The sequence below is a fragment of the Flavobacterium sp. LAR06 genome, from assembly GCF_041946075.1.
Lineage (GTDB): Bacteria > Bacteroidota > Bacteroidia > Flavobacteriales > Flavobacteriaceae > Flavobacterium.
The window spans coordinates 1-115,343 of the sequence record NZ_JAUTYT010000001.1 but is presented as its reverse complement, the minus strand read 5'-3'; the positions used below and the strand labels follow the sequence as shown (position 1 = coordinate 115,343).

The 115,343-nt window shown below is 34.3% G+C and carries 96 protein-coding genes and 3 tRNA genes; 40 read left to right on the top strand and 59 right to left on the bottom strand.

The annotated features are described in order from the left end of the window. Window positions 1-509 precede the first annotated feature (509 nt). Complete coding sequence (locus Q7C23_RS00495) at window positions 510-1,880, bottom strand: PKD domain-containing protein (RefSeq protein ID WP_375030691.1); 1,371 nt, start codon at window positions 1,878-1,880, stop codon at window positions 510-512. Window positions 1,881-2,111: 231 nt separating this feature from the next. On the opposite strand from Q7C23_RS00495, the gene dnaE reads away from it, so the two are divergent. The 3 genes from dnaE (at window position 2,112) to Q7C23_RS00480 (ending at window position 8,515) form a co-directional block, all read left to right on the top strand. Continuing rightward, on the top strand, window positions 2,112-6,650 hold the full coding sequence (gene dnaE, locus Q7C23_RS00490; RefSeq protein ID WP_375030690.1) for a DNA polymerase III subunit alpha: 4,539 nt from the start codon (window positions 2,112-2,114) through the stop codon (window positions 6,648-6,650). 177 nt (window positions 6,651-6,827) lie between these two features. Then, window positions 6,828-7,769: an outer membrane beta-barrel protein gene (locus tag Q7C23_RS00485; protein WP_375030689.1), complete on the top strand. Its 942-nt coding sequence runs from the start codon at window positions 6,828-6,830 to the stop codon at window positions 7,767-7,769. 131 nt (window positions 7,770-7,900) lie between these two features. Then, window positions 7,901-8,515: a hypothetical protein gene (locus Q7C23_RS00480; RefSeq protein ID WP_375030688.1), complete on the top strand. Its 615-nt coding sequence runs from the start codon at window positions 7,901-7,903 to the stop codon at window positions 8,513-8,515. 82 nt (window positions 8,516-8,597) lie between these two features. Here Q7C23_RS00480 and Q7C23_RS00475 read toward each other — a convergent pair whose 3' ends face one another. The 4 genes from Q7C23_RS00475 to Q7C23_RS00460 form a co-directional block, all read right to left on the bottom strand. Continuing rightward, complete coding sequence (locus tag Q7C23_RS00475) at window positions 8,598-9,587, bottom strand: Gfo/Idh/MocA family protein (RefSeq protein ID WP_375030687.1); 990 nt, start codon at window positions 9,585-9,587, stop codon at window positions 8,598-8,600. A 144-nt stretch (window positions 9,588-9,731) separates the two neighbouring features. Next, complete coding sequence (locus Q7C23_RS00470) at window positions 9,732-11,840, bottom strand: prolyl oligopeptidase family protein (protein ID WP_375030686.1); 2,109 nt, start codon at window positions 11,838-11,840, stop codon at window positions 9,732-9,734. A gap of 213 nt (window positions 11,841-12,053) precedes the next feature. Then, window positions 12,054-14,261: a TonB-dependent receptor domain-containing protein gene (locus Q7C23_RS00465; RefSeq protein WP_375030685.1), complete on the bottom strand. Its 2,208-nt coding sequence runs from the start codon at window positions 14,259-14,261 to the stop codon at window positions 12,054-12,056. Between the two features lie 157 nt (window positions 14,262-14,418). Further along, on the bottom strand, window positions 14,419-14,772 hold the full coding sequence (locus tag Q7C23_RS00460) for a hypothetical protein (RefSeq protein ID WP_375030684.1): 354 nt from the start codon (window positions 14,770-14,772) through the stop codon (window positions 14,419-14,421). A 189-nt stretch (window positions 14,773-14,961) separates the two neighbouring features. Here Q7C23_RS00460 and Q7C23_RS00455 point away from each other — a divergent pair, with 189 nt between their 5' ends. Beyond that, window positions 14,962-15,699: a porin family protein gene (locus Q7C23_RS00455; protein ID WP_375030683.1), complete on the top strand. Its 738-nt coding sequence runs from the start codon at window positions 14,962-14,964 to the stop codon at window positions 15,697-15,699. Here the strand turns inward: Q7C23_RS00455 and Q7C23_RS00450 are convergent. Continuing rightward, window positions 15,694-16,299, bottom strand: coding sequence for a hypothetical protein (locus Q7C23_RS00450; RefSeq protein WP_375030682.1), 606 nt, complete (start codon window positions 16,297-16,299; stop codon window positions 15,694-15,696). The two genes, Q7C23_RS00455 and Q7C23_RS00450, sit on opposite strands and share 6 nt — an antisense overlap. 236 nt (window positions 16,300-16,535) lie before the next feature. Between Q7C23_RS00450 and Q7C23_RS00445 the strand changes: the two genes are divergently transcribed. From Q7C23_RS00445 to Q7C23_RS00435, 3 genes are all read left to right on the top strand, one after another. Continuing rightward, on the top strand, window positions 16,536-19,007 hold the full coding sequence (locus tag Q7C23_RS00445; protein WP_375030680.1) for a bifunctional UDP-N-acetylmuramoyl-tripeptide:D-alanyl-D-alanine ligase/alanine racemase: 2,472 nt from the start codon (window positions 16,536-16,538) through the stop codon (window positions 19,005-19,007). Window positions 19,008-19,074: 67 nt separating this feature from the next. After that, window positions 19,075-19,455, top strand: coding sequence for a large conductance mechanosensitive channel protein MscL (mscL, locus tag Q7C23_RS00440; RefSeq protein ID WP_074662737.1), 381 nt, complete (start codon window positions 19,075-19,077; stop codon window positions 19,453-19,455). A gap of 172 nt (window positions 19,456-19,627) precedes the next feature. Next, complete coding sequence (locus Q7C23_RS00435) at window positions 19,628-20,617, top strand: aspartate-semialdehyde dehydrogenase (protein ID WP_375030679.1); 990 nt, start codon at window positions 19,628-19,630, stop codon at window positions 20,615-20,617. Between the two features lie 251 nt (window positions 20,618-20,868). On the opposite strand, the gene Q7C23_RS00430 is transcribed toward Q7C23_RS00435, so the two are convergent. The 7 genes from Q7C23_RS00430 to Q7C23_RS00400 form a co-directional block, all read right to left on the bottom strand. Next, window positions 20,869-21,186: a 2Fe-2S iron-sulfur cluster-binding protein gene (locus tag Q7C23_RS00430; RefSeq protein WP_007805184.1), complete on the bottom strand. Its 318-nt coding sequence runs from the start codon at window positions 21,184-21,186 to the stop codon at window positions 20,869-20,871. Window positions 21,187-21,249: 63 nt separating this feature from the next. Beyond that, window positions 21,250-21,735, bottom strand: coding sequence for a hypothetical protein (locus Q7C23_RS00425; protein WP_375030678.1), 486 nt, complete (start codon window positions 21,733-21,735; stop codon window positions 21,250-21,252). Between the two features lie 215 nt (window positions 21,736-21,950). After that, window positions 21,951-22,190: a NifU family protein gene (locus Q7C23_RS00420; protein WP_072970266.1), complete on the bottom strand. Its 240-nt coding sequence runs from the start codon at window positions 22,188-22,190 to the stop codon at window positions 21,951-21,953. 100 nt (window positions 22,191-22,290) lie between these two features. Beyond that, on the bottom strand, window positions 22,291-23,424 hold the full coding sequence (locus Q7C23_RS00415) for a P-loop NTPase (protein WP_375030677.1): 1,134 nt from the start codon (window positions 23,422-23,424) through the stop codon (window positions 22,291-22,293). Window positions 23,425-23,693: 269 nt separating this feature from the next. After that, complete coding sequence (locus tag Q7C23_RS00410; protein WP_375030676.1) at window positions 23,694-26,120, bottom strand: ABC transporter permease; 2,427 nt, start codon at window positions 26,118-26,120, stop codon at window positions 23,694-23,696. Between the two features lie 136 nt (window positions 26,121-26,256). After that, window positions 26,257-26,964 (bottom strand): ABC transporter ATP-binding protein, encoded by a 708-nt coding sequence (locus Q7C23_RS00405; protein ID WP_072970269.1) that lies wholly within the window; start codon window positions 26,962-26,964, stop codon window positions 26,257-26,259. 119 nt (window positions 26,965-27,083) lie between these two features. Further along, on the bottom strand, window positions 27,084-28,334 hold the full coding sequence (locus tag Q7C23_RS00400) for an efflux RND transporter periplasmic adaptor subunit (protein WP_375030675.1): 1,251 nt from the start codon (window positions 28,332-28,334) through the stop codon (window positions 27,084-27,086). Window positions 28,335-28,492: 158 nt separating this feature from the next. Between Q7C23_RS00400 and Q7C23_RS00395 the strand changes: the two genes are divergently transcribed. Together Q7C23_RS00395 and Q7C23_RS00390 are read left to right on the top strand one after the other, a co-directional pair. Next, complete coding sequence (locus Q7C23_RS00395; protein ID WP_375030674.1) at window positions 28,493-29,839, top strand: sigma-54-dependent transcriptional regulator; 1,347 nt, start codon at window positions 28,493-28,495, stop codon at window positions 29,837-29,839. Between the two features lie 330 nt (window positions 29,840-30,169). Beyond that, window positions 30,170-31,495: a PAS domain-containing sensor histidine kinase gene (locus Q7C23_RS00390; RefSeq protein WP_375030673.1), complete on the top strand. Its 1,326-nt coding sequence runs from the start codon at window positions 30,170-30,172 to the stop codon at window positions 31,493-31,495. A gap of 130 nt (window positions 31,496-31,625) precedes the next feature. On the opposite strand, the gene Q7C23_RS00385 is transcribed toward Q7C23_RS00390, so the two are convergent. The 5 genes from Q7C23_RS00385 to Q7C23_RS00365 all read right to left on the bottom strand — a co-directional run bounded on the left by Q7C23_RS00385 (window position 31,626) and on the right by Q7C23_RS00365 (window position 35,761). Beyond that, complete coding sequence (locus Q7C23_RS00385; protein WP_375030672.1) at window positions 31,626-31,955, bottom strand: MGMT family protein; 330 nt, start codon at window positions 31,953-31,955, stop codon at window positions 31,626-31,628. A 139-nt stretch (window positions 31,956-32,094) separates the two neighbouring features. Then, window positions 32,095-32,733, bottom strand: coding sequence for a LysE family transporter (locus tag Q7C23_RS00380; RefSeq protein WP_375030671.1), 639 nt, complete (start codon window positions 32,731-32,733; stop codon window positions 32,095-32,097). A gap of 43 nt (window positions 32,734-32,776) precedes the next feature. Then, window positions 32,777-33,454, bottom strand: a complete 678-nt coding sequence (trmB, locus tag Q7C23_RS00375) for a tRNA (guanosine(46)-N7)-methyltransferase TrmB (RefSeq protein WP_375031154.1) — start codon at window positions 33,452-33,454, stop codon at window positions 32,777-32,779. 170 nt (window positions 33,455-33,624) lie between these two features. Next, window positions 33,625-35,007: an ammonium transporter gene (locus Q7C23_RS00370; protein WP_375030670.1), complete on the bottom strand. Its 1,383-nt coding sequence runs from the start codon at window positions 35,005-35,007 to the stop codon at window positions 33,625-33,627. A 262-nt stretch (window positions 35,008-35,269) separates the two neighbouring features. Beyond that, window positions 35,270-35,761, bottom strand: a complete 492-nt coding sequence (locus Q7C23_RS00365) for a nuclear transport factor 2 family protein (RefSeq protein WP_375030669.1) — start codon at window positions 35,759-35,761, stop codon at window positions 35,270-35,272. A gap of 404 nt (window positions 35,762-36,165) precedes the next feature. Between Q7C23_RS00365 and Q7C23_RS00360 the strand changes: the two genes are divergently transcribed. Continuing rightward, a complete protein-coding gene (locus tag Q7C23_RS00360) occupies window positions 36,166-36,849 on the top strand; it encodes a hypothetical protein (RefSeq protein ID WP_375030668.1) in 684 nt (227 codons plus the stop codon). A 144-nt stretch (window positions 36,850-36,993) separates the two neighbouring features. Here Q7C23_RS00360 and Q7C23_RS00355 read toward each other — a convergent pair whose 3' ends face one another. Beyond that, complete coding sequence (locus Q7C23_RS00355) at window positions 36,994-37,278, bottom strand: HPF/RaiA family ribosome-associated protein (RefSeq protein ID WP_375031153.1); 285 nt, start codon at window positions 37,276-37,278, stop codon at window positions 36,994-36,996. 437 nt (window positions 37,279-37,715) lie between these two features. On the opposite strand from Q7C23_RS00355, the gene Q7C23_RS00350 reads away from it, so the two are divergent. After that, window positions 37,716-38,075: a DNA/RNA helicase domain-containing protein gene (locus Q7C23_RS00350; protein ID WP_375031152.1), complete on the top strand. Its 360-nt coding sequence runs from the start codon at window positions 37,716-37,718 to the stop codon at window positions 38,073-38,075. Window positions 38,076-38,160: 85 nt separating this feature from the next. Here the strand turns inward: Q7C23_RS00350 and Q7C23_RS00345 are convergent, their stop codons facing one another. Then, a complete protein-coding gene (locus Q7C23_RS00345; RefSeq protein ID WP_375030667.1) occupies window positions 38,161-40,617 on the bottom strand; it encodes an AsmA family protein in 2,457 nt (818 codons plus the stop codon). Between the two features lie 240 nt (window positions 40,618-40,857). On the opposite strand from Q7C23_RS00345, the gene trxA reads away from it, so the two are divergent. Continuing rightward, window positions 40,858-41,175 (top strand): thioredoxin, encoded by a 318-nt coding sequence (gene trxA / locus Q7C23_RS00340; protein WP_012023423.1) that lies wholly within the window; start codon window positions 40,858-40,860, stop codon window positions 41,173-41,175. Window positions 41,176-41,565: 390 nt separating this feature from the next. Here the strand turns inward: trxA and Q7C23_RS00335 are convergent, their stop codons facing one another. Then, complete coding sequence (locus tag Q7C23_RS00335) at window positions 41,566-43,146, bottom strand: M61 family metallopeptidase (protein ID WP_375030666.1); 1,581 nt, start codon at window positions 43,144-43,146, stop codon at window positions 41,566-41,568. Between the two features lie 443 nt (window positions 43,147-43,589). Here Q7C23_RS00335 and Q7C23_RS00330 point away from each other — a divergent pair, with 443 nt between their 5' ends. The 8 genes from Q7C23_RS00330 (at window position 43,590) to Q7C23_RS00295 (ending at window position 51,554) form a co-directional block, all read left to right on the top strand. Next, complete coding sequence (locus tag Q7C23_RS00330; RefSeq protein ID WP_072970290.1) at window positions 43,590-44,516, top strand: DUF58 domain-containing protein; 927 nt, start codon at window positions 43,590-43,592, stop codon at window positions 44,514-44,516. Between the two features lie 86 nt (window positions 44,517-44,602). Beyond that, window positions 44,603-44,676 (top strand) — tRNA-Asp (locus tag Q7C23_RS00325). Window positions 44,677-45,166: 490 nt separating this feature from the next. Beyond that, window positions 45,167-45,240, top strand: a tRNA-Asp gene (locus Q7C23_RS00320). Window positions 45,241-45,408: 168 nt separating this feature from the next. Beyond that, window positions 45,409-46,230, top strand: a complete 822-nt coding sequence (locus tag Q7C23_RS00315; protein WP_375030665.1) for an AraC family transcriptional regulator — start codon at window positions 45,409-45,411, stop codon at window positions 46,228-46,230. Window positions 46,231-46,570: 340 nt separating this feature from the next. Next, a complete protein-coding gene (locus tag Q7C23_RS00310) occupies window positions 46,571-47,929 on the top strand; it encodes a TolC family protein (protein WP_375030664.1) in 1,359 nt (452 codons plus the stop codon). Window positions 47,930-48,046: 117 nt separating this feature from the next. Further along, complete coding sequence (locus Q7C23_RS00305; protein WP_375030663.1) at window positions 48,047-49,099, top strand: HlyD family secretion protein; 1,053 nt, start codon at window positions 48,047-48,049, stop codon at window positions 49,097-49,099. Window position 49,100: 1 nt separating this feature from the next. After that, window positions 49,101-50,684, top strand: a complete 1,584-nt coding sequence (locus tag Q7C23_RS00300) for an MFS transporter (RefSeq protein ID WP_375030662.1) — start codon at window positions 49,101-49,103, stop codon at window positions 50,682-50,684. Between the two features lie 201 nt (window positions 50,685-50,885). Then, entirely contained in the window at window positions 50,886-51,554 is a 669-nt protein-coding gene (locus tag Q7C23_RS00295) for an HAD family hydrolase (protein WP_375030661.1), read from the top strand. 91 nt (window positions 51,555-51,645) lie between these two features. On the opposite strand, the gene Q7C23_RS00290 is transcribed toward Q7C23_RS00295, so the two are convergent. From Q7C23_RS00290 to Q7C23_RS00275, 4 genes are all read right to left on the bottom strand, one after another. Continuing rightward, the gene (locus Q7C23_RS00290) at window positions 51,646-52,224 is read right to left on the bottom strand and encodes a DUF1080 domain-containing protein (RefSeq protein WP_375030660.1); all 579 of its coding nucleotides are present in this window, start codon (window positions 52,222-52,224) and stop codon (window positions 51,646-51,648) included. Between the two features lie 134 nt (window positions 52,225-52,358). Beyond that, window positions 52,359-52,832, bottom strand: coding sequence for a YcxB family protein (locus tag Q7C23_RS00285; RefSeq protein ID WP_375030659.1), 474 nt, complete (start codon window positions 52,830-52,832; stop codon window positions 52,359-52,361). 529 nt (window positions 52,833-53,361) lie between these two features. Then, window positions 53,362-54,168: a hypothetical protein gene (locus Q7C23_RS00280; RefSeq protein ID WP_375030658.1), complete on the bottom strand. Its 807-nt coding sequence runs from the start codon at window positions 54,166-54,168 to the stop codon at window positions 53,362-53,364. Between the two features lie 164 nt (window positions 54,169-54,332). Continuing rightward, window positions 54,333-54,414: transfer RNA gene (locus tag Q7C23_RS00275), tRNA-Leu, on the bottom strand. A gap of 108 nt (window positions 54,415-54,522) precedes the next feature. Between Q7C23_RS00275 and Q7C23_RS00270 the strand changes: the two genes are divergently transcribed. The 5 genes from Q7C23_RS00270 to Q7C23_RS00250 all read left to right on the top strand — a co-directional run bounded on the left by Q7C23_RS00270 (window position 54,523) and on the right by Q7C23_RS00250 (window position 59,337). Next, window positions 54,523-55,911: a dipeptidase gene (locus tag Q7C23_RS00270; protein WP_375030657.1), complete on the top strand. Its 1,389-nt coding sequence runs from the start codon at window positions 54,523-54,525 to the stop codon at window positions 55,909-55,911. A gap of 365 nt (window positions 55,912-56,276) precedes the next feature. Next, window positions 56,277-56,699, top strand: coding sequence for a hypothetical protein (locus Q7C23_RS00265; RefSeq protein WP_375030656.1), 423 nt, complete (start codon window positions 56,277-56,279; stop codon window positions 56,697-56,699). A 21-nt stretch (window positions 56,700-56,720) separates the two neighbouring features. Continuing rightward, window positions 56,721-57,689: a DUF6624 domain-containing protein gene (locus tag Q7C23_RS00260; RefSeq protein WP_375030655.1), complete on the top strand. Its 969-nt coding sequence runs from the start codon at window positions 56,721-56,723 to the stop codon at window positions 57,687-57,689. A gap of 56 nt (window positions 57,690-57,745) precedes the next feature. Continuing rightward, window positions 57,746-58,117 carry a BlaI/MecI/CopY family transcriptional regulator gene (locus tag Q7C23_RS00255; protein ID WP_194658234.1) on the top strand — a complete coding sequence of 124 codons (372 nt, stop codon included), beginning with the start codon at window positions 57,746-57,748 and terminating at the stop codon, window positions 58,115-58,117. Next, the gene (locus Q7C23_RS00250) at window positions 58,114-59,337 is read left to right on the top strand and encodes a M56 family metallopeptidase (RefSeq protein WP_375030654.1); all 1,224 of its coding nucleotides are present in this window, start codon (window positions 58,114-58,116) and stop codon (window positions 59,335-59,337) included. The genes Q7C23_RS00255 and Q7C23_RS00250 overlap by 4 nt, the downstream gene beginning before the upstream one ends. Window positions 59,338-59,505: 168 nt before the next feature. Here Q7C23_RS00250 and Q7C23_RS00245 read toward each other — a convergent pair whose 3' ends face one another. After that, entirely contained in the window at window positions 59,506-60,870 is a 1,365-nt protein-coding gene (locus Q7C23_RS00245) for a saccharopine dehydrogenase family protein (RefSeq protein ID WP_375030653.1), read from the bottom strand. A gap of 195 nt (window positions 60,871-61,065) precedes the next feature. Between Q7C23_RS00245 and Q7C23_RS00240 the strand changes: the two genes are divergently transcribed. Together Q7C23_RS00240 and pckA are read left to right on the top strand one after the other, a co-directional pair. Further along, window positions 61,066-61,452, top strand: coding sequence for a DUF423 domain-containing protein (locus Q7C23_RS00240; protein WP_375030652.1), 387 nt, complete (start codon window positions 61,066-61,068; stop codon window positions 61,450-61,452). A gap of 204 nt (window positions 61,453-61,656) precedes the next feature. Continuing rightward, window positions 61,657-63,261, top strand: coding sequence for a phosphoenolpyruvate carboxykinase (ATP) (gene pckA / locus Q7C23_RS00235; RefSeq protein WP_375030651.1), 1,605 nt, complete (start codon window positions 61,657-61,659; stop codon window positions 63,259-63,261). Window positions 63,262-63,384: 123 nt separating this feature from the next. On the opposite strand, the gene Q7C23_RS00230 is transcribed toward pckA, so the two are convergent. Beyond that, the gene (locus tag Q7C23_RS00230) at window positions 63,385-64,443 is read right to left on the bottom strand and encodes a phytase (RefSeq protein WP_375030650.1); all 1,059 of its coding nucleotides are present in this window, start codon (window positions 64,441-64,443) and stop codon (window positions 63,385-63,387) included. Between the two features lie 72 nt (window positions 64,444-64,515). Further along, window positions 64,516-67,326 carry a TonB-dependent receptor gene (locus tag Q7C23_RS00225; protein ID WP_375030649.1) on the bottom strand — a complete coding sequence of 937 codons (2,811 nt, stop codon included), beginning with the start codon at window positions 67,324-67,326 and terminating at the stop codon, window positions 64,516-64,518. A gap of 236 nt (window positions 67,327-67,562) precedes the next feature. Between Q7C23_RS00225 and Q7C23_RS00220 the strand changes: the two genes are divergently transcribed. Then, window positions 67,563-68,663 (top strand): DUF4407 domain-containing protein, encoded by a 1,101-nt coding sequence (locus Q7C23_RS00220; protein WP_375030648.1) that lies wholly within the window; start codon window positions 67,563-67,565, stop codon window positions 68,661-68,663. Window positions 68,664-68,775: 112 nt separating this feature from the next. Here the strand turns inward: Q7C23_RS00220 and Q7C23_RS00215 are convergent, their stop codons facing one another. The 8 genes from Q7C23_RS00215 to ruvC form a co-directional block, all read right to left on the bottom strand. Further along, window positions 68,776-69,513: a PH domain-containing protein gene (locus Q7C23_RS00215; RefSeq protein ID WP_375030647.1), complete on the bottom strand. Its 738-nt coding sequence runs from the start codon at window positions 69,511-69,513 to the stop codon at window positions 68,776-68,778. Window positions 69,514-69,575: 62 nt separating this feature from the next. Beyond that, complete coding sequence (locus tag Q7C23_RS00210; RefSeq protein ID WP_375030646.1) at window positions 69,576-69,947, bottom strand: MmcQ/YjbR family DNA-binding protein; 372 nt, start codon at window positions 69,945-69,947, stop codon at window positions 69,576-69,578. Between the two features lie 8 nt (window positions 69,948-69,955). Next, window positions 69,956-70,306, bottom strand: a complete 351-nt coding sequence (locus Q7C23_RS00205) for a DUF4260 domain-containing protein (protein WP_375030645.1) — start codon at window positions 70,304-70,306, stop codon at window positions 69,956-69,958. Then, entirely contained in the window at window positions 70,303-70,707 is a 405-nt protein-coding gene (locus tag Q7C23_RS00200; RefSeq protein ID WP_375030644.1) for a GNAT family N-acetyltransferase, read from the bottom strand. The genes Q7C23_RS00205 and Q7C23_RS00200 overlap by 4 nt, the downstream gene beginning before the upstream one ends. 52 nt (window positions 70,708-70,759) lie before the next feature. After that, entirely contained in the window at window positions 70,760-71,821 is a 1,062-nt protein-coding gene (locus Q7C23_RS00195) for a DUF4421 family protein (RefSeq protein WP_375030643.1), read from the bottom strand. A gap of 35 nt (window positions 71,822-71,856) precedes the next feature. Continuing rightward, window positions 71,857-72,630 (bottom strand): cyclase family protein, encoded by a 774-nt coding sequence (locus tag Q7C23_RS00190; protein ID WP_375030642.1) that lies wholly within the window; start codon window positions 72,628-72,630, stop codon window positions 71,857-71,859. Window positions 72,631-72,723: 93 nt separating this feature from the next. After that, window positions 72,724-73,881: a radical SAM family heme chaperone HemW gene (gene hemW, locus Q7C23_RS00185; RefSeq protein ID WP_375030641.1), complete on the bottom strand. Its 1,158-nt coding sequence runs from the start codon at window positions 73,879-73,881 to the stop codon at window positions 72,724-72,726. 135 nt (window positions 73,882-74,016) lie between these two features. After that, window positions 74,017-74,571 (bottom strand): crossover junction endodeoxyribonuclease RuvC, encoded by a 555-nt coding sequence (ruvC, locus tag Q7C23_RS00180; RefSeq protein WP_026982724.1) that lies wholly within the window; start codon window positions 74,569-74,571, stop codon window positions 74,017-74,019. 123 nt (window positions 74,572-74,694) lie between these two features. Here ruvC and Q7C23_RS00175 point away from each other — a divergent pair, with 123 nt between their 5' ends. Together Q7C23_RS00175 and Q7C23_RS00170 are read left to right on the top strand one after the other, a co-directional pair. Continuing rightward, a complete protein-coding gene (locus Q7C23_RS00175) occupies window positions 74,695-75,621 on the top strand; it encodes a hypothetical protein (RefSeq protein WP_375030640.1) in 927 nt (308 codons plus the stop codon). Next, window positions 75,618-76,721 carry a glycosyltransferase gene (locus Q7C23_RS00170; RefSeq protein WP_375030639.1) on the top strand — a complete coding sequence of 368 codons (1,104 nt, stop codon included), beginning with the start codon at window positions 75,618-75,620 and terminating at the stop codon, window positions 76,719-76,721. Before Q7C23_RS00175 ends, Q7C23_RS00170 begins: the two co-directional genes overlap by 4 nt. A gap of 200 nt (window positions 76,722-76,921) precedes the next feature. Here the strand turns inward: Q7C23_RS00170 and Q7C23_RS00165 are convergent, their stop codons facing one another. Continuing rightward, window positions 76,922-77,407, bottom strand: coding sequence for a hypothetical protein (locus Q7C23_RS00165; protein WP_194658219.1), 486 nt, complete (start codon window positions 77,405-77,407; stop codon window positions 76,922-76,924). 44 nt (window positions 77,408-77,451) lie between these two features. Further along, entirely contained in the window at window positions 77,452-77,637 is a 186-nt protein-coding gene (locus Q7C23_RS00160; protein ID WP_375030638.1) for a hypothetical protein, read from the bottom strand. 245 nt (window positions 77,638-77,882) lie between these two features. Between Q7C23_RS00160 and Q7C23_RS00155 the strand changes: the two genes are divergently transcribed. Together Q7C23_RS00155 and Q7C23_RS00150 are read left to right on the top strand one after the other, a co-directional pair. Then, entirely contained in the window at window positions 77,883-78,383 is a 501-nt protein-coding gene (locus tag Q7C23_RS00155; protein WP_375030637.1) for a DUF456 domain-containing protein, read from the top strand. Between the two features lie 283 nt (window positions 78,384-78,666). Then, entirely contained in the window at window positions 78,667-79,269 is a 603-nt protein-coding gene (locus Q7C23_RS00150) for a DUF937 domain-containing protein (RefSeq protein WP_375030636.1), read from the top strand. A 63-nt stretch (window positions 79,270-79,332) separates the two neighbouring features. On the opposite strand, the gene Q7C23_RS00145 is transcribed toward Q7C23_RS00150, so the two are convergent. From Q7C23_RS00145 to Q7C23_RS00130, 4 genes are all read right to left on the bottom strand, one after another. Next, a complete protein-coding gene (locus tag Q7C23_RS00145; RefSeq protein WP_072970321.1) occupies window positions 79,333-80,241 on the bottom strand; it encodes a pseudouridine synthase in 909 nt (302 codons plus the stop codon). Window positions 80,242-80,573: 332 nt separating this feature from the next. After that, on the bottom strand, window positions 80,574-81,530 hold the full coding sequence (locus tag Q7C23_RS00140) for a geranylgeranylglycerol-phosphate geranylgeranyltransferase (RefSeq protein WP_375030635.1): 957 nt from the start codon (window positions 81,528-81,530) through the stop codon (window positions 80,574-80,576). A 149-nt stretch (window positions 81,531-81,679) separates the two neighbouring features. Then, the gene (locus tag Q7C23_RS00135; RefSeq protein ID WP_375030634.1) at window positions 81,680-82,618 is read right to left on the bottom strand and encodes a mevalonate kinase; all 939 of its coding nucleotides are present in this window, start codon (window positions 82,616-82,618) and stop codon (window positions 81,680-81,682) included. 49 nt (window positions 82,619-82,667) lie between these two features. Then, on the bottom strand, window positions 82,668-83,750 hold the full coding sequence (locus Q7C23_RS00130; protein WP_375030633.1) for a diphosphomevalonate/mevalonate 3,5-bisphosphate decarboxylase family protein: 1,083 nt from the start codon (window positions 83,748-83,750) through the stop codon (window positions 82,668-82,670). Window positions 83,751-83,901: 151 nt separating this feature from the next. On the opposite strand from Q7C23_RS00130, the gene Q7C23_RS00125 reads away from it, so the two are divergent. Continuing rightward, window positions 83,902-84,378, top strand: a complete 477-nt coding sequence (locus tag Q7C23_RS00125; protein ID WP_375030632.1) for a TspO/MBR family protein — start codon at window positions 83,902-83,904, stop codon at window positions 84,376-84,378. Between the two features lie 86 nt (window positions 84,379-84,464). Then, window positions 84,465-85,460, top strand: a complete 996-nt coding sequence (locus tag Q7C23_RS00120; RefSeq protein WP_375030631.1) for a tetratricopeptide repeat protein — start codon at window positions 84,465-84,467, stop codon at window positions 85,458-85,460. Here Q7C23_RS00120 and Q7C23_RS00115 read toward each other — a convergent pair. The 15 genes from Q7C23_RS00115 to Q7C23_RS00045 all read right to left on the bottom strand — a co-directional run bounded on the left by Q7C23_RS00115 (window position 85,444) and on the right by Q7C23_RS00045 (window position 103,448). Next, window positions 85,444-86,175, bottom strand: coding sequence for a hypothetical protein (locus Q7C23_RS00115; protein WP_375030630.1), 732 nt, complete (start codon window positions 86,173-86,175; stop codon window positions 85,444-85,446). The two genes, Q7C23_RS00120 and Q7C23_RS00115, sit on opposite strands and share 17 nt — an antisense overlap. Then, window positions 86,176-86,895, bottom strand: coding sequence for a hypothetical protein (locus Q7C23_RS00110; protein ID WP_375030629.1), 720 nt, complete (start codon window positions 86,893-86,895; stop codon window positions 86,176-86,178). Beyond that, entirely contained in the window at window positions 86,896-87,618 is a 723-nt protein-coding gene (locus Q7C23_RS00105; RefSeq protein WP_375030628.1) for a hypothetical protein, read from the bottom strand. A gap of 73 nt (window positions 87,619-87,691) precedes the next feature. Next, on the bottom strand, window positions 87,692-88,360 hold the full coding sequence (locus Q7C23_RS00100) for an MBL fold metallo-hydrolase (RefSeq protein WP_375030627.1): 669 nt from the start codon (window positions 88,358-88,360) through the stop codon (window positions 87,692-87,694). A 62-nt stretch (window positions 88,361-88,422) separates the two neighbouring features. After that, complete coding sequence (locus Q7C23_RS00095) at window positions 88,423-88,995, bottom strand: Crp/Fnr family transcriptional regulator (protein WP_375030626.1); 573 nt, start codon at window positions 88,993-88,995, stop codon at window positions 88,423-88,425. Window positions 88,996-89,004: 9 nt separating this feature from the next. Further along, on the bottom strand, window positions 89,005-89,652 hold the full coding sequence (locus tag Q7C23_RS00090) for an HAD family hydrolase (protein WP_375030625.1): 648 nt from the start codon (window positions 89,650-89,652) through the stop codon (window positions 89,005-89,007). A 4-nt stretch (window positions 89,653-89,656) separates the two neighbouring features. Continuing rightward, window positions 89,657-90,865: an NAD(P)/FAD-dependent oxidoreductase gene (locus tag Q7C23_RS00085; RefSeq protein WP_375030624.1), complete on the bottom strand. Its 1,209-nt coding sequence runs from the start codon at window positions 90,863-90,865 to the stop codon at window positions 89,657-89,659. 113 nt (window positions 90,866-90,978) lie between these two features. Continuing rightward, entirely contained in the window at window positions 90,979-91,665 is a 687-nt protein-coding gene (locus Q7C23_RS00080; protein WP_375030623.1) for a glycerophosphodiester phosphodiesterase, read from the bottom strand. 179 nt (window positions 91,666-91,844) lie between these two features. Beyond that, a complete protein-coding gene (locus Q7C23_RS00075; protein WP_375030622.1) occupies window positions 91,845-93,512 on the bottom strand; it encodes an alpha-amylase family glycosyl hydrolase in 1,668 nt (555 codons plus the stop codon). A 140-nt stretch (window positions 93,513-93,652) separates the two neighbouring features. After that, the gene (locus Q7C23_RS00070) at window positions 93,653-95,527 is read right to left on the bottom strand and encodes a glycoside hydrolase family 13 protein (RefSeq protein ID WP_375030621.1); all 1,875 of its coding nucleotides are present in this window, start codon (window positions 95,525-95,527) and stop codon (window positions 93,653-93,655) included. A 107-nt stretch (window positions 95,528-95,634) separates the two neighbouring features. Then, a complete protein-coding gene (locus Q7C23_RS00065) occupies window positions 95,635-97,749 on the bottom strand; it encodes a glycoside hydrolase family 97 protein (RefSeq protein WP_375030620.1) in 2,115 nt (704 codons plus the stop codon). A gap of 20 nt (window positions 97,750-97,769) precedes the next feature. Then, a complete protein-coding gene (locus tag Q7C23_RS00060; protein WP_375030619.1) occupies window positions 97,770-100,073 on the bottom strand; it encodes a glycoside hydrolase family 65 protein in 2,304 nt (767 codons plus the stop codon). Window positions 100,074-100,212: 139 nt separating this feature from the next. Then, on the bottom strand, window positions 100,213-100,863 hold the full coding sequence (gene pgmB, locus Q7C23_RS00055; protein ID WP_375030618.1) for a beta-phosphoglucomutase: 651 nt from the start codon (window positions 100,861-100,863) through the stop codon (window positions 100,213-100,215). A gap of 19 nt (window positions 100,864-100,882) precedes the next feature. Beyond that, window positions 100,883-102,238 (bottom strand): MFS transporter, encoded by a 1,356-nt coding sequence (locus Q7C23_RS00050; protein WP_375030617.1) that lies wholly within the window; start codon window positions 102,236-102,238, stop codon window positions 100,883-100,885. A gap of 178 nt (window positions 102,239-102,416) precedes the next feature. Continuing rightward, complete coding sequence (locus Q7C23_RS00045) at window positions 102,417-103,448, bottom strand: LacI family DNA-binding transcriptional regulator (protein ID WP_072970340.1); 1,032 nt, start codon at window positions 103,446-103,448, stop codon at window positions 102,417-102,419. A gap of 235 nt (window positions 103,449-103,683) precedes the next feature. Here Q7C23_RS00045 and Q7C23_RS00040 point away from each other — a divergent pair, with 235 nt between their 5' ends. From Q7C23_RS00040 to Q7C23_RS00025, 4 genes are all read left to right on the top strand, one after another. After that, window positions 103,684-106,659, top strand: a complete 2,976-nt coding sequence (locus Q7C23_RS00040; RefSeq protein ID WP_375030616.1) for a SusC/RagA family TonB-linked outer membrane protein — start codon at window positions 103,684-103,686, stop codon at window positions 106,657-106,659. Window positions 106,660-106,694: 35 nt separating this feature from the next. Continuing rightward, on the top strand, window positions 106,695-108,302 hold the full coding sequence (locus Q7C23_RS00035) for a RagB/SusD family nutrient uptake outer membrane protein (protein ID WP_375030615.1): 1,608 nt from the start codon (window positions 106,695-106,697) through the stop codon (window positions 108,300-108,302). A 20-nt stretch (window positions 108,303-108,322) separates the two neighbouring features. Continuing rightward, a complete protein-coding gene (locus Q7C23_RS00030; protein WP_375030614.1) occupies window positions 108,323-109,420 on the top strand; it encodes a SusE domain-containing protein in 1,098 nt (365 codons plus the stop codon). Window positions 109,421-109,495: 75 nt separating this feature from the next. After that, window positions 109,496-112,369: an alpha-amylase family glycosyl hydrolase gene (locus tag Q7C23_RS00025; RefSeq protein WP_375030612.1), complete on the top strand. Its 2,874-nt coding sequence runs from the start codon at window positions 109,496-109,498 to the stop codon at window positions 112,367-112,369. Window positions 112,370-112,478: 109 nt separating this feature from the next. Here Q7C23_RS00025 and Q7C23_RS00020 read toward each other — a convergent pair whose 3' ends face one another. Together Q7C23_RS00020 and Q7C23_RS00015 are read right to left on the bottom strand one after the other, a co-directional pair. Then, entirely contained in the window at window positions 112,479-112,703 is a 225-nt protein-coding gene (locus Q7C23_RS00020) for a DUF6814 family protein (RefSeq protein ID WP_375030611.1), read from the bottom strand. Between the two features lie 14 nt (window positions 112,704-112,717). Continuing rightward, window positions 112,718-114,214, bottom strand: coding sequence for an MFS transporter (locus Q7C23_RS00015; RefSeq protein WP_375030610.1), 1,497 nt, complete (start codon window positions 114,212-114,214; stop codon window positions 112,718-112,720). A 229-nt stretch (window positions 114,215-114,443) separates the two neighbouring features. On the opposite strand from Q7C23_RS00015, the gene Q7C23_RS00010 reads away from it, so the two are divergent. Both Q7C23_RS00010 and Q7C23_RS00005 read left to right on the top strand, forming a co-directional pair. Then, window positions 114,444-114,791 (top strand): transposase, encoded by a 348-nt coding sequence (locus Q7C23_RS00010; protein WP_375030609.1) that lies wholly within the window; start codon window positions 114,444-114,446, stop codon window positions 114,789-114,791. 157 nt (window positions 114,792-114,948) lie between these two features. Then, on the top strand, window positions 114,949-115,343 hold a 395-nt coding region (locus Q7C23_RS00005; RefSeq protein ID WP_375030608.1), incomplete at its 3' end, for a transposase.

The window sequence follows — 115,343 nt, the reverse complement described above, 5'->3', positions numbered from 1 at the left end:
TATTTCATTATATACGATACCCAAACTAAAATACAAATTGCTATTCGTATTTATACGTTTAATTTTGGTCTGAAAATGAAGGATAAATTGCTTTCGTTTTTCTTTTTCTCGTTAATTTTGATTGGATTGCTTTTAATTTTAATAGTTTGCAAATTTATCTTAAAATAACTATAAAATATAGGTTTTAATTCAAAAAAATGTAACAAAATGAGTAAAAATAGTAATAATTGTTAGTTTTTGACTTTTAAGGAAATTTAAGAACTTACAAATTAATATGATTTTAAAGCCTAAAAAATTAATTTAGAATAGATATTGGTAAGCTCCATTTTAATTCAAATACTACGACATCCAAGAAGTGTATTTTTATGAAAATTTTATAGGATAAGATAAAAAAACAGATTCTTAAAGTGAATATTTTTTATGTTTGTTAGAAATCTGAGAGAATAAAAAAAGGATAAAATAATCATGAGAGATTACTTTATCCTTTTAAATTAAAACTTACTTTTAATTTAGATTTTTTTGAAATTCAAATTAGAATCAACAGCCCCAAGTTTGATTTCAAGAATTGAAATGTTTTGATAACTTGATCCACATCCCGCTGCAAAATAATACAAATCACCTTTTTTTACAAAACCTGCATTGTAAATGCCTGGATATGAGATAGACTTCAGTACATTTCCGTTATTGTCGTATTTCTCTAATTTTTGAAAACTAGATGCAATAAAGCCGTTTTCAATTTCTATCAGACCTTGTATATTGCTGTTGTTTGGCAATTTAATTAATTTCAGTTCTTCGCCTTGCGCTGTTGTAATTCTCAATTCGTTATGGCTGTATAATGCTAAATTTCCATTTGTCAATTTTATCACTTTAAAAGAACCATTAAAAGAATTCCAATCTAGAACAATATCTTTTAAAGTACTTGTATCAAATGTTTTTTGACTTGTGATTTCAAGATTTTCATTAAGAAATAAAACGAATGGTTTATAATTCATAAATTCATTTGTTGTCGATGTTTCGTATTTACCTCCAAAAGCAACATAAGTAGTTCCTGTTTTAATTAGGTTTCCGATAAAGGCATTTTTGACAGTGCTTTCATATGTTTTTCTGCTTACAAGTTTACCTTCGTTATTTCTTATTTCAATTGCAGGGTTCTTATCATAAGATCCATAAAAATAGTACTGATCGTTATTTTTAACTGAACCATAAATAGCGCCAGATGAGCTAGATTTAACAGGACTCCAGTCGGCGTTTAATTCTGTTTCTACTGTCCCTGCATAATAAGACATAGATTGAATTATGTTTACAATTTTGTTTCCGTTGTTTAAATAAGTAGTTTGCGCATGACCAGAATTACCATTTTTTTCAGTTATAATTTTAGTAGTGAAAGTCTTGGCATCATTATTATATTCTACATGTCTGTAATAACTAGTTGTAGATGTTGTTACTGATCTGTAAGATTCTGTGTAAAATATCTTATTGTCCTGCATTCCAATTTCAATAGGATAAACATCTGAGCCGCCGACTAGTTGATTAGTAAGTAAAAGAGAGTTTTCTTCGGTTACAGTTACTTTAATAGTGCTCGTTGCAACAGTACCATTTGTATCTTTAATAACTAATTTAACATTGTATTCACCAGCACGAGAATAATAAAATGTAGGTTCTTTTTCAGTAGAGCTTGTTTCGTTGCCAAAATTAAAAGTATAGCTAACAATTTCTTTACTAGATTTAGAGGTATTTGTTACTTTAATGTCATCGCCTACGTTAACTGTAGTTGCTGATAAAGTAAATGCTGCAGTTAAATTATTTTCTTCTGGAGTGTCGCTGCTGCAAGAACTTAAAAGGTTTAATAAAATAAATGCAAAAAAATAGATTTTTTTCATAAAATTAATTGTTTTTGGTTTTGATTTGAAGGTCCAAAGATATCTTTTTTATAAGAAAAACCAGCATTTTTTTAAACACTAATATTGGTAATTCTTTATTTCTCCAAGCCGAAAAAAAGCGTAAATTTGAACTTCCTCCATAATTTGTAAAGTGATTTTTTATCCTCCATATAATCAAGTGTTTATATTGGAAAATTGGAATTTGGAATTTAATTTTTGCTATTTAAACCTATGTATTTAATATTCGATACCGAAACAACCGGATTACCAAAACGCTGGGACGCCCCAATTACCGATTCTGACAACTGGCCTCGTTGTATTCAGATTGCATGGCAGCTGCATGACGAAATGGGACAGCTTATTGAGCATCAGGATTATTTGGTAAAACCGGACGGATTTAATATTCCGTATGATGCCGAACGTATTCACGGAATTTCGACTGAATTGGCTGAAGCCGATGGAATCACGCTGGCCGAAGTTTTGGAGAAATTCAATATCGCTTTAAGCAAAACCAAATTTATTGTGGGTCAGAATTTAGGTTTTGACGTCAATATTATGGGCGCGGAGTTTCATAGAATGGGTGTGGATTCTCCAATGAGCACAATGCCGGTTTTGGATACCTGTACCGAAGTTACGGCTTCTTTACTACAGCTTCCGGGAGGTCGTGGAGGAAGATTCAAATTGCCAACCCTAACCGAATTACACAGCTATCTTTTCAATAAACCTTTTGCAGAAGCGCACAACGCAACTGCCGATGTTGAGGCAACTACGCGTTGTTTTTTAGAGTTAATTAGAAGAGAGGTCTTTACCAAAGAAGAATTAGATGTTCCGAAGGATTATTTCAAGGAATTTCAGGATAGAAACCCTCAGGAATTTCCGTTAATCGGTTTAAAACACATCAATTTAAAAGCGGCTTCTGATAAAATCAGAGAGCAAATAAAAGCTTTACAATCTGATGATGTACAAACTACGGTTTCAGCATCAGACAGAGAAGATTTTAAAGCCGCAAAATATGCGCATTTACACAATCATACGCAGTTTTCGGTTCTTCAATCGACTATAGGTATTGCAAATATTGTTGCGGCTACAGCCAAAAACGGAATGCCGGCCGTGGCCATGACCGATACCGGGAACATGATGGGGGCTTTCCATTTTGTGAGCGCCGTTATGAACCACAACAAAGCGGCTTCCGGAAAGAATAAAGCTTTAGTTGAAGCCGGAGAAGAACCAACTGAAACGGAGATCAAACCAATTGTAGGTTGTGAATTTAATGTCTGCGATAATCACTTAGATAAAAGCAAAAAAGACAACGGAAATCAGGTTGTATTATTAGCCAAAAATAAAAAGGGTTACCATAATTTGGCGAAAATGTCGTCGATCGCCTTTACAGACGGTTTTTATTATGTTCCGAGAATTGATCGCGCTATTGTAGAAAAATACAAGGAAGATATCATGGTTTTGTCTGGGAATTTATACGGAGAAATCCAAAGTAAAATTCTGAACATCGGTGAAAACCAGGCCGAAGAAGCTTTGATTTGGTGGAAAGAACAATTTGGAGATGATTTCTATCTGGAAGTCATGCGCCACAATCAGGAAGATGAAAATCGCGTGAACAAAACCCTGATTGAATTTTCTAAGAAGCATAATGTCAAATTAATTGCAACCAATAATACTTATTATTTAAATAAAGAAGATGCCAATGCACACGATATTTTATTGTGTGTAAAAGACGGTGAAAAACAGGCAACACCAATTGGTCGTGGCCGTGGTTACCGTTACGGATTGCCCAATCAGGAATACTATTATAAGTCGGAAGAAGAGATGAAAAAACTCTTTTCTGATTTACCGGAGGCAATTATCAACATTCAGGAGATTGTCGACAAGGTTGAAGGGTATTCACTTTATCGTGATGTATTACTTCCAAAATTTGATATTCCGGAAGAATTTGTTGTTGCTGAAGATGAAGCAGACGGTGGTGTTCGAGGTGAAAATAAATATTTGCGACACCTTACTATGGAAGGTGCCAAAAGAAGATATGGTGAAATTACAGAATCGATTCAGGAACGTTTGGATTTTGAGCTGCTAACGATTTCAAATTCGGGATATCCGGGTTACTTTTTGATCGTTCAGGATTTCATCGCCGAAGCCAGAAAAATGGATGTTTCGGTAGGACCAGGACGTGGATCTGCTGCAGGTTCTGCGGTAGCCTATTGTTTAGGAATTACAAACATTGACCCAATTAAGTACGATTTGCTTTTTGAGCGTTTCCTTAATCCGGATCGTGTATCCATGCCCGATATTGATATCGATTTTGATGACGAGGGACGTGGTCGTGTTATGGATTATGTAATCAATAAATACGGTAAAAATCAGGTGGCGCAGATTATCACTTATGGTAAAATGGCAACCAAATCAGCGATTCGTGATACGGCGCGTGTTTTGGATTTACCATTATTTGAAGCCGATAGAATTGCAAAACTGATTCCGGCAATGATGCCTTCAAAATGGAATTTGGCACGTTTTATTTCTGAAAACGAAGATGAGGTTAAAAAAGCCCTTCGTTCAGATGAGTTTGATAACGTAAAAGAATTAATCGCCATTGCCAATGAAGATGATTTGGCCGGAGAAACGATTCAACAGGCAAAAATCCTTGAAGGATCGATGCGAAATACCGGAATTCACGCCTGTGGGGTAATCATTACTCCATCGGATATTACGAATTTCGTTCCGGTTACAACCGCAAAAGATTCTGACTTATATGTAACACAGTTTGATAACTCGGTTGCTGAAAGTGCCGGATTGCTGAAGATGGACTTTTTGGGTCTGAAGACCCTTACGCTGATAAAAGATACCGTTAAACTGGTAAAATACAGAACAAATATTGATCTGGATCCCGATACATTTCCTATTGATGATCCGGAAACGTACGCACTTTTCCAAAGAGGAGAAACGGTTGGAATCTTCCAATACGAGTCACCCGGAATGCAGAAATACATGAAAGATCTGAAGCCAACGGTTTTTGGAGATTTAATTGCGATGAACGCCTTGTATCGTCCGGGACCTTTAGAATATATTCCGTCTTTCGTTCGAAGAAAAAATGGTGATGAAGAAATTAAATACGATTTAGATGCCTGTGAAGAATATTTAGGAGAAACCTACGGAATTACAGTTTATCAGGAGCAGGTAATGCTTTTGTCGCAATCGCTGGCTGACTTTACAAAAGGTGAGGCCGACGTTTTGCGTAAAGCGATGGGTAAGAAACAAAAGGACGTTTTGGATAAAATGAAGCCTAAGTTTGTGGAGCAGGCATCGGCAAAAGGCCATGATGCAAAGGTTTTAGAGAAAATCTGGAAAGACTGGGAAGCTTTTGCGAGTTACGCCTTCAACAAATCGCACTCGACTTGTTATGCCTGGATTGCATATCAAACAGCTTATTTAAAAGCGCATTATCCAGCTGAATATATGGCCGCGGTACTTTCAAATAACATGAACGACATCAAACAGGTTTCGTTTTTCATGGAAGAATGTAAGCGAATGGGCTTACAGGTTTTAGGCCCGGATGTAAATGAATCGTATTATAAATTTACAGTAAACGATAGTTATGCTGTTCGTTTTGGAATGGGAGCTATTAAAGGTGTGGGTTCCGGAGCCGTAGCAACAATTGTAGAAAATAGAAAAGACGGAAGATATAAATCAATTTTTGATTTAGCGAAACGTATTGATTTACGTGCTGCCAATAAAAAAGCAATTGAAAACTTAGCTTTAGCAGGTGGTTTCGATTCTTTTGAAGGAACAACCAGAGCGCAATATTTTCATGATGATGGTGACGGAATTACTTTTTATGAAAAGGCGATGCGTTATGGATCGAAGTTTCAGGAAAATGAAAATTCATCTCAGGTAAGTTTGTTTGGAGAAGCCAGCGAAGTTCAGATTGCCGAGCCAGTTGTACCTCCATGTGAAGACTGGAGTACCATGGAAAAATTGGCGAAGGAAAAGGAAGTTGTTGGAATTTATATTTCGGGACATCCTTTGGACGATTTTAGATTTGAGATGAAATACTTCTGCAACGCCCGATTAGAAGCGCTGAAAAGTATGAATGAATACGTGGGAAAAAATTTAAATTTTGCCGGAATCATCAATAACGTTCAGCATCGTGTGGCCAAAAACGGAAAAGGCTGGGCGGTATTTAATTTAGAAGGATATGATGAAAGTTATGAGTTTAAGATTTTTGGTGAAGAATATTTAAAATTCAGGCATTTCCTGATTCAGAATAACTTTGCTTATTTGAAAATTTTAATAAAAGACGGCTGGGTAAACCACGATACAGGTAAAAAGTCTGATCCAAGACTAACGTTTGTTGAGGTTCGACAATTACAGGATGTATTGGAGGCCTTTGCTAAAAAATTGATACTGCTGTTGAATATTAAAGATTTGCAAATAGATTTTATTCATACGCTGAGTCATTTGTTTAATGCCTATAAAGGGGATAATTCGGTGACTTTTGAGATCATGGAATTAGAAAAAATAAAACGTTTGGTTGAGGTGGAAACCAATACTGATTTTGAAGAAACCGAAGAAGCTGTTTTTGTTGATGAAAGTGAAGATGCAGATTCACCATTGGAAGAAACCAAAATTCAGGAAGTAAAAGAGGTTGAGGAAATTAAGGTAGTGACCAAGCTAACAATGCCGAGCCGAAGATTAAAAGTGAGAATTTCGACGGAGTTATTGCAGGAATTGGAAAAACTTCAGATAAATTTTAAGCTGAATTAAATTTTAACAGTTAAATTTTAGGGTTATGTAAAATTTTTATGTTAAAAATATGCATGCATAATACTTTTTTAGTAATATTGCCCGAAATTACAACGTTTTCGTTCCAAGTCTAACTTTGCAAACCAAAAAAATATGTTAAAATATTTTATGTTTGCATAAATTAATTAAATCAGAATTATGAAAAAGAACCTATTTTTATTAGGATTATTAGTTTGCTCTATGGCCACAATGGCGCAAACAGAAAAAGCAGATAAACCAGAAAGCTGGTACTTTAAATTAGGAGGATCTTATTTTATTCAAACTGCTGCTACTGAGTTTCCAATTGTAAATGGTCAATTGCCTAATACAGATGTATATGGTCCTAATGGAACTACTTTAATTTCAAGAGAAACTAATCACGGCTCATTTGGAGAAGGGTTTCGTTCTGGATTAACTGCAGGTTACCGTTTTTCTACTCGTTTAGGAGTTGAAATGGGAATTAACTATTATTCTAGTGCAGATAAATTGATGGTTGAAACTACAAATCGTTTAGTTGCTACAACACCAGCAAATATTTTTGTATCTGGAGATGCTGTAGGAAAAATTAGAGCTTGGGATTTATCACCTGCCTTGGTGTTGTTTTTGGGAGAAACTAAAGGTTTTGAACCATATACAAAAGTAGGAGTAATTGTTCCTATTCATGGAGATTTAACTATTGAGACTAATCGTGAGTATTCTACTGCAGCAGGAGTAATGGCAAAAACTTACTCTGAAGATGTTGTGAAACCTAATCCAACTATTGGTTTTATGGCTGCAATTGGAAGTTCTTATAAGATAGGTAAAAAAATAGCTTTGTATGCTGAAATTGAATATAGAAACTTTACTGTTCACGGAGATACAAAAGAAACTACTGTATTTACCGAAAACGGAGTAGATAAATTGCATACACCATCTACTTTTAGACAAGATGCTTCGTATTCTGCTATTCATACTAATTATGTAGACAAGATTGATACTTCATCAAATAGCAAAGTAACAAATGCTGCAGGTTTTGACAGTAGTAAAGCTACTGATGATATCAGTTCTTTCGTTGGAATCTCTGGTTTAGGTTTGACTTTTGGTCTTAAATACAGCCTATAATTTTAAAGAAATTTATAGTTTATAAAAAAGAGGATATTCAATTTTGAATATCCTCTTTTTTTACGTCTTTCCGTAATGAAATCTCTTTTATAAAGTATAGTTTCGCCAGCAATTAACCAATATATAAAATAATGAAGAAAATTACTTTTGTTATCCTTTTTTTAGGAGTATTAAATTTTGCAAATGCACAAGAAAAAGGTAAATTTAGAGTTGGCTTGGATGCCGGTCTTGTATTAGGCACAGGAAAAGGCGGCGGCGGAATGCTGGCTATAGAACCTAAATTCAATTTAAAAGACAATCTTAATGTTGGACTTCGCTTTCAGGGCGCTGGAATGTTCAAGGATTTATATTATATAGATGACAGAAAAGAAGATTATAATGCTACAGTTGTGGCAAATTTATCTGTTGTAGCAACGTCTGATTATTATTATCTCAACGAAGAAAACCGTGGATCATTTTCACCTTTTGTTGGAGGCGGACTTGGACTTTACAGTGTTTCAAATGTATTTTTCACAGATGAACAGTTTGATGATGGAAATTCTTATAATACAAAGGCGAATTCAGTTTTTGGGGGTATGATTCGTACTGGTTTTGAATGGGGAAAGTTCAGATTGACAGCAGAGTATAATTTTGTTCCGAAAACAGATTTGCAAGATGTTTACGGTAATGTCATTGGTAGGGAAAAAAATAACAATTTCGGACTAACTCTTGGTTTTTACTTAGGTGGAGGAAAATGGCGTAGGTAAGTAATAGCTATTAAAAATCAAAAGCGCATTACAATATCATTTATATTGCAATGCGCTTTATTATAATTGGAAATAAGTTAAATTATGAATTCCTAAATTCCTTCAAAACTTCATCAATAACCCAACTTGTTCTGGCTGCAGAAGTTCCTTTTGACGGATTTATACCTTCATAGCCTAAAAGTTCAGCAACTACAGTTTCAACAAGTGGTTGTTGAATATGGAGTGGATTTTCAATCGTAATACTTTCTTTTTCTCCATTCGGGTATTGAATATGAATTGGATCATTCCCGAAAGTTGAAAACGAAATTTTCCCTTTATCGCCAACGATTTCGGTATTATCATATCGCTCGAAACTGGCAAAGTTCCATAAACCTGTTCCATGAATTCCGTTTTCGAATAAAAAGGACATCGAAACTGAATCTTCGGCGGGATAAGCTTTAAGCTGAGAACTTGCATGCCCGCGAACAGCTTTGATCGGACCCAAAACAAAATCGAGAAAATCTAAAGTATGACAAGCTAAATCGACAAATATTCCGCCACCTGAAATATGTGGTAAAACCGTCCAAGGTAAATTAATTTCGTCGTCATAACGCTGTTCAAACGGATGATATAAAACACAATTTACATGTCGTATAGTTCCAATTTTGTTCTGATCAATTAGCTCTTTTATTTTTAAGAATCTTGGTAAACTTCTTCTGTAATAAGCCACAAACAACGGAACATTATGATCTTTGCAAACACTAATCATTTCGTTGCACTCTTCAAATGTCAAAGCCATTGGTTTCTCTACATAAACAGGTTTTCCTGCTTTGGCGCATAAAATCGTATATTCTTTATGAGAGGATGGAGGGGTGGCGATATAAACAGCATCTACTTCAGGATCGTTGATTAAATCTATAGCGTTTGAATACCATTTTGGTACATTATGACGTTTGGCGTAGTCTTCGGCTAGTTTGGCATCTCTTCGCATTACAGCAACCAATGCTGAATTTGGAGTTTTTTGAAAGGCGGGACCACTTTTAACTTCAGTTACATTTCCACAGCCTATAATTCCCCATTTTATGATTTTCATTTTTTCACTTTTTAGTTAATTCAAATTTAAAAAAAGGTTTGCCATGAATTGCACGAATTTTCATGAATTCTTTGTGTTTAAAAACAGCCACAAACTCACAAAATAAATTCGTGAATTCGTGGCTATAAAAAATTAGACAAAAGTTTACTTTTTCGGTAAAGCAGTAAATCCCATATTATACAGCGTGAACGCCTGTACATCTACATTTTCCTGAATAGAGGCTGCAACAGATTTTCCTGCCCCGTGACCTGCTTTTACATCAATACGAATTAAAACAGGATTATCGCCAGCTTGCTTATCCTGCAATTCCGCAGCAAATTTAAAACTGTGTGCCGGAACAACACGGTCATCATGATCACCAGTTGTTACCATTGTTGCCGGATATTTAACGCCTGCTTTTACATTTTGAACAGGAGAATATCCTTTTAAATATTCGAACATTTCTTTATTGTCCTGAGCAGTTCCATAATCATATGCCCATCCTGCACCTGCTGTAAAAGTATGGTAACGCAACATGTCCATAACACCTACTGCAGGCAATGCTACTTTTATTAAATCCGGGCGTTGTGTCATTACAGCTCCAACTAATAAACCTCCGTTAGAGCCTCCTCGAATCGCTAAGAAATCGGATGAGGTATATTTTTGAGCGATTAAGTATTCACCAGCCGCAATAAAATCATCAAACACGTTTTGTTTTTGAAGTTTGGTTCCCGCATCATGCCATTTCTTTCCGTATTCACCACCACCTCTTAAATTTGCAACGGCATATACACCTCCATTTTCCATCCAAACGGCGTTTGCAATGCTAAAAGCCGGTGTCAGACTAATATTGAATCCACCATAACCGTAAAGGATCGTTGGGTTCTTACCGTTTAATTTTAATCCTTTTTTATAGGTAATAATCATCGGGATTTTTGTTCCGTCTTTTGAAGTATAAAAAACTTGTTTTGACTCGTAATCTTCACTTTTGAAATCAACTACCGGTTTTTGATAAATTTCAGATTTGCCAGATTTTGGTTCCAATGAATAAATGCTTCCCGGAGTAGTGTAGTTTGTAAAACTGTAATACAAAGTTTTCTCGTGTTTTTTTCCTCCAAAACCACCTGCAGTTCCTACTGCAGGAAGTTTAATTTCGCGAACTAATTTTCCGGTATAATCATATTGTAGTACAAACGAAACGGCATCTTTAGTATAATTGGCAAAAAAGTATCCGCCACCTGTTGAAGGTGATAAAATGTCTTTCGTTTCTTTGATAAAATCTTTCCAGTTTTCTGGTTTTGGATTGCTCATATCAACAGTAACAACGCGTTTGTTTGGAGCGTTTAAATCCGTTTGGATAAACAATTTACTTCCTTCATTTTCAATAATTGAATTTTCACCGTTAAAGTTGTCTACAATAGTTACAATTGGACTGTTTGCAACAGTTAAATCTTTAATGTACAACTCATTTCCATAGGTCGAATTTGCTGCAGAGATCACTAAGTAACGATCGTCTTCCGTAACATAACCACCCACATATCTTCGTTTTTGATCTGCTCCAAAAATAAGCTTATCGTCTTTTTGTGAAGTTCCCAATTTATGGAAATACAATTTATGCTGATCTGTTTTAGCAGACAGTTCGCTTCCTTTTGGTTTATCATAACTTGAGTAATAAAACCCTTCATTGCCATGCCATGAAATTCCGCTGAATTTTATATCAACTAAAGTATCTTCTAAAACTTTCTTAGAAAGAGCATCTATAATAATTACTTTTCTCCAGTCGCTTCCACCTTCAGAAATGGCATAAGCCGCTTTTGATCCATCTTTAGAAAAATCCATTCCACCAAGTGAAGTTGTTCCGTCTTTAGAAAAAGTATTCGGATCTAAGAAAACTTCTTCTCTTCCATCGGAACCTTTTCTGTAAATAACCGATTGATTTTGAAGGCCGTTATTTTTAGAATAGTATGTATATTTTCCTTCTGTACTAGGGGCACCTATTTTTTCATAATTCCAAAGTGTTTCCATTCGTTTTTTTAATGCATCACGAAACGGAATTTTATCCAAATAGCCGTAAGTAACTTTGTTTTCTGCTTGTACCCAGGCTCCGGTTTCGGCAGATTTGTCATCTTCAAGCCAGCGATAAGGATCACTTACTTTAGTGTCGAAATACACATCGACAGTTTCCCCTTTTTTTGTTTCCGGATATTGAATTTTATTTTGTCCAAATGAAATTCCTGCAGTTGTAATAGCCATTATAAGAAATGTTTTTTTCATAGGTTAAGTTTGTCGCTGGTAGCAAAAATAGTGGTTTTTGTAAAGATTGTTTAATATTTAACCACAAAGTGCACTAAGATATGTATGCATGCTTGGTTTTATAAATGCACAAAGTTCACAAAGCTTTGTGTTGATAGCTAACTTTGTGAACTTTGTATTTTCTGAAGATAGTTTTAAATAAAACCTTTGTGCACTTTGTGGTTAAATTAAAAGTTATAGATTAAAATTTACTCCCAGAACAATGTTTCTTCCAATATTCGGGATACCGTCTGTTTTTAATCTTGAAAGGTGTGCAATATATTCTTTATCGAATAAATTGTTTCCGTTAAGGTTAACATCAAAAGCAGTTTTACCCAATTTTACTGTTCCTCCAAAACCTAAGTTTACTAAAGTATAACCTTTTGAAGCCGTTTCAAAACCACTTACATTGTCTTGATTGAAGGTTGAAGAAATATTTAAAGTTGCAAAACCTTCCTGAAACCAGTCTTTAATTTTGAATTCAGTTCTAAGTGTGTTGTTCCAATTGTTCGCCGGAATTAAGGGTAAATAATCTTTGTTGTCTTTTTTACCTGTTACAGTTTCAAAACTTGTTTCAAAATGCAACCAGTCTAACGGATGCGGGTGAAAGTGTAATCCTGCTTCACCACCGTACAATTGTGCGTTATCCTGTACGTAGGCAAAAACATCATTATCGTCCATAATATCTCCCGTTGGTGAAGTATAGATGTAGTTGTTTACGTGATTGTAAAATCCGTTTACGAAGAATTCAAAGTGCGAATTTTTATATTCTAAGTTTAAATCGGTTTGAACGTTTTGCTCTGTTTTTAAATCTGGATTTCCAATTTCATAACGATTCGTTCCTTCATGAACTCCGTTTGAAGTTAATTCGGCTAAATTGGGTGCTCTAAATCCTGTCGCAACATTCAATCGAAGTGTCAAAGGTTCTGCTAATTTGGTTTTATATCCCAATGAAGCATTAAAGCTGTCAAAAGATCGGTCTAAAGCCTGAAAGTAACCTTCTTCACCAGCGATTCCATGTTCTTCAGAAGTTATATTTCGATTGTCAAAACGCAATCCTGCTTGTAAAACACTATTGTTCCATTCGTAGTTGGCTGTTCCAAAAACACCAAAATCGTTTGTAGTGGCATCCGGAATCAAATATTCTTCACCAAAATTGGTATTGGTTTGATGCATTCCCTGAACGCCTAAAATGGTTTCAATTTTGCCCATTTTTGGAAAATGATACTTCGCGTTGTAATTGAAAGTATTCAATTTCATTCTTAAAGAAGCATCATTGCTGTCTTCAAATTCGCTTCTGTCATTGGCAATATACCCTAAATCAACATCTAATTTTGAGTTTTCAAAAAAGATCACATTGTTTAAACTCAATAAATGATTGAAGATTCCCTGTCTTGGAAACATAGTATTTTTACTTGAAGACTGTTCTCCAATTCCGTCTTCTGGAATTCCAAGATCCAGTTTATTGTAGTTGTATCGCAAAACACTGGAGAAACTTGAATTGCTATATCCAATTCCGGTTTTAAAATCGGTTTCATTATAACGTGAATTCGTTACACGGTCACCATCCGCAATTTTATAATCAGAATGGGTGTTGAAACTTCCGCGAGCCAGAAATTTCCAGTTATCGGTAGATGTTTTTAATCCAATAGAAGAATTGCTTCCTTCTGTATTTGTAAAATACTTTTGACTGAAATTAGCTTTGAAAGTATTGGCGTCTGCAAATTTTTCAGGATTGAAATACAATACACCTCCCAAAGCATCAGAACCATACAATAAAGAAGCTGGGCCTTTGATAACTTCGACACTTTCAATTCCGGCATCGTTTAATCCTAAACCGTGTTCATCGCCAAACTGTTGATTTTCGATACGCACACCCTGAGAGTAAACCAAAACACGATTACCGCTCAAACCACGAATGACCGGTTTTCCTATAGAAGTTCCTGTTGAAATTTGAGAAACTCCAGGAATTGTTGCCAACCCTTCAATTAAAGTCGAGGTTCCTTTTTGCTGTAAGGTTTTGATGCTTTCATGCTCAATTTTCATTACATTCTGCGATTGTAATTTGTTAAAAGGAGTAGAAACAACCACTTCATCCATCTCTAAAATAGATTCTAAAAGAGTAATATCAAGTGTGTTTTCTTTTACTAATTTAGCAATGGTTTGGTTCTGATTAGCATATCCAACATAAGAAAAGGCAAGACGAAGACTTCCGCTCGGAAGATTTTTCAATTCGTATTTCCCGTTTTCATCTGTTGTAGTTCCTTTATGTAATTCAGGAGCATAAACTGAAACTCCTGGTAATGGTTGATTTTGAGCATCGGTTACAATACCTGAAACCGAATTTTGAGCAGAAAGTATGCCCGAAACCCCTAAAATAAGGGCTAATATGATTTTTTTCATTTGAAAATGATGCTATAGTTTAATTGATTTTTTTCTTCAGAATAAAAACAGAAATCAAAGCAAACTTGCCAATCCTGATAAGTATCAAGATGGAAAATTTATTTTCTTTCGAATTTTATAAATTAAGAATTTGATTTTATTTCGTATATCTCGAAATCTAAGAAACTATAATTGCTGGTGGCCCACGCAATAAATAAGCGCTTCCTGAAAACGAAAAAACATTCTCAGAAATGGTGAAAAAATATGGAATTTCTTTGTGAAAAGTACGAAATTGGAAAGCAAAATCTTCAGGAAGAATATAACTTCCGAAAGCAAAATGACAAACATAACACAAATCATAATTATGATGCTGGTGCGTTATCTCACCTTGAGGATCATTATAATCATGATGACATTGTTTTTCTGAAAGCTGCTTTACAATATGCTCATAACTGTGTATCGACTGAAACAATATTGAGAACAATATCGTCAGCGCGAAAGAAACACTTAATAGGAGCTGCTTTTTTTTCATGCAGGACAAAGGTATAAAAGAGGAATGAAAAATTGATTCATTTTTTGGATTCTGTTGCTGATTTGTTGAAAATTGCGCAACAAATAGTTTTATTCGTCGTGAAAAAGAGAATAATTGCTTTCAAATGGTATCCTGAACTGGCATTATATTATATTTGTGTGAAATAAATCAACGCTAAAAAACGTTTATTTGAGAACCACTTTAAAACCAAAATACGATATGCGATTCCTTTTAAGTTGTTTGTTTTTAGTTTCTTTTTTCAATACTTTTTCGCAGGAAGAAGTGAAACCTGAAATAAAACCAGTGGTTAAAATTGACTCCTTATATCGTGAAGATCAGTTTTATTTTACGATAACGTATAATATGTTGGTTCAGGGACCTCCAGGCTTAAAACAAGATAAATTTTCTGCCGGATTTTCTGGAGGTTTTTTACGTGATTTTCCCATCAATAAAAAAAGGACTTTTGCTATAGCACCGGGTTTAGGAATAAGTTATCAAAATTATTATCAAAATCTTACCATTTCAACGGCTACTGACGGAGCATTACTGTATGGTGTCAACAATTATGATGAATTTGTCTCCAATAGATTTCGACAATATTCAGTTGATCTACCAATAGAATTCAGATGGCGAAATTCGACTTTTGAAAGCACTAAATTCTGGAGAATTTATACAGGAATAAAATTTAGCTATGTTTTTGCCGCTAAATCTGTTTTGAAAGACGGAGAGAACACTTATAAAATTAAGAATAATCCGGATTTAAATGATTTTCAATATGGAGCTTACATTTCAGCAGGATACAATACTTGGAATATTTATGCCTATTATGGTTTAAATCCTTTGTATAAATCTACGGTAAAAACTATAAACGGAGATAGTGTCAATATGAGAACATTAAACCTTGGACTGGTTTTTTATATTCTATAGCCACAAATATAAAAACAGTACCTGCGGTAGAACACCCAGTACCAAACCTATCATTAATTCTTTAGGAGTATGTGCTTCCATTTCTAAGCGTGAAGAAGCCACAACTCCGGTCATAAAAATTAGAAAGGCTCCCCAATAAGGATTTTGCATTTGTAAATGCATATTTAAGCCAATTACAAAAATGGTCAGGCCACTAATGGCCATCATATGCAGACTTGCTTTTATTTTAAAAAGTGAACACACCAAAGCTAAAATAGTACTGAATAAGGCACCGAGAAAAAAGAAATGAAGTTCAGGATAACGCGCAATCACGATACTTCTTTTTACCAAAAGAATGTATAAAAAACACTGTAAAACGAGTGGGATTCTGCGTTGTGATGTTTCAGGAACCATGACAGAACTTACGTGTCCGGTCGAACGAAGTAACAAGAAAAACAAGACCGGAACCAGGATTGTAATGATTAGAATCTGGAACAATACATAATATTTCTCCTGGTTGGTAAAAATATCTCCTTTGCAAAAAAGATAAAACAAAGTAGCATACATCGAAATAAAAATCGGATGTAAGATATAGGAGAATAGAGGGAGTATCTTTTTCAAAACGCTATATTTTGTGGTATTCAACAAATATAATAATGTTTTTTGCCGCGAAATATATAAATTTTCACAAATTATCTTTAAAATATTTTAAAGCTGTGTAAAAAATAATTCGTGGAAATTCCTGCAATTCGTGGCAAACCTTTTCCTTCTTTAGTTTATTCAAATCCAATAATTAGTGAAATTTTGTGAAATTCGTGGCAAACCTTTTTCTAAATTTGACAAAAGAAACTTTCTAAATGAGCATAAATTTAAAAAACCTTATTTCAGTTCTGGACGCCAAATGGATCGGTCCTGATACTGATATTTTTATTGATCATATTTCTATCGACAGCCGCTCGTTGCAAAACGGATCAAAAACATTATTTTTTGCCTTATCAGGCGCTAATAATGATGCTCATTTATATATTCCGGAGTTGATAGAAAAAGGTGTTCAGAATTTTGTAGTGCACCACATTCCCCAAAACAGTGAAGGAAAAGCCAATTTTTTGGTGGTAAACAACACGCTCAAAGCTTTGCAGCAATTTGCAAGTTATTATCGTGATCTTTTCGATTTTCCTGTGCTCGGATTAACAGGAAGCAACGGGAAAACGATTGTAAAAGAATGGCTTAATTTTTTATTAAGCCCCGATTATAATATTATAAGAAGTCCTAAGAGTTATAATTCTCAGGTTGGCGTTCCGCTTTCTGTGATTGCCATTAACGTAAAACATAATTTGGGTATTTTCGAAGCCGGAATTTCTACGGTGAATGAGATGAGCAAACTTGAAAATATCATCAAGCCTACAATTGGTGTTTTAACCAATATTGGACCGGCACATGATGAAGGTTTTGATAAGTTAGAACAAAAAATCAGAGAAAAATTATTGCTTTTCAAAAAATCAAAAGTTATTATTTATCAAAAAAATGAACTTGTTGACCACTCTTTAAAGGTATTTTGCGAAGAATATCCAGTAAATGACAGAACTCTTTTTTCGTGGAGTTTTACTGATAGTATGGCAGATGTTTTTATTCTGGAAAAGGAAAGTCGAAATGAAAAAACCATTGTTCAGTATCAGTTCCAAAATGAATTTTTCGATTTAGAAATTCCGTTTAGTGATTCAGCTTCGGTTGAAAATACGATTTCTTGTTTATTGGTTCTGCTTTATTTTAATTATGATTTTGAAACGATTCAGGAACGCATGAAAATGTTATATCCGGTCGAAATGCGTTTGGAAGTAAAGAACGGAATCAACAATTGCAGTATAATTGACGATAGTTACAGTTCCGATTTCCAGTCGCTTAAAATTGCTTTGGATTTTCTGGAGAGCCAGCAAAAGAAGAACGCAACAAAAACGGTTATTCTATCTGATATTTTTCAAAGCGGGTTTTCAAATGAAGAGTTATACTCAAAAGTAGCACAACTTATCGCTGATAATAAAGTTAATCGTGTAATTGGAATTGGAAAAACAATCACCTCTTTTGCAGCCAAATTTACGAACATTATTACATTTGAAAACACGGCCGAATTTATCTCGAAGTTCGAAAGTTTAAATTTTAATAATGAGACGATTTTAATTAAAGGTGCAAGATCATTTCAGTTTGAAGAAATTGTTTCGCTACTTGAAGAAAAAACGCATGAAACGGTTCTGGAAATTAACTTAGATTCCATTAGTCATAACCTGAATTTCTTTAAAGCGAAATTAAATCCAGGAGTTAAAATCATGGTGATGGTAAAAGCTTTTGGATATGGAAATGGCGGATTGGAAATTGCAAAATTACTCGAACATCACAAAGTAGATTATTTAGGTGTGGCTTTCGCCGATGAAGGAATCTCGTTGAAAAATGGCGGTATTAAATTGCCAATTATGGTTTTGAATCCAGAATCGACCAGTTTTCCTTCGATTATTCAATATCAGTTAGAACCTGAAATTTATAGCATAAAAGGATTAAATGCCTTTTTGAAGATTGCCCGTGAAAAGAATCTAAAAGATTTTCCTATTCACATAAAATTAGATACGGGAATGCACCGTTTGGGTTTTGAAGAAAATACATTTGATGAATTAATTGCAACTTTAAAAGGAAATACAACGGTAAAGGTTAAAAGTGTTTTGTCACATTTGGCGACAAGTGATGAAATGAAACATTATGATTTTGTGATTTCTCAGATTAATTTATTCGAAAAATTATCTTCAAAATTAATTTCAGAATTAAATATCAACCCAATTCGTCATATTCTCAACACCTCAGGAATTAGTAATTTTCCAGACGCGCAATACAATATGGTGCGATTGGGAATTGGTTTGTATGGTGTTTCCAACGATCCATCGGAACAAAAATATTTAGAAAATGTAAGCACTTTAAAGTCGATTATTTCTCAGGTTCGAACAATTCCAGGAGGTGATAGTGTGGGTTACGGTCGTCGTTTTATGGCTCAAAAAACAACTAAAATTGCTACGATACCAATTGGTTATGCCGATGGAATATCGAGATTATGGGGAAATCAGGTTGGATTTGTTACAATTAAAAATCAAAAAGCATCTATAGTTGGAAGTGTCTGCATGGATATGTTAATGGTAGATGTAAGCGAAATTGATTGCAAAGAAGGAGATTCGGTTATTATTTTCGGAGAAAGCCCAACAGTGATAGAAATGGCAGAGGCTTTAAAAACCATTCCGTATGAAATTTTAACGAGCATTTCGCAACGTGTAAAACGGGTATTTTTCCGATAGTTTACTGGGATTTTAAAGAAAATTACGTATTTTCGATATTTATTAATCACTACTAAAATATACAATTATGGGATTTTTTTCAGAATTTAAGGAATTTGCAATGAAAGGCAACGTGGTTGATCTGGCTGTCGGTGTAATCATTGGAGCTGCTTTTGGTAAAATTGTAAGCTCATTTATCGAAAATGTAATTACACCCTTATTATTGAAACCAGCTTTAGATGCCGCGCATTTATCTACCATTGAAGAATTAACCGCTTTTGGAGGAGTAAAATATGGTCTGTTCCTTTCGGCTGTGATTAACTTTATAATTGTGGCTTTTGTATTATTCTTAATTATAAAAGGAATAAACAAAGTGAAAAAGAAAGATGAAGTTGTTGCGCCACCAGCAGGACCAACGCAAGAAGAATTGCTTACACAAATTAGAGATCTGTTAAAAAACAAACAATAATATACTATACCGCTACACTAAGTCTAACTTAACCGCTCCTCAATTGGAGCGGTTTTTTTGTTTTTGTTTAATTTATAACATTTTGTTATTTTTTGTGAAGCATCTTGTTTTCACTTATATTATGTATACTTTTGCATTATAATTTAGATTAATTCATACTAAAAATATAAAAATGAGAATAGCGGTTGTAGGTGCCACTGGTATGGTTGGCGAAGTAATGCTTAAAGTTTTAGCGGAAAGAAATTTTCCTGTTACAGAATTAATTCCTGTTGCGTCTGAAAGATCGGTAGGAAAAGAAATTGAATATAAAGGAACAAAATATAAGGTTGTAGGAATGCAAACAGCAGTAGATATGAAAGCTGATATTGCGGTTTTTTCTGCCGGAGGTGATACTTCATTAGAATGGGCACCAAAATTTGCTGCAGCCGGAACAACTGTTATTGATAATTCTTCTGCATGGAGAATGGATCCTACGAAAAAATTAGTAGTGCCAGAAATCAATGCTTCAACATTGACAAAAGAAGATAAAATTATTGCAAACCCAAACTGTTCTACTATTCAAATGGTATTGGCGTTGGCTCCTTTACACAAAAAATACAATATCAGAAGAATCATAGTTTCTACTTACCAATCGATCACCGGAACTGGTGTAAAAGCAGTAAAACAATTAGAAAACGAATATGCAGGAATTCAGGGTGAAATGGCTTACAAATATCCAATTCATAGAAATGCGATTCCACATTGCGATAGTTTTGAAGAAAACGGATACACTAAAGAAGAAATGAAATTAGTTCGCGAAACTCAAAAAATTCTTGGTGATAATACGATCAGAGTTACAGCTACTGCAGTACGTGTTCCAGTTGTAGGAGGACATAGTGAGGCAGTTAATGTTGAGTTTACCAATGATTTTGATGTAAACGAAGTTCGTGAAATTTTACACCATACTGATGGAGTAGTGGTGCAGGATAATTTAGATACCTTTACATACCCAATGCCATTATATGCAGAAGGTAAAAATGATGTTTTTGTTGGAAGAATCCGACGTGACGAAAGCCAGCCAAATACTTTAAACATGTGGATTGTTGCTGATAACCTTAGAAAAGGAGCCGCTACAAACACAATTCAAATCGCTGAGTATTTAATTGCAGCAGGTTTGGTATAAACCAGAGATTAAAGAAAATTGTTATAAAGGAAAAGCCGTAATTGCAGCGATGTAATTACGGTTTTTTTGTGAAATTGATTTATAGAACAAACCTGTAGGTTTTGTACTGATAAGCATAAAAAAAGCGAGAACCTAAATTCTCGCTTTTCTGTTTTTAATATCCTGCGGACCGATAGTTCTAAACAAAAATTCCAAATTCTAATAGTTAAACTATTGGAATTTGGAATTTTTAAAAATTGTAATTTATTATTTTAATATTCAGGAGCCAGTTCTAATTCCAGTCCTTCTAATTCTGTAGTAATTGGGATCTGACAGCCTAAACGACTATTAGATTTAACATAAAATGCCTCCGAAAGCATGGCTTCTTCATCATCTCCCATTTCTGGTAATGCAACATCATTTAGAACATAACATTGACAAGAAGCACACATGGCCATTCCGCCACAGGTTCCTTCAACGGGAAGTTCGTATGCTTTGCATAACTCCATTATATTCATTGCCATATCAGTTGGAGCTTGTAACTCGTGTATAACTCCTTCTCGATCTTTAATCTTTATTAATACATCCATTTTTATTAATTGGAAATTTATTTATGGGTCGGATTTAATAACGTGATTAAATCCTTATTTATATTAGCTAGTTGGTTTCAGGCTAAATGCGAATTCTTTTCTAGCGTTTTCTTTAAGGTGCATTTTTACACCAAGTTTATTGCCTCCTTTTTCTAAAATTGTAACAACTGCAATTACGGAGTAGTAATCATTATCTGACTGAAAAATCAACATTCCTTCATAAGTTGAATTGATGACTCCTTGTTTGTCAGTTGTAGCAGAAATTTTTCTTGGATGAGCAAATTCAGCTGTACTGTAAGTTGACTTATTTGCGAATTTTGCTTTTCCTTCTGAAAAATCATAAAGGAAATCATAATTACCAATTCTAAGGCTTCCTTCTTCAGCAGTTGAACTTGTCGAGAATACGATTTGTCCAGCATATTGAAAATCTGACCATTCTTCAGATTCGCTTACCCATGCTTTATCAACAACCAGGGTTTGTGTGCTTTGTTGTGCGTAATTTGCAGATACAAAAAATAACAATAAAAATAGAGCGTAATAATTCTTCATATATATAAGATTTAGGGTTATGTGACAAATTTAAGTTAAAAATGTATTAATTCGTTAACTAAAACTCTTAAATCTTTATATTGTTTTTTGTTAAATCCGCAATTTTAAATGCTTTTTTAAAAGCTTTATTCGAAATTTGCAAGACAAACACTCTTAAGGCCTATTATTCTTGTTAAATAATTGACGACGTAAAGTAAAAAAAAAGGCCTTTTGCTTTACATTATATTTACCACAGTTTCGATTTGTGGAGCATACTTTTTTATCGTTGTTTCAACACCAGCTTTTAGTGTCATCTGATTTACACTACAGCTAATACAGGCTCCTTCAAGACGAACTTTAACGTGTTTGTCATCTTCGATAGAGATTAGCGAAATGTCTCCTCCATCAGAATTTAAAAACGGTCTGATTTCATCTAGAGCCAATAATACGTTGCTTGTTAATTCTTCTGTTGTCATAATTTTATTTGTCAATTAAACAATGTGTCAATTAGATAATGAGATAATTAGATAATTTTCTAATTGGCACATTTTCTAATTTTCTCATTATCTCAATTATCTAATTTTTCTTTACCGCTGAACATCCCGCCATAGTTGTAATTTTAATGGCTTCGGTTGCTGGTAAGCTATCGTTTCTGTTTACTGTTTCTTGTACCACATTTCTGGTAATTTCTTCAAAAATAGTTTCAATTACAGAAGCCGTTTGTAAAGCTGCCGGACGACCGTAATCTCCTGCCTCACGAATGGACTGTACAATTGGTACTTCTCCTAAGAATGGAACATTTAAATCTTCTGCAAGGTTTTTAGCCCCTTCCTGTCCAAAGATATAATATTTATTGTCAGGTAATTCTTCTGGAGTAAAGTATGCCATATTTTCAATAATTCCCAAAACAGGAACATTAATGTTATCCTGCATAAACATGGCAACTCCTTTTTTAGCATCTGCAAGTGCTACAGCCTGAGGAGTACTCACTACAACTGCTCCGGTAATTGGCAATGATTGCATGATAGAAAGGTGAATGTCTCCCGTTCCCGGAGGTAAATCGATTAACATGAAATCTAATTCTCCCCAATCTGCATCAAAAATCATTTGGTTTAATGCTTTTGCAGCCATAGGTCCTCTCCAGATTACAGCTTGACTAGGTGCTGTAAAAAATCCAATTGAAAGTATTTTGATTTCAAAGCTTTCAACTGGTTTCATTTTTGATTTTCCGTCAACGGTAATCGAAATTGGTTTTTCGTTTTCAACGTCAAACATAATTGGCATTGAAGGCCCGTAAATATCAGCATCTAAAACTCCAACAGCAAAACCCATTTTGGCAAGTGTTACGGCAAGATTTGCAGTAACAGTAGATTTTCCAACGCCACCTTTACCAGAGGCAACGGCTATAATATTTTTGATTCCAGGAATTGCTTTCCCTTTTATTTCATTAGGGTTTTCCTTCGTTTCAACTTTAATGTTTACTTTAACTTTAGCTTCAGGAGATACCAAGTCATGAATTGTTTTTTTGATATCATCTTCAGCTCTTTTTTTAATGTGCATTGCCGGCGTGTGCAATAATAAATCTACCACAACTTCATCGCCAAAAGTAATTACATTGGCAACAGCACCACTTTCAACCATATTTTTTCCTTCTCCAGCTATGGTGATTGTTTCCAGAGCTTTAAGAATTTCTTTTCTATCTAATTTCATTTTAATGTAGGTGTTTCTATTGGAGAAACGTATTTAAGCACTATGTTTATTTAAACTCGTTTCAGACTGCAAAGATAACAGATTATGTTCGGATTTCTGCCCTTTTTGAATCGTATTTATTGATATCGAAATTATTCAAAATGATACTATTGCGCTTTTTTGGCCACCGAATAAAAATTATGAAGGGTAACAACTTCGTTTTATAAGAAAAGAAACCCGCCAGATTTATTAAATCTAACGGGTTTCTTAAAAAAAATGGTCTACAAGTTTTATTCGTATTTTAAATATTTTAAAATGTCTATTTTGGTCACCTGATAGGCTTTTGCCAAAACAATCATTAAAGTCAAAATCAATAAAGAAACTAGTGCAACAGTAAACGGTAGAACCGAAACATTGATTCTAAAAGCAAAATTCTCCAGCCATTTTTGTAATAAAATATAAGCTGGAACAATTCCGATTAAGAATCCCATCAGGCAAAAAATCACATATTGTTTTGATAATTCTTTTAGCAATATATCCGTTTCTGCACCTAATGTTTTCCTGATGGCAATTTCTTTCAATCTTCTTTCCATCGAAAATGATGCCAAAGCAAATAATCCAAAAATGGCAATAATGATAACTACAAGATTCAAAATAAAGAAAACATCTTTTTGTTTTACCTGTTCTTCATATGTTTTGGCGAAACCTTTATTTACAAATTCATAATCAAAAGGGTAATCAGGATTTACGTTTTTCTCCCAGTAGGCTTTTAAACCGGCCAATGTTTCGCTTAAATTATTTGGAGAAACTTTTACATAAACATTCTGAAAATTGTTCCATTTCAAAGTTTTTGTATTAATGAAAACCATTGGCGGTACTTTGCTTTGAAATCCCGTAATGTGAAAATCCTTTACAATTCCGACAACCTTAAATTTTAAATTTCCTTTTTCATTTCCCCAGCCAGAACTTATTATAGTATTAATGGGATTTTTTAAGTTTAATGTTTTAGCCAGAGTTTCGTTAATCAGCCAGTTGTCGATTGTGTCTGAAGCAAATTTTGGTGACAAATCTCGCCCTTCGACAATCTTAATTTTCATCATTTCCAAAAAGCCAAAATCCATTTCAACATTTCGCGGCTGTACAAAAATACCATTATGTGTAAGACCAGAGCTGGAATTGGTGCTGTTTCCAAAAGTACCTGCAAAGGTAGAGACCTCCTGAACTCCTGATATCTTTAGGACTTCTTGTTTTGTTGTTTGATATTTTTGTCCTTTCGTTTTGTAATCCGGATAGTTAAAAGGAATTCGGATAACCTGATCTCCGCTGAACCCCAAGTCTTTATTCATCATATAATCAACCTGAGAATTGACAATCAAAGCTCCAATGATAAAGAATGCTGCAATTCCGAATTGAAAGATAAGCATCGAATTCCGAATCCAAATACCGCTTTTGCTTCTTGAAAAATTGCCTTTTAGTACTTTTAAAGTTTCAAAATTTGAAATATAAATAGCTGGGAATATACCCGCAAGAATGATTACTAATCCAAATATAAAAATAAGCTGCAGGTAAAATTCGCCGCCATTCATAGTCAAATATTTCTTTAAAAAGTTATTATAGTAAGGCAATGAAAGTTCTACGATGGCTAAGGCAAATACAATAGCCAGAACTACAATAATAGCCGTTTCAAAAATAAACTGACTGATAATCTGGTTTTTTGAAGCGCCTACAATTTTACGGACACCCACTTCTTTAGCACGTTTTATGGCAGAAGCCGTTGCCAGATTAATATAGTTTACCAGTGATAAAACCAGGATTAAAACGGATAATCCTGCCATGATATATAGAAGCTGTAAGTTTCCTCTACCTTCAGGAGTCGATTGTCCGGAAGCTTTTGTACCATGAAGGCGAATTGTTTTCAGCTGATCGAGAATAATTTTAATTTCACCATTTTCTTTGATGTATTGCTCTGGAGTCTGGCCGCTTTCTTTAGCATCTTTTAAAGTTCTGTTTACATAATTTACGTTATGCATTTTCTTTAAAACTACCGCAATATCACTGTTCTTTTTGGTTTTAATCATCAAGCCATAATTAAAGTTTCCCCATTGGTTTTGATCGCCTTCACGAACTACCCCTCCAAAAACATAATTAGGTTCAACAGTAGATGGTTTTATCAAACGGTAAACCGCTTTTACCGTATAAGATTGATTTTCATAGTTAATAGCTTTTCCAATCGGATCTTGATCGTTGAAAAGTAATTTTGCCTGCTCTTCTGAAATGGCAACGCTGTTTTTCTCTTTCAAAATGTCTTTTTTCGAACCTTTTATGATTGGAAAGGGAAATAAATCAAAAAAGTTATTATCAGATACCGTGATCTTTTTGTCTATTAATTTTTTATTTTGATATTTAATTACAGATTCGTTGTACCAAACATTCATAAAGCAAATTTGCTCAATTTCAGGAATTGTTTCTTTACAGGTATTCCCAAAAGGGATAGAACTTGTTCCCCAAGTGTCGCCAGTTGCGCCTATTACATTAAGAACCTGATATACATTTTCTTTTTCAGGATTCCATTGATCGTAAGCGTGTTCGTTGTTCCAATATAAAATAGCGAAAATAACGCCGGCAATTCCGATGCTTAATCCTAAAACATTTAAAAACGAAAACAGTTTGCTTTGCTTTAAATGATAAATAAATATTTTAAACCAGTTAAAAATCATGGTGTATTTTTTATAGTTGTTAGTTATTTTTTGAGGTCCAAAAGGTTTTCTGACCTCTTAGATCATTGCTAATATTTGACAAACCAATCCAATTAGGATTGTGATCGCGGTTACAATAAATTTTATCATTTTGAAATTATTTAGCGTCCATAAAAACATCCACATTTCTCTGATTGAATCGCTCAGAGAATATTACACCATCTTTCATATGAATCGTTTTTTGCGAAAACGAAGCGTCATAATCAGAGTGGGTTACCATCAAAATTGTCGCGCCTTTTGCGTGCAAATCGGTTAAAAGTTCCATTACTTCATTACCGTTTTTACTGTCCAGATTTCCGGTTGGCTCATCGGCTAAAATGATTTTAGGATCATTTACCAAAGCTCTTGCAACGGCAACTCTTTGCTGTTGTCCTCCCGAAAGCTGTTGCGGATAGTGCTTTAAACGATGAGAAATATTCAGTTTCTCAGCAATAGCTTCAATTTTTTGTTTTCTGTCTGATGCTTTTACGTTGTTGTAAAGCAAAGGCAATTCGATATTGTCGTAAACAGAAAGTTCGTCGATCAGGTTGAAATTTTGAAAAATAAATCCGATGTTTTCCTTACGAACTGCGGCTCTTCCTTTTTCTTTTAAGCCAATCATTTCCTGATCTAATAATTTATAACTCCCATCGGTAGCGCTGTCCAAAAGCCCTATGATATTTAGTAAAGTCGATTTTCCGCAACCTGAAGGCCCCATGATAGTTAAAAAATCACCTTTTTTAATTTCTAAAGAAATACCGCTTAAGGCTGATGTTTCTACTTCTTCTGTTCTAAAAACTTTGGTTAAATTTTGAATTGTTATCATAATGGTAAAGGTGTTAAATGTTATTATTCGTTTTTTGATTGATGATTTTGATTGATGATTGAAACTCTTTATTAATTGTGATTTGTAAAATGTAAAATGTAAACTGTGACTGAAAACTGTTACTGTTGCTGGGAACTAATCGATAATTCCTCTACATCTTTATAATCCGTATAAGAAGAAGTAATTACAGATTCGCCTTCTTTTAAGCCTTCCAGAATTTCATAGTACGAAGGATTTTCTCTGCCTAATTTTATGTTTCTTCTTTCGGCTTTATTTCCTTTTACTACAAAAATCCATTTCCCGGCTGTTTCCTGATTGAAGCTTCCTTTTGGAACTACTAATGTTTTGTTTTTCTCTGATAAAATCAGTTTTACGCCAAAACTAAGTCCGTCTTGTAAGACGATTTCTTCTTTAGAAGTGAAAGCCAGTTCCACTGTAAAATGACCGCTTTTTACTTCCGGAATTACCTTGGTTACCAAAACTTCCAGTGTTTTTCCTTTAAATTCTACCTGACCTTTTAAGCCTTCGCGAACTTTTTCCAAATAGAATTCATCAACATCAGCAGCAAGCTTGTAACCTTTTTTCGAATCGATTTTCCCGATACTTTCTCCCGCCTGGAATGATTTTCCCAAAACAGGTTCAAAGGAAGTTAATCGTCCAGTTTCCGGTGCAGTTATTAAAAAGTTCTTTTTATTGTTTCTCAAAATATCCAAACTTTTCTCCATCGTCTGAATCGAACGATTGATTTGTGAAATCTGAATTTGATTGGTTTGTTTTTCCTTCTGAATACTTTGCTGAATCGTTCTTTTTCGCTCTTCCTGAAAACGTAGACTTTCTTTGAATGTATTCCAGTCGTTTTTTGAGATTACTTCTTTTTCATACAATCTCGCATTCATATCGTATAATCTTTTGGCGTCGTTATAATCGTGTTCGATCAAAACCAAATCTTTATTTAAATTCAATTCCTGATTTCTAATGTTCAGTTTTCCGGTATTCAAATTGTTGATTTGCTCAATAATTGCCGTTTCCTGAGTCAGATAATTCAGTTCTGTGTTTGGGTTGTATAAACGTGCCAGTGATTGTCCTTGCGTAACCATCGCGCCGTTTTCAACAAAAATCTCTTTTACAGATCCTCCTTCTGTAACATTGACAAGCATTACGTTCAAAGGTTCAACTTTGGCCTGAAAAACCACAAAATCTTCAAAAAACGCTTTTTCAATTTTTTGAACTGATAGTTCTTCGGCTTTTACATTTAAACTTCTTTTGGTGTTAAACGAAAAAAAGATGATTACAGCCAAAACTAAAAAAACTCCAATTGCTATTGTGAGATATCTAAATTTTCTATTTTTACGAGGAATTACCTTGTCCATTTTTATAAATAATTTGTTGATTACCAATAGGTAAATATTGTGCCACAAAATTTATTATTTATAAAGCCTTGATTTTAAAGAAGCTTTAAAAACCATTCAAAAAAAGGAGTGTTCGATAATGAACAGTTGACCGTTCGAAATCGGACAAAAACAGACAGATGCGAAAAAAATTAGCCCAAATATTAATTGTTGACGATCAGGAAGAAATTCTTTTTTCGGCAAAAATGATTCTCAAAAAACATTTTGAAACCATTTTTACCACAAACAATCCCAAAAAGATCATTTCTCTATTAAGCGAAAATGAAATAAATGTGGTTCTGTTAGATATGAATTACCGCATTGGTTTTGAAGATGGTCGTGAAGGAATTCATTGGCTAAAAGAAATTAAAACACTTTCGCCTCAAACGATTGTGATTTTAATGACGGCATTTGGTAAAATTGAAACCGCAGTTGAAGGTATAAAAATCGGTGCTTTTGATTATGTTTTGAAACCGTGGCATAACGAAAAATTGCTGGAAACCATTGATAAGGCTGTCGCCGAAAGCAGAAAAAACATTAAAAAACCGGTAGTCGAAAAAACCGAAAAAAGATATTTCGTCGGAACTTCCCAAAAAATAAAGCAAGCCTATTCTATAGCGGAGAGAGTTGCTAAAACCGATGCAAACGTTTTGATTTTAGGCGAAAACGGAACCGGAAAATATGTTTTTGCCGAGTTTATTCATCAACATTCTGAACGAAAAAATCAGCCTTTTGTTCATGTTGATTTGGGTTCTTTAAGTGATAATTTATTCGAAAGTGAACTTTTTGGTTACGCAAAAGGCGCTTTTACCGATGCCAAAATTGATACTCCGGGAAGATTCGAAATGGCCTCTGGCGGAACTATTTTTCTCGATGAAATCGGAAATATTCCGTTGCATTTGCAGGCTAAATTATTGCATGTTTTACAAACCAAAACCGTTACGCGTTTGGGCGAAAGCAAACCAAGGCCTCTAAATGTCCGAATTATATCGGCAACCAACAGCGATATTAAAGCTGAGGTAAAAAGCAAAAGCTTCCGTGAAGATTTATTGTACCGAATCAATACAATGGAAATTCAGTTGCCCTCTTTACGTGAGCGAAAAGACGATATTGTTCCGATGGCCAATTTTATCCTCGATCAGATTGCCGAAAAATACAATCAGGAAAACTGGAAATTTGAAGAAAATGCCGGCCCGTATTTAGAAAAATATCCATGGAAGGGAAATGTCCGAGAAATGGAAAACAAGATCGAACGCGCTTTGATTTTAGCCGATAATAATACGATAACGGTTCACGACTTAGATATTCTGGATTTTGAAGATATTCAGCAAAATGATGAAAACCCATTGTCTGAAATGGAGAAAACCGCGATCGAAAAAGCCTTATTCAAACACCACGGCAACATCAGTAAAACAGCCGAAGAATTAGGATTATCAAGAGCAGCCTTATACAGACGAATTGAAAAATACGATTTGAAGAATGGGTAAAGAGCCAAGAATCAAGATAATTTTATCTGCTAAATTTGCGTGAGAATTATGTTAAGTAAAGAATCATTTTTAATCCTTATATCCCGATAACTATCGGGAGTGGCAATAAAAAAAATACAATATGAAAAATACTAAAAAAATTAAACACATAGAAACATAGATTTTCTGCCGTAATAAAGTCGTTTCACTTACATTAAAACACATAGCTTTGTGATCTTCTCTCAAGTTTAGTCTCAAAGCAAAAATTAAAACTTAGTGAACTTTGTGAAACCTTTGTGGACTTTGTGGTTAAATTTTTAGCAGTATTTTACCCGTATCAAAAAATAAAATATGAAAAATTGGAAATTTTATAACGCCTTGTTTGTGAGAATCATGTTTGTCATGACGCTCTTTTTCTTTTGCGTTTTTCTGATCTATAAAATGTTTTATTACAATGCCATTTTGGTTGGACTTTTTGCTGTTGTAATGTTATTCGAAATGTATTTTTTCGTCAAAAACCAATTGTTGTTTTATGATAGAACTTTGCTTTCGATGCTTCAAAAAGACTTCTCGACCAATTTCCCGGAAGAGAATAAAAAAGACAATTTCGAGAGTTTATATCTTTTATATGATACTTTAAAAATTCAGCAACAAGAACAAACTTCAAAAGAATTAGTCTATCAATCAATCTTAAACAGTATTGACACCGGAACTTTAATTTTGGAAAAAGAAAATGACGAGTGGAATATCTTTTTGATGAACGATTGTTTCTCCAATTTATTCAAAGTGCCAAAAGTCAGTCACTGGAGTTACCTGAAAAACTATTTGCCATCGCTTTGCAATGAAATCGAAAAGTTTGATTTTGCCGAACTAAAATCGGCTATTTCAATTAAAATTGAAGATCAGGATTTGCAGACTTTTATGCTCCAAACTTCACTTACCAAAACCTATAACAAAGAATATTTTATCATTTTATTGGATAGTATTCAGCGTGTCATTGAGAAAAAGGAAAAAGAAGCCTGGATCAATCTGATGAAAATTATCTCGCACGAATTAATGAATTCCTTAACTCCAATTCGTGCACTTTCGCAGAATTTACTCCAAATTGTCGATCAGGAAAAACTGGAAGAAGATGATTTTGAAGATATTAAAAGCAGTATTTCAACAATCATAAACAGGAGCGATCATCTTCAGGTTTTTGTGGAAAATTATAGAAAACTGGCCATGCTTCCGACGCCAACAAAAGTGATGACGCCAATCAACGCGCTTTTCGATGATTGCCTCCGAATCATGAATCCGATTTTAAAAGCAGAAAACATCGAATTGATTAATGATATAAACAGTTCGCGTTCTATTTTAATTGATAAAAATCAGATGGAGCAGGTGATTATCAATTTGATTACCAATAGTATTTATGCCTTGAAAGAGAAAAGCGAAAAGAAAATGTTTCTCTCCAGTTATACCGAAAACAACCGTTTCTTCATCACGATATCTGATAACGGAAAAGGAATTGATTCTGAAATTCGCGACAAGGTTTTTCTACCCTTTTTCACCACCAGAAAAGACGGCGCCGGAATTGGCTTAACACTTTCCAAAAACATCATCGAAGCGCACGGTGGTTACCTAAGTTATCAAACCGATGAAGATAAAACGAGTTTTGTTATTTGCTTAATATAAGTTTTTTTGCTTAACTGTCTTATTTAATCTCGCAAAGTCGCGAAGGCGCCAAGTTTTATTTTAAGTTTTCTTTGCGACTCTGCGACTTTGCGAGAGATTTATGCGCAATGCAAATATGAACTTATATTACTTATATAGTGGAAACATCAGGCGTCCAAAAGTGTTTTTCGAGATCTATAATTTGATTGTCCACGACTTCAATACCCTCGCTTTCTAAAAGTTGCTGCATTAAATTCGTCCCGTCAAAATGGTGTTTTCCGGTTAAGAGTCCTTTACGATTGACAACGCGATGCGCAGGAACATCATCCCTATTGTGACAGGCGTTCATCGCCCAGCCGACCATTCGGGCAGAGCGAGCAGTTCCTAAAGCTTTTGCAATAGCGCCATAAGAAGTCACTTTCCCGTATGGAATTTGTCTGGCGATCGCATAAACTCTTTCAAAAAAATTATCTTCAGCCATATTTTAGTTTTTTTGCCACGAATTACACTAATTTTCACAAATTATTATATTGGCTTAAATCTCTAGAAACTTTTTTTGGTACTGATTTATATGAATGTAAAAGTATATTAATTCGTGAAAATTAGTGGCAAACTAATCTTTACCCAAAATAGTAATTCAAAATATTAAAAAGCGTCACTACCGCAACTAAACCCGTAATGCTCCCGATAATAGTATTCATGTTGCGCATCAGGTAGTCGGTTTTCTTTTCTATTTTTCCGAAGAAGCCGATGTAACTGTATAAGGCAGCAAACGAACCCAAAACAGAACCCATTACAAAAGTAAAAATGATATTACTTTCAAATACAAAAAGATGGTAAGAAGCTAAAGTAACGCTCACCAAAACGTAATACGGAATCGGGAAGAAGTTAAGGCCTGAAAGCAACATTCCTAAAAAGAAACGGCTTTTTTTACTGCTCTTTTTGATTTTTGATTTCTTTTTGGCTTTCGGTTCTTTAGCGATAAACAGAAAATAAATCGTTAGAATCGAAAAAATAACAAACCCAACTTCACGCAATAAAGTCACAACATCGGGACGATTGTCAATAACGTGAGCAAACAGAAGAGCTACATAAACCTGAAAAAAAATAACCAGAAGCGCACCGGCCACAAACCACAAAGCATTTTTTCTTCCTTCTTTCAGGTTTACTTTTGCTGCTGTCATATTGATTAAACCTGGAGGAATAATTCCAATGAAAGCGGCAATGAAACCTGAAAGTAATGGAGTAATTAAGACCATTCAGTAGTTTGAGGGGTTAATGAAATCTGTTTTTAAAATTAAATTAGTCTTTAATTTTAAAACGAATATACGTAATTGCCTTGTTAATTTCTAAATATTGTTTTTCATAAAAGGTCTGAAAAGCAGTAACTTCTTCTGGACTTCCTTCATTTTTGTACACATTATGATTTGCGTATAAAACTTCATGTCCTTCACCGTGAAGCAATCCAAGCGTATAACCGTGCATGAATTCGCTATCGGTTTTAAGATTTACGACACCGTCTTTTTTAAGGATTTTTTTGTACAATTTCAAAAACTCAGAGTTTGTCATTCTGTGTTTTGTTCTTTTGTATTTGATTTGCGGATCCGGAAAAGTAATCCAGATTTCGTCCACTTCATTTTCATTAAAAATATGATCAATCAATTCGATTTGAGTTCGAATAAAAGCAACATTATGCAGTCCGTTTTCAACAGCGGTCTTAGCGCCTCTCCAGAAACGGGCTCCTTTAATATCAATTCCGATAAAATTTTTGTCCGGATATCTTTCTGCTAATCCAACAGAATATTCTCCTTTTCCACACCCTAATTCTAAAACTAATGGATTGTCATTTTTAAAGAAATCAGAGTTCCATTTTCCTTTTAAAGGCATTAAATCGCCTACAACTTCTTCTCTGGTTGGTTGAAAAACGTTTTGAAATGTTTCGTTTTCTCTGAATCTTTTTAGTTTATTTTTACTTCCCACTTTTACAAAAATTTTCAGCAAAATTAAGGAATATAAACGAATGAAAATAGTTTGAATCAGGTTTTAAAATTTTTAGCCACGAATTCACGAATTTTTAATTATCTGTTGTCAATACAAGCAGAAGAAATTCGTGAATTTGTGGCTAATTTTAATGCAAAGAATATTTTTTCTTAACCGTAATGCGGTTCTGTAATTGCTTTTGTTTTTGGATCTAAAGTTTCATCGTGTTGTGATAAATCCAATCCTATGTGTTCTGATTCTTCTGAAACTCTTAGCGGAATAATAAAGTTCGTTACTTTGAATAGGAAATAAGCTCCGAAGAAAGTGAAAATTGAAACCAGTACCAACGCCATCATATGATGTCCGAAAACATTCCAGCCACCGTGAAGTAAACTCGCATTTTCACCGTGAGCAAAAATAGCAGTTAAAATCATTCCCATAATTCCACCAACTCCGTGACAGGCGAAAACGTCAAGTGTATCGTCAAATCTTTTTGAGAAACTGCAGTTTACAACAGAGTTTGAAACCAAAGCCGTTACAAATCCGAAGAACATACTTTCCGGAACCGATACAAATCCTGCTGCCGGCGTAATCGCTACCAGACCAACAACGGCTCCAATACAGGCACCTAAAGCCGAAACTTTTCTGCCGTTCATACGATCAAAGAAAACCCAGGTTAACATGGCTGCTGCCGATGAAGTTGTAGTCGTTGCAAAAGCCATAGCTGCAGTTCCATTAGCTGCAAGAGCAGACCCAGCATTGAATCCGAACCAGCCAAACCAAAGCATTCCGGTTCCTAATAACACAAACGGAATATTGGTTGGTATATGCTGACTGTTTTTTCTTTTTCCTAAAACCAGAACTCCGGCCAAAGCGGCGAATCCTGAACTCATATGCACTACAGTTCCTCCGGCGAAATCTTTAACACCAAAATAACTTCCTAAAACTCCTGTTGGATACCAAACGGCGTGACACAATGGAGCGTATATGAAAATCGTAAATAAACTGATAAAAATTAAATAAGAAATAAAACGAACGCGCTCTGCAAATGAACCTGTAATAATGGCCGGTGCGATGATCGCAAATTTCATTTGGAACAAGGCAAAAAGCATAAAAGGAATCGTGCTCGCTAGTTTTTTATGTGGTAAAATATTAACGTAATCCATAAAAGCAAAAGTGGTGGGATTTCCGAAGAAACTGTAAAAGTGCTCTCCAGATCCAAAACCTACCGGATCTCCAAAAGCTAAACTAAAACCAACCGTAACCCATAAAAGTGTCACAACGCCCAAACAGATAAAACTTTGTAACATGGTCGAAATCACATTTTTCTTGCCTACCATTCCCCCATAGAAAAACGATAATCCCGGTGTCATGATCAAAACCAGACAACAAGAAGTTAACATCCAGGCAACGTCGGCAGGAACGATTGCATCTGTAGTGCCAAATTCTGATAGTACGTAATTATTTTCGGTAACTGTTGGCCAAAATGCACCCGTAATACAAACTAAACTTATAATAATAAAGGAAATGATCCAGCGTCTTTCTATTTTCATTTTTCAAATACTTTATTGAACCCTATTTTTTTTGGGGTCAAAGTTAAAAAAAAATAAAGATTTTGATTTTGAGGGCTGTTAAAATAGAGGCAGGTGTTTGATTTTAGTTAATTTTGTAAAATTCAGATCCTTTTTTTGATAGAATTGTATTTCTGAATCAAAAAAAAGAGTGCAAATTGTCAAATATGTTATAATTAAATTGCTATTGTGATTTGTAACGTGCTATAAAAGTTAGGTTTATAATAAGAAAGTTCTAAAATGTTTATTTTTTTTGAAGTTTCGCAATCAGGGCATCTTCGATTGGTGCTTTTATTTTGATCGCAGCATCAACTTCGTCATTAGGAACCGTCATCGATAAAACGTATTGCTGAATTTTCCATTCTTTTCCCACTTTTACCAAAACACCAGAACCGCGGCAAATTTTCATTTGTGTATTTAGCAATTCATCAAACCAGGCCACATTTCCGGTTTTGTCAAAAAAGATATGACGTTCCAGAGTCGTAAAATTCCAAGTTCTGCCATTTTTGAAAAAAGGTTGTGCCCAAGTCTGAAAGTCTGGTTTAACCCAGTTTTCAGTAGCATCCGTCCCAATGAAAATCGCATCTTCTGTCATTGCATTAAAATAGTCTTCAAATTTCACATCGGCAGCGGCTTTGTGCCAGGCATCGAGTGTTTTGTTGATTTTTTCTTTTTCCGCATTTTGAGCATTAGCAAAAACGGTCACAAATAATAAAAGTAGGATTGATTTTTTCATAAGACAGGTTATTTGAGTTAAAGGTAAGAAAAATATTTTTTCACCATATAAGTGATGTAAGTTCATTTAATTGGGGTGTTTACTTTGTGCTTAATTTTTTAAATAGAAGCTCATATAAGTATTGGAGATAGGAGTCGTAAGGCTTATTTGTCATCCTGAGGAAGGAAGGAACACACAAGGAATTCTACAAAGATTGGCGATTCTCGTTGCGGAGCTACTATTGTGTTCCTTCGTTCCTCAGGATGACAAACCGAACCTAAAAATCAAAACTTTGCGACTGCTCCCGATAGCTATCGGGACTGGGAGATTAATCTACAAAGTAAAGCAAAACTTAAATTCTCTTACATAACTTATATGCTGTAAACATTCATTTACTATCTTTGATTGTTTTAAAATACCAGATCATGAATCCGAAAATATTTATCAGTTCGATTGTTATTAGTTCATTGTTTTTTGTGTCTTGCAAAAAGGAATTAGAACCTCAGGAAAGTACACCAACTTCTGAATTAGTTAAATTGGGATTGGTAAAAGATACGGCAAAAGTCAAGTCGGTAGTGGAGGCCCCACAGCCACAGACTAATCCGAATACGGTATTGGGTGAAACAAAAGGATTAAATCCGGCACACGGACAGCCAGGACATCGTTGTGATATTGCAGTGGGTGCACCGTTGAATTCTGCTCCAACGCAAGGACAAACGGCAACTGCTCAACCAACACAAACGGTACAGGTAAATCCGAATCAGAAAAATGTGGTAACTACAACTACAACTGCTGCAGCTCCGGTAAAAGTGGCGAAAGGAATGAATCCGTCGCACGGTCAGCCAGGGCACAGATGTGATATTCCGGTTGGATCGCCTTTAAATTCTCCGGTTGCAAAACCAGTTGCGGCAACTTCAGCTTCAACTTCAGCCCAAAGCGGAAGTACTTCACAAACTTTTACAGTTACACCACCAGCGAATAATACAAATGCAGTTCCGGCTTTATTGAGTACTGAAGCGCCTAAAGTTGCCGATGGAATGAATCCAGCTCACGGACAACCAGGACACCGTTGCGACATCGCAGTAGGTCAGCCTTTACCGAAATCATAAAGGAAAGGAGCAAAGCTACAAAGGCTCAAAGGCACAAAGAAATCAAAATCTTTGTCTCTTTGTCTCTCTGAGCCTTTGAACCTATTTAAAAATAAAAAAAAGACGTTTCAAATCGAAACGTCTTTTTTTTATGAAATCTTCTATTTAAAAACTTTTTTGCTTTTCGAAAGTAGTCGTCAGTGTTTTTTTGGCTTTAGCCAAAGCGCCACTAAAAGCTTTTTCAAGTGTATCTGAGTGTTCTGTAACGGTTATGGGTTGTAGTTTTGCTGTACGGACTTCGATTACACATTTCTTATCGTTTAAACTGAATTTCTCGCCATTTTCGTCTCCAAAATGTACTTCAACGCGAGTTATTTTTTCTTCAAAACGGGTAAGCCCTTTTTCTAATTCTCCAGAAAAATAAGCTTCTAATCTTTCGTGTCCTTCGATGTTTTTGTCGGTATTGATTTGAATTTTTATATGGTTTATATTTTAATGATTGTTTCTCAAAGCTATCTTTTTTAAGATGAAAAGCCAAGTGAGTTAAGGAAACATTATGAAATTTTGTGTGCATTTTTTTGTCATTGCGAGGCACGAGGAATCCCCGTAAGTAGCTCGACAATCAAGAGCAAACAAAAAAGGCAAGAGGTAATTATTGCTAATTTAGATTTTCTTAATTCTAAATTTAATTATTGATCACAGCAATCACACTTTACAAAACTTCTATCATCTACATCCATATCTATTTCAATTTCATAATCACAAATAGGACAATTGTAAATAATATCTATAAGTTTTACGGGTGGATTAAGTACAGTTGGGATTTCTAAAATTGAATATTCGATCATATTTTTTTAAATTAACCAAATTGTATATAATCATATGTAATTTGGTTTTTAAATGATAAGGACGATATTCGTTCGTCTTATTTTCTTGAAGAAGTTGCTACAGAATTCGATATACAAGGATTAGAATTAGATTGGACTTGCGTTGCTTGGGATGGAGATTTATTTTATTACAATAATGAATGGAATTATAGAAAATTTAAAGGGACCAAATGGCAAAATATTAATAGTCCTGAAATAACAAATTACTTAATTAATTCTTACCGAGTTTTATTAACGAGAGCCAGACAAGGAATGGTAATTTATATTCCAAATGGGAATAATGAAGATGTAACGAGACAGGAATTTATGTATGATGGAACTTTTGAATTCTTTAAATCTTTAGGGATAGAAGAAATTTAATTTTTCTAAACTTCTCTTGAAACCAAGTCTCCTAGCTCTGATACAAGCGGATAGCAGGAAATAGCTCCTGAATATTCTAATAAATTTATTTCCCCTTATCCTTCTTCCCCCATTTAATTTTCATTTTTCCATTATCATCAACGGCAATTAAATGCAGGACAATTCCGCGGTCGCGGACGGCGTCGCGTTCGGCTTTGGTGGCGAGTTTGGCGTCGTCTTTGGAGTTTCGGAGTGGGATGGTGAGCGCCATATTGGTGCCACGGCCAAAGGAATAAATACCTTCGGCATCGAGGTTTAGAACACTGGAACTTATGGTGAGTTTTTTTACATCGACGAGTTCACCACGAAGTTTGAAATCGCCGGATAAATCGCTGAAAGTGATGTTTTCGACATCGCGAAACGGAAACGCAAATTTGCCCACTTTCATAATAGGCTCAAATTTGACTAAAGCACCGTTACTGACCTTGAAATTGAGACTTCCGTGTGTTGAATTAGGGACTAATTCACCGTTATGGATCATTCCGGTTACATCGGCCTTGCTGGTAAGCCTTCCGCGAATGTTATTTGGAGTAAACGATTTGATTCCGAAATTGCTAAAGGACTTTAAAAAACTGGTAATATCAACCTGATTGACCTGTGCGTTGGAGACGAAACTATAATTTTTGCCACTTGGCGAAAGTGTGGTGCTAAAATTAATACTTCCTCCACAAGTTTGGAGTGAACCGTTTTTGATCAACAATCGGGAATCGATCATTTGGATTTGGGCCTTGGTGTTGGTGGCGGTTAATTTATTGTAGGTGATTTTATCGGCTTTGAGGTTAATGTCGACAACACATTTTTCGATGGCATTACGTAACTGTTGGGACATAGATGGTTTTTTGGCATTCACTTTCTTTTTTTGAGAAGTAGCCAGAACGCCCATAAACTGTCTGACATCTATGCTTGGGCAATAGATATTCCAGTTTACGACCATTTTTTCGGGAGCATCGTAATAGAGATTAAGGAAATTATTGATTTTTCCGTCTATAAAAATGGTGTTGTTTTTATTTTTGTAGGCAATTTTATTAATGATCAGGGCTTCTTGCGTAAACTCAAGCTGCACGTTGATTTTTTCGGCATGAATGTTTTTGGGAATAAAATGGAAAGAAACATTTTTAACATCGACATTGCCAATAAAACGTGGTTTGGTGATGTATAAATTGACAATATCAAACTGAAATTTAAGGTTGAGCGTGGCGTGACCTTCGGTAAAATGAATCCATTTCTCGGTGTTTTCTTCGTTCATAACGGGAAGGTCAAAATCAGAATTCACTATTCCGGTTGCCAATGGTTTTTCGAGATTGTTGATCGATAATTGGGCAATTTTAAGTGGCACATTTCTGTATTTTGCAGAAAAACGGGTTAGAATTACAGCTGAATTCGCATCGCTAAAACCTTCTTTTGGTTTAAAATTATTGGTGAAAATGCCTTTGAAATTACAATCAGTCAATAATCCATCCGGAATGCTCAATTCATTATTATGAACTTCCGCCTGAACAACAATTCGTGGATCACCTTCGGCATTAAAATCGCCTTTGATGTCGCAATTCACATCAATTTCCTTTTTTAGATTAAAATGGTTCAGCTTAGAACTGATGTTTGCCGATAATAAATTGGAAGCATTTTGCCATAAAATCGTAGTACTAATATTGATGCCGAACAGCGCACTGCCTTTGGCTAAATTGAAAAAAGCAACAATGTCAAAAGAATCGGATCCAATTTTTAAACCATCTGTTTTTACATCTATTTTTTCTCTTTCAGCAGAATAGGTAACGGCAAAAGTGCCTTTGAGTCGTTTTTGTTTGGCGAAACTTCCGTGAACGGTATTGAAGGCCAAACTGCCAATTTGAGTATCCAGAAACAAATCGGTTTTCCAGTCGTCTCCGTCGTAATCTACTTTCGATTTTAGGCTGGCGACATCAAAATCAAATAATTTATGTCCAATGCGATTGTCCAGCACAAAATGAACATTGTTGAGGTCGATTTCATCAATGGTGGTTTCGCTGTCAGATTGAGTTTCGGGTGTTTTTTTCTTTTTTGGTTTAAAAATATCTGAGTTAGAATAGCCGTTTTCGGCTTTATAAAGATAAATCTGAGCGTCGTTGATCAGGATTTTATGAATGTTGATTTCCTTTTGAAGCAAACTCCAAACGTTTAAACGCACTTCGATTTCTTTGGTTTTTAGTAAAGTATGTTTATGGGTTTTCCACTGTTTGTCTTTGAGTTCAACATCTTTTAGTGCCACAGTAAAATTGGGTAAACCGGTTAAAAATTTATATTGAAAATCGCCAATATGAAAATCACCGTTTATATTATCGTTGATTTTGGTATTGATTTTGGCCATTATCTCGGTTTTGTTCCGATTAAAATAAATCGATAGTCCGGCACCGGCAATTAACACTAATGCGACAAGTCCTAAAACAAAATATCCAAAGCGTTTGGCGTATTTTTTAAAACCGGCTGATTGTAGAAAGTTTTTTATTCTATGTAAAGTTGCTGTCATAGGAACGAATTTTCTCAACATTAAAGATAACATAAAAATTAATGTTATTTTAATAATTTGATATTCAATTTATTGAGATAAAATGTTTTAGAAAGCCCAAACATGTAAATTATATAACTATTGACAATACATTTATAATCAAAACTAATTTGGGAATGGTGTTTCATTCGTATTTAATTTTTAAATTTGTACTCTAGTTTGAAGATTAATAATTCAGACGTAATTTAAACCTAAGATATTATGGCATTAGCAATAACAGATGCTACTTTTGACGAAGTAGTTTTAAAGTCAGATAAACCAGTAATGGTAGATTTTTGGGCAGCATGGTGCGGTCCTTGTAGAATGGTTGGACCAATCATTGACCAATTAAGCGACGAATACGCAGGTAAAGTTGTTGTTGGTAAAGTGGATGTGGATGCTAACCAGGAATTCGCTGCAAAATATGGTGTGCGTAACATACCAACCGTTTTGGTTTTTCATAACGGTGAAGTTGTAGGTAAACAAGTAGGAGTTGCTCCGAAACAAACTTACGCGGATAGTTTAGATGCTTTGTTGTAATCGTAAGATTATAATTGATATAAAAAAGGTTTGGCGAAAGTCAAGCCTTTTTTATTTGGGGCTTAGCCACGAATTGTAAAGGGTTGCCACGACTCGTGCTATAGTGAATAGGCGAAGCAATTGCGCGAATTTTTACTGGCTTTAAAATTGGTTTTTTTTGCCACAGATTACACAGACTAAAATGATTTTTAAAATTAATTTCTCTCGCAGATAAAAGGGGTCTGAATTTTATTAATCTGCCATATCTGCGGAATCTGCGAGAGAATTATAAAGTAAAAGAAATCATTTTAATCCCCTTAATCTGTGGCTAACTTTTTTAAGCAGCATTCAAAATAAAATTAGTAGCAAACATTCTTTAATCTGAATCTCTTTTTTATTTTAATAAACTGCCTAAAAATTGAAAATAGACTTTCTGATTTCTAGCTGGAGTTTAGTCGTATTAGGCAATTCGGAAATGGTATAATTTCGTTTCGTGAATTTATCGTTTTTTTCTGCCGTACTAACGGGTGTCAAATCGATTTGAAGACCTCCATAGCTTAGGTATTTTTGATAATCAATTTCATTTACGCTGTTAACGTATGTTTTTATTTCGTCTAAGGATTTTTGTGATGTTTGTTCGCAGACAGACCAGAATTCAGCTTCAGTAAAGCCTCTTTTCTTTTTCATATAGTATTCGTTATATAAAAAACGCATAACATCATCTAGTGATTTTTTGTTATTCGTGTTGTTTCTAATTTCTAAATCCAATAATAAACCTATTGTAGGGCCTTTGTCATAATACGATATTACAGTTTGCTTGGCATTGCTTTCATTATTAAAGAAGTTCAGCCAAATGTCGAAACTAGATTGTGCAAGCGACATATGTCTGCTTCCTTCTTCGTTTTCATATTTTTTTATGGAGCTCGAAAGGTATTTCAGCGCATCTTTGCCGTCAAGTAAACCGGCCTTCATCATAATTATGTATTCGTAATAAACTGTAAAGCCTTCTGAAACCCAAAGCATTGTGGTGTAGTTTTCTTTATTGTAATCAAAAGGGCCTAATTCTATTGGTCTGATTGCTTTTACATTATATAAGTGAAAATACTCATGTGTGATAAAATTCATGAAATCAGTATATTCTTGTTTTGATTTGGCATCAAAAGAACCTTTTGTAAAAATGGCTTGTGAGTTCCAGTGTTCTAGTCCTCCGCCTCCGGCTTCCATCATAATATAACTGTAATGATCGTACGGAATTTTTTGCATGATTGACGTTGTTGCGCTCATGATTTTTTTCAGATCACCAACAAATTTCTCGTCATCCAGTCCTTGCGGCGTGGCAATCCCTAATGAATAGGTCTTTCCTTCATTTTCAAAATTAATAGTTTTTTGGTTACCAATGTAAATTGGGCTATCATAAAAAATGTCAAAATTTTCAGCGTAATAGGTGTTTTTGTTTTTATCAATGCATTTTAACCCTGTCGAAATAGTGCTCCAATTTGCATTTTTATACAATGTCAAAGTAACAGGATTGTTGATACTGTTTTCGATATGCATGAAAATAGTGTTGGGCATTAAAAAAGCCTTGTTTGCGTCAACGTACGATTCTGCAACTGATTTTTTATTTGCAAAAACCCTGTATTTTACTGCGAATTTAGTTTTAGCACCATTTTCTATAACCCAGGAATTTTTAGTGTTTTTCTTCCATGAAATCTTTTTGTCGTTTTCATCTACAACTTCAAAATCTATGATATATCGTGGCGTTTCTAAAATTAAATAATAACCCGGTGTCCATACAGGTAGTGATAAAGTGGTTTTTTTAGCGTGAATATTATCAAAATTTAAGGTAACCTCAAGATAGTGCGATTCCGGATTTTCAAACGAAACAGTGTAATTCAGTTTTGGTTCTTCATTGACAATTTTGCCTGACGCATTACAAAAAATAAAGGTGTGAAAAAGTAGGAGGAAGTAACTCAGTTTTAATGTCTTTGTCATGCGATGTTTTTTTAAATTAAAAGTGCTTGGCGTACGCAATTGTATTTGAGTGTTTTACAATTAATCGATAGCAAAATAAGAAAAAAACAGTAAAATGTATTATGCTATATTATCTAATGTTTGCGATTTCAACGAAGCTTAAATTAAAGGCCTTGTAATTTATGATCGACTGATTGTTAGGTAATAAGAAGACGGGATAATAATAGAAATTAATAAAAAAGATAAATAAGGCGATTTATTAAGGTTTTAAATTTTATTTTTATCAGAAAATCTTGTTTTAGAAAATGGTGTTTCAGAACAAATGCTATTCTTCAAAATATGCTTTTGATGAAGTACAGCGTTTCTTAAAAGAAAACCCTAATTTTAGTCCAATATTAAAACGAAAATTATTTCAGGCGACAGACGAGTTTATGCCGTGCTCAAAATATTAAAAAAGAAACCGAATGAAAATTGAATCGGAAATAGAGAAAGTCTCCAGTTTTCAGCATCTCGAAATGCTGGCGAATCAGGTTGTAGAAGGTTTTATATCCGGAATGCATAAGAGTCCGTTTCATGGCTTTTCTGCTGAATTTGCTGAGCATAAAGTCTATAATGCAGGAGAAAGTACCAAACATATCGATTGGAAATTATTTGCCAAAACCGATCGTTTGTACACGAAACGTTTTGAGGAAGAAACCAATTTACGCTGTCATCTTATTGTCGATAATTCGTCGTCAATGCATTATCCTGAACTAAAATCGAATCAGCCTTTTTATGAAAAGAAGATTGGTTTTGCCGTTTTGGCCTCGGCCGTTTTGATGAATATTTTAAAGAAACAGCGTGATGCCGTTGGGTTAAGCGTTTTCTCAGATAGTTACGAATATTACGCTCCCGAAAAAGGAAGTGACCGTCATCATAGAATGCTGCTCAATAAACTGGAGCAATTATTAGAACAGCCAAAAGTCAAAAAAAGCACAGATACGATTACGTACTTGCATCAAATTGCGGAGAAAATGCACCGCCGTTCGATGATTATTCTGTTTACCGATATGTTTCAGTCAGAAGATGACGAAAAGCTTTTTAATGCATTGCAACATCTTAAACACAACAAACACAAAGTGGTTTTATTTCACGTGGTTGATCATGAAACCGAGCTGAAATTCGATTTTGATAATACACCACGGAAGTTTATTGATGTAGAATCAGGTGAAGAAGTATCGATTTTTGCTGATAATGTAAAAGTGGAATACGAAAAAAGGGCTGAAGCGTACTTTAAAAACCTGGCTTTAACCTGCGCCAAGAACCAAATTAAGTACGTTCCGGTGAATGTTGGCGATAATTTTGAAAAAATTCTGACTACATATTTAGTTGAAAAACAAAACTTTGGCTAAGAATTTGAAAATATATTTAATTTTTTTTAGCAAAACACTTGCAGAAATGAAATTCTGTACTATCTTTGCAACCGCAATAACGCAGAGGTTTGGTAGTTCAGTTGGTTAGAATACATGCCTGTCACGCATGGGGTCGCGGGTTCGAGTCCCGTCCAGACCGCAATATTGGGAAAAGCCTTTCTTTTAAGAAAGGCTTTTTTGCCCAAAAACGGTATCTAAGATTAGTTGTGTTGTTTGCTACGACTTTGTAACTCGTAGCTGGTTTAGTAGTTAGACCAATGAAAAGCTTTCCACTTTTGTGGATGGCTTTTTTGATTTATAGCCATTTGGCAAATTCCATTTAAACGCATAGTTTGTCATTTCGAGGAACGAGAAATCACATCCAGAGAGCGACGTACTGTAAATCCGTTATGTGATTTGCTTCTTCAGTCGCTATCGCTCGAGTCTTGTTCGCTACAATAAAGAGAAAGAAAAACCTTTGTTATTGTTTCAAACTTAGATAAAGACCCATCTATTATTATTGGAATTTGGAATTTTTAAGTTTGGAATTTATTTAAAATCAGATGATTAAAAATTTATGAATTTTTATTCGCAAAAACCCTTGCAGAATCAAAGTTCTGTTGTATTTTTGCACTCACAATAACGCAGTTGGTTTGGTAGTTCAGTTGGTTAGAATACATGCCTGTCACGCATGGGGTCGCGGGTTCGAGTCCCGTCCAGACCGCAATATTGGAAGAAGCCTTTCTTAACGGAAAGGCTTTTTTATTTTAGAAAGTTTTCTAAAATAAATCCCAAATAAAAAATTCCAGATCCCAAACGACCAATGTACTAATTGGAATTTGGAATTTAATTTTCCTTACATTTATATATCGCAAGAAAGATATTATCTTCAATGGAAAGATCAACCTTTAAAATAGATAAGTATTACCTCACAAAAGTAGATGCTGATAAAAAAAGCATTTATTGTCATCATGATTTGATGGGAGAGTTGTTGGTTCCGACGCACAAACACAATAAAGCACAAATGCTATATGCCGAAGGGGATGTGGTTTTTGTAACGACCGAAACAAAAAGCTATTTTTTACCGGCAAGACATTTTATCTGGATTCCGGCTGGCTTAGAGCACAGTATTCAGCCAAAGTCGGAAAATGTGATGATGCGAAATCTATATTTTCCAGTGGAGAAGGATGAAGATGCCTTTTATAAAAATGAAGGTATTTATCCCGTGAATAATTTACTGCTTCAAATGATGCTTTTTACCAATCAGTGGAATGGTGATTTGAAGAAAGGTTCTCCGAACTTTACAATTGCCAAAGCGATAAAAGCAATTCTTCCTCAAATTTGCACAAACAATCTGCCTTTGGAATTACCACAGCCAAAAGACAAACGACTAGGGAAAATCCTTCGACATGTTGAGAATAATTTAGGAGAAACAATTCTCTTTTCTGAAGTTGCCCATGAATTCGGATATAGCGAGCGCTCTTTGTATCGCTTGTTTCAAAAAGATCTCAAAATGTCTTTCATACAATATTATACCATCAGAAGAATTCTGAAAGCGATAGAATTGCTATTAGACAGAAAGCTTTCGGTCAAAGAAGTAGCGCTGGAGGTTGGTTATAGTAGTGTACCGACATTCAGTAATACCTTCTTCAAAATCCTCGGACAACGACCTTCTGACTACCTGAACGGGGAGGATATTTTAAAAAGCAGATAAAAAATTATTTCTCTCGCAGATGGGTTTAAAAGTATTTCACGCAGATTTGGCAGATTTTAGCAGTTCAGCGCAGATTTATTTTAAAAATTTCTGTCTAAATCTTTTTAAATTTCTCATAAACTATCCCTAATAAATAATAATCTGCCTAAATCCTTTTAAATCTGCGTAAAACCTTTAAAATAAGAAATGTTTTAATGAATTGTTTTTCAGTGTTTTAATATAACGTTTTCGAAAATCACAATTTTAACATTTGTCTGAAATGAATATGTTATTGACTTTTTAGAATTATCAGTCAACAAAATAATGTGGGAACTTTGCACCATAATTTATTTATGTACTCATGTTCCTTAATAAAACAACAAATTCTACAGAAGATTGTTTTCTCAAAATCCTGCTGTTATTTCTAATTGTATTCATCTTCAATAGTGTACAAGCACAGGAAATTCATTCGGTTTCATTAAGTGAAGCTTTGAAATTGGCTAAAGAAAACAATAAAAAAATCCTCAGATCGCAATTGGAGGCAACGCTATCAGAGCAAAACATCAAAGAAAGAAAAGAACTCCGCTTGCCGGAGATCGAATTAAACGGCGAGTATTCGAGAATTACCAATATTACGGAGTTCAAAGGAAGCGGTTTCCTGAACGGTAAAGAAGTTACTAAGGCAATTCCTGAAATTTATCAGGTAAATTCCACTTTTACAATGCCAATTTATGCTGGAAATAAGATCAATAACGCCATCAAAATTGCGAATCAGGAAAGTGAAATCGCCAAAATAAAAACAGAAAAGACTGAAAATGATATTGAGCTGGAAGTGGTTGCAAACTATCTGGCAATTTATAAAATGATGGAACTTCAGAAGATTTTTGAAGAAAATATCAAAGAAGAAAAAAGCCGATTGAAAGAAGTACAGTCACTTCAAAAACACGGTACGCTTACCAAAAATGAAGTGATTAGAGCCGAATTACAGCTTTCGGATCGTGAATTAAATGCGCTTACGAATTCCAAAAACATAAAAATTGCGCTTCACGATCTGAAAACTTTAATTCAGCTTCCGGAAAATGAAGAAATCGCGATTGATACTACGGCAAATCTGGATGAAATGCAGGGTTTAGATCCCTATGACTTTTATTTGAGTAAAGCTACTCAGAATGAAGAAATGCGAATTGCGAGCCAGGAATTGGATATCAAAAAAACCGAGTTGAAATTGGTTAAAGGCAATTATCTGCCAACGGTAAACTTCTTCGGGAATTATGGATTTTACTATCCGAACTACAAATTTTTTCCGCCAAATCCGTATTTGTACACTTTAGGTCAAGTGGGTATCGAGGCTCATTTTGACATTTCGGCTTTGTATAAAAACAGGACCAAAATGCAACAGGCCAATACCAAAATCGAATGGCAACAAATGCAGTCTGAAATTATAAAAGATGAGATTCAGGATAAGCTATACAAAGAGCATACACAATATCAGGAAATCCTTGAAAAATTTGTGGTGGTAGACAAGGCTTTGGATTTAGCCAATGAAAATTACCGCATTGTAAAGCTGAAATACTTAAACCAATTGGTTTTAATAACCGAAATGGTTGATGCTGATAATGCTTTATTACAGGCAAAATACAATAAAGTTTCTACCCGATTGGATGCTGTTTTAAAACATTATGAGTTGTTGCATACGGCGGGGATAATGCCTCAAAGTTAGATCTTAGAAGCAAGACTTTTAGCGGCAAGAGACAAGATTTAGACTTAAGAGGCGAGATTTTGGAAAATAGAAAATAGAATATAGAGAATAGAAAATAGACAAAAAGATATAGAGTTTATGGTTAAGATAAAAAATGAGACTAGAAGAAACAGAACGTTTCATATATTAATAACAATTATTGCTTGTGCGCTTGTGGTGAGCGGGGTTATTTTAGGGATTTGGTTTTATGTTTTCAACAGCAATCATGAAGAAACCAATGACGCTCAGATGGAGCAATATGTAACGCCAATTATGTCGAGAATTACGGGTTATGTACAGGAAGTTCGTTTTGATGAAAATCAGTTTGTGCATAAAGGTGATACTTTGGTTGTGATTGATAACAGGGAATACAAATCGAAATTGAATGTGGCACTTGCTGATGTTCAAAATGCACAGCAAAGTAGTGTTGTGGCTCAGAAGAATGTGGTAACGACAGCAAGTACAACTGCAATTAGCGAATCGCAATTGGAAGCTTCGAAATCTAATCTTTGGAAAACAAAATTAGAGTACGAGCGATACAAAGCTTTGGTAAAAGAGGAAGCGGCAACAGCTCAGCAATTGGAGAAAGTAAAAGCAGATTACGAATCGGCACAGGCGCATTTTCAGGAAATGAAAAACAGAATTCATTCATCTGCTTTAAGTACTTCTGTTGCTGAAGCTAATGTTCCAACTACGCAGACTAATATTGCTTCTAAACAGGCTGTTGCTGATAATGCAGCATTGTTTCTTTCGTACACGATTATTACAGCACCTTATGACGGCTGGATCGGGAAAAGAACTTTACAACCGGGACAATTGGTAAAAGAAGGTCAATCGCTGCTATCAATTGTCAGCAAAGAAAAATGGATTACAGCCAATTTTAAAGAAACACAATTGCAATATTTAACTGTTGGACAGGAAGTTAAAATTGAGGCTGATGCTATAAACGATAAAGAATTTACAGGAATTATTATTTCGTTATCGCCTGCAAGTGGGGCAAGATTTTCTTTGCTTCCTCCGGATAATGCAACAGGAAACTTCGTAAAAATCGAACAAAGAATTCCGGTTCGAATTCAGTTAAAAGACAACGATAAAGAAACCGACTTTTTAAGAGCCGGAATGAATATCACCGTTATCGCCGAACACCACTAAAATGGAAGATAAAAGTATTTTTAAATCCTGGGTTCCAAAATGGGCAATCATTATTATTTTGTTTGTCTGTTTGCTGCATTCCATGATTTTATTGGGAGTTTATACTTCAAACGTAACCTACGCGGCAAGTTTTCTGGACATTGAGCCAGAAGATTTGCAGTTTGCGATGTGCGTTACCTACGGAACTTTGTTGGCTACGATTTTGATCGAAAGCCGATTCTCGAGTTTTTTCCCGGCAAAAAATTATTTGATGGCGGTGTATTCGGTAATCGGAATTACAATTATTTCATCGGCGTATATTACCAATTTTTATCTGTTTTTATTGCTGAGAGTTGCTGAGGGGATTTTAATGGCACTTCCGGTAATCACGATCAGGCAATTGTTGATTGAGCAGTTTAATTCTAAAAACGCCATTATAATTGGGTTTTCCTTTTATTACGGTTCACTGTTGTTGTCGACGCCGTTTATTATGAATATTGCTGTTTGGTTTCTGGATCATTACGATTGGAAATACATGCTGTACGTTTCGGGCGGACTTCAGGTTTTGAATGTCTTTTTGATTTTGGTTACTTTTCGCGGACACCGAATCACAAAGAAAATTCCGCTGTACCAAATCGACTGGCTGAGTTATATTTTGGTTTTAACTGCCATTCTTTGCGGTGCTTACTTTTTTGTTTATGCCGAGAAAAAATATTGGTTTGAATCTTCTGAAATGGTTTTAATGTTGATCATTGCCTTGATAACGGGAGGTTTGTTCATCTTTAAAGAGCTTTTGGTAAAAAGACCAACTTTTAATTTTGAAGTTTTTAAATATGCTAATCTGCGTATTGGTTTTTTATTATTTTTCCTTTTTTATATCAGTAGAGCAACGCTTAGTCTTTGTCATTCGGCGATGTTCTCTATTTGGAATTGGGATCCGTCGCGTGTTGCGGGCGTGCAATACATTAACGGATTAGGAAATGTAATCGGACTGATTTTGGCTGCTTATTTTCTGATGAAATCTGTTTCTACCAAAGTTATTTTCATCATTGGGTTTTCGCTTATTGCATTGTTTCATTTTTGGTTTACGTTTCTTTTTGTGCCCGATGTGGCGCTGTCAGATATCATAATTCCGTATGTTTTACAAGGAATTGGAGTCGGATTTTTATTCGTTCCCTTAATATTGTTTACCACATCATCTGTTCCGGCTAAAATGGCAGTTTCCTCTGGAATTGTTGGTGTTTCTGGACGTTTCTGGGGGAGCACGATTGGGTTTTGCGTGATGCAGAATGCAATGGTATTTTTAAACAAAAAGCACTTTTTAAAACTAAGCCAATTTGTAACTGGCGAAAGCCCCGAAGCGCAACAAACTATTGCTTCAACAGCACAGAGTTTTATGGCAAAAGGATATTCCGCAGACAATGCGAATACATTAGCTTTGAAAAAAGTTTTCGGAACGATTACCAAACAAGCCACTTTATTAGCCGATATGGAAATTTATACGATTGTTGGATACGGTTTGGTGGTTTTGATTATTCTTATCGCATTAAATCAGCATTTAAGACAAACGATGACCTTGGTTAAGAGTAAGATTTGGATTGGGTAAATTTTTGTTTCAGGTTTCAAGTTTGCTCTGGATGACAAACCGTGTGATTAATTTTTACTTAAATAAAAACTTTGCGACTCTGCTCCCGATAGCTATCGGGATTGCGAGAGTAAAATAAATCTTAGCGAATCTCTGCGAGAAACCTCTGTGCAACTCTGGGGAATTAATTATCTTGCGACCGTTAAAAAAACAAAATATATAATGAAGCAGCAATGTGTAATTTTTGATATGGATGGCGTGATTTGTCACACGAATCCACATCATGCAAAAGCTTTCGAGGCGTTTTTCGATAAATATGAAATTCCTCACTCAGCACAAGAATTTGAAGAACATATGTACGGAAAACACAACGGTTATATCATGACGCATTTTTTCAAGCGTCCCATTACCGGAGAAGAACTTATAAAACTGGAAGACGAAAAAGAAGGAATGTTTCGTGAGGTTTATAAAGACAAAGTCGAAACGATTCCGCATTATTTAGATTTTTTAAGCGAATTGAAATCTCGTGGTTTTAAAACGGCTGTTGCAACATCGGCACCGCGTGCGAACCTGGATTTAATTGCCAATGTTTTAAAACTAGATGAAAAAATGGATTCGATGATGTCCAGCGAAGACGTAAAACAGCATAAACCAAATCCGGAAGTATATTTAAAATCTGCAGAACGTGTTGGAGTTTCTCCGTCGGACTGCGTTGTTTTCGAAGATTCTTTTTCGGGCGTTACAGCGGGCTTAAATGCCGGAATGAAAGTAGTTGGTGTTTTGAGTACGCACACAAAAGAACAATTGCCTCCTTGTCATTATTATATTAATGATTATAGTGAAGTAAATGTGGATAAGATAATTGAGTTATTAAATTCCAATATAAAGTAAGTAAGTAAGTAAGCACACTAAGTTTCCGCCACGAATTCACGAATTAATTTAAAAATTCGTGAATTCGTGGCGGAAAAAACTTAGCCGAAAATTATATTTTCATAGTACGTTTTATTCTAATATTCCTGAAATCAATTGGCACACGTTCATAATTCAAAGAAATTTTCCCTTCTTTAGAAGAAGCATCCATACACTCATTTACTAATTTTCCGTTTAAATATTGCGTAATTTTTCCGTCTAAAGATTTAATAAATACAGAATTCCATTCGCCATACGGATTCTCATTAGCTAAAAACTTAGGAGAAACTACACTTGCACCAGCTTCAATTAATTTTCCATTTACTTTTGCGGTTACCTGATCCAGGAAAATAAAGTCTCCCGTAGTATTTTCTTTTATTTGAAATTGAATGCCTTTCGGCCAGATTTTGTCAGAGGCATCTAACGGAATATTATACATTACACCGCTGTTTTTTGTACTGTTTTTTTTGTATTTATCTTCAAGATTCCATCTGTATTCTAAGGTAAGTTCAAAATTTTTATAGCTGTTTTTGGTCATCAAACAACTATTGTCATTTCCATGCATGCGAATCATTCCGTCTTTAAACTCATAAATATCTGATGGTTGCTGTTGTGTTGTATTGGTTTTAGTAAAAGCATACCAATCGTCCATTTCTAAAACTTTTCGCTGAACGAGACAGGAGCTTAAAACAAAAAGAAGAATAATAGCGAAAGTTGATTTTGAACATATTAAGAGTTTAACTGGAGATTATTTTATGTTTTAAAAGAGATGATTTTAGCCAAAATTTATCTGTTTTTAACTTTCAAAAATATTTCATTTCTAAACCAATTTTCATCTTCCCGAGTTTCAAAAATTCGTTTTGGAAGAAAAAATGTCTGACCTTTAGAAATGTATAAAAGATAGAGATCTTTTAGCTCAAAAATTTTTATAAAATTCTGTACATCAATTGTACCTTCTGATATTTCACCCATACGGGAAATGATTCTATCAGGTAAAATTTCGTATTGTCTTTCTTTAAAAATAATTTTGTTTTCCTTTGAATTTGCAAAACTCCAATATTTATAAATAGTAAGAACGGGATAAATAAATCCGACAACTATAATAAAAAAACTAAAAGAATCTTTCTTTCCGGTAAAAAGAACAATAGCAGAAAATATCCACATAAAAGCAAATAACCATCCTCGTCTTTTTAATTCAAGTTTAACAAGGAACATGAAATATTCTTTTTTGGTAAGTTGGAATTTTTTGGTTTTAATCATTGGTAGCTTTTTGGATTTGTGGTAAAATTAAAAATAGATTTTGTATATGAAAATAATAATTAGAGTTGAACGCATATATGGGTTCAAATGAAATAAAGTTTGAATGATTTTTGTAATATTTTAAAATCTAAAATTATGAAGACAAATCATTTTTCAGAAGAAGTTGAAACCAGATTAATAGAGTTTTTTACAAAGACCATTGATCCTAAAGAAATGGCAAAGACAATACGGTAAGTAAATTATGTTCTTTCGTTATGCGCAATTAGAGGCTGCGAAACGGTAGAAACTGAATTCAATACTCTTGATGATAATTTTATTGGCTAAATAAGTTGGCAGAAGTTTTGGATCCTTATTTGGACAGTGAGTAAAAATGAGGTTGGTTTTAAGTACTGTATATCATTCCGAGGAAGGGGGAATCTTCGCAAAAAAACTTGACAACAGTATATTAGTTTCTTGTAGTGATATATATTGACTTATTTTGTGATTTTGGCGAAGGCCTATAAACAAACTGTTTTTTATATTTAAAAGATTAATGAACTGAAAGGGGCAAATTTTTTCTTTGAAACAAAAAATGATAGTCATCAATTTCCGTTTTAAATGTGTCATTTTTAAAGTCGTAAATTGGTTTTTTGTAAAGAAAAATATTTGATTCAAAATGATAATGATAAAAAAAGCCATCTTGAATTTTAATGTTTGTCTCGTGGACTTCTACTAAAAGAATTTCTCTAGAATCGTAATCCATTGCTTTTGCTAAACAAATAAACTTAAAAAAATCGTCGTTAAATTTTTCAATTTTTAATTCAATTTTTGACCCGATAGGACTCCAGTTTGTCATGTTGTAATTTATTCTCAATTGCCCTGTTTCGCTAATTGATATCCAATCATCAATTAAGTCTTCTTGATTTACAATGCTTAAAACGTGAAAACTTTCGAATTTCAAACAGTGTATTATTGCATTATAAAAATCAGTTTCATTTGCTTTATTGTCTAATTCCTCGTAAAGTATTTTTCCGATTTGTTTTAAATCTTTATCAAGAAATATTTTTGATTTTAGGGCTGTATTAATATTACCCAATAGTGAACTGAATCTGTTGGAGTAAATTGATTCGAAAATTTTAATAAAATAAGATTTATTATCTTCCTTTAGAATAATGTTTAAATCTAATTTTTCAAAATTTTTATATTGTAGATTTTGATTGAATTTTTTTAATAAAATGCTATATTCATTAGGAAGTAAGTTTTCAAATTCAGCATTATTTAGTAATTCAAAAAAAATTAAAAAGATAAAGTTCTTTTTGTTAGAATATGTTTCGTCGAATATTTTTAAAGAATTCATTTTTTTAGATTTAGTTATTGCAATTAATAAGTTCAACTTGCTACATGGAATAGGACTATGTTTAGAAAACTGTTAAATATAAAAAAGAATTATAATGAAAAATAATTTGAATTAGAATTACGCCAAAAACAAAAAAGCTTCTGATTTCTCAGAAGCTTTTTCAGTGCGGATAATAGGACTCGAACCTACACGCCTTGCGGCACCAGATCCTAAGTCTGGCATGTCTACCAATTTCACCATATCCGCGTAATTGTGGGTGCAAAGATAAGCATAACTTCGAATTTTCAAAGCATTTTTGAAAAAAAATATTAATTCTCTTTTTTGTATTTTTGAAATTCTATAAAAATCTTTTAAATGGAAAATATTAAGTCGTACGTTCAACAACATAAAGATCGCTTTATCAATGAGTTGATCGAATTATTAAAAATTCCGTCGGTTAGTGCCGACACTGCATATTCGCAAGATGTTATCGACACAGCAGAGGCTGTAAAAGAAAGTTTATCAAAAGCAGGCTGCGATTTTGTCGAAACTTGCGACACTCCGGGTTATCCAATTATCTACGGAGAGAAAATAATCGACCCAAATTTACCTACCGTTTTAGTTTACGGACATTATGATGTTCAGCCACCAGATCCAATGGAATTATGGACATCACCACCTTTCGAACCTGTTATCAAAAAAACAGAAATTCATCCCGATGGAGCCATTTTCGCGCGTGGTGCCTGCGACGACAAAGGACAAATGTACATGCACGTAAAAGCGTTAGAATATATGGTACAAAGCAACACTTTGCCTTGTAACGTAAAATTCATGATCGAAGGAGAAGAAGAGGTTGGTTCAGCAAGTTTAGCCTGGTTTGTAGAACGCAATCAGGAAAAACTGAAAAATGACGTTATTTTAATTTCAGATACCGGAATGATTTCAAACCAACAGCCGTCAATCACGACAGGTTTAAGAGGTTTGAGTTATGTTGAGGTTGAAGTTACGGGTCCAAACCGCGACCTGCATTCAGGTTTATACGGTGGAGCAGTAGCGAACCCAATTAATATTCTGGCTAAAATGATCGCTTCATTGCACGATGAAGACAATCATATTACGATTCCGGGATTCTACGATAAAGTTGAGGAATTATCTGCTGAAGAAAGAGCTGAAATGGCAAAAGCGCCTTTCAGCTTAGAAAAATATAAAAAAGCCTTAGACTTAAATGATGTTTATGGCGAAAAAGGATATGTAACCAACGAACGCAACTCAATCCGTCCAACGTTAGACGTAAACGGAATCTGGGGTGGTTACCAGGGCGAAGGAGCAAAAACAGTTATTGCGAGCAAAGCTTTTGCTAAAATTTCAATGCGTTTGGTTCCAAATCAGGATTGGCATGAAATCACAGAACTTTTCACTAAACATTTCACAAGCATTGCTCCGGCTGGAGTTACGGTAAAAGTAACGCCGCATCACGGAGGTCAGGGTTATGTAACGCCAATTGACAGCATTGGATATCAGGCAGCCAATAAAGCATACACAGAAACGTTTGGAGTTCCTGCAATTCCGGTTCGTTCAGGAGGTAGTATTCCAATCGTAGCTTTGTTCGAAAAAGAACTAAAAAGCAAAACGATCTTAATGGGATTCGGTTTAGATTCTGATGCGATTCACTCGCCAAACGAGCATTTCGGAATCTTCAATTACTTAAAAGGAATCGAAACTATTCCGTTGTTTTACAAGTATTTTGTGGAATTAAGTAAGTAAGAATTTGCCACGAAGGCGCTAAGACGCTAAGTTTTAAATAATATAAAATCCGTTCAGAAATGAGCGGATTTTTTTATGGGCGTTGCTTCCGGCCGGGCTTTCGGCTATATCTTTTATTCTGTTCCACTTCATAAAAGGATACCGCCTCAAATATATTCACTGAACTCAATGACAAATAAAATTTAGTGAAGTAATCCCTAACACGCACTCAGGGAGGCTGAGGTTCTTGAATTCTAAGCTAAAAAAACCTCAGAACCTTAGCAACTTAGCCCCTTAGAACCTTTTTTTTTAAAAAACTTGCACATTAAAATTTTATCTCTACATTTGTAGAGCAACATCTATAAGTGTAGAGTAAAAATATTCAAATGCAGAAACTTTTCATACTATTATTTTGTGGAATTGTGCTTTTAAGCTGTAAAAGCAAACCCATCAATCAGAAGATCGATCACAAAAAAGAGGGTGTTTGGATTGACGACTATACGCAGGATAATGTCAGGTACAAATCGTTTGAATATTACAAACACGATGAACCGGTAAAAAAGTGGAAATCCTACATTGGAGGAAAAATCTACAAAACAGAGAAATACAAAAACGGAATATGTACGGTTAAATATTATTATGAAAACGGAAAAGTTCAATCAACAGGAAAAACCAAAATGGAAAGTAACTCAAAAGAAACACATTGGTTTTACTTCGGAGATTGGAAATTCTATTCGGATAAAGGAAAATTAACCGAAATCAAAAAGTATAATAACGGCGAATTAATCTCGGAACAAAAAATAAAATAAACCACTAAACGATTTAAATTTATGAAAAAACTAATTGCTTTCTTTTTTATTGCAATGAATGTTGGATTGATGCAGTCTCAAACTTATAAGGAATTTGTTGCAAAAGGTGATGATTCTTATAAAGCGAAAGATTATAAAGGATCTGTTGCCTATTATGAAAAGGCATTTAAAATGGAACATAACTCGTCTTCAGATTTATATAATGGTGCGTGCGCTGCAGCTTTAAACAATGATGATGAGAAAGCTTTTAAGTGGCTGGATTTAGCAATTGATAAAGGTTATGAAGATATTGCCCACATAAAAATAGATAATGATTTAGAATCGCTCCACAATAAGAAAGAATGGACAAAGACAATAGATAAGCTTCAGAAGAATATGGATATTTTGAGTGCTAATTATGATAAGCCTCTTCAAAAAGAACTTTTGGATATTTATACAGAGGATCAGGGTATTCGTGGAGATTATATGAAAATTTATAAAGCACCTAACGCTGATAAAAAGAAAATCGACAGCATTGGTAAATTAATGGGCAAAAAAGACAGCATCAATCTGATCAGGGTAATGAAGATTTTAGATGAAAGAGGCTGGGTTGGAAAAGATGTTGTGGGATCACAGGCCAATCAAACTTTGTTTTATGTTATTCAGCATTCTGATTTAAAATACCAACAAAAGTATTTACCAATGATGAGAGATGCTGTTAAAAACGGGAATGCAAAAGCAGGTTCTTTGGCCTTACTTGAAGATAGAGTTGCCCTGAGAGAAGGTAAAAAACAAATTTACGGAAGTCAGGTTTCCAATCATCCAATTACTAAGATACCGTTTGTTTCTCCGCTTGAAGATCCTGATAATGTTGATAAAAGAAGAGCTTCTGTAGGGTTAGGGACAATGTCGGATTATCTTAAATATTGGAATGCTACATGGGATGTGGAAGCGTATAAAAAAGAACTTCCGGAACTTGAAAAACTATTAAATCAGAAAAAGCAAAAATAAAAAGCTAAAAAAATCTTAGCAACTCAGTATCTTAGAATCTTAGAACCTCAAAAAAAATGCAATTATCAAACTCAGAAGAGCAATTAATGGAACATCTTTGGAAGCTTGAAAAAGCCTTTATGAAAGATTTGCTTGAAGCGTATCCGGAACCAAAGCCCGCGACCACAACCGTTGCAACGCTTTTAAAAAGAATGATCGACAAGAAATTTGTTGCCTACAATGAATTCGGAAATTCTCGTGAATATTATCCGCTGGTTAAAAAAACAGCTTATTTCTCCAAACACGTAAACGGATTAATTAGTAGTTTCTTTAATAACTCAGCGTCGCAATTTGCTTCTTTTTTTACCACCGAAACTAATTTATCCACTTCGGAATTAGAAGAGCTCAAAAAAATAATCGATTCAGAAATTAAAAAGAAGAAAAAATGATAACATATCTTTTAAAATCAGGTTTGCTGCTTGTTATATTTTACGCAGTATATAAATTGGCTTTAGAAAATGAGAAAATGTTTCGCTTTAATCGTGTTTATTTAATTGGAAGTTTGATTTTTAGCTTCGTAATTCCATTGCAGTTGTTTTCAATTAAGCCTCTTTTCTCAACGCCAATTAGTGTCGTTCAGCTTGACGGAATCGTAATTCAAACCAATGAGAAGGTTTCAGATCAAATAAATTATTATCAGATTTTGATCTACACTTTAGGAATCATTTACACTTTAGTGGCGATCGTTTTGATTTTTCGTTTTATAAAGAATTTGTATTCTTTTTATAAAAACATCAAATACAATCAAATTCAAATTGTAAACGATCAAAAAATTGTTTTGGTTAAAGAATCCATTTTGCCACACTCATTTTGGAACGCCATTTTTATTAATAATGATGAGTTTGAAAACGGCAAAATTCCATCTGAATTAATTGTACATGAGCAGGCGCATATAAAACAAAAACATTCTCTGGATATCCTTTTTATAGAGATTTTACAGATTATATTCTGGTTTAATCCCCTAATAATTTTATTTAAAAAAGCCATAAAACTCAATCATGAATTCTTGGCAGATCAGGCTGTAAACGAACAATTTGAATCGGTTTCAACTTATCAGAGCCTGCTGCTTGATATTGCTTACAACAAAACAAACATCGCTCTGGCGAGTAACATCAATTATTTAATAACAAAAAAACGTTTTCTTATGATGACTAAAGAAGAATCTCCGCTTAAAATTATCCTGAAAGTTTTTACTGTAGGAATTGTTAGTGTTTTAATGCTTTTTATTTTTAGCACTGATGCCGTTGCACAGGAAGTTTCAAAAATAGAAAATAAATCTAAAGATTTCCGGATGACTACTGATGTTGATGTTAAGCCTGAGTTTCCGGGCGGAATTGTGGAGTTTTATAAGTTTGTTGGACAAAATTATAGAATACCGGAAGAGCTTTCAAAAAATAAAACAAATGGCAAAGTTTACCTTCAATTTATGATTGAGAAAGATGGTTCGTTAAGCGAAATTACTATTTTGAGAGATAAATTAGGATATGGTGCCGGGGAAGAAGCAGTTCGTGTTTTGAAACTTTCTCCAAAATGGATTCCGGCTTCTGACAAAGGAAAACCAGTACGCGTTATGTACAGTCTGCCAATTACAATTCAGCCAAGTAAATAGGTTTTTGAGAAAAGGGCTGAGGTTCAAAGGGACAAAGGTTTAATGGGGATAAACCTTTGTCTCTTTGTCGCTCTGAAGCTTTGTCCCTTCAAAAAAAATCCGCTTCTGGAACTTGAAGCGGATAAAATTAAAAACTAAAAAAAAATTCTCAAAAAAAAGTAATCAGAACTAAAACAGGTCCGGATTATATCCAAAGTAAGGCATGGTTTGCTCATTAAAAACGACACCATACTCTTCTAATTCTTTTAAAATAGGCAGATAAACTTCTTTTTTAATAGGAAGCTGTACGCCTGGAGTTGTGATTTTTCCATTCAAAATCAATAAAGTCGCCATAGCAACCGGAAGTCCGACTGTTTTTGCCATAGCAGTATACGTTTGATCGTCTCCAATACAAACCATTTTCGAATCGATTTGCGATTTCTCACCATACAATTCATAACCGAATTTATGGTACATCACAATCATATCTTTATCGTCTGGCGCTAAAGTCCAGCTGTCAGATAATATTTTTTCTAATATTTGAGCAGGAGTAGCATTTGGTAAATTCACTTTTTTGTCCGGATTGAATAAATCCAGTTCCAAAAGTTTATCCCACATGATATCGTCCTGATCAATTTTTAAGATCAATCGGGTTTTAATTTCAACAGAATCGGTTGGATGATACGGTAAGAATGAGTTTGTAAATTGACGGTAACTCATGTTTTCAGAATCTTCCATAATATAGCTGTCATCTGTCATTCCGAGTTGCACAAACATATTCCATGCTTTCGAAAATCCAACTCTTCTAATCGTTCCGCGATATAAAGTCAGGATATCATCTAAACCATAAATAGAACGATATTTAAGCGAATCACGGTTGGAATAGGCTTCAAATTTATCGTAACCCTCTACTTCAAGAAATTCAGTTCTGCGAAATAAAGTTCCGTACGGAATGTATTTATAAGTACCTTCCTGAATAAATTTCGCTGCGCCACCCTGACCCGCCAATACTACATTTCTTGGTGCCCAGGTAAATTTGTAATTCCACAAATTATTGTCTGATTCGGGAGCAACCAAGCCGCCACAAAACGATTCAAAAAGCAGCATATTACCACCTTTCGATCTAATTTCGTCAATAACCTTCATGGCACTCATATGATCAATTCCAGGATCAAGGCCAATTTCATTCATGAAAATCAAATTGTTCTTTTTGGCTTCCTCATCAAGTGCCTGCATAGCATCACTTATATAAGAAGCTGTGACAAGATGTTTTTTGAATTGAAGGCAATCTTTTGCAATTTCTATATGTAAATGAGCCGGTAACATCGAAATTACGATAGACGCTTTTTCTATTGCAGCTTTTCTTTCATCGGCATCAAATATGTTTAAAGCAATTGGAGTAGCATTGGGATGTTTTTCTGTCTTTTTTTCGGCTAGGGCCAATGATAGATCAGCTACAATAAGATGTAGGTTTTCACTTTCTGACTTTGATAGTAAATAACGTATCAAGGATGATGCTGATCTTCCAGCTCCGATAATTAAAATGCTTCTCATGTTTTTAAATATGTAACACAAATATATTAATTTGTTACAAATATAACAATTGAATTGGTTTAAAAAAATGAAATGTATTTTATTTCAGATAAAACTTTAAAGAATTCCTTTTCTCAAAAAAAGATTGTAGAAAGTAAAAAGCTTTTTGAATACTTTGAAGTATTTTTGCCTTAAAATTAAAAGTATTAGAAAATTATGAAAAGAAGAATTATACTGACTGGTGCATTTATAGGTATGTTGGCTATTATTTTAGGGGCTTTTGGAGCACATCTTCTTAAAAAATACTTATCAGTAGAGCAATTGGTTACTTTCGAGACCGGAGTTCGTTATCAGATGTATCATGCTCTCTTTTTGCTTTTTCTTTCAACCCAAAAAGAGTTTACTCCAAAAGTGTTAAAAACAATCTATAATTTAACGGTTGCAGGTGTAATTTTGTTTAGTGGTTCGATCTATTTATTAGCTACAAAAAACCTTACATTATTCGATTCTAAAATTATCGTATTCGCAACACCTTTGGGCGGATTTTTATTAATTCTCGCTTGGTTGGCATTATTTGTTAGTATTTTGAAGCAAAAATCATAAAATACAGAATAAAAAATTCTATCTAAAAATTAATCTTTAATTTTGTCTCATAAATAACATAAAACTTTGCTTCTGTGAATTTTTATTCTTTTTTATCGGTATCGGTAAAAAATATAACAATTCAATATCTTAAATATAAGTGATTAAAAATCAGGAGTAAAAAATGTTTTCAGTTAAAAAATAAATATACACAACTACAAATTTATGGACACTAACACACTTTTCTCGCAATCGATTTCGTTAAAGGAATTAGGAATTGAAAATGCAAAAGTTCACTATCAATTATCTGCAGATGAACTGCATGCTATTACAGTGCAATCAGGACAAGGTGTCGAAAACTCTACAGGAGCATTGGCGATCAATACAGGCGAGTTTACAGGACGTTCTCCACAAGATCGTTTTATCGTAAAAGATAGTATTACTGAAGATAAGGTTTGGTGGGGAAATGTAAATATTCCGTTTTCATCAGAAGCTTTCGAAAAATTATATAATAAAGTAACACAGTTTTTATCAAATAAAGAAGTATTTGTACGTGACTCATACGTTTGTGCAGATGCTAATTACAGATTAAATGTTCGTGTAGTAACAGAAACGGCCTGGTCTAATTTGTTCTGTTACAATATGTTTTTAAGACCAGAAGAGTCTGAATTAGCCAACTTTACTCCGGAATGGACTGTAATTTGTGCACCAAGTTTTATGGCAGATCCTGCTGTAGACGGAACACGTCAGTCTAATTTCGCTATTTTAGATTTTACTAAGAAAGTAGCGCTTATTGGCGGAACAGGATATACAGGAGAAATGAAAAAAGGTATTTTCTCTGCCTTGAATTTCATTTTACCCGTTTTCGAAAATACATTGCCAATGCACTGTAGTGCGAATGTTGGTGAAGCGGGAGATACTGCCATTTTCTTCGGATTATCAGGAACAGGAAAAACTACTTTATCTGCAGATCCTGCACGTAAGTTAATTGGTGATGACGAACACGGATGGACTGCTGAAAATACAGTATTTAACTTTGAAGGTGGTTGTTATGCTAAAGTAATCAACTTGTCAGAAGAAAATGAACCGGACATTTTTAGAGCAATCAAAAAAGGAGCGCTTTTAGAAAATGTGGTTTTCAAAGCCGGAACAAACGAAGTGGATTATGATGATGTTTCAATCACTCAAAATACACGTGTAAGTTACCCAATAACGCATATTGATAATATTCAGCCAGGTTCTATTGGCCACAATCCAAAAAATATATTTTTCTTAACGGCAGATTCTTTCGGAATTTTGCCTCCAATCTCAAAATTGACTCCAGGTCAGGCTGCTTACCATTTTATTTCTGGATATACTGCAAAAGTTGCCGGAACTGAAGCGGGTGTAACAGAACCACAACCTAACTTTTCAGCTTGTTTTGGAGCGCCATTCATGCCTTTGCACCCAACACGTTATGCCGAAATGCTAACTAAAAAAATGAAAGATGCAGACGTAAAAGTTTGGTTGATCAACACGGGTTGGACAGGTGGACCTTACGGAACAGGAAGCCGTATGAAATTAAAATACACTCGTGCCATGATTACCGCTGCATTAAACGGAGAATTGGATAACGTAGAATTTAAAAATCATGCTGTGTTTGGAATTGCAAAACCACAATCTTGTCCTAATGTTCCGGAAGAGATTTTGAATCCGAGAAACACTTGGGAAGACAAAGATTTATATGATAAAAAAGCAATCGAATTGGCTCAGAAATTCAAAGCTAATTTTGCGAAATTTGAAGAATTTGCAAATGAAGAAATCTTGGCCGGAGCGCCAAAAACTGAATAAGGAAAATTACTAATTCAAACTAAAAAAAGCTGTTCGTTATGAACAGCTTTTTTGTTTGGTATTCAACCGCAGTAAAAAAAAATAAATAAAACACTGAAACCTGCGGCTGAAAAACCTAAAACATTATTTTTTAGCTGCATCAATACGTTGCTGCATCAAATCCCAGGCGTAATAATGAAACGTCATTCCGTTGCTCATGGCTACAAAAAGACCGTTTTTATATTTTCCTCCCAAATTAATACTGGTCACATCAGCGCCATCGCATTCAATTGTTGAAGTTGGAATTTCTGCCAATAAAGGATAATTATTCGGGTTGCCTTTTGCGCCTTCTCTTGGATAAACCATAAAAGTATTGGCTTGTTGGTTCGATACTAAAATGTAACCTGTAGAATCTGTTTTTTTGTAGATTGCGATTCCTTCATTATCAGCTTTAAAACCTGTTTTTCCGAATAAAGCCATTTCCTTATTGTCGTTTAAAGCAGGATCAGCTTTGTATTTTCTGATTGCGAATTGTTCATCGCAATATAAAATCGTTCCTAATTCATTGTCAACCGCAATGGCTTCGATTTCTTTCTTTCCACTGTAAGCGCCAAATTTGCGTACTACTTTTGCAGTGGCAAATTTTCCATTTCCGGAAAGTTCATATTGCCATAAATAACTTCCTGATGGTCCGGATTTTCTTCCTACAACAGCAAAAATTTTGTTATCCCCCGGGCGTGTGTACAAAGCAACTCCCATTGGATCACGTAATTCTTCGCCTTCAAAAACCGGAATTCCGCCGTTATCAATTGCTTTTAAATCGGGTAAACTAAAAATTCTGATTTTGTTGCTTTCACGTTCTGTAGTGACAGCAACATCAACTTTTTTTCCGTCGATTACTAATCCGTAAGCGATATCGACATTGTTCGGGCGTTTTAAAACTTCTGATTTACCGACAATTTTTCCATTTAAATCAAATGCGTATAAACCGCCGTCTGTGTCCTTATCGGTTCCAACAATAATACTTTTTGTCGAATCTGTAGGATGAATCCAGATGGAAGGATCATCTGTATCGTGAGGTAAAGCTTCCGTAATGGTTGTTGGTTTAACTGCGTTTGCAGCAACGGGTGCTAATTTATCATCTTTACAAGAAATGAATAAAGTACTTAAAAGTAAAAAAGCGATTATAGAATTATTTTTCATTCTGATTTTTATTTAATAAAATTAGACAGAACCGCAAAGTCCTGTCTAATTTAAGAATTTTAAAATTGGTTATTACAAGTCAAATTTCAATCCCAAATTGTAACGGGCCTGATAGTATTCAGCTTGTTTGGTGTGCGCTTCAACTCCCTGGTAGTAACGCAACGGTTGGTTCGTTAAGTTATTGGCTTCAGCAAACACGCGAAGTTGTTTTGTAATTTTAAACGAAGCGTTTGCATCTAAGAAAAACTGCTTGTCATAATAACTGTCTTTGTAAGACTCAGAACCCAATTCATCTAAATAATCAGATGTGAAATTGGTTGAAACTCTGGCTGAAAAACGTTTGTTTTCCCAAGATAATGAACCATTAAACATATGTGGAGTTGTTCCCGGAAGGCTAATATCGTTTCTTTCATTTCCATCCTCATCGGCAATTCCTTTTGCTTTTGATTTTGTGTAAGTGTAGTTCAGATAGATACCAAATCCTTTCAAAAATTTCCCAGGCAAGAAATCTAGCTGACGCTGAAATGCCACTTCAAATCCGTAAACGTCAACTTTATCTCCGTTTCTTGATTGTACAAATGACCAGTTTTCTCCAACCGGAATTGGGTTGATCTGATTTGGAAAATCATTAGCAAATTTTACACTGTCGTATTGATTATCGCTGTAATTGTAAATGAAATCATGTAATCTTTTGTAGAAAACACCACCAGAAATCAAACCAACTGATTTGAAATAATTCTCAGCCATGAAATCATAATTGTATGAATACGTTGCATTAAGATCTGGATTTCCAGCTGTAATTTCTTTATCTGCAGCAATATTGTTTACATAAGGAGCTAGTGCATAATAGTTTGGACGAGCTAAAGCTGTTGTTGCAGCCGCTCTTAAAACCAAATCTTTCGTTGCATTATATTGAAATGAAATACTTGGTAATAAATTAGTGTAAGAGTTTGTAGTATTGATTTCACTTTCTAATTCCTCTTCATCCAAAACTCTGTTTCCTGTATAATCGATATGTGTATTCTCTAAACGGAAACCTAAAACCATTGAAAGTTTGTCATTAAAATCCTGATCCCATCGTACGTAAGCCGCATAGATATTTTCTTTAGCATTGTAATTAACTGCTAAATATTCTGCCGGATTTGCCTCTTTATCAAACAAAGCTGGATTATTCAAATCTAAACTTCCTAAGAAACCAGCTGATGCAAAAGTTCCCGGTACATATTTACTTCCCGGATTAAATCCTTTTCCGTCATAATAACTGGTTGGAACTTCAGATAATAACCCCATTCCGTCATTGATTGGCTCGTAAGAATAGAACATATTATTTCTTTCTTTTTCTTTCAAACGCAATCTAAGTCCCGTTCTAAGTCTTCCTTTTTGAGATGGAATAACGGTGAAAGGGAAACGAATATTGATTTTTGCACCAAATTCGCTCTCGCTGGTTTCATCTGTATTTTCTGTAACCGAATCAAATTCGAATTCATCTGTAGATTCACCAACAGTTGTCATTAAAGGAAATCTTGGATCAGATAAATTTTCCATCATTTCTAAACCTTTTTGACGGTATTCGATATAACGCTCTTGCGGACGATATTCTCTCGCTTTTGCATAATTCGCAGACCAGTCTAAGTCTAATTTTGAGTTAATCAAATGTTCTCCACGAATCGAATAATTCTGAACGCGCTGATCTTCTAATCTTCTGTTTTTGTTTCTGTCGTTGTCAACCCCACCTTTTGTCTGGCGTTTTACACGACCTTCAAAACCAATAATTTCTTCTCCATTGTAAAGAGGTTCAATATCATCATAAGTAGTTCTGAAACGGTTTTCCCTATCATCTCGCCAGTTATAAATAGCATTGGCAAAAATGGTATTGTTTTCGTCAAATTTATAATCTAACGCCACAGAACCGCTGCGACGAATACGTTGTACATCATATTTTCTAACTTCAGAAGCCTGTAAATATTCATTTCCAAAATCATCTTTTACCCATTCGTTTTCGATATTATCAGATCCGTAATCTACATTATTATATGATCCGCTGAAAACAGCACCTAATTTATTATCAAAAAAACGATTTCCGTAAACTAATCCTGCAGTGTAAGAAGCGTGCTCGCGAATTGGCAAATAACCTCCTGCTAGTGTTGCAGAAATTCTTTCTCCGTTTGGAGTTGCTCTTGTAATTAAGTTTACAGAACCTCCAATGGCATCAGCATCCATATCTGAAGTTAAGGTTTTGTTTACTTCGATAGTAGAAATCATATCAGATGGAATTAAGTCCATTTGAACGTTTCTGTTGTCTCCTTCTGCTGATGGAATTCGGTCTCCATTCAAAGTTACCGAGTTCAATGACGGAGCCAAACCTCTAATAATAATATTACGAGCCTCTCCCTGGTCATTTTGCATTGTAATACCCGGAACACGTTTTAAAGCGTCTCCAACGTTGGCATCAGGAAAACGACCCATTTGGTCAGATGAAATTACGTTTCCGATGTTTTTATTATTTTTTTGTTGATTCAGTGCTTTGGCCTGACCTTTTAAAATGTCTCCAACCACCACTTCACTTAACTCAGTTCCTGAAGTTTTAAGAGCAAAATCAAGAACATTATTTTTGCCTGCCTCTACTTTGATTTCCTGAGTTGTAGTAGTATATCCTATATATTTTACTTGTACCTGGTATGTTCCTTCATTAATATTAAGCAATTCAAAACGACCATTATAATCTGAAACAGTGTATTTGTTTTCACCCACAATTTGAATCATTGCTCCTGGTAAGGGAAGCTTGTCGTCTGCATCTAATGCTTTTCCTGAGATTATTGCTTTTTGAGCATACCCGGAGAAGGTTAATAATGCAAACATTAGTAATAAATAAAATTTTTTCATTAGTTTTTTAGTTTGATTTTGGTTGCGAAACTAGAACCTTAGTATTACTAAAAGCCTTTAAAAAAATTAACATACTGTTATGATTCGTGCGAAATAGAGAAAGTTATTAATGTTTAAATAACATTTATTTAGAACAAATTTTTTATTGTCAAGTAAAAACAAATCAACTATTTACCTCAGAATTAATTTTTTGGCGTTAAATTTGCCCTATCAATCACAATCAAAAATCATCAATCATGTTAAAACAATTTTTCATCCTTTGTTCTGGAGCCGATCGAGATCTTCTCGAAGGCTGTTCAGAAGGCGAACAAACCAAATACGTTGGTATTGGGGCCACCGTTTTTTTTACCGCAGTTATGGCTTTCCTGGCCAGTGCTTATGCGCTTTTTACTGTTTTTGATTCTATTTATCCTGCCCTTATTTTTGGATTTGTCTGGAGTTTATTGATTTTCAATTTAGACCGATTTATAGTTTCGACTATCAAAAAGAGAGACCGTTTTATGGATGAATTTCTGCAAGCGACTCCACGTATTGCATTGGCGATTATTATTGCCATCGTAATTTCGAAACCATTAGAAATTAAAATTTTTGAAAAAGAAATCAATACTGTTTTGTTGAAAGAAAAAAATGAAATGGAATTGGCCAATAAAAAGCAAGTTGGAAATTATTTCAAATCGGATTTAGATAAAAACAAAGCTGAGATTGCAGCTTTAAAGGCAGATATTCTAAAGAAAGAGAAAGAAGTAAACGCTTTATATTCGACTTACATTACAGAAGCCGAAGGAACTGCCGGAACTAAAAAACTAGGAAAGGGCCCAGTTTATAAAGAGAAACGCGAGAAACACGATGCAATTTTAAAAGAATTCGAAACCTTAAAAACAACGAACGAAGCAAAAATTGCCGAGAAAGAAAAAGCAGGCAAACAATTGCAAGCTGATTTAGATAAAAAAGTTTCGCAAACACAACCGATTATTGAAGGTTTTGATGGTTTAATGGCCAGAATTAATGCTTTGAATAAATTACCGTGGATGCCATCTTTCTTTATAATGCTATTATTTTTAGCAATTGAAACCTCTCCGATTATAGCTAAATTATTAGCTCCAAAAGGCGAATTCGATTTCAAACAAGAGGAAGCCGAAACTGCAATGAAAGCGACATTGGAACAAAATAAATACCAACGTGAATTGCTTAAGAAAACCAGTGCTCAAATGCACGACAGAGTTTATGCTGATATTGCAGAGGATAAAAGTTTATACGATCTCCAGCGTAAAAATGCAACAGAATTATTAGAATTGCAATCAAATAGTTTTGTAGAAAAACAGAAAGCGACTCTCTAAGTCATAAAGTTTGAAAGTCTCAAAAACTAAAAAGCCAGAAATAGAAATTTCTGGCTTTTTTTATATAAAGTGAATGACTTTTAAACTTTCGACTTTATGACTTTCGACTAAATTACATATAACTCAAAATCTCTTTTTTATACGCATCATATTCACCTTGCATGATCAATCCGTTATCAAGAAGTTTTTTATAATTCTGTAATTTATCAAAAAGTTCTTCTTTAGATAATTCACTTAATTTACGTTCTCCTGTTGATGCTGGAGCAGGCTGAATTGGCTCATACGTTTCATAAGATGGAGAAGGAGTAACTGCTGGCATAATTTCAGCATAATTCGTTACTTCTTCAGTTTCAACTTCTTCAGTTTCAACTTCTTCAACTGCTTCTTCTTCCACCTCTTCATATTCATATTCTGCTTCAATTGCCTCCTGAATAGGAGCTGCGGTAGAAACTGGATTTTTCAATATATCCAATTGCTCTTTAGCGTACGTATAGATTTTTCTCGCCTGAATTTTAGGAATATAATCTATTGAAACCTGAATGTCTGTTTTTGTAGAAAAAGAGAACTCTGAACCTAATATATTTTCTTTTACAAAAGTTCCTACGATTTCATCCCAGGTGTAATCTGTAAAGTCCATCGAAAGACCTAAATTTTTAGGTTTACAGATAATAATTCTTTTGTTTGTTAATACAATACTATCTGGAAAAACAGTAATTGCCGGTTTCTTTTGAACCGCGATATATCCAACTTCTTCACCTTTCATCAATAAATCATTGAGTTTTGAGGTGATTTTTTCAATCGCTTTTGGATCTTGTTCTTCGTTTAGAAATTTTTTAAATTGTTCTTTCATGTTTGATAAATTGCTAAGTAACTGAGTTGCTAAGTTTTTGACTGATGCTGCAAATGTAATGCCTAATTTTCTAATTCGATAATTTCGTTCTGAATTTTCTTTGTCAAACTTTTGAAGACCAATTCATAAGAATGATCAATAAGTTCTTTTATAAAAGCGGTCGACAAACTGCCGTTGAGAGCGATAGTATTCCAGTGTACTTTGCTCATATGAAAGCCTGGTTTTATCTCGTCATATTCGGCTCGGAGTTCCTGTGCGCGTTCCGGATCGCATTTTAAATTGGCAGAGGGTTCATTCTTTTCCCATTGTGACAAGGAAGATAAAGCAAACATTTTCCCACCCACTTTAAAAACTAAAGTGTCTTCATCAAAAGGAAAATGTTCGCTAACACCTTTTTTTGACAGACAATATTCGTAATACGTTTCTAGATTCATACTCTTTATTATTTACCAATTTCACCTAAGTGCGTGTATTTAAAACCACTTTCATATTTTAAACCGTATCCAAAAAATCGATCCATTGCCGAATGTGAAAATAAAATAATTCCGGTAAGCTGCAAAATTTCAATTTTAAAATAACAGCCTATTATATATAACAAAATCGCAATTCCACGATGATGGAATATATTGTACAAAAAAGCACCAATTTTAGTATTAAAAACATAACCAAGCATCGAAAAATCGGGCACTAAAATTAATGCCAAAAAACACCACCATTGATAATTTAAAAGACTAAATAAATAGATTCCGAGTATAAATAAACCTAATTCTTCGAGTTTGATAATTGTTTTCATAGTTTCTTCTCCATCATTTTTTCAGGATGTTCCAAAGCTTTAAAACCGAATTTCTCATATAGAAAATGAGCATCGGTTGTCGCCAATCTCCAAATTTGAATGTTTTTTAAAACGGGTTCGTTCATCATGTTTTCAATTAAAATAGACGAATATCCTTTGCCACGAAGTTCTTCGGTAATAAAGACATCCATGACATATCCAAAAACTACATAATCTGTAATGACACGTGCAAAACCAATTTGTTTATCGCCGAGATAGATTCCGAAACAAACAGAAGCATCAATAGTAGTCTGAACTTCGGCAATAGTTCGGCCTGCAGCCCAATAAATATCTTTTAGGAAGTTTTGTATGAAGGGAATATCAAGTTTGTTTTTATCGGTCGAAACGGTAATCTGATTCATTTATTTTAAAGCATTATAGGTTTAAACAATTTTTAAGGTTGTTTAGTATGTGTTACATTTTAATTTTACCGTCAATTTTTTCAACAGGTTTTGCAATAAAATTGGGTGCATCAAATCGGTAGCCACAATACAATAATCCGAAAATTTTGTCATTACTGATAACAGTAGATTTATCCTGATTATATGAACTAACACTGAAATTTAAACTGGCGCCAAAAAGTATACGGTCTGAATTATATCCCATTTTTAAGCCACCGTCAAGGTTTCTCGTGAAATAGGTGTCTTTCTCAATAGTTTCAACTCCCGAATCTATGCTTTTGTCCTTCATGAATTTTACGCCTAAAGAAGGCGATAAATGGGAAGCCACATAAAATCTTTTGTTTATAATGAAATTATAATAATATCCTGCGGCAAGACGAAGATCAAATTCTTTTTGTTTACCGTCAATATCGTCTGATTTTGAACGAATGGTATTGTAACTATAAATTAAAGACGGGACGAAACTTCCGGCACTTTTTTTCTGCCATTCTGTAAATGTGGTAATACTTTTAAGAGAGAATTTAGGATTGAAAATATAAGAGGTCGACATTCCTAATTGCAAGGTTTTAAAATCAGGAAATTGAATATACGGATCTTTTCCTTCGACCCAGGTCGGGTCAAATTCAGACATATTAGCGACATAATAGCCTTTTGTTTTACTATAATTCACCGTTTGAAGCCAGCGTCCTAAAAAGAAACGAAAATTATAATCTGAGAAAGTAGATTTTCCTTTTAAATCTTCGTCTTTATTTCCACCAAAAAATTTTGGGTAAAAACCATAACTGAAGCCTATAAATTTATAATCGACACTTAGAAATAGTTTGTAGCTATTATTGGTTTCCAGGTCAAGATTTGCGCCCTTTTTATTATTTAGAAGATAGTTGTCGCTTTGGGTGCTCAGATTTGCCCTGACCATTATTTTGTCAGGATAATAGATGAAATTAGTGGTGTCCTGAGATTTTTCGTTTTGGCTGTAAAGGGTGGAGAAATTCAGGAATAAAGAGATCAGAAAAAGACATAATCCAGTTGTATTATGATTTGTAATGCTGAAGCTTTGTTTCTTTATTGGTTTCAATTCGAAAGGATTGCTGGTTGCTGTTTATAAAACTACTAAATTATTTTGTATAAAACTGGTTTGCTTGGACTTGCATCGTTTTCAAAAGAAGCAATCTGTAAATTTAGTACATAATCTCCATCCTGAATTTCATCAGAAACAAAAATCATTTCTGTAATTGTGGCTTCAAAACGGGCGTCTTTATTTACATTATGCGTGTCTGTTACATTCCAAAACGCTTTATGAGCCAATAATTTTCCTTCGTCATGTTCTTTGTCAACGCTTGGTAAATCAATCAATAAATGCTGAATTTCGCTTTCGCGGATGAAAATTGCCGCTTCCTCAGATAAATAAGGCGGATTTGTATTCGAATATTTTCTTGATTTTTTTGCTGCCTGGTTTGGAAGTGTTCTGATAATTAAAGCCTCAATTGTCACACTGAGCGGAGTCGAAGTGCTCATTGCTTTTTGAATTTGATCTTTTGTAATGACCAAATCCTCTCCAATCCTTTCAGGTTCCACTGTAATCAATTTAGCAAAAAAGAAAAACTGTTTTAAAGCCTGATTAATGCTATAAAAATCATTTGTAATATGCCCCAGACATTCTGTATGGGTTCCATGCCCATGTGGATTAAAGAAGATATTGTTGAAATTAGTTGATGATTTTCCTTCTGAAACTTTTCCAATCCAATCACCAAAAACTACAGGTTCTATGACTGGTTTTTCAATATACCAGGCGATCGGGTTTTCGCCTGTATTGGTTAATGGAATTGAAATATCAATGGGTTTTGATAAGTCGATTTGATATTTGTTATTAAGAAGTGCTAGCATAATGGAACACGGATTTTACGGATATTCTAACGCGGATTTTACGGATTTTTTCAATCAGCGTTGCTTGCATCCGTTTTATCAGCGTTCTAATTTTTATTCTTCCAAATTTAGATAAAATAAATCTGAAGCAATTCCATCTGTCAGAAATTTTCCTTTTGAAGTTGGTTTGAGAATGTCATTTTCGATTGAAAGCAGATCATCGTTTAGGAATTTCTGACTTTGTTTTTGCAGGTAATCTAAATATTCCAAACCAAACTCTTTTTCGATTCGTTCTAATGAAACGCCCCAAATTGTTCGTAGTCCCGTCATAATATATTCGTTATAACGATCCGATTTTGACAAGATTTCAGTTTCAATTGGCAAAATATTTTCCTGAATTGATTTTAAATAAAGCGAATTATTAGCAATATTCCAGCCTCTTTTTTCTCCGTCATAACTATGTGCCGAAGGTCCGATTCCGATATATTTTTTTCCTAACCAATACGCCGAATTGTTTCTGGAGAAATAATTCTCCTTCCCGAAATTCGATAATTCGTAATGAATAAAACCATTTTTTTGAAGTGTATCGACCAAAATCATAAAATGATTCGAAGCTACTTCGTCTTGTGGTTCAGCAATTTTTCCGGTATCGATTAACTTTCTTAAAGCTGTTTTAGGTTCAACAGTCAAAGCATAACTCGAAATATGCGGAACGCCGAAACTCAAAGCAGTTTCAATATTTTGTTTCCACATTTCATCTGTCAATCCTGGAATTCCGTAAATCAAATCCAACGAGATATTGTCAAAATATTTGGTTGCTTCTTCCAAACATTTTTTGGCTTCTGCCGAATTATGAGCGCGATTCATCATTTTCAGATCTTCTTCATAAAAAGACTGAATCCCGATGCTCAATCGGTTTATTGGACTTTTGGATAATTCCAAAATTCGTTCTGAAGACAGATCATCTGGATTAGCTTCAAGGGTAATTTCCGGTTTTTCTGAAACTTTATAGTTTTTATAAACTTCGTCAATCAAAAAGTTTATTTCTTTATTTGATAATACTGAAGGAGTTCCGCCCCCAAAATAAATGGTTTCAATTTGATTGTCACTTTGAGCGGAGTCGAGAAGTTCAAATCCATTTTTTCGCATGCCGATTTCTTTAGCCAAAGCCAAAACCATTTCGTCTTTCTTTTTCATCGAAGTCGAAAAGTGAAAGTCACAATAATGACAAGCTTGCTTGCAGAATGGTATGTGAATGTAAATTCCTGACATTTTTAAATTAGATAATTTGTCAATTAGAGAACTAGATAATGATGTAGATGGTCAATATAATGGAAAAATTAGGTAATTTGAAAATTTGATAATTTAATATTCTCAATTCAAGAATTATCTAATAGGCACATTATCTCATTTCCTTACTTTGTCTTCATTTTGTTTCACAAAAGCATCCCAACCAGAATAACTTTTGCCAGCTACGATTTTTCCGGAATTAAAGAAATGACAAACTGCCGCTGCCAAACCATCGGTTGAATCGAGATTTTTGGGCAATTCTTTTAAGCCTAAAAGCTGTTGGAGCATTTTGGCAACTTGTTCTTTGCTGGCGTTTCCGTTTCCGGTAATGGCCATTTTTATCTTTTTTGGTTCGTACTCTGTAATCGGAATATCTCTGGAAAGTCCGGCGGCCATGGCAACGCCCTGTGCGCGTCCTAACTTTAACATCGACTGAACATTCTTTCCGAAGAAAGGAGCTTCGATCGCAATTTCATCAGGATGATGCGTTTCGATTAATTCGATGGTACGCTCAAAAATGATTTTTAGCTTTTGGTAATGATTATCATATTTGGACAATTGCAGTTCGTTCAACTGCAAAAACTCCATTTTTTTGTTGATGACTTTAATCAGACCAAAACCCATAATTGTGGTTCCGGGGTCAATTCCTAATATGATGCGTTCTTTTGTCAATTTTTTTGTTTCAGGTTTGATGTTTCAAGTTTCAGGTTTTTTGAAAATTAAAAGGATTCATTTTCTCATTTTCAAATTGCCACATTCTCATTGCCACCTTTTCAAATTGATTACTTTTGCGGCATGATTTCAATTCCTCACAAAGCTAAGCAATTCCTAGTTCTTCTGATCAAACTTTTGATTGTAGGCGGAGCATTTTATTTTATTTACAATCAGCTCGCAAACAACGACAAACTCGATTGGCAAAAGTTCCTTGTTTTATTCCGTAAAAATCAATCGGTTTTAGGAATTGGATTTATATTGCTTTTGAGTGTTTTAAATCGCTATTTTGAGATTTTAAAATGGCAGAATCTGGCAAAAGTCATTCAAGAAATTTCTTTAGGAGAAGCCACAAAACAAGTTTTAGCTGCACTAACAGCCGGAATTTTTACGCCAAATGGAGTAGGAGAGTACGCCGGAAAGGCATTGTATTATCCAAAATCTGAAGCTAAAAATGTTGTTTTCCTGAATCTAATCTGCAACGGAATCCAGATGATTCTGACTGTAATCTTTGGAACAATCGGCTTACTTTTTCTAGGATATTGGAGATGGGTTCTAATAATAATCGCAATATCTATTTTCTGTCTTCTTTCCTATATTTTCTTAAAGAGTATAAAAATAAAAGGCTATTCCATTGAAAAACTGATTCAGAAAATCAATGAAATTCCAAAACCCATTCATCGTAAAAATATTCTTTTAGGTATTTTGCGTTACTTGGTTTTCTCGCATCAATATTACTTTTTGTTTCTGGCTTTCGATGTTGATTTGCCTTATTGGACTTTGATTTCAACGATTGCGGTTGTTTACTTTTTGGCTTCTTCATTACCAACTTTTCAGTTTTTAGATTTTGCAGTAAAAGGAAGCGTTGCCGTTTATTTCTTCGGAGTTTTACATGTAAACGAATGGATTGTGATATTTATAAGCACCTTAATGTGGTTTTTAAACGTGGTTTTACCAGTGATTTGGGGAAGTTATTATGTGCTGAATTTTAAAACAAAAGCTGCTGAATGATTTTGGTTTTATTTCCCATATTAGCAATTTATTCCATCAGTATAGTTCTGTTGCTTTTTGGCTTTAACCGAATAAAAAAGTATCAGGAGAAAGGTTTACAGCCGAAAACGAGTTTCACTATTATAGTTCCGTTTCGGAATGAAGCCGAGAATCTTCCGAATCTTTTAAATAGCTTTTCAAATCTAAATTACCCATTAGATTTATTCGAAGTAATTTTAGTCGATGATGCTTCAAAAGAAAAGTTTGATATCTCATCGTTTACATTTCGCATTTCACAAATAGACAACCTTCGAACTTCAAATTCACCTAAAAAAGACGCCATTTCAACAGCAATGCTGCATGTAAAAACCAATTGGGTCATTACGACTGATGCCGATTGTATTGTAGCTCAAAACTGGCTTTTAACCTTTGATAATTATATACAGGAAAATCAGGTTTCGATGTTGGCCGGAGCCGTTTCGTATGAATGTGAGAATTCGTTTTTGCATCATTTTCAGCAATTAGATTTAACGAGTTTGCAAGGCGCGACAATAGGAAGTTTTGGTTTGAATAAAGCTTTTATGTGTAACGGAGCCAATTTTGCCTACACCAAATCCTTGTTTGAAAAACTGAATGGATTTGAGGGAAACAACAAAATTGCCAGTGGCGATGATGTTTTTTTATTGCAAAAAGCGGTAGCGGAATTCCCAAAAGAAGTTCATTATTTAAAAGCCAAAGAAGCTATTGTTGTAACTAAACCAACAGAAACCTGGAAAGCCTTATTTCATCAGAGAGTGCGCTGGGCGGCGAAAACAAGTTCGTACAAAAGCACTTTTGGAAAGTTTTTAGGTTTGATAGTCTTCTTTGGAAATCTGAGTTTTGTAATCGGATTTTTCTTTTTACTGTTCGGAATTTGGTCTTATCCAATATTTGTCTTGTTTGCCTTTTTTAAATTCGGGATTGATTTTGTTTTGCTTTATAGCACGAATCAATTCCTGACAAGAAGCCGAATAAAAAGCTTGTTTTTAAGCAGTCTGTTTTATCCTTTTTTCAGTTCGGCTGTGGCTTTGTATAGTTTGTTTGGTTCTTATGAATGGAAGGGGAGAAGGTTTGGGAGATAAATTCCAATTTTTGCAAATTCCAAATTCCAAAATATGTAATCGCAATTTTGTGATCCCTCGTTCCTCGGGATGACAATAAACGAAGCGTCTTTTGAAAATGAGTGCCTTAGCCCTGATGGGAGGAAAAATCCTTTTGTGCCGGGGTTCGGCGCAAAAGATTGGAAGGACAGCAGGAAATAGCTCCTTATAATTCTGATGATTTACTTCTGATCTTTAGCCTTAATAATAACAGGCAGAATAAATTGTGTTTTTACCGGAATTCCGCGTTTGATTGCTGGATTTACTTTTGGGAAATCGACTAAACGTGCGTGCAGAATACTGTCTATTTTAATCGTATCATAAGCCACAGTATCTTTAGGGAACTGTGGTTCAAATTTCATCGTAGCGTTTGGGAAAACGGTTACTTTGACTTCGATGGTGTCCAATTCAGGATAAAGGATTGATAGCGTATCAATGTCTAGTTTTGCCTCAATAAGTTGTCCCATGACTTCAAAAAAACATTGCTGGCGCAGTTTTTTGTCGGCTATTTTTTCGCATTCAGCAACTGACGGATATTCATCGACTTCTTTCCAGTTAATTGCTTTTAACTCTTTTTGAAGTAATTCTTTTTCAGACGGTACCTGCTTGTCAAAATATTGACAAGAATTGAAAATAATAAAAACTAAAAAAATAGGAAACTGCTTCAAGGCTTTAATATTGATTGTAAACTAATTAGATTATAAAAATACGATTATTTTTTTTGAGAAGCTTTGTATTGCAAATATTCTTCGTAGCTTTCTGAAAGCCATTTTTCTTTGTTTGTTGCAGCGATTTCCTTTTGATCAGGATATAAATGCGCCAAACGATCTGAAAAAGTAGCAATCTGAACAGTGTAATTGTAAAACTCGGTTTTTGTTAAAGTAATAATTTGGATCATTTTTTCGATTAAAATACTCAAAGAAAAGCTCGTCAAATTCCTTCATGGAAAAATTTAATACCCTTTTCTTATTACTTTTATAAATACTGTCCTGAAGTATTTGATCATCGACAGCTGGTTTTTTAACTTGTGCATATGCAATATTGTTGATAGCAAAGATCAAAAAACAAATAAAAAATAATTTTAAAAGTCTAGGCATTGTCTAATTTTTCTGACGGTTGCCAGACAAATTTACAAAAAAATATATGGATTTACTATTGTTTACACTTGGATTTATGTGCATTGTTATTGGGATTTTTGGTAGTTTTCTGCCTGTTTTACCAGGTTTGTCAAGTTGTTGGGTTGGATTGCTATTGTTGTATTTAACAAAAGCAGTCGAAAACAACTATTGGGTTCTTGGAATTACGCTTTTAATAACCATCACAATTACAATTTTGGATTACATAATTCCGGCAAAAGGAACCAAAAAATTTGGCGGAAGCTCGTATGGAATTTGGGGAACTAATATTGGTTTAGTTGTTGGAATTTTGGCTCCCATTCCGTTTGGCGTTATCATCGGACCGTTTGTTGGTGCGTTTATTGGCGAACTTATTTATGATTCGAAAAACCACAAAAGAGCGTTAAAAGCCGCAACCGGATCTTTGCTTGGGTTTCTTGCTTCGAGTTTTATCAATTTTATGTTTTGTATTATTTTTCTAGGTATTTTTTTGCGTGTAACATGGGAATATCGAAACATATTGTTTTAATTATGTAACATTGACTTAGGTTTTTTCCTATTTTTTAAGAACTTTTAGGGAAAAATTTGATTTTTTTAAAAAATATTTTCTTTTTATTTTGATTACGAAAGGGTTATGTTTAGTGGGAATGCAAAGTTTTTGACAAAAATAAATGTTAAATCCACCATTAAATTTTTAACTTAATCTTTGGAAATGTTAAAATATTTTATATTTTTATCCTGATAAACGATAAAAACGCCCCTTTTGTCGATTATTTTGAATAAGTATAAATAATTTTTTAAATAAATTAAGTATGACTCCTAACCTACAAATTGAACTTAGACGTTTTATTTCTTCTAATGTTGTTTCCAAGTTGAACAAGTTTTATTTTGAAAATGATGCACTCTTAATCAAAGGAATCGATGTCTCGATCGGAACCGTTTTAATGGGATTGTATAATAGAGCCGGGGAATCTGGTTTTTATACAGAATTAACTTCAATGATCGCAGAGGACTCCACTTTTTACCAGGAAGTCGATTTTACATCAGGAAGAATTTTATCAGTCGATGACTGTTATCGTATAGAAGGAAATGCTTTATTGAAAGGAATCTTCACGGAAAAAAAAGGAAGAATTTCTGAAATGATCTCAAACGAAGTCGGAATCAAAAGCGAAACCGCAAGAGAAATACTTAACTTCTCAGCATTACTAGTAGTTTCTTACCTTAAGAACAATGCTCAACTACTAGACAGTTTAAAATTACTTCTTGAAGAACAAAAAAGAGAAATTCTAAACAGCATCCAGCCCGGAATCAAAATTATTTTAGGATTTTCATGTTACGAAGCAGTTGAAGACAAAAACCAATCTATGGGAAGATCTATTTTTACTCTTTTCGGACACAACTTTTTCAGCTTCTAAATAAAAAAAATCCCATCTTACAAAAGTAAAACAGGATTTATATTCTTGAATTTGAATTGTTTATTAAACGTTTTTCAAATTGATGATTTCTTGCTCGGTCAAAAAGCGCCAGTTACCTCTTGGTAAATTCTTTTTGGTTAAACCTGCAAATGATACACGATCTATACGTAAAACATCATATTCGAAGTTTTCGAAAATAGCGCGAACCACTTTTACATTCGACGAACGTAATTTAAGTCCAACTTCGCTCTTTGGTTCATTATCGATATAACTAACCTCTTCAACAAATACACGGTGTCCGTCAAGAACCAAACCTTTGCTGATTTTTTCTAAATCCTCAAATTTTAAGTTTTTGTCTAATGAAACCTGATAAATTTTAGACGATTTCTGACTCGGTAAAGTAAATTTACGAATCATATCTGTATCATTGGTGAATAACAACAAACCAGTAGTATTCTTGTCCATTCTTCCAATCGGAGCAATTTTTGCTGTTGTAGAACCGCGAACAAGTTCCAGAACGTTACGATATTCCTGACCTTCGTCAAGTGCCGTCGTAAAGTTTTTAGGTTTGTTCAACAAGATGTATTCTTTCTTTTCAGGAGTCAAAGTAACACCGTCAAAATTGACAACATCGTTTAATTTTACTAAATAACCCATTTCAGTAACCGGAACGCCATTTACTTTAACGTTTCCAGACTGAATGTATATATCGGCATCACGACGTGAGCAAACACCTGAATTAGAGATGTATTTGTTCAAACGAATCTCGTCTGCTGCTTTCTGTCTTTTCGGAGCCTGATTCTGTTTTTTAATTTTTTCTGCTTTTTCTTCTTCAGCAGCTTTCACAGCCGGCTTCACTTTTTTTGGCCCTTGCGCACGCTTTGCCATAGGAGGTTTTGGCTTGCTAGAGTTTGATTTCGAGCTATTTGGTCTCGAACCGCCTCTTTTATTATTGCCTTCCTTATTGTTCATAAATTCTGTAATTTGTGCAAAGATAGTTTATTCTTGCTAAATAATCTTAAGTTCATTGTTCTTAGATTAATAGCTATTGGTTTTTGGGGTTTCAGGATCATTACAATTGGTTTTTTCTAGACATAGTTTCCCGCTTTTCGTTCCAATCTTTTAATTTTTTAAAGAAAAAATAAAAGGATTCCCACTTCAATCGGGGCTAATTTCAAACAATTGGCATTTTTTAAACATTTTAAAAAACTGCTTTGCCACAAAGATTTCACTGAGATACACAAATTAAAAAAAAGATCGGTGCTAATCTGTCTACATCCGCGTCATCCGCGTACTATTAAATTTTAAAATCGAGAAATTAAAGTTTTCCCGTGCCATAAAACACTAGGGTTAATCAAGACAATGCAAAAAACACCCGACACAATCAGGAATTTCAAAACATTATGCAGTAATAAATATTGCTCTTTAGAATTTGATTTCCATAAATAAAGCAGGAAAAACAACAATACGCCAAAACATACATAAAAGTAAATGTCCATATAACCAACATCATAAATGTTGATTAAAACATAAACCGGAAGTACGGTCAAAACAGTCAAAGCAGTAATAACTTGTTTTGAAACCGTTTCGTTATAAAGTATGGGAATTGTTCGATAATCGTTCGCCAGATCGCCTTTAAGATTCTCCAAATCCTTTATCATTTCGCGAATCAGCAGCAATAAAAATAAGAAAACAGCATGTGCAGAAATCACCATAAAATGACTCATATGATCTTCAATTTCCTCAAACGAAATCTTGTTGTAGAAATACAAAAGAATTGCAAAAAATGGAATAACAGCCAAAAACGCCGCCATTAAATTTCCAATGATTGGATACTTTTTGACTTTGTGCGAATAAAACCAAATCAGGAAAATATAAGCCGAAAAGAATAAAAAAGCACGCCAGGAAACAATGAATGCCATTAAAACAGCAACGAAATTCAATGTAAAATAAACAGAAAGCTTTGTTTTCTGACTTACCAAACGATCCAGCATAGATTTGTTTGGTCGATTGATTAAATCCTTCTGACTGTCGTAAAAATTATTGATAATGTATCCTGAAGCAATGGTGATAGCAGAGGCAAAAACGATCAAAAATAAATTGAAATCCAATAAAATATCGAGAGCTCTTTTCTCTGGAGCCAGAATGAAAATAGCAGATAAATATTGTGCCAAAACAATAATCGGAATGTTATAGCCTCTCACAACAGAGAACAAACTAACAATTTTCATCACTAAAAGTTTGTGCTGTCTGCTTAACATTTTAAAATTTAAGTTTGGGATTATGACGTAATTTAAGATTTTTTGCTGAAGTTGTATTTTAGTTAAAGTTAATTTTAACAATTTAGAAATGATTACTTATTCGTTTCTATACCACTAAACAATAAAATCTAAAAAAAGTGCTTAATTTTTTAGAACTGATAAACTACTTCCAGTTTATAGTCTTTTAAAGAAGCTTTAGCACGCTCTAAATCTTGTGTAAATCCAAGAATATAACCACCGCCGCCAGAACCACAAAGTTTTAAATAATAATCGTTTGTGTCAATTCCGTTTTGCCAGATTCCGTGAAATTGCTCCGGGATCATTGGTTTGAAGTTGTTCAAAACAACTTTTGAAAGTTTCTTAGTATTGGTAAACAAAGATTTCATGTCGCCGTGTAAAAAGTTTTCTACACAAGCATCAGTATGTTTTACGAATTGGTTTTTAAGCATCGCACGGAAACCTTTGTCTTTTAGGTTCTCCATGAAAATGTTTACCATTGGAGCCGTTTCGCCTACAATTCCAGAATCTAATAAAAACACAGCACCTTTTCCGTCAAAACTTTGAGTCGGAATTCCGGTTGCTTCAATATTATCTTTAGAATTGATTAAAATCGGAATGCTTAAATAACTGTTTAAAGGATCTAAACCAGAACTTTTCCCGTGAAAAAAGCTCTCCATTTGAGAGAATATATTTTTTAATTGTAACAGTTTTTCGCGCGTTAAATTCTCTAAAACTGTTATTTTGTGAGTTGCATATTTATCGTAAATCGCAGCAACAAGTGCACCACTGCTTCCAACGCCGTAACCTTGCGGAATACTAGAATCGAAATACATTCCGGTTTCAACATCATTTTTTAAAGCTGCCAAATCAAAAGCAACCAATTCCGGTTGTTCTGTCTGCAAAGTTTCAAGGTAAGATGCGAATCGTTTTAAACTTGCGTTTGATGCCAAAGCTTCTGCTGAAGGTTCTTCAGATTTCTTTAAAGCGCCGTTGTAAAAATTATAAGGAATAGAAAGTCCCTTAGAGTCGCGGATGATTCCGTATTCTCCAAAGAGTAATATTTTTGAGTAAAATAATGGTCCTTTCATAATGTATTTAAAGTCTAAAAATCTAAATTTTAATTAAAGATACGGAAAATTATAATGCAATTGATCCTTCTCCAATTTGGTCACAAATGTACTGACCATTCTGACAAAATACAACTAATTCGTCCTTAATAAATTGTAATACTTTAGCGCTAACGTTTTCGGGATAAAGGACATGCACATTTGCACCCGCATCAAGCGTAAAACAAACCGGAATCTGGGTTTCGTTTCTGAATTCCCAGATCGCATTAATGATCTGTAAAGTGTTTGGTTTCATCAAAATAAAATACGGCATAGAGGTCATCATCATTGCGTGCAAGGTCAAAGCTTCACTCTCGACAACTTTAATGAATTCTTCCAGATTTCCATTTTCAAAAATGGCAATTAACTGATCCAGATTTTCATGAGCCTGCACAAAACGCCTTTCTGCATAAGGATGATTGTGCATTAAATCGTGTCCAACTGTGCTTGAGACCTGTTTTTCGCCTTTGTCAACTAATAAAATAGTATCTTGGTAATTCTTGAAATTTTCATGAATAGCATATGGAAATTCAACTCCAAATAAGTCCGAGCTTCCTTCTATATTTGCCTGATTTCCCCAAACCACAACATTTCCTTTTACACTTCTACAAGCACTTCCAGAACCTAAACGGGCTAAAAATGAAGCTTTTTGATAGAAATAATCTTCAGTCATTTCCGGATTCATCATTTTCTCCAAACTCATGAAATTCATTGCCAAAGCCGCCATTCCAGATGCTGAAGAAGCAATTCCGGAACTATGTGGAAACGTATTTTGGGTATCAATTGTAAAGTGATATTCCTTCAAAAACGGAAGATAAATTTCAATTCGCTCTAAAAACTTCTGAATTTTTGGTTTGAAATCCTCTTTTGATTTTCCTTCAAATAATAAATCGAATGAGAAAGAATTTTGGTTCTCTCTTTTTTCAAAACCTAATTTGGTAATTGTTTTGCAATTATTTAAAGTAAAACTCACTGAAGGATTTGCCGGAATCTGATTGTCTTTTTTCCCCCAGTATTTTACTAGTGCAATATTGCTGGGAGCGCTCCACTCAAAATTTCCGTTTTCGATTGTAGAAGTATATTTTTTAGGAATAAAATCAGTTGCTGTAAACATGAAATATAAAATTTTGGCAAAGATAGTTTTTAAATTTTTTCACCATATAAGTAATATAAGAAAATATAAAGATGCTTTATTAAATGAACTTGTAGCACTTATATAGCGTACAATTTTTCTTTTGACTATTTTTGATTCAAAATTTAATAAAATGAATAAATACATAAAAATTGCAATAGCTTTATTGGTTTGTTTAGCAGTAGGATATTCTGCCAGTACAGTAACAAGACCAAGTGTAGAAACGTGGTATCCAACTTTAATAAAGCCAATTTTTAATCCGCCAAATTGGATTTTCATGCCAATGTGGACATTACTTTATATTTTAATGGCGGTCGCTGCCGGATTAGTATGGGATAAAATCAAAGAACAAAATGAAGTTGTAAAAAAAGCACTTCTTTTCTTTATCATTCAGTTAACGCTGAATGCCATTTGGTCTTATTTATTCTTCGGATTAAAAAATCCGCTTTTGGCTTTAATCGAAATTGCACTTTTATGGCTGATGATTTATGAAACGTATTTAAAATTTATCAAAATCAATAAAACTGCGGGTTATTTACTGATTCCATATATGGCTTGGGTTGCTTTTGCGGCAATTTTGAATGCAAGTATTTGGTGGTTGAATAGGTAAATTTGTTTGCTTCGCCAGTTCGGCTAAAGCCTCGTGTCAGTTTTTTTTAGTTTCAAGTGTCAGGTCTAATCAATACATTTTACTTTATGAATAAATTCAGGGCTTTTGTGATTGTTTTGGTTTTAGTTTCGTTTAAGAGTTTTGCTTGTTTGAATTGGGAAATTAAGACTTTAAAGAATAAAGTTGAAATATATCGTGACCGTACTTATCAATATGTACCTGATGGACATAATTTTAAAATTAAAGATTTTCCCAATTTAATTTTAGATCTTGAAAATGGATATAAAAAGACAAATGATGTTGATTATTTATCTGATAAAGGTTACGTTTTAATCATTCAGGGAAAGTATACTGAAGCATTAAAATTGTATTTAGAAATTGAAAAAATAAAACCAAACAGATACTCGACAGCTTCTAATCTTGGAACTCTTTATGAGTTGATGGGAGAAAATCAAAAAGCTTACTATTGGATCAAAAAGGCAATTAAAATTAATCCAATATCGCATGATGGATCTGAGTGGCTTCATCTTAAAATATTAGAAGCAAAGATAAAAAAACTTCAAAATCCGACAGGAGCGTTTTTTATTAATACTAACTTTGGTTCGGAAATCATTCCAAAAACTAATTTTGGAGATGAAAAGTTGGCAAGGTTAAAAGACGCTTTGTATTATCAATTAAATGAAAGGATTTCATTTATAAAACCTGAGGATAAAATTATTTCGGTTTTGCTCTTTGAATTAGCAAATATAGCAACAATAGACAATTATGATCCTGAAAGTGCTTCTAAAGTATATGAACTCTCAAAAAAATATGGATTTCGAAGTGAATTACTTAATGAAAGGCTCCTTCTGTGTTATAGAAAAATGAATGATTTATGTTTACAAAACAGTAAGGAGGTGCAGCAGATTTCAATGAGAGAACAAAAAATTAGGAATATGAGTTCAAGACTATCGTCTAAAAATGATAATTTAATTTTAACATTGATTTGTGTTTCAGCTATTTCTATTGCTTTATTGATTTGCCTGATTATATTTTTTATAAAATGGAAAAAGTTAAAAAGCACTACTATTTCAACTTCTTAAACTCATTATTTTTAGCAGTCAAAAAATCCATCGTTGCCAGAATATTTGGATGCTCTAAAAGCATTTTAGATTTTGGATCGACATCACAGAATTGAAGAAATAATTCTTTTTCATCAGAAGTTAATTTTAGTTCTTTTGTAAAGAAAATTTCAGGGACTGTGGTTGCAATAAGTTTTTTAAAATCCATTTCAGGGATCTTCTTTTTAGGCTCTTCTTTGTCTTTTTTTAATAAGCCAAAAAGCCCGCCGCTAATTGCACCAAAATTCATTCCGTTTGGTATTGTACCATCATAAACCGGAATAAAGCGTTTTAAATCTCTGGCCTGTTTGTCAATATTTATTTCGGCAATTGCTTCTGCATCATACTCAATTTTTGGGAATTTAATTTTGGTTATGACAACTTCATCCAGTTCTTCTGGTTTTAAAATCATAGTAACTACCAAATTATTGACTTCAATGTTTTGGGAGGTTACTTTTAATCTTGAAAAGAAATAATCTTTAGAAAAGAAAATCAAACTGTCTTTGACATTTACCAAAATAGCAAATTCTCCTAACGAATTTGTAGTCGTGCTCGTTTTTGCTGTTTTATTAATGACTTCGACACCTTTTAGTACATTGCTTTGAGAAACAACTTTTCCGTGAAGTAGTTTCTCTGTTTGGGAAATAGAAAGCTGATAAGTGAAAAAAGAAATTGTGGTGAATAGTTTTACTTTCATCTAATTGTTGTTTAGTTTTAATTTCTTAAACTCATCATTTTTAGCATATAAAAAATCCATTGTAGCTAAAATGTTTGGATGCTCTAATAGTAATTTAGATTTTGGATCAGCATCGCAGAATTCAATGAATAGCTCTTTTTCTTCGGTTTTTAAACTAAGGTCTTTTGTGAAAAAATCGGGAGGAATAGATGTTGCAGTGAGCTTTTTAAAATCAATTTCGGGCGTTTTAGGTTTGATTTCTTTTTCTTTTGCTAAGAGAGCGTATATTTTTTTTCCGATATGGATAAAATCAATTCCGTTTGTGATCGTTCCAAATCCTGTAGGTCTGCCAGAATTGAGTTTAATTTCTTCAATTTCTTGAGATGTAAGCTGGATCGGTTTAAATTTTATATTTGAAACCACTACTTCATTTAATTCTTCAGGTTTAATAATCAGATTTACTACCAGATTGCTGCTTTCAATATTTTGAGAGGTTACTTTTAATCCTGAAACGATATAATCTTTAGAGATAAAAAATAAGCTGTCTTTTACGTTTGCTGAAATTGAAAATTCTCCCAAATCATTAGTAGTGGTACTTGTCTGTCCTGTTTTATTAATGACTTCGGCACCTTTAATAACATTGTTTTGAGAAACAACTTTTCCGTGCAGCAATTTTTCAGTTTGCGAAATAGAAAGTTGGTAAGTGAAAATAGAAATTGTGGTAAGTAATTTTACTTTCATCTAATTAATATTTTTCGTTTCCAATTTCTTAAATTCTTCATTTTTAGCATACAAAAAATCCATTGTTGCCAAAACATTAGGATGTTCTAAAAGTGTCTTAGATTTTGGATCAGCGTTGCAGAATTCAACGAATAGTTCTTTTTCTTCGGGTTTTATTTTTAAATTTTTTAGAAAGAAATCTGGAGGACAAATAGCAACAATCAGTTTCTTAAGACGGTCGTCGGTAACTTCAATTGTTTTCTTCTGCTTACCTTTTAAAGGAAATGAAATTCGAAGTGCTTCTCTAATTGAATTATCACTAACTCCTGTATTCCAGAATAAATCTTTGGCTTTTTTACTGATTAATACATCTGCAACATCATCAGCGCTAATCTTAACTTTATCAAATTCGACCTGATTTATCACAACTTCATTCAATTCTTCAGGTTTCAGAATCATGTTAACGAGGAGATTGTTGTTCTCAATATCTTTGGTGGTGATTTTTAATTTTGTAAATAGATAGTCTTTTGCGAAAAAAATTAAACTGTCCTGCGCTTTTACCGAAATCGTGAATTCTCCTAATGTATTTGTTCTTGTACTTGTTTGCGCCGTTTTATTAATAACTTCAACATCTTTAAGAACTAGATTTTGAGAAATAACTTTTCCATGAAGCAGTTTTTCAGTTTGCGAAATAGAAAGTTGGTAAGTGAAAAAAGAAATTGTGGTAAGTAATTTTACTTTCATCTAATGGTATTTAGTTGATAGTAAAATTATTAGAATTGTCTTAACGAAAACTTACAGAATCTGTAAATTCTTGTTAATAAAGGGTTTCGATAAATTTTTCTAATTCTCCATTATTAAATAAAACTGGTCCATGACCAAAACAAAGTGTTTTTGGTTTCAGGGAAGCCAGTTTCAGAATCGATTTTCTATTGATTTCCTTATTGGAAGTAAACAAAGTTGGTGGTTCATGAAGACCAACTTTAGTAGTCAGCAAATTCATATTTGTCAGTACATCTCCAACAATAAGAACTCCGTCAAATTCTCTAAAAAAGGACAAATGACCGCTGGAATGTCCTGGGGTTTCAATAGCTATAAATTCGCCAATTTGATCTCCTTCTTTTAATGTGTCAAAAACCAAATGGCCTTTGCCTGCCCAGAATTTTTTTTGAAATTTCGATATAAAATGATTCGGATTTGGATATTCAAAAGTGACATTTCCGTTTTCAGCTGCTGGTTTTTCGAGTTCACTGCAGAAAAGAGGAATGTTGAGTGTTTCACAAATAATTTTGCTGCTTCCCTGATGATCGGCATGCGCGTGAGTGAGTATATGTTTGGAGACGTATTTGTTTTTTAAGGCTTTTAAAATTATATTTCCTGAACTCCTTATTCCGGCATCAATTAAGATATCTTCAACAAGATAACAATTAATGGCATTGCGTGGAAATAAAGGGATTTGGTAAACGTCTTTGGCAATATTCTTCATCTTTTTTCAAATTTTATTTTGACAAAGATTTGCATTCAGATTTTAAATCTACTTGATAAATGTTAAGAAATGTTTTGTCGAATTCGACTTAAAGATTCCGGGGTTATTCCTAAAAATGAAGCGATATAAATTAATGGAGTACGCTGTATTATTTTGGCAGGAGTCGATGCTAGAAAATTGAGATATTTTTCTTTAGCAGGAATCATTTGAAGTTTTAAAACACGATCTGCCATGCAAAGGTAATTTTGTTCCGCTAAAATTCTTCCAACACGCTCCCAATTTGGAATTTGAGTATATAAATATTGCATTTTTTCAAAACTGATGGAAAGAACTTCGCAGTCTTCTATACATTGTATGTTTTCAAAAGAAACCGATTGATTTATAAAACTGGAATACGAAGCGATAAAGCCTTCATCGCAGCTTAAATAAGTGGTAATTTCTTTTCCGTCTTTTAAATAATAAACACGTGCCAAACCTTCAATTATGAAAAAAATCTTGTTGCTGATTTTCCCCATTGCAGAAAGAAGATCTTTTGTTTTAAACTCTTCATATTCAAAACAAGCATCGATTGTCTTAATTTCATTTTCTGAAAAAGAGGTAATCGCCATTATTTGTTTTTTTAATAAAGGATTCATAAATAGATTTTACAATATATCAATTAATTCTGAAGGCGTATTTATGACGAATTTTGCTCCGCTTGCGATCAATTCTTCTTCTGTTCTATAGCCCCACGAAACACCAAGTGGAAACATTTTGGCGTTTGTTGCTGTTAACATATCAATATCGGAGTCGCCGATGAAAATGATTTCTTCCGTTTTTAAATTCCAGTTTTTGCTTATTTCAAGTGCTTCAAACGGATTTGGTTTTTTAAGTGCTTCGCTGCTTAAACCAACAGCGGTATTAAAATAATTCGGAAATATTTCTGATGCTATTTTTTTGGTAAGCTCATCTGCTTTGTTTGAAAAAACGGCTAATTTGATGTCTCTTGAAACCAAATCATCCAGCAATTCGACAATTCCTGCGTATGGTTTTGTTTTAAGCGTGCAAATTTCACGATATTCATTAATCATACAATTGAAACAATTTTCAATATCGATTTCTGTATTGTTCGATTCAGGCAAAGCTTTGCCGACCAAATTTCTTAATCCACTTCCAATAAAATATTGGTAGGTATTGTAAGTATGTGTTGGATAATTTAGACTAGTAAGAACATTATTCATGGCGTCTGAAATGTCTTCTAATGAGTTGACTAAGGTTCCGTTTAAATCAAAAATAATTCCTTTGTATTTCATTCTCTTAAATAGTATTGGCTAATATAAACCCGCTTGTCCAGGCATTCTGAAAGTTAAAACCTCCGGTAATGGCATCAATATTTACTATTTCGCCTGCAAAATAAAGGTTTTGATGTAATTTACTTTCCATGGTTTTGAAGTTGATTTCTTTTAAATCGATGCCGCCGGCTGTAACGAATTCTTCTTTAAAAGTACTTTTTCCGTTGACCTGAAATTTTGCTTTTGTCAATTGAGCAGCTAAGTTCTGCAATTGAATTTTAGATAAATCGGCCCATTTTGTTTCAGCTTCAATTTCAGAAGCTAAAACCAAACTTTCCCATAAACGATTAGGGAAGTCGAAAGGAGATTTTTTTGAAACGGCTTTTTTGGCATGTTCCTGTTTTAAGTCTTTTAGGATTTTCTCCGCATCTTCCGTATCTACATCATTTAACCAATTGACGAAAATGGTAAATTGATAATTTTTATCGAATAAAATACGGGCACCCCAAGCCGAAAGCTTCAAAATCGCAGGACCGCTCATTCCCCAATGGGTAATTAACAAAGGTCCGGTGGATTCTAGTTTGGTATCCTTTACATTAACGGTAACTTGCGCCGCAACGCCGGGTAATTCTTTTATTCGCGGATCTTTGATGTTGAAAGTAAATAGCGAAGGGACAGGACTGATAATCGCGTGTCCTTTCTCTTGCAGCATTTCCCAAATTTTTGGATTGCTTCCTGTCGCCAGAACTAATTTTTCAGCAATAAATTTATCGCTTTGCGTATCAATTTTCCAATGATTTTCTGCTTTGTAAATCGATTGCACGCTTTGACCCGTCAATACTTTTATGCCTAATTTTTCAGTTGCTTTTAAGAAACAATCGATTATGGTTTGTGAAGAATTTGAAACGGGAAACATTCTCCCGTCGTCTTCAATTTTTATTTCCACACCATGTTTTTCGAACCATTCAATTGTATCTCCTGAACAAAATTGATGAAAAGGGCCTCGAAGTTCTTTTTCGCCACGCGGATAGAATTTGACCAATTCATTCGGTTCAAAACAAGCATGCGTTACGTTGCATCTTCCGCCACCAGAAACGCGGACTTTAGAAAGCACTTCTTTTCCTCTTTCTAAAATGGCAATTTTCAGTTTCGGATTTTTCTCTGCAATATTAATAGCGGTAAAAAAACCTGCAGCGCCTCCGCCCACAATTAGGATGTCGAAATTTTGAGTCATATTTTGTTTTTTGCCACGAATTTCACGAATTGGCACTAATTTTAAATCTTTGTCTTAATCTGAATGACCTTTGTCAAAGTTTTAAACTTTGACAAAGGTTTCTCTAGATTAGTTTATAGTTTATCTGGAAAATCAGTAATGATTCCGTTTACTTTTAAACTTTTTACTTTTTGAATGTCTTCTTCTATATTTACTGTCCACGGCAAAACCAGAAAACCTTTTGCTTGAATTTCCTTAGTGTTTTCCTCATTCAGTAAATGATAATAAGGATGAATTGCTTTTGCTTTTATTGTTTCGGCGAAAGCCAAAGCTAAATTCAGATCAGTTTCTGTTAATACGCCAATCGGTATTTTAGAATCGAAATTGTGAACTTCCTGCAAGGCATTCCAGTCAAAACTCGAAACAATAAAATGATCGTAACTCCAGTTTTTTTCTGAAACATATTCATCAATTAAAGAGACAACTTTTGTTAAAGTATCTGCATTTTTTAATTCTATATTGATGAAACATTTTTTGTCTACCAGATCAAAAACTTCTTTTAAAGTTGGAATTTCATGCTTTTCTGCAATTAAAAACGATTTTAATTCCGGCAAAGATAAGGTATTTACAAAACCTTTTCCGTTGGTCATTTTGTCGATGGTTTCGTCATGAATTACGATTATGTGCCCGTCAACGCTTAAGTGAACGTCGAGTTCGATTCCGTCAGCATTTAGGTCTAATGCTTTCTGAAAGGCTTGTAAAGTATTCTCGGGTTCGTATCCTTTGGCACCACGATGTGCAATCTTAAGCATTTTGTTCATTTCATGAAGGTTCAGAGGTGCAAAGGTACAAAGGCTCAAAGAAAGAAAACAATTGTTCTTCAACTTTACAATTTAAAATAATAGCCACAGATTAAAGGATTAAAAAGATTTTGAAAATCTGCATTAATCCTTTAATCTGTGGCTAAAAAACTTCGCGCACTTTGCGTAAAACTTTGCGGTTAAGTACGTTCCAACAAAACGACATCGAAATCACTATCAATAGTAACTTTCCCATCGATCACTTCAACATTTTGATCCGAATATGTATCTTTTAATTTTGTTCCGTTTTCGAAAATAGCATTTACCGGAATTTCTTTTTTGCCTTGTGGTAAATCTAAACCAATAACGACTTTATCTTCGAAAGTTCCTTTTGAGAAAGTTCGGGAGAAAACGTAAAATTCAGAACTAATTTGTTGATGAACTCCAGCGCCAATTGCAGGATGATTTTTTCTGAATTGTCCTAATTTCTGCCAATGCAAAAGTGTTTTTTTGGTTTCCTGATTGTTCAGAATATCATCCCAATTCATGTTGGAACGAAGCGTTGCGTCGCCATTAGTCCCTGCCACAACTAAAGATCTTCCGGATTCATCTCCATAATAAACTTGCGACATTCCTGGTGATAATAAGAGTTTTGTTCCGGCTTCTAAAGTTTTAGTTCTGTTGGCATCAAATGGTTGACCATCGTCGTGTGATGACATATAATTAAGGACAGAGTATCCTTTTAACTCATTGTTTAAAGCATTTGAATATTTAGAAAATAAACCTTCATAATTGTTTTGAGCGGCGTTCCATTTGAACTCAAAATTAATCATGCTGTTGAAACCATTTTGGAAATAATTTACTTTTCTATCGCCAAAATCATAATCCTGACCACCACTAATTCCATAGCCATAAACTTCAGCAATCGTATAAAAAGGATTCTGATCTAAAACTTGTAACGGATGATGTTTCTTCCAGGTTTCGAAAGCGTAATCACATTCTGTTTTAAAATCGGCCCAAACGTCTTCGTTGGTATGTTTTACGGTATCGGCTCTATAACCGTCAATTCCGAATTCAACAATATAATCTGTGAGCCATTTTATAATGTAATATTTTGGTGTTCTTGGATAACTGGTTCTTTTAAAGAATTCATCCAAAGAAGCTACTTCTTTTTCATATCGGCCTTCTTTTTTCCATTTTTCAATCAAAAAAGGAGGGAGTTGCACTTCTTGCGTACTTTCTGTTCTTACATCCGGAAGATTATCAACTAAAGTGCACATCGTTGTGTTTTCAAATGATTTGTAATCGCAAACTACTCCGGTTCTAACCCAATCCGAAGGCCAAACAGGATCTTCAGGAGTTACGGGGCCAGTATGGTTAATTACGCCATCCAGAATAATTCGGATGCCTTTCTCGTGCGCTTTTTGAACCAATTTGGCTAAATCTTCTTTAGTTCCAAAATTAGGATCTAAAGCTGTCCAGTCTTTTGCCCAATAACCGTGAAAGCCATAAGTTAAACCCGTTCCTTCGTCAACGCCATCGTGAATTTGCTCTACAATCGGCGTAAGCCAAATGGCATTTATTCCAAGTTTTTCAAAATAACCAGATTCTATTTTTTTTGTGATTCCGATAATATCTCCACCCTCGAATCCACGCAATTTTGCTGGAGTTTTGGTTCGGTTAAAATTTACATCGTTGGCGGTATTTCCATTATAAAAACGATCGGTAAGTAAAAAGTAAACATTTGCTCCTTCCCAGACGAAAGGTGTTTTTGAAGTATTTTCGTTATTCATTGAAACTGATTTTGAGCCAGAACAACTCGTGATTAAGAATACTAAAGATAAAAAAAGGAAAGTGTATTTTTTCATTTATTCTGAATTTAACGAAGATTTATAATTTGATTAATGCAAAAAAAATAGCCACGAATTCACGAATTTATTTTCTTCAATAAGAGGGTAAATAATAATTCGTGAATTCGTGGCGGAAAAAAATTAAACGTAATTCGTTTTTATTCCAATTCTAAAACCAAAGCTGATTTTGGCTCCAAAGTAATTTCAGTGGCCAAATCAAATGTTTTTCCAGTTAAAACATCTTTTCCTGATTTAAAGTTTTTGATGTTTTCTTTAAAACGATTTGTCTTCACCGTTTGTGCTTTTGCATTGTTATTGAAAACAACCATAACGGTTTTTGCATCATTATATCTGAAATAAACATAAGTATTATTTTCCGGAATATAATGCGTCATTTTACCGGTATGAATAGCTTCGTTTGATTTTCTCCAATTGAATAACTTTGATGTAAAATCAAAATATTGTGCTTGTTCAGCTGTTCTTCCTGCTGCTGTCAAGGCATTGTTTTTATCGCCAGCCCATCCGCCAGGAAAATCTCTTCGAATGTCTGCGTCGCCTTTGCCTTTGTCACCGCCCATTCCAATTTCTGAACCGTAATAAACTTGTGGAATTCCACGAACAGTGGCCAATAAAGTCATTGTCAGTTTGTATTTTGGAAAATCATATTTAAACTTTTCATTCATACGATCAGTGTCATGATTTTCGGCAAAAACCAAAATGTTATTCGTATTTGGATATAAATAATCCATAGCAAAATTGTTGTAGAATTTAATCAACCCGTTGTCCCAGCTTGGTTCGTCTTCGTTGAACGCAGAAGTAACCTGACTTTGAAGTGTAAAATCCATTACGCTTGGTAAATTCGAATTGTAATTTTCGATGGCGCCAATTTTACTGTCTTTTTGCCAATAGGCTAAATTCGCCTGATTGTGCATCCAGATTTCTCCAACAATATTAAAATTAGGATATTCATTCGTAATTGATTTTGCCCAATTGGCCATTGCCGTTTGGTCAGAATAATTATAAGTATCTACTCTAAAACCGTCAAGATTAGCGTATTCAATCCACCAGATTGCATTCTGAGTTAAATATTTAGCCACTAACGGATTTCTCAAATTCAAGTCTGGCATAGAAGGTACAAACCATCCATCAACACAAACTTCCTGATCTATTTTTGAAGCATGAATGTCTGTAATTACCTCACGTCTGTGGTGCGTTTGTGTAAAGTTTTCGAATTGATTGAACCAGGTTTTTGTTGGTATGTCTTTCATCATCCAATGGGTAATTCCCCAGTGATTCGTAACATAATCCATAACCAGTTTCATGTTTTTTTTGTGCATTTCTGATGATAAACGAACGTAATCTTCATTCGTTCCGTAACGAGGATCTATTTTGTAAACGTCAGATTGTGCGTATCCATGATACGAATGCTGTTTGTCATTGTCTTCGCATAAAGGCGTGTTCCAGATTGTAGTTGCACCCAGAGACGAAATATAATCTAAGTTTTTGATGATTCCTTCGATATCTCCACCGTGACGCCCTGCTGGTTCTGCGCGATTTCCTTTTTCAGTTAAAGATGCATTGCTGTCATTTTTCGGATTTCCGTTCGCAAAACGATCTGGCATGATCAGGTAAATCAGGTCTGAAGAATCGTAACTTTTTCGGTCAGCCGAATTCGCTCTTCTTTCTTTAAGGGAGTATTTTTGAGTAAAAGCGACTTTGTTATTGGCTTTAAAAGAGAAAACCAATTCAGAAGCTTTTAGGTTTTGTGTGTCAATGGTAACAAAAAGATAGTTTGGATTTTCTGTTTTTTCGACATTTTTAATCACCACATTATTAGAAACCGAAGCTTCATATTGTGCGATATTTTTTCCGTAGAACATAATCTGCAACTCCGGATTTTTCATTCCAGCGTACCAAAATGGTGGTTCAACTTTCTGAATTTGCGCTTTCGCGGAAGCAGAAAATAGTAGAACAAATAGGAGTATTTTGTAGAATATTTGGTTAGTTTGGAATGAAGTTTTTTGGATGTTCATAGTAAAGTAGAATTTAAAGTATACAAGAAAATGTAAGAACATTTAAGATAAAAGCTGGGGAGATTTCTATTTAAATGGACTTACATTTCTCATATGGTTAATTAAAATTATTTATTTTCGATTATGCTGATGGCGTAACCTCCGCCAGGGACAGATAATTGAGATAATTTTGATTTATTAGTTACAGCAATTTTTTTGATCGTGTAAGCTTGCGGATTAGTTTTGTAATGCGCATCTTTTGCATCGGCATAAATTGTTGCGGTATATTTTTTACCTTTTTCAAGGAAACTGAAATCGATGTTTGATGTACGGGAATTGTCTCCGTTTACGTTTCCAACAAACCAGTTGTTTGTTCCTTTTGCTTTACGGGCAACAGTGATAAAATCGCCTGGCTCAGCTTCAATGTATTTACTTTCAGACCAATCTACAGCCACATCTTTAATGAACTGGAAAGCATCTGGAAAACGGTTATAGTTCTCTGGAGTATCAGCAGCCATTTGCAACGGACTGTACATTGTAACGTATAATGCCAATTGATTTGCAATAGTACTGTTTACATGCGATTTGTTATCCGGATTCATTTTACTGATGTCCATTTCGAAGATTCCAGGAGTATAATCCATTGGACCTCCAATTAATCTTGTAAAAGGCAATACCGTAACGTGATTTGGTTTAGAGCCTCCAAACGCCTGGTATTCTGTTCCTCTTGCTGCTTCGTTTCCAATTAAATTCGGGTACGTTCTCGCAATTCCCGTTGGGCGAACTGCTTCGTGTGCATTCACCATAATTTTATAATCAGCTGCTTTTTCGATTGCATATTGATAATGATTTACAATCCATTGATCGTAATGGTTTTCACCGCGAGGCAAAATGTCTCCAACGTATCCGCTTTTTACAGCATCGTATCCATTGTCTTTCATGAACTGGTATGCTTTGTCCATATGACGCTCGTAGTTACGAACTGAACCTGAAGTTTCATGGTGCATGATGATTTTGATTCCTTTAGATTTTGCGTATTCGTGCAAACCTTTTACATCAAAATCAGGGTAAGGCGTTACGAAATCAAAAACATAATCTTTCGAATGGCCAAACCAGTCTTCCCAGCCTTCGTTCCATCCTTCAACCAAAACAGCGTCGAAACCATTTGCAGCAGCAAAATCAATGTATTTTTTTACGTTAGCATTGTTTGCTCCGTGTGTTCCGCTTGGTTTTGCTTTTGAGAAATCAGAAACACCCAATTGTACTGTCGGAAAATCGTTTGTGTACGACCAAGAGCTTTTTCCTGTAATCATTTCCCACCAAACACCAATGTATTTTACTGGTTTAATCCAGGAAGTATTATCAATTTTTGACGGATCGTTTAAGTTATAAGTCATTTTTGAAGCTAAGATTTCTCTTGCGTCATCGCTCACCATAATTGTTCTCCAAGGAGAGTGGCTCGGTGCCTGCATATAACCTTTATCTCCTTTTGCATCTGGCGTTAACCAAGATTCAAAAATCATGTTTTTGTCATCTAAATTCAAATGCATACAAGAATAATTGATCAAAGCCGCTTCGTGCAGGTTGATGTAAATTCCGTCATTTGTTTTTAACATCAAAGATGTCTGAACTCCTGTTGGAGAAAAGTTCTTTTGCGAAACGTTTGCTGTGTATGCTTTTTCAGATAAACCTCTAATTTCAGACAATTTCGATTTGGTATAATCGTATTCCTGAGTATCGTAATCCCCCGGAATCCAAAATGCCGTGTGGTCGCCCGCCATTGCAAATTGTGTTCTTTCTTCTTTGATTACGAAATACGTAAGGTTCTTTTGAGCTGGAAATTCATATCTAAATCCAAGTCCATCCTCAAACAAGCGAAAACGAATTACGATTTGTCTGTCCGTTCCTTTTTGATTTAAAGTAACAGCCAATTCATTATAGTGATTTCTGATGTTGTCCACTTCTCCCCAAACTGGTTTCCAGGTTTCATCAAAAGTGGCTGTTTTTGTATCCACAACAGTAAAGTCATTCAATAAAGATTTTTTGTCATCTTTAAGTTCAAGACCTAATTTACTTGCTTTTACTACCTCTTTATTTTTGTATTTTAAGCTGTAAGTTGGGGTTCCGTCGCTTTGAAGCGAAAATTCCATTACGAACTTTCCTTCGGGTGATTTTAATTGTTGTGCTTTTGCAATGGAGCTAAAAGCAAACAAGATTAAACTTGCGAAAAATAAGTTTTTCATGTTTTTTGATTTTAAGAGTATTAATTTATTTGTACAAATTTACCTGCGATTTCAGGTTTTCCGTTAACTACAATAGTTAAATTCTGGTCTCCATCTACGGTAAAAGTTGTTTCGTTATGATTTACAGCTACTTTCAAAATTTGATTTCTGAAATTAATTTTAAACGAATAGCCTTTCCATTCTTTTGGAATTTTCGGAGAAAAATGAAGCTGGTCATTTTTAACACGCATTCCTCCAAAACCTTCCACAATGCTCATCCAGGTCCCAGCCATTGATGTAATGTGACAACCTTCTTCTACTTCTTTATTGTAATCATCTAAATCCAGACGAGAAGTTCTTAAATAGAAAGTATACGCCATATCCATTTTGTCTAAAACAGCGGCCTGAATTGAGTGAACACAAGGCGAAAGTGAACTTTCATGAACCGTAAAAGACTCATAAAAATCAAAATTACGTTCTAATTCTTCTTTAGAAAAATGATCTTCGAAGAAATAGAAACATTGTAAAACATCGGCTTGTTTAATATAAGGAGAACGCAATACGCGATCCCAAGACCATTTTTGATTGATTGGTCTTTGTGAACGGTCTAAGTCTTTTACCGGAACTAAATCTTTGTCTAAGAAACCATCTTGCTGTAAATAAATACCCAATTCTTTTGAAATAGGGAAGTACATGTCATCAGCAACTTTTTTCCATTCCTGAATTTCATTAGCAGATAACTTCACTTTTTCAAGAACACGTTTGTGATCAGCAGGATATTCCAGCGCCACTTTATTAATTTGTTCCGATGCATAATCAATACACCATTTTGCAATATAATTGGTATAGAAATTATTGTTGATGTTATTCTCATATTCATTTGGACCTGTAACGCCCAAAATCACATATTGATTTTTTTCTTTAGAGAAAGAAGCTCTCTGATGCCAGAAACGCGCAATTCCGATTAAAACTTCCAGACCTTTTTCAGGAATATAAGAGTAATCTCCGGTAAAACGGTGGTAATTATAAATCGCAAAAGCAATTGCACCATTTCTGTGAATTTCTTCGTGTGTGATTTCCCATTCGTTGTGGCACTCTTCTCCATTCATGGTAACCATCGGATACAGCGCTGCACCGTTTTTGAAACCTAAATTGTCCTTCGCGTTTTCAATCGCTTTATCCAATTGATTGAAACGGTATGTCAATAAGTTTCTCGCGACCTGTTGATCTTTTGTAGCCATGTAAAACGGAATGCAATACGCCTCAGTATCCCAATAAGTAGATCCACCGTATTTTTCTCCGGTAAAACCTTTTGGCCCAATATTCAAACGAGAATCTTTTCCTAAATAGGTTTGATTTAATTGAAAAATGTTAAAACGAATTCCTTGTTGTGCTTTTACGTCGCCATCAATGGTAATATCTGACATTTCCCAGATTTTGTTCCAGGCGTCAATTTGATTTTGAAGTAAAGTATCATATCCTAAATTAACGGCAGCTTTAATTGTTTTTTCGGCTGCAGCCAAAGTGTTTTCGTGATTTAAAGAAACCGTATATCCGCCAATTTTCTGAATGGATGAGGTTTGTCCTTTAGCGATAATGGTTCCGTAAGTAAACTGAACTTTATCTGTTGTTGAATCGATTGTTGAAGGCGAAATGTTTACGTTTTCCCCATTTGCAAAAATCGTATTGTGCATGAAAGTCGTAACTTTAAAATGCGTTTTAAAAGTCTGCGCCGTTACAAAAGCCTCGTTTGCCCCTTTTTTTACTTCAAGAGGTTCCCAGAATTTTTCTTCCCAGTTGGCATCTTCATTGGTAACTCCTGCGTCGATATAAGGTTTGTAAACAATTTTAGCATCTTTGTTTAAAGGCGTGATTTCGTATTTGATAATTCCGGCTTCATCCAAATCCAAAGAAAGGAAACGACGAATGTTTACGGCGATCTCAGTTCCGTTTTTCAGTGTCGCTTCAAAAGAACGGTTGTACCATCCTTCTTTCATATTCAATTCTCTACGGAAGTTTTTAACAGCTGTACAAGTATTTAAATCTAAGTTTTCCTCGTTGATTTTAACGTCAATTCCAATCCAGTTTGGCGCGTTTAATACTTTCGCAAAATATTTTGGATATCCGTTTTTCCACCAGCCCACTTTAGTTTTGTCCGGGTAATAAATTCCGGCGATATAACTTCCCTGAAAAGTTTCGCCAGAGTATGTTTCTTCAAAATTGGCACGTTGTCCCATAGCACCGTTCCCGATACTAAAAAGACTCTCAGACGATTTTACTCTTTCTACATCAAATCCTTCTTCTATGATGGACCAATTGTCTGGTTTTATATAATCTTGATTCATTTCTATAATTAGATAATGTGGCAATTTGATAATTAGATAATTGCCTTAGTTCGTAATAATTTTTTACATTGATAGCTTAGTAATTTGTGAATTAGAAGATTTGTCGATAAGAGTATTATCTTATTGACACATTTTCTAATTATCCAATTAACTGGTCTATAAAGCTTGTTGTGATTTGGGTAAAATCTTTAAAAATATAATCAGCTTCATGTAAAATTGTTTCCTCACCAATTCCAACACTTACCATTTCTCCTCTGTTTGCTGCCTGAATTCCGGCAACAGAATCTTCAAACACAATTGAATTTTTTGGATCAATATTTAATAATTGAGCCGCTTTTAAGAAAACCTCCGGATCTGGTTTGGCATTGGTAACGTCGTTTCCGTCAACAATAACATCGAAATACGAAAGGATTCCTGTTTTTTCAAGGATAGGTCGGGCATTTTTACTCGCAGAACCCAACGCAATTCCCTGGTTTTTATCTTTTAATAATTGCAGAATTTTAAAAACTCCAGGAAGAATCTCGCTTTCATCCATGTCAACTAAATAAGATAAGTAATCTTCATTTTTTTGAATTAACCATTTGTCTTTGTCTTCCTGCGAAGCCTGAACATTTCCTAATCCAAGTATAATATCTAACGAACGCACACGGCTAACGCCTTTAAGCAGTTCGTTGTCTTCATGCGTAAAATTTATATTTAAAGACTGAGCGATTTTTTGCCAGGCTAAAAAATGGTATTTGGCGGTATCGACGATCACGCCATCAAGATCGAATATGAATGCTTTTTTCATTACAAGGGAAATTCTTATTTTATGATTTTTGAACAGTATCGTCTACATCTTTTACTTTATAGACTAAAAGAGCAGCAATTAGAAAACTTACGCCACTTGTGATTAAGGCATAAATCGCATCGCCATTGTAAAGATATTTTACAATTGGACCTCCAATAAGAGCATTTACAATTTGTGGAATAACAACAAAGAAGTTGAAGATTCCCATGTAAACCCCCATTTTTTTAGGAGCAATTGATCCTGCAAGAATAGCATAAGGCATAGCCAAAATACTAGCCCAGGCAACACCAATTAAAATCATAGGAAGTACAACCCAGTCTTCATTTGGCATAAAATAAATGGAAATCAATCCGATTCCTCCAATGATAAGTGATACGGCATGAGTAGATTTACGGCCGATTTTTTTAGCGATATACGGTAAGAAAAAAAGTGCGATAATAGCAGAAACTAAATTGTAAACTCCAAATAAAATTCCGACCCAATCCCCAGCATCCTGATATTGCTGACTTGAAGTGTCATTTAATGGCAATCCGTAAATGTGATGTGCAATTGCTGGAGTTGTAAATACCCACATTCCGAATAATCCAAACCATGAAAAAAACTGAACCCAACTAAGCTGCCGCATTGTTGTTGGCATTTTTGCAAAATCAGTAAAAATATCTGTTAGTTTTGCTTTTTCGTCAGAAGGAATATCAATTTCACTTTGAGGGTCTTCAAAATTGGCCAATTCTTGCGGAGTATATTCTTTTGTTGTAAAAAGTGTTACCAGAATTGATCCAATTAAAACTGCAGCTCCAATGATAAATGATAATTTCAGATTTAAAGGAATAGTTCCGGCAGCAGCATTGTTTGAAACATGAAAATACTTTGTTAAAACATATGGTAATGCTGAACCAATTACAGCTCCAAAACCAATTAAGGAGGTTTGGATACTAAATCCGGCAGTACGTTGATCTGTTCTTAAATTATCACCAACTAGAGCACGAAATGGCTCCATAGCAATATTGAAAGAAGCATCCATAATCATTAACATTCCGGCTCCAACCCATAAAGCTGGTAATACAGAAATAAAAATGTTAGCCTGTGGCATTAAAATTAATCCAACTGAAGCTAAAACAGCACCTGCAAGAAAAAAAGGTTTTCGTCTTCCAAATTTCCCCCAAGTTTTATCGCTGTAATGACCAATAACGGGTTGCACTATTAATCCCATAAGGGGAGCAATAATCCAAAACCATGATAGTTCATGTACTTCGGCACCAAAAATTTGAAGAATTTTACTGGCATTTGCATTCTGAAGTGCAAACCCCATTTGTATTCCTAAGAAACCGAAACTCATGTTCCAAATTTCCCAGAAACTTAATTTACGCTTTTCCATTATCGTAATTAAATCATTAATTAGACGATAAGCGCTTTGCTTATCAAAACTTACTGTTTTTTCGAAGTAAAAGTAAAAGCTTTGACGGCCGTAAAAGTATAAATTATTTTTAGATAAATGCTAACAAAAAAGCCATAAATATTTTTTATGGCTTTAGAAAGGGTTGATTTTAAGAATTTTAGTCAGTAGATTCTCTTTTTATTAAATGTGTTTCTATAACTTCTGTAGTGTAATTTTCGTTTTCCTCGTCATCATCGTCGTGTTCTGCTTCAAGCCTTTCAATTAGCATTTTAGCAGCTTTATTTCCCATTTTTTCACCACTCTGACTTACGGTTGTAATGCTTGGCGTTGAGTATTTGGAAATAATTCCGTCAGTAAAAGCAATTACAGCCAAATCTTCAGGAACTTTAAGCCCCATTTTGCTGGCCGTTTTAATAATTGTTACTGCAAAAAGTTCATTTACAGCAAAAACAGCATCAAAAGCCCTGTCATGCAAAAGCTGGCTAATTGTAATTTCACAAGTATCTACATCTTCAATTTTGATAATTAAATCTTCGTTGAAAGGCAATCCGTTGTCTAAAAGTGCTTTTTCGTAACCGTCCGTTCTTAGTTTTCCAACACTTACATAATCGACAGTTGTTACAAGAGCGATCTTTTTTCTGCCATTGTCAATCAAACTCTGAACCGCTTCATAGGCTGCTGCTTTATCATCAATAATTACCTTATCGCATAAAATATCATTGGTAACACGGTCAAACATTACGACTGGCATTCCCTGATTGATAACCTCGGTAATGTGGTGAAAGTCGCCTTTATACTGGGTTTCTTTCGAAAGAGACATAATAAAGCCGTCGATGCTTCCGTTGGCTAACATCTCCATATTCAGGACTTCCTTGTCGAAAGAATCATCAGACAAACAGATGACAACACTATAGCCATTTTCGTTCGCAACCTGCTCAATTCCGTTGATCACCGTAGAGAAAAAATAATGTACAATTTCCGGAATGATAATACCAATACTTTTGGTTTTCCGATTTTTTAAACTAAGGGCAATATTGTTGGGTTTATAGTTGTAAAACTTTGCAAAAGCCTGGACTTTTAAGCGCGTTTCTTCACCTATTTCTAAGCTGTTTCTTAGTGATTTTGAGACAGTTGAAATAGATACGTCTAGTTCCTTCGCAATCTGTTTTAAAGTGATTTTACGTTTCATAGGTATTATTGAAAAAAATCTAATTAATAATAAAGGTATCTTTTATTTTCTGATTTAGCATTTTTTGACTTAAAAGATTACAAAAAATAGAAAGTTTTCAACACTACCACGTTTTCGTAACTCAATTAAAATAGTCTCTGGTCGAGCATGTTAATAAATTCCTAATTTTGAAATTCGAAGTAAAATTAAAAACTTAACTAACAATCACAAACTCAAACTAATTTAAACAAAAAGTATGAAAACAATTTACAAAAAGTTGTTATTTTTATTCCTATTGTTGCCATTTACTGTGTTAGCTCAAAACACTCTAAATGGGACTGTTGTAGATAAAGCAACAGGACAGCCAATACCGGGAGTAAATGTAAATGTACAAGGTGCTCCAAGCGGTGCATCAACAGGATTTGATGGTAATTACCAACTATCAGGTGTTAAAAGCGGAAACAAAATTGTTGTTTCTTTTATTGGCTACAAAACACAAACCCTTGATTACAGTGGACAAAAAACATTAAACGTTTCTTTAGAAGAAGATACAAATCAACTTAAAGAAGTTGTAGTACAAGTAGGTTATGGAACTGTTAAGAAAAAAGATGCAACAGGTTCGGTATCTCAAATTTCTGCAAAAGAATTTAATAAAGGAATTAATGTAACTCCAGAGAGTTTAATTAGTGGTCGTATTGCAGGTGTTAACGTTACAGGAGGCGGAGCACCAGGAGCAAAAGCGGATATTAGAATTCGTGGAGGATCATCATTAACTGCTTCAAATGAGCCATTAATCGTTTTAGACGGATTGCCTTTAAGTAATAGCGTTCCAAGTGGGGCGACAAGTATCTTATCTACAATTGATCCTAATGATATTGAGTCATTTACAGTTTTAAAAGATGCTTCTGCAGCAGCGATTTACGGATCAAGAGCTGCAAATGGTGTAATTGTAATTACAACTAAAAAAGGTACAAAAGGTGGCGTAAAAGTTAACTTTAGTTCTCAGGTTGGTATCAACACAGTAGCAAATCAGGTTGATGTATTAAGTGCTGATCAATTTCGTGAATTAGTAAATACCAAAGGTTCAGCAGCTCAACAAGCTTTAATGGGTACTGCAAATACAAACTGGCAGGATGAAATTTTCCATACTGCACTCACAACAAACAATAACATATCTGTTAGTGGTTCTTTATTTAATAAATTACCAGTACGTTTATCTGTAGGAAATGTTGATAATCCTGGAATCCTTAGAAACACTTCTTTTGAAAGAACTACGACATCGTTATCGTTAAATCCGGTTTTATTTGATAATCATTTAAAAATTGATATTAGCGGAAATTTATCTTTTGGAAAAAATCAATTTCAGGATGAAGGAGCAGTAATTGGAAGTGCTATCGGTTTTGATCCTACACAATCAGTTTATAGTGCAGGTTCTCGTTACGGAGGATATTTTGAATGGTTGGAAGCTAACGGAAACTTGCCATTATTACCAGCAAGAAACCCAGTAGCAAGATTAAACCAAGACGAGAGAAGAGCAACTTCAACAAGAAAATGGGGAAATGTTAGATTAGATTATAAATTACATTTCTTTGAAGATTTAAGAGCTGTTGTAGAGGCAGGTATCGATAGGTTCGATAGCAGTGGTTACACAGAAGTTAGTACTCAAAGTGCTTTAGGATACCAGCCACAGCCTTTTAATAGTCCTAATTATGTGAATTTAGGAAATTATTCAAACTACACTGACATGTTGCAAAATAAAAACTTAAATGCGTATTTTAACTATACTAAAGATTTAGGGAAAATTAAAATTGATGCAACAGCCGGTTACAACTATCAATTGTTTCAAAAAGAAAAATATCAATCTGGAGAAACAAGACAGCCAAATCCGAATGAGGATGTTGCTACAGATCCCGATATTAATTTACAATCTTATTTTGGACGTTTAACATTGAATTATGATAGCCGCTATTTAGCGACAGTAAATTATAGAAGAGATGGAACTTCACGTTTCTCTGAAGCAAACAGATGGGGTAATTTTGGAGGAGTTGCTTTAGCATGGAATATTGCTGAAGAAGAATTCTTAAAAGGTAATGAGACTTTATCAAGTTTAAAATTAAGATTTGGATACGGTACAACAGGACAACAAGATATTCCTGCTCAGTATGATTATTTAAGACGTGTTACTTTAGGAACAATTAATACACAATATATTTTTGGCGGTCAGATATATTCTACTGCAAGACCAGAAGGTTATAACGAAAATATTAAATGGGAAGAATTAGCTGAAACTAACGTGGGTATCGATTTTGGTTTCCTAAATGATAGAATTACTGGTACAGTAAACTACTTTGATAAAAAATCAAGTGATTTATTAGCTGATGTCGTAGTTCCTGATGGGGCAAACATTAGAAATCAGGGTACTTACAATATTGGTAGTGTTAGAACTAAAGGTATTGAGTTTAATATTCAGTCAGATATCATTAAAAATGACAATTTAACTTGGAATGTTGCTTTCAATACAACTTATATTGATCAAAAAATCACAGATTTAGGAATTACTGTTCCTGGTTTCCAAGGTTACCTTTCTGGAGATAATATTGCAGGAGGTGCTGGAAATAAAATTCAGGTTAACTCAGTAGGTTATGCGCCTAACTCATTCTTAGTTTACGAGCAATTATATGACGCCAACAAGAAACCTATTGCTGGTGCATATGTAGACAGAAATGGTGATGGAAAATTAGACGATGCTGATCGTTACAGATTCCACAAACCAGCACCAGATTATACATTCGGTTTGTTTTCTACTTTAAACTACAAAAAGTTTGATTTTACAATGAACTGGAGAGCAAGTTTAGGGAATTACATTTTTGATAACGTAAGTTCTAATTTAGGTTACTCAGATGCAGGTTTAAGGAGACAAACAGATTTATCTAATGTAAGTTCAGATTATCTTAATACTGGTTTCACTTTTGAAGATAATGGTACCTCACGTTATTTGTCTAACTATTTTATTAAAGATGCTTCTTTTATCAAACTTGACAATGTAACTCTCGGGTACACTTTTGATAAGACATTACTTAAAGCAGCTTCTTTAAGATTCACAGCTGGAGTTCAAAATGTTTTTGTTCTTACAAAATATGACGGTTTAGATCCAGAGAAATTCAACGGAATCGATAACAATGTTTATCCAAGAGCCAGAACTTTCTTGTTTGGAGTAAATGCAAGTTTCTAATAGAATATTGAAAACAAATTTTAAAAACAAATAAAATGAAAATATCATTTAAATATATATCTTACTTTTTCCTATTCATTTTGGGATTAAGTATGACGCTTACCTCGTGTACAGACGATTTAAACGTGACACCGGGCGATGATGATGAGTTTCTGTCTGAGTCATTTTTTAAAGATCCGGCATCATACAAACAAGTATTAGCAAAGTTATATGCGGGTTTGTATGTAGGAGGAAATGATGGAGATGGGCAAGCTGATATTGCGGGAATTGGAGGAGATTTTAGTAGCTACTTGAGATTACTTTTTGTAACTCAGGAATTACCGACTGATGAAGCGGTTATTGCTTGGGCTGATGGTACTTTACCAACAATCAATACTCAAACATGGTCACCTGCAAACGAATTTTTAGCGGGAACATTTTCAAGAGCATTCTATGAAATTAGTGTTGCCAATGAATTTTTAAGACAAACAACAGATGAAAAATTGAATGAAAGAGGTGTTGATGCTAATCTTAAAGCTGAAATTGCAACTTTTAGAGCTGAAGCTCGTTTTTTAAGAGCATTTTCTTATTATAACTTAATGGATTTGTTCGGAAATGTTCCAATTACTACAGAAAACGATCCAGTAGGTTTCTTTTATCCGGAACAAAAAACAAGAGCTGAAGTTTTTGCTTTTCTTGAATCTGAATTGAAAGATTTAGATAATAGCTTAGCTGCGCCAAAAACAAACGAGTACGGAAGAATTGATAAAACAGCAGCTAAATTTTTACTAGCTCAAATTTATTTGAACTCTAAAGTTTATACAGGTACAGACAGAAATAATGATGCAGCTGTATTGTGTAATGACATTATTACAAGTTCAGGATACACATTTGCAAATGTTCCTTACAACTATTTGTTCTGTGCTGATAATGACAAAAATGGCGCGCAATCAGAATTTATTTTTCCGATTATAGGTGATGGAAATGCTATTAGAGCTATTGGTGGAGGAATGAGTTTTATTATTCATGCTTCTATCGGTGGAAGTATCGATGCTTCTTCAAGAGGTATGGACGGTGGATGGTTCGGGACAAGAACTCGTAAAGAGTTCGTTGCTCTTTTTCCTGATGAAACTGCAACTGGAGATAAAAGAGGAACATTCCATACAGATGGCCAGTCTTTAGACATTAACAATATTGGAACTTTTACAGATGGATATGCAGTTACAAAGTATATCAATAAAAAGGCGGACGGTTCTGCAGCGCAAAGAACTGATATGCCAGATACTGATTTTCCTATGTTCAGATTATCTGATGCTTACCTAATGTACGCTGAGGCTACTGTGAGAGGTGCGTCTTCAGGGAATATTACAACTGCTGTAGGTTACATAAATAAAATCAGAACCAGAGCAAATGCTACACAAATTGCTGCAGCAGATTTAACTCTTGATTTTATTTTGAATGAAAGAGGAAGAGAATTGTTCTGGGAATGCCACAGAAGAACTGATTTAATTCGTTTTGGAAAATTCACAGGTGGATCTAAAATCTGGCAATGGAAAGGTGGTACTATGAATGGTACTTCAACTGAATCTTATAGAGATTTAATGCCTATTCCTTCTAGAATTATTCAGGCAAATCCAACTTTGAAACAAAATCCAGGATACTAACACCTTTATAAAACAGTAAAATGAAAAATATATATAAAATTTTAATCGCATTTATTGGTGTATTGGCGGTGTCATGTAATGCTGATGCTGTAGATGATAGACCAATAGTTTCAGCTGTTTCAGTGCCAGAAATTACTTCGCCAGCAACTGGACAAGCGTTTGTTTTAGATGCAGATAAACCATCTGAAGAAGTAGCAAAATTTACATGGTCGGCTGCAACATATTCAGCAGCTGTAGTAGTAAAATACAGTTTGTTAATTGATAAAAAAGGTGGGGATTTTAAGGCTGCGAAAACACTTGCAACTACAAGTAGTGTTACAGAGGCTACGATACTTGCTAAAGATTTAAATCAAGCAGCAATTGATCTTGGTGCAGCAACAGAAGTTGTTTCTCAGTTTGATGTAAAAATTACTTCAAATGTTGCAGGTGCTATTCCACAAGAAGGAACAAAGCTAATTACAATTAGTGTGACTCCTTACACAGGAAGAGTTGATTATAACTTTACAGAATGGTATTTAGTTGGAGACGCAACTGTTTCAGGATGGGATAACAATAAAGGAAATCAAATCTTATTTAGAAATCCAAAAAATTCAAACGAATATAAGTTTACTGGATTCTTTAAAAAAGGATATTTCAAAACAATTTCAAACTTAGGAAGCTGGGCTCCAATGTATGGTGGTTCAGGTGGAACTTTAGTGTACAGAGGGACAGAATCTGATCCGGATCCTGCTAGTTTTGAAATTCCAGCTGAAGGATACTATACCTTCATTATGGATGTTGATAAATTAACGTATAAACTAACTCCTTATGATGCTTCTGCTGCAACATTATATGCAACAGTGGGTATTATTGGAGACAGTACTCCTGGTGGCTGGGATTCTTCTACACCAATGATCAAATCTACTTTCAACGGACACATTTGGAGTCTTGGTGTAACTGCTTTGAAAGATGGTGGTCTTAAATTTAGAGCAAATGATAGCTGGGATGTTTCATGGGGTGGTAATACTGCTTTCTCAGGAGGAGGAACTGGAGATAATATACCAGTAGCTAAATCTAAATATCTAATTTATTTCAATGATTTAGATGGAAGTTATTTAATGATTCCAAATCAAGAATAATATTTTTTGAAATATTTAAAAGGGCTATCTATGAAGGTAGCCCTTTTTTACTCCAACTAACTAATCAACCACTTTATGAAAAAAAATTTACTATTATTTTTTCTTTTGTTGTCAGCAATATCATTTGCACAACAGCAAACGGTAACTTATTCTGTAAGTCCAGCTACTTTTGAGGAAAACACCGCTGTTACCGTTACAATTAACGGAAGCAGTATCAATGAAGCTACATGGGGCGTTACAGATCATTCCCTTTATATGTGGGCATGGGCTTTTGATACCAATGATACTACGCAGAAAGGCACACCTAATAATGGAGCATGGGAGGCATCAAGTGATGCGAGTAAATTTACTTATAACTCCGCATCCGATACTTATACAAAAACCATTACGCCAACAACCTATTATAATGTAACGGGAATTGGTAAAATCGGACTTTTGATTAAAGCAAAAAACGGTACTGGAGATAAAAAATCACAGGATATTCTGATTGAAGTAGGTTCTTTTCAGGTAACCTTAACTTCTCCTGTTGAAAACAGTAGTACAATAATAGCGTCAGGTTCAAATTTTAATATTACTGCAACAAATACAAATGGGGCAGCAAGCTATTCTTTAAAAGCAAATGGATCAGTAATTAACACGGTGGCAAGTGCATCAAGTTATACTTATTCTCATACTAATCTTGTTAGCAATCAAAGTTATGAGCTGTTAGTAACGCAGGGAACGACTACTATTTCTAAAAAGTTTTCTGTTGTTGTAAATCCAAATACCGTTTCTGAAGCTATGCCTTCAGGATTAGTTGATGGGATTAATTATAATACTACTGACGCTACAAAAGCAACTTTAGTTTTAGATGCTCCTCTGAAAGATTTCGTTTACGTTGCCGGAAGTTTTAACAATTGGCAGCCTTCTTCGGCTTATGCGATGAAGAAAGATCCAACATCGGGTAAATTTTGGTTAGTATTAACGGGATTAGTTTCTGGAGAAAATAATACATATCAATATTGGGTAGTTGACGCAACTCCGCTGGCAAACTCTCCTTCAATGGTAAAAACGGCAGATCCCTATTCCACTTTGGTTTTGTCGCCTTATGATGATGGCGGAATTCCGGCAGCTTCATATCCAAATATGCCAGTTTATCCGGCAGGACAAAATTTTGAAGTTACAGTTCTTAAAACAGGACAAACGCCTTACAATTGGCAGGTAACGAATTTTACAAAACCAGAAAAAGATAAATTGGTTGTGTATGAAGTCTTAGTACGTGATTTTGACGCAGTAAGAAACTACCAAAGTTTAATTGATAAAATAGAATATTTTAAAACACTTAAAATAAATGCAATTGAACTGATGCCGGTAATGGAATTTGAAGGCAATGAGAGCTGGGGTTATAATACTTCATTTCATATGGCATTGGATAAATTTTACGGTACTTCTGATAAATTAAAAGAGCTTATCGATTTATGTCACCAAAACGGAATTGCAGTTATCCTTGACGTGGCTTTAAATCACGCTTTTGGTAGGAATCCGATGGTAAGAATGTGGATGAATGATGCTGACGGAGATGGTTTTGGTTCGCCAACAGCCGAAAATCCTTATTTTAATACTGTTGCTAAACATAGTTATAGTGTTGGAGAGGATTTTAATCACCAGTCATTAAAAACGCAATATTATGTGGAGCGAGTGGTTAAGCAATGGATTGAAGAGTATAAAATTGATGGTTTCCGTTGGGATTTAACTAAAGGTTTTACTCAGGTTTGTACAGCTGCAGATGAGGCTTGTACTAATAGGTACCAGCAAGATAGAGTGGATATTTTGAAAAAATATGCAGACTATTCATGGAGTCTTGATCCAACGCATTATACTATTTTCGAACATTTAGGATCTGATGCCGAAGAACAGGAATGGGCAAACTACAAAATCACTGAAACACCGAGTAAAGGTATTATGATGTGGGGAAAAATGACGGATCAATACAATCAATTGTCAATGGGATACCCTACAGAGAATAATATTTCGAGAATGATGAGTTCAAGCCGTGGTTTTACAGCAAACCGTTTGATGGGTTATGCTGAAAGTCATGATGAAGAACGTTTGATGTATAAAAATATACAATACGGAAATTCGTCAGGAAGTTATAATGTTAAAACATTAAATACAGCATTGTCAAGAATGTCAGCAATTGGAGCAGTTTCATTGTTGATTCCAGGGCCGAAAATGATTTGGCATTTTGGAGAGTTAGGCTGGGATGATTCTATTTTTACCTGTAAAGATGGAAGTGTAAATGATGCTTCGGGAACTCTTTCCGGAGATTGTAAATTAGATACAAAACCACAGCCACAATGGGCGGAAAATTGGTTAGGAAATACGAATCGAAATAAAATTTATTATGATTGGGCTAAAATGATTAATCTTAAAGTAACGGAACCAGTGTTTTTAGGTACTCCTACAATGGCAAATACCAATACTTTAACGGTAAATGTAAAAATCACAAACAGTGCTCTTGCTGCAACACAATTAAAAGATGTACTGATTTTAGCCAATTTTGATGTAACAGCGAAAAATGTAGCCACTGGTTTTCAATACACCGGTACATGGTATAATTTAATGGATAATACTTCTATGAATGTAACAGATGTTAATGCTACGATAAATTTGGCACCTGGAGAATATAGAATTTATGGAAACAAAACAGCTAATCTGGCAATTCCTGAATTTGAAAAAGAGAATTCGGTTAATTTATACCCAAATCCGGTTTTAAATCATTTTACATTAAATATTACTCCAACAAAAGTTCAGGTTTATGCAATATCAGGTCAATTGGTAAAAAGCTTTTCTCCAAATGGGAATGTAGATTTTCAATATGGCGTAAGCGAATTAAAAACAGGATTATATGTTGTAAAGGCAGTAGATGAAAATAATAAAGTTCAGTTGATGAAATTTATTAAAAAGTAAAATTTTAAAGTACAGTCATTATTTAAAATGATGAATGTTTGGTTAGTTTAGTAATGAGAAAGGGCTGTCAATTTTTTTGACAGCCCTTTCAATTTTAAGTTGATTTGGTTTATTTTTTTTGATCGTATTCTCCGATCATAGAAAAATAGCCAAATGTTCCCAAGCCTAAAACGATTAATGGGGTGAGGATAAATAGGATAATAATTCCGAAGACCAAATCATCTTGTTTGTCTGATAAAAACTTGGGTAAGCCAAATTCAAACACACAAAAATAAGCAGCGGCAACGGAGAGTATAACCCATAAAACACCTAAAATTCTTTTAATTGTATTCATATTCTATGTAGGTATTAAAGGTGATTCGTTTTGTTTTTGTTATCAATGTAAACCATTCCAATTACAAAGCAGACTGAAGCAATAATGATAGGATACCAAAGTCCTTCAAGGTAAAAATCGGCTTTTCCACTAGCTTTTGCATGTGTTACAAAGTAAGTTGAAATGGCTGGAAGCAAGCCTCCAAAAATTCCATTTCCAACATGATAGGGCAGAGACATAGAAGTGTATCTGATTTTTGTTGGAAACATCTCTACTAAAAATGCAGCAATTGGTCCGTAGACCATTGTTACAAAAAGCACTTGGATAAAAACCCAAAAAATTAAGGTCCACTCATCTTCGGAGTTTATTTCGATCGAAATACTGCTTTGAGAATCTTTTTTATTGGCAAAATCTGTTTTCTTTTCTGTATACGAAGTTCCGTCTGTATAGGTTTTAGAAATAGTTGTTAAAATGTCATTATTTTTGGTTGTTTCAATATTTTTGGTTGTTTTTTCAACAATTTCGGTTTTGTAATTTACATTAGTGGTGTTGTACATTTCTTTGTAAATAGATCTGTAAGATAAAATCGCGAGCAACATTCCAAGCATCATAATGTATTTTCGACCTACTTTATCACTCAACCATCCAAAAACGATAAAAAAAGGAGTTCCGATTAATAGTGCGATTCCGAGTAAGCCATCAACTTGCGACGAATCTACATTCATCACCGTTTTCATAAAACTCATGGCGTAGAATTGCCCCGTATACCAAACGACTCCTTGTCCCATAGTAGCGCCAAAAAGAGCCAATAAAACAAATTTTAGATTATATCGGTTTCCGAAACTTTCTTTTAAGGGATTTGCACTTGTTGTCCCTTCTTTTTTGGCTTTTGCAAATACAGGAGATTCATCCATGTTTTTTCGAATCAAATAAGAAACTCCAACCATAACGATAGAAACCCAAAATGGAACACGCCATCCCCAAGTGTCAAAGTCTTCTGCTGAAAGAATATTTTTAGTAGCTAAGATAACCATCAATGAAATGAATAGCCCTACTGTTGCCGTAGTTTGAATCCAGGAAGTCCAATATCCTTTTTCACCAGCTGGGGCATGTTCCGCAACATAAGTCGCTGCGCCGCCATATTCGCCGCCAAGCGCAAGTCCTTGTAGTAAACGTAAAATTAAAACTAATAAAGGAGCCAAAAAACCTATAGTTTCATAACTTGGAATACAGCCTATTAAAAAGGTAGAACCACCCATTAATAATAAGGTAGCCATAAATGTATATTTTCGTCCAATAATATCTCCAAGTCTTCCAAAAAACAAAGCACCAAAAGGACGAACTACAAATCCGGCAGCAAAAGTCGCTAAAGTCGATAAAAATGCAGCTGTAGGATTATCACTGGGAAAGAATTTGGTTGAAATAACAACAGCTAAACTGCCAAAAATGTAAAAATCATACCATTCAATCATGGTTCCCATTGAAGAAGCCGAAATAACTTTCCAAATGCCTTTCGTAGAAGTTTTGCTCATAAAATGATCTATGTTTTTAGTAATAAATAAAAAATTAAGATATCATTTTACGAATATATAAGATATTTTTTTATTTAGTTGGTACTTTTTTAACAAAAACACGTTAATTGTTGACTTTACACTTTTTAATAGTATTTAAGTTTCAAACCGAGTAAATTTAGGATCAAGCACAAAACCTGGGGAGGAAATGTCAAAATAAAATAAGAAATTTGCAATCTAAGAATTTGAGATGACCCCTATAGAGCTTTTAAAATTTATGCTTCCCGATTTTTTAGTGGACCACTTTGATGTGGTTTCCATTACTAATTCTGAAGAAACATTAAATCTGTATTTTGAGGAGAAAATTCAGCCTCCTGCAGAGTTTAATACCTTGGAATTAGTGTCAAAGGGCTTTCAGGATGAAATTACCATTCAGGATTTCCCCCTACGTGGCAAGTATGTATATTTGCACATCAAAAGACGGCGCTGGACTAATAAAAACACAGGAGAGATTATTAAAAGAGACTGGCAGTTAGTGGCCAAAGGGACCCGTATGACTCAGGAGTTTGCGGCTTTTTTAAAAGAAATTAATAGATAACAGTGCTACCGATTGCCACACCATTGGTAGTTTCTTTGGAGTCAACGGAAAGAAGCTGCAAAGGCAATACAAAAAACACCTGAGTTCCTTTACTACATGGGTTCCAAGAGAACATGCCCATCAGTGGATTGTTTACCCTGACAATATGGGGACACATTTGTCAATTGACGAAGTTGCTTTATCTCAGGGAGAACTTTATACTATTGTGACCAACAAGAAATTCAAAGGCAAAAAAGGATCCTTAGTAGCTATTGTTGCCGGAACAAAAGCAGAAGAGGTTATTGAGCATATCAGTAAGATTGACTATAAAAAAAGAAAGCTGGTCAAAGAAATAACACTTGATATGGCTAACTCCATGAAATTAATCTCCAGGAGATGTTTTCCTAAAGCCATACAGGTCACCGATAGGTTCCATGTTCAAAAACTAGCTCTGGAAGCCTTGCAGGAGATCAGAATCAAGCATCGATGGGAGGCCATGGATTTTGAGAATCAATTGATATTGCAGGCAAAGAAGGAAAATAGGACTTATATTGCAGAGTTACTCCCTAATGG

Excerpts from the sequence above, each read along its gene's own strand:
- Q7C23_RS00300 (WP_375030662.1), top strand. The coding sequence starts at position 49,101 with ATGGAAGATAAAAGTATTTTTAAATCCTGGGTTCCAAAATGGGCAATC.
- Q7C23_RS00330 (WP_072970290.1), top strand. The coding sequence starts at position 43,590 with ATGAAAATTGAATCGGAAATAGAGAAAGTCTCCAGTTTTCAGCATCTC.
- Q7C23_RS00365 (WP_375030669.1), bottom strand. The coding sequence starts at position 35,761 with ATGAAAAAATCAATCCTACTTTTATTATTTGTGACCGTTTTTGCTAAT.
- Q7C23_RS00170 (WP_375030639.1), top strand. The coding sequence starts at position 75,618 with ATGATTTTGGTTTTATTTCCCATATTAGCAATTTATTCCATCAGTATA.
- Q7C23_RS00245 (WP_375030653.1), bottom strand. The coding sequence starts at position 60,870 with ATGAGAAGCATTTTAATTATCGGAGCTGGAAGATCAGCATCATCCTTG.
- Q7C23_RS00200 (WP_375030644.1), bottom strand. The coding sequence starts at position 70,707 with ATGAATCAGATTACCGTTTCGACCGATAAAAACAAACTTGATATTCCC.
- Q7C23_RS00050 (WP_375030617.1), bottom strand. The coding sequence starts at position 102,238 with ATGGAAAAGCGTAAATTAAGTTTCTGGGAAATTTGGAACATGAGTTTC.
- Q7C23_RS00070 (WP_375030621.1), bottom strand. The coding sequence starts at position 95,527 with ATGAACATCCAAAAAACTTCATTCCAAACTAACCAAATATTCTACAAA.
- Q7C23_RS00100 (WP_375030627.1), bottom strand. The coding sequence starts at position 88,360 with ATGAAGAATATTGCCAAAGACGTTTACCAAATCCCTTTATTTCCACGC.
- Q7C23_RS00360 (WP_375030668.1), top strand. The coding sequence starts at position 36,166 with ATGAATCCGAAAATATTTATCAGTTCGATTGTTATTAGTTCATTGTTT.
- Q7C23_RS00400 (WP_375030675.1), bottom strand. The coding sequence starts at position 28,334 with ATGGACAAGGTAATTCCTCGTAAAAATAGAAAATTTAGATATCTCACA.
- Q7C23_RS00420 (WP_072970266.1), bottom strand. The coding sequence starts at position 22,190 with ATGACAACAGAAGAATTAACAAGCAACGTATTATTGGCTCTAGATGAA.
- Q7C23_RS00480 (WP_375030688.1), top strand. The coding sequence starts at position 7,901 with ATGAAGAAAATTACTTTTGTTATCCTTTTTTTAGGAGTATTAAATTTT.
- Q7C23_RS00465 (WP_375030685.1), bottom strand. The coding sequence starts at position 14,261 with ATGAAAAAAATCATATTAGCCCTTATTTTAGGGGTTTCGGGCATACTT.
- Q7C23_RS00085 (WP_375030624.1), bottom strand. The coding sequence starts at position 90,865 with ATGACTCAAAATTTCGACATCCTAATTGTGGGCGGAGGCGCTGCAGGT.
- Q7C23_RS00485 (WP_375030689.1), top strand. The coding sequence starts at position 6,828 with ATGAAAAAGAACCTATTTTTATTAGGATTATTAGTTTGCTCTATGGCC.
- Q7C23_RS00160 (WP_375030638.1), bottom strand. The coding sequence starts at position 77,637 with ATGATCCAAATTATTACTTTAACAAAAACCGAGTTTTACAATTACACT.
- Q7C23_RS00395 (WP_375030674.1), top strand. The coding sequence starts at position 28,493 with ATGCGAAAAAAATTAGCCCAAATATTAATTGTTGACGATCAGGAAGAA.
- Q7C23_RS00405 (WP_072970269.1), bottom strand. The coding sequence starts at position 26,964 with ATGATAACAATTCAAAATTTAACCAAAGTTTTTAGAACAGAAGAAGTA.
- Q7C23_RS00495 (WP_375030691.1), bottom strand. The coding sequence starts at position 1,880 with ATGAAAAAAATCTATTTTTTTGCATTTATTTTATTAAACCTTTTAAGT.
- Q7C23_RS00140 (WP_375030635.1), bottom strand. The coding sequence starts at position 81,530 with ATGTTAAGCAGACAGCACAAACTTTTAGTGATGAAAATTGTTAGTTTG.
- Q7C23_RS00210 (WP_375030646.1), bottom strand. The coding sequence starts at position 69,947 with ATGAATCTAGAAACGTATTACGAATATTGTCTGTCAAAAAAAGGTGTT.
- pckA (WP_375030651.1), top strand. The coding sequence starts at position 61,657 with ATGGACACTAACACACTTTTCTCGCAATCGATTTCGTTAAAGGAATTA.
- Q7C23_RS00145 (WP_072970321.1), bottom strand. The coding sequence starts at position 80,241 with ATGAACAATAAGGAAGGCAATAATAAAAGAGGCGGTTCGAGACCAAAT.
- Q7C23_RS00110 (WP_375030629.1), bottom strand. The coding sequence starts at position 86,895 with ATGAAAGTAAAATTACTTACCACAATTTCTATTTTCACTTACCAACTT.
- Q7C23_RS00305 (WP_375030663.1), top strand. The coding sequence starts at position 48,047 with ATGGTTAAGATAAAAAATGAGACTAGAAGAAACAGAACGTTTCATATA.
- Q7C23_RS00155 (WP_375030637.1), top strand. The coding sequence starts at position 77,883 with ATGGATTTACTATTGTTTACACTTGGATTTATGTGCATTGTTATTGGG.
- Q7C23_RS00385 (WP_375030672.1), bottom strand. The coding sequence starts at position 31,955 with ATGGCTGAAGATAATTTTTTTGAAAGAGTTTATGCGATCGCCAGACAA.
- Q7C23_RS00220 (WP_375030648.1), top strand. The coding sequence starts at position 67,563 with ATGTTAAAACAATTTTTCATCCTTTGTTCTGGAGCCGATCGAGATCTT.
- Q7C23_RS00035 (WP_375030615.1), top strand. The coding sequence starts at position 106,695 with ATGAAAATATCATTTAAATATATATCTTACTTTTTCCTATTCATTTTG.
- Q7C23_RS00230 (WP_375030650.1), bottom strand. The coding sequence starts at position 64,443 with ATGAAAAATAATTCTATAATCGCTTTTTTACTTTTAAGTACTTTATTC.
- Q7C23_RS00150 (WP_375030636.1), top strand. The coding sequence starts at position 78,667 with ATGACTCCTAACCTACAAATTGAACTTAGACGTTTTATTTCTTCTAAT.
- Q7C23_RS00470 (WP_375030686.1), bottom strand. The coding sequence starts at position 11,840 with ATGAAAAAAACATTTCTTATAATGGCTATTACAACTGCAGGAATTTCA.
- Q7C23_RS00290 (WP_375030660.1), bottom strand. The coding sequence starts at position 52,224 with ATGGACGATTGGTATGCTTTTACTAAAACCAATACAACACAACAGCAA.
- Q7C23_RS00265 (WP_375030656.1), top strand. The coding sequence starts at position 56,277 with ATGCAGAAACTTTTCATACTATTATTTTGTGGAATTGTGCTTTTAAGC.
- Q7C23_RS00370 (WP_375030670.1), bottom strand. The coding sequence starts at position 35,007 with ATGAAAATAGAAAGACGCTGGATCATTTCCTTTATTATTATAAGTTTA.
- pgmB (WP_375030618.1), bottom strand. The coding sequence starts at position 100,863 with ATGAAAAAAGCATTCATATTCGATCTTGATGGCGTGATCGTCGATACC.
- Q7C23_RS00425 (WP_375030678.1), bottom strand. The coding sequence starts at position 21,735 with ATGAAGAATTATTACGCTCTATTTTTATTGTTATTTTTTGTATCTGCA.
- Q7C23_RS00135 (WP_375030634.1), bottom strand. The coding sequence starts at position 82,618 with ATGAAAGGACCATTATTTTACTCAAAAATATTACTCTTTGGAGAATAC.
- Q7C23_RS00415 (WP_375030677.1), bottom strand. The coding sequence starts at position 23,424 with ATGAAATTAGATAGAAAAGAAATTCTTAAAGCTCTGGAAACAATCACC.
- Q7C23_RS00010 (WP_375030609.1), top strand. The coding sequence starts at position 114,444 with ATGACCCCTATAGAGCTTTTAAAATTTATGCTTCCCGATTTTTTAGTG.
- Q7C23_RS00315 (WP_375030665.1), top strand. The coding sequence starts at position 45,409 with ATGGAAAGATCAACCTTTAAAATAGATAAGTATTACCTCACAAAAGTA.
- Q7C23_RS00460 (WP_375030684.1), bottom strand. The coding sequence starts at position 14,772 with ATGAAAAAAAAGCAGCTCCTATTAAGTGTTTCTTTCGCGCTGACGATA.
- Q7C23_RS00435 (WP_375030679.1), top strand. The coding sequence starts at position 19,628 with ATGAGAATAGCGGTTGTAGGTGCCACTGGTATGGTTGGCGAAGTAATG.
- trxA (WP_012023423.1), top strand. The coding sequence starts at position 40,858 with ATGGCATTAGCAATAACAGATGCTACTTTTGACGAAGTAGTTTTAAAG.
- Q7C23_RS00280 (WP_375030658.1), bottom strand. The coding sequence starts at position 54,168 with ATGAATTCTTTAAAAATATTCGACGAAACATATTCTAACAAAAAGAAC.
- Q7C23_RS00270 (WP_375030657.1), top strand. The coding sequence starts at position 54,523 with ATGGAAAATATTAAGTCGTACGTTCAACAACATAAAGATCGCTTTATC.
- Q7C23_RS00120 (WP_375030631.1), top strand. The coding sequence starts at position 84,465 with ATGAATAAATTCAGGGCTTTTGTGATTGTTTTGGTTTTAGTTTCGTTT.
- Q7C23_RS00090 (WP_375030625.1), bottom strand. The coding sequence starts at position 89,652 with ATGAAATACAAAGGAATTATTTTTGATTTAAACGGAACCTTAGTCAAC.
- Q7C23_RS00430 (WP_007805184.1), bottom strand. The coding sequence starts at position 21,186 with ATGGATGTATTAATAAAGATTAAAGATCGAGAAGGAGTTATACACGAG.
- Q7C23_RS00335 (WP_375030666.1), bottom strand. The coding sequence starts at position 43,146 with ATGACAAAGACATTAAAACTGAGTTACTTCCTCCTACTTTTTCACACC.
- Q7C23_RS00020 (WP_375030611.1), bottom strand. The coding sequence starts at position 112,703 with ATGAATACAATTAAAAGAATTTTAGGTGTTTTATGGGTTATACTCTCC.
- Q7C23_RS00175 (WP_375030640.1), top strand. The coding sequence starts at position 74,695 with ATGATTTCAATTCCTCACAAAGCTAAGCAATTCCTAGTTCTTCTGATC.
- Q7C23_RS00125 (WP_375030632.1), top strand. The coding sequence starts at position 83,902 with ATGAATAAATACATAAAAATTGCAATAGCTTTATTGGTTTGTTTAGCA.
- mscL (WP_074662737.1), top strand. The coding sequence starts at position 19,075 with ATGGGATTTTTTTCAGAATTTAAGGAATTTGCAATGAAAGGCAACGTG.
- Q7C23_RS00130 (WP_375030633.1), bottom strand. The coding sequence starts at position 83,750 with ATGTTTACAGCAACTGATTTTATTCCTAAAAAATATACTTCTACAATC.
- hemW (WP_375030641.1), bottom strand. The coding sequence starts at position 73,881 with ATGTCAGGAATTTACATTCACATACCATTCTGCAAGCAAGCTTGTCAT.
- Q7C23_RS00190 (WP_375030642.1), bottom strand. The coding sequence starts at position 72,630 with ATGCTAGCACTTCTTAATAACAAATATCAAATCGACTTATCAAAACCC.
- Q7C23_RS00065 (WP_375030620.1), bottom strand. The coding sequence starts at position 97,749 with ATGAAAAACTTATTTTTCGCAAGTTTAATCTTGTTTGCTTTTAGCTCC.
- Q7C23_RS00030 (WP_375030614.1), top strand. The coding sequence starts at position 108,323 with ATGAAAAATATATATAAAATTTTAATCGCATTTATTGGTGTATTGGCG.
- Q7C23_RS00115 (WP_375030630.1), bottom strand. The coding sequence starts at position 86,175 with ATGAAAGTAAAACTATTCACCACAATTTCTTTTTTCACTTATCAGCTT.
- dnaE (WP_375030690.1), top strand. The coding sequence starts at position 2,112 with ATGTATTTAATATTCGATACCGAAACAACCGGATTACCAAAACGCTGG.
- Q7C23_RS00380 (WP_375030671.1), bottom strand. The coding sequence starts at position 32,733 with ATGGTCTTAATTACTCCATTACTTTCAGGTTTCATTGCCGCTTTCATT.
- Q7C23_RS00095 (WP_375030626.1), bottom strand. The coding sequence starts at position 88,995 with ATGAATCCTTTATTAAAAAAACAAATAATGGCGATTACCTCTTTTTCA.
- Q7C23_RS00260 (WP_375030655.1), top strand. The coding sequence starts at position 56,721 with ATGAAAAAACTAATTGCTTTCTTTTTTATTGCAATGAATGTTGGATTG.
- Q7C23_RS00040 (WP_375030616.1), top strand. The coding sequence starts at position 103,684 with ATGAAAACAATTTACAAAAAGTTGTTATTTTTATTCCTATTGTTGCCA.
- Q7C23_RS00250 (WP_375030654.1), top strand. The coding sequence starts at position 58,114 with ATGATAACATATCTTTTAAAATCAGGTTTGCTGCTTGTTATATTTTAC.
- Q7C23_RS00410 (WP_375030676.1), bottom strand. The coding sequence starts at position 26,120 with ATGATTTTTAACTGGTTTAAAATATTTATTTATCATTTAAAGCAAAGC.
- Q7C23_RS00390 (WP_375030673.1), top strand. The coding sequence starts at position 30,170 with ATGAAAAATTGGAAATTTTATAACGCCTTGTTTGTGAGAATCATGTTT.
- Q7C23_RS00015 (WP_375030610.1), bottom strand. The coding sequence starts at position 114,214 with ATGAGCAAAACTTCTACGAAAGGCATTTGGAAAGTTATTTCGGCTTCT.
- Q7C23_RS00060 (WP_375030619.1), bottom strand. The coding sequence starts at position 100,073 with ATGAATCAAGATTATATAAAACCAGACAATTGGTCCATCATAGAAGAA.
- Q7C23_RS00255 (WP_194658234.1), top strand. The coding sequence starts at position 57,746 with ATGCAATTATCAAACTCAGAAGAGCAATTAATGGAACATCTTTGGAAG.
- Q7C23_RS00205 (WP_375030645.1), bottom strand. The coding sequence starts at position 70,306 with ATGAAAACAATTATCAAACTCGAAGAATTAGGTTTATTTATACTCGGA.
- Q7C23_RS00215 (WP_375030647.1), bottom strand. The coding sequence starts at position 69,513 with ATGAAAGAACAATTTAAAAAATTTCTAAACGAAGAACAAGATCCAAAA.
- Q7C23_RS00240 (WP_375030652.1), top strand. The coding sequence starts at position 61,066 with ATGAAAAGAAGAATTATACTGACTGGTGCATTTATAGGTATGTTGGCT.
- Q7C23_RS00225 (WP_375030649.1), bottom strand. The coding sequence starts at position 67,326 with ATGAAAAAATTTTATTTATTACTAATGTTTGCATTATTAACCTTCTCC.
- Q7C23_RS00025 (WP_375030612.1), top strand. The coding sequence starts at position 109,496 with ATGAAAAAAAATTTACTATTATTTTTTCTTTTGTTGTCAGCAATATCA.
- Q7C23_RS00285 (WP_375030659.1), bottom strand. The coding sequence starts at position 52,832 with ATGATTAAAACCAAAAAATTCCAACTTACCAAAAAAGAATATTTCATG.
- Q7C23_RS00345 (WP_375030667.1), bottom strand. The coding sequence starts at position 40,617 with ATGACAGCAACTTTACATAGAATAAAAAACTTTCTACAATCAGCCGGT.
- Q7C23_RS00475 (WP_375030687.1), bottom strand. The coding sequence starts at position 9,587 with ATGAAAATCATAAAATGGGGAATTATAGGCTGTGGAAATGTAACTGAA.
- Q7C23_RS00310 (WP_375030664.1), top strand. The coding sequence starts at position 46,571 with ATGTTCCTTAATAAAACAACAAATTCTACAGAAGATTGTTTTCTCAAA.
- Q7C23_RS00045 (WP_072970340.1), bottom strand. The coding sequence starts at position 103,448 with ATGAAACGTAAAATCACTTTAAAACAGATTGCGAAGGAACTAGACGTA.
- Q7C23_RS00445 (WP_375030680.1), top strand. The coding sequence starts at position 16,536 with ATGAGCATAAATTTAAAAAACCTTATTTCAGTTCTGGACGCCAAATGG.
- Q7C23_RS00075 (WP_375030622.1), bottom strand. The coding sequence starts at position 93,512 with ATGAAAAAATACACTTTCCTTTTTTTATCTTTAGTATTCTTAATCACG.
- Q7C23_RS00105 (WP_375030628.1), bottom strand. The coding sequence starts at position 87,618 with ATGAAAGTAAAATTACTTACCACAATTTCTTTTTTCACTTACCAACTT.
- Q7C23_RS00295 (WP_375030661.1), top strand. The coding sequence starts at position 50,886 with ATGAAGCAGCAATGTGTAATTTTTGATATGGATGGCGTGATTTGTCAC.
- Q7C23_RS00080 (WP_375030623.1), bottom strand. The coding sequence starts at position 91,665 with ATGAACAAAATGCTTAAGATTGCACATCGTGGTGCCAAAGGATACGAA.